General features: G+C 70.8%; 92 protein-coding genes and 2 pseudogenes (1 of these 94 only partly in view). 40 read left to right on the forward strand and 54 right to left on the reverse strand.

Translation table 11 applies throughout. The features are described from left to right. The 3 genes from AB0M63_RS15510 to AB0M63_RS15520 form a co-directional block, all read right to left on the reverse strand. Positions 1-298 carry the beginning of a Zn-dependent alcohol dehydrogenase gene (locus tag AB0M63_RS15510; RefSeq protein WP_355905679.1) on the reverse strand. 755 nt of this gene lie to the left of the window's left edge, so 298 of the gene's 1,053 nt are visible here — the first part of the coding sequence; the start codon lies at positions 296-298; the stop codon falls past the left edge of the window. Further along, entirely contained in the window at positions 298-1,452 is a 1,155-nt protein-coding gene (locus AB0M63_RS15515; protein WP_355905682.1) for an acyl-CoA dehydrogenase family protein, read from the reverse strand. Before AB0M63_RS15515 ends, AB0M63_RS15510 begins: the two co-directional genes overlap by 1 nt. A gap of 110 nt (positions 1,453-1,562) precedes the next feature. Further along, entirely contained in the window at positions 1,563-2,474 is a 912-nt protein-coding gene (locus AB0M63_RS15520) for an SDR family NAD(P)-dependent oxidoreductase (protein ID WP_355905685.1), read from the reverse strand. A 95-nt stretch (positions 2,475-2,569) separates the two neighbouring features. Here AB0M63_RS15520 and AB0M63_RS15525 point away from each other — a divergent pair, with 95 nt between their 5' ends. Further along, entirely contained in the window at positions 2,570-3,505 is a 936-nt protein-coding gene (locus AB0M63_RS15525; RefSeq protein ID WP_366019717.1) for a cyclase family protein, read from the forward strand. A 366-nt stretch (positions 3,506-3,871) separates the two neighbouring features. On the opposite strand, the gene AB0M63_RS15530 is transcribed toward AB0M63_RS15525, so the two are convergent. The 4 genes from AB0M63_RS15530 to AB0M63_RS15545 all read right to left on the reverse strand — a co-directional run bounded on the left by AB0M63_RS15530 (position 3,872) and on the right by AB0M63_RS15545 (position 8,076). Continuing rightward, entirely contained in the window at positions 3,872-4,348 is a 477-nt protein-coding gene (locus AB0M63_RS15530; RefSeq protein ID WP_366019937.1) for an ATP-binding protein, read from the reverse strand. A 509-nt stretch (positions 4,349-4,857) separates the two neighbouring features. Next, the gene (locus tag AB0M63_RS15535; protein ID WP_366019718.1) at positions 4,858-5,730 is read right to left on the reverse strand and encodes an acyl-CoA dehydrogenase family protein; all 873 of its coding nucleotides are present in this window, start codon (positions 5,728-5,730) and stop codon (positions 4,858-4,860) included. 8 nt (positions 5,731-5,738) lie between these two features. Continuing rightward, entirely contained in the window at positions 5,739-6,872 is a 1,134-nt protein-coding gene (locus AB0M63_RS15540; RefSeq protein ID WP_366019719.1) for an acyl-CoA dehydrogenase family protein, read from the reverse strand. Between the two features lie 7 nt (positions 6,873-6,879). After that, positions 6,880-8,076, reverse strand: a complete 1,197-nt coding sequence (locus AB0M63_RS15545) for an amidohydrolase family protein (protein ID WP_366019720.1) — start codon at positions 8,074-8,076, stop codon at positions 6,880-6,882. An 87-nt stretch (positions 8,077-8,163) separates the two neighbouring features. On the opposite strand from AB0M63_RS15545, the gene AB0M63_RS15550 reads away from it, so the two are divergent. Continuing rightward, positions 8,164-9,684 (forward strand): AMP-binding protein, encoded by a 1,521-nt coding sequence (locus AB0M63_RS15550; protein ID WP_366019721.1) that lies wholly within the window; start codon positions 8,164-8,166, stop codon positions 9,682-9,684. Positions 9,685-9,978: 294 nt separating this feature from the next. On the opposite strand, the gene AB0M63_RS15555 is transcribed toward AB0M63_RS15550, so the two are convergent. Together AB0M63_RS15555 and AB0M63_RS15560 are read right to left on the reverse strand one after the other, a co-directional pair. Continuing rightward, positions 9,979-10,491: an EF-hand domain-containing protein gene (locus AB0M63_RS15555; protein WP_355905704.1), complete on the reverse strand. Its 513-nt coding sequence runs from the start codon at positions 10,489-10,491 to the stop codon at positions 9,979-9,981. Positions 10,492-10,613: 122 nt separating this feature from the next. Beyond that, complete coding sequence (locus AB0M63_RS15560; protein ID WP_355905708.1) at positions 10,614-11,003, reverse strand: STAS domain-containing protein; 390 nt, start codon at positions 11,001-11,003, stop codon at positions 10,614-10,616. Between the two features lie 322 nt (positions 11,004-11,325). On the opposite strand from AB0M63_RS15560, the gene AB0M63_RS15565 reads away from it, so the two are divergent. Together AB0M63_RS15565 and AB0M63_RS15570 are read left to right on the forward strand one after the other, a co-directional pair. Next, the gene (locus AB0M63_RS15565; RefSeq protein ID WP_366019722.1) at positions 11,326-11,898 is read left to right on the forward strand and encodes a sigma-70 family RNA polymerase sigma factor; all 573 of its coding nucleotides are present in this window, start codon (positions 11,326-11,328) and stop codon (positions 11,896-11,898) included. Positions 11,899-11,972: 74 nt separating this feature from the next. Further along, positions 11,973-13,154: a zf-HC2 domain-containing protein gene (locus AB0M63_RS15570; RefSeq protein ID WP_355906056.1), complete on the forward strand. Its 1,182-nt coding sequence runs from the start codon at positions 11,973-11,975 to the stop codon at positions 13,152-13,154. A 16-nt stretch (positions 13,155-13,170) separates the two neighbouring features. On the opposite strand, the gene purU is transcribed toward AB0M63_RS15570, so the two are convergent. After that, entirely contained in the window at positions 13,171-14,052 is an 882-nt protein-coding gene (gene purU, locus AB0M63_RS15575; RefSeq protein ID WP_355905714.1) for a formyltetrahydrofolate deformylase, read from the reverse strand. Positions 14,053-14,098: 46 nt separating this feature from the next. Then, positions 14,099-14,599: a hypothetical protein gene (locus tag AB0M63_RS15580; protein WP_355905717.1), complete on the reverse strand. Its 501-nt coding sequence runs from the start codon at positions 14,597-14,599 to the stop codon at positions 14,099-14,101. Positions 14,600-14,716: 117 nt separating this feature from the next. On the opposite strand from AB0M63_RS15580, the gene AB0M63_RS15585 reads away from it, so the two are divergent. Beyond that, positions 14,717-16,027, forward strand: coding sequence for an ABC transporter substrate-binding protein (locus AB0M63_RS15585; protein WP_366019723.1), 1,311 nt, complete (start codon positions 14,717-14,719; stop codon positions 16,025-16,027). A 25-nt stretch (positions 16,028-16,052) separates the two neighbouring features. On the opposite strand, the gene AB0M63_RS15590 is transcribed toward AB0M63_RS15585, so the two are convergent. Beyond that, entirely contained in the window at positions 16,053-17,735 is a 1,683-nt protein-coding gene (locus AB0M63_RS15590; RefSeq protein ID WP_366019724.1) for a hypothetical protein, read from the reverse strand. Between the two features lie 178 nt (positions 17,736-17,913). Next, on the reverse strand, positions 17,914-19,299 hold the full coding sequence (locus tag AB0M63_RS15595) for a transcriptional regulator (protein ID WP_366019726.1): 1,386 nt from the start codon (positions 19,297-19,299) through the stop codon (positions 17,914-17,916). 256 nt (positions 19,300-19,555) lie between these two features. Here AB0M63_RS15595 and AB0M63_RS15600 point away from each other — a divergent pair, with 256 nt between their 5' ends. From AB0M63_RS15600 to AB0M63_RS15610, 3 genes are read left to right on the forward strand one after another with little or no spacing between them, the layout of a single operon-like run. Beyond that, complete coding sequence (locus AB0M63_RS15600) at positions 19,556-20,218, forward strand: bifunctional DNA primase/polymerase (RefSeq protein WP_355905729.1); 663 nt, start codon at positions 19,556-19,558, stop codon at positions 20,216-20,218. 38 nt (positions 20,219-20,256) lie between these two features. Beyond that, a complete protein-coding gene (locus AB0M63_RS15605) occupies positions 20,257-21,030 on the forward strand; it encodes an ABC transporter ATP-binding protein (protein WP_355905732.1) in 774 nt (257 codons plus the stop codon). Further along, the gene (locus tag AB0M63_RS15610) at positions 21,027-22,634 is read left to right on the forward strand and encodes a transporter (protein WP_366019727.1); all 1,608 of its coding nucleotides are present in this window, start codon (positions 21,027-21,029) and stop codon (positions 22,632-22,634) included. Before AB0M63_RS15605 ends, AB0M63_RS15610 begins: the two co-directional genes overlap by 4 nt. A 139-nt stretch (positions 22,635-22,773) precedes the next feature. Here the strand turns inward: AB0M63_RS15610 and AB0M63_RS15615 are convergent, their stop codons facing one another. Together AB0M63_RS15615 and AB0M63_RS15620 are read right to left on the reverse strand one after the other, a co-directional pair. Beyond that, positions 22,774-23,631 carry an alpha/beta hydrolase gene (locus tag AB0M63_RS15615; protein ID WP_366019728.1) on the reverse strand — a complete coding sequence of 286 codons (858 nt, stop codon included), beginning with the start codon at positions 23,629-23,631 and terminating at the stop codon, positions 22,774-22,776. Positions 23,632-24,055: 424 nt separating this feature from the next. Then, positions 24,056-24,748, reverse strand: coding sequence for a metal-dependent transcriptional regulator (locus AB0M63_RS15620; protein WP_019057324.1), 693 nt, complete (start codon positions 24,746-24,748; stop codon positions 24,056-24,058). A 249-nt stretch (positions 24,749-24,997) separates the two neighbouring features. Between AB0M63_RS15620 and AB0M63_RS15625 the strand changes: the two genes are divergently transcribed. Then, entirely contained in the window at positions 24,998-25,753 is a 756-nt protein-coding gene (locus AB0M63_RS15625) for an SIS domain-containing protein (protein ID WP_355905743.1), read from the forward strand. 4 nt (positions 25,754-25,757) lie between these two features. Here AB0M63_RS15625 and AB0M63_RS15630 read toward each other — a convergent pair whose 3' ends face one another. The 3 genes from AB0M63_RS15630 to pdxH all read right to left on the reverse strand — a co-directional run bounded on the left by AB0M63_RS15630 (position 25,758) and on the right by pdxH (position 28,827). After that, complete coding sequence (locus AB0M63_RS15630) at positions 25,758-27,173, reverse strand: PAS domain-containing protein (RefSeq protein WP_366019729.1); 1,416 nt, start codon at positions 27,171-27,173, stop codon at positions 25,758-25,760. A gap of 447 nt (positions 27,174-27,620) precedes the next feature. Beyond that, the gene (locus tag AB0M63_RS15635) at positions 27,621-28,094 is read right to left on the reverse strand and encodes a DUF3592 domain-containing protein (RefSeq protein WP_366019731.1); all 474 of its coding nucleotides are present in this window, start codon (positions 28,092-28,094) and stop codon (positions 27,621-27,623) included. Positions 28,095-28,137: 43 nt separating this feature from the next. Then, positions 28,138-28,827: a pyridoxamine 5'-phosphate oxidase gene (pdxH, locus tag AB0M63_RS15640; protein ID WP_355905752.1), complete on the reverse strand. Its 690-nt coding sequence runs from the start codon at positions 28,825-28,827 to the stop codon at positions 28,138-28,140. Between the two features lie 155 nt (positions 28,828-28,982). Here pdxH and AB0M63_RS15645 point away from each other — a divergent pair, with 155 nt between their 5' ends. Next, on the forward strand, positions 28,983-30,095 hold the full coding sequence (locus AB0M63_RS15645; RefSeq protein ID WP_355905756.1) for a citrate synthase 2: 1,113 nt from the start codon (positions 28,983-28,985) through the stop codon (positions 30,093-30,095). A 23-nt stretch (positions 30,096-30,118) separates the two neighbouring features. Here AB0M63_RS15645 and AB0M63_RS15650 read toward each other — a convergent pair whose 3' ends face one another. The 8 genes from AB0M63_RS15650 to AB0M63_RS15685 are packed head-to-tail and all read right to left on the reverse strand — an operon-like array spanning position 30,119 to position 40,154. Further along, positions 30,119-30,736 carry a TetR/AcrR family transcriptional regulator gene (locus AB0M63_RS15650; RefSeq protein WP_355905759.1) on the reverse strand — a complete coding sequence of 206 codons (618 nt, stop codon included), beginning with the start codon at positions 30,734-30,736 and terminating at the stop codon, positions 30,119-30,121. Then, entirely contained in the window at positions 30,724-31,461 is a 738-nt protein-coding gene (locus AB0M63_RS15655) for an enoyl-CoA hydratase family protein (protein WP_366019732.1), read from the reverse strand. Before AB0M63_RS15655 ends, AB0M63_RS15650 begins: the two co-directional genes overlap by 13 nt. Continuing rightward, on the reverse strand, positions 31,458-33,026 hold the full coding sequence (locus AB0M63_RS15660; protein WP_366019733.1) for a 4-coumarate--CoA ligase family protein: 1,569 nt from the start codon (positions 33,024-33,026) through the stop codon (positions 31,458-31,460). The genes AB0M63_RS15655 and AB0M63_RS15660 overlap by 4 nt, the downstream gene beginning before the upstream one ends. Before the next feature lie 29 nt (positions 33,027-33,055). Continuing rightward, a complete protein-coding gene (locus AB0M63_RS15665) occupies positions 33,056-34,186 on the reverse strand; it encodes an acyl-CoA dehydrogenase family protein (RefSeq protein WP_366019734.1) in 1,131 nt (376 codons plus the stop codon). Next, a complete protein-coding gene (locus tag AB0M63_RS15670) occupies positions 34,183-36,057 on the reverse strand; it encodes a biotin carboxylase N-terminal domain-containing protein (protein ID WP_366019735.1) in 1,875 nt (624 codons plus the stop codon). Before AB0M63_RS15670 ends, AB0M63_RS15665 begins: the two co-directional genes overlap by 4 nt. Positions 36,058-36,064: 7 nt before the next feature. Continuing rightward, positions 36,065-37,663: a carboxyl transferase domain-containing protein gene (locus AB0M63_RS15675; RefSeq protein ID WP_366019736.1), complete on the reverse strand. Its 1,599-nt coding sequence runs from the start codon at positions 37,661-37,663 to the stop codon at positions 36,065-36,067. Then, the gene (locus AB0M63_RS15680; protein ID WP_366019737.1) at positions 37,660-39,363 is read right to left on the reverse strand and encodes an acyclic terpene utilization AtuA family protein; all 1,704 of its coding nucleotides are present in this window, start codon (positions 39,361-39,363) and stop codon (positions 37,660-37,662) included. Before AB0M63_RS15680 ends, AB0M63_RS15675 begins: the two co-directional genes overlap by 4 nt. After that, positions 39,360-40,154 carry a TIGR03084 family metal-binding protein gene (locus AB0M63_RS15685; RefSeq protein ID WP_366019738.1) on the reverse strand — a complete coding sequence of 265 codons (795 nt, stop codon included), beginning with the start codon at positions 40,152-40,154 and terminating at the stop codon, positions 39,360-39,362. Before AB0M63_RS15685 ends, AB0M63_RS15680 begins: the two co-directional genes overlap by 4 nt. 334 nt (positions 40,155-40,488) lie before the next feature. Between AB0M63_RS15685 and AB0M63_RS15690 the strand changes: the two genes are divergently transcribed. Both AB0M63_RS15690 and AB0M63_RS15695 read left to right on the forward strand, forming a co-directional pair. Continuing rightward, entirely contained in the window at positions 40,489-41,955 is a 1,467-nt protein-coding gene (locus AB0M63_RS15690) for an MFS transporter (RefSeq protein ID WP_366019739.1), read from the forward strand. A 312-nt stretch (positions 41,956-42,267) separates the two neighbouring features. Continuing rightward, complete coding sequence (locus AB0M63_RS15695; RefSeq protein WP_366019740.1) at positions 42,268-42,927, forward strand: hypothetical protein; 660 nt, start codon at positions 42,268-42,270, stop codon at positions 42,925-42,927. A 15-nt stretch (positions 42,928-42,942) separates the two neighbouring features. Here the strand turns inward: AB0M63_RS15695 and AB0M63_RS15700 are convergent, their stop codons facing one another. The 6 genes from AB0M63_RS15700 to AB0M63_RS15725 form a co-directional block, all read right to left on the reverse strand. Beyond that, positions 42,943-43,893, reverse strand: coding sequence for an EamA family transporter (locus AB0M63_RS15700; protein WP_366019741.1), 951 nt, complete (start codon positions 43,891-43,893; stop codon positions 42,943-42,945). Between the two features lie 129 nt (positions 43,894-44,022). Then, on the reverse strand, positions 44,023-46,086 hold the full coding sequence (locus AB0M63_RS15705) for an ABC transporter ATP-binding protein (RefSeq protein WP_366019938.1): 2,064 nt from the start codon (positions 46,084-46,086) through the stop codon (positions 44,023-44,025). Between the two features lie 110 nt (positions 46,087-46,196). Beyond that, positions 46,197-46,328 carry a hypothetical protein gene (locus AB0M63_RS15710; protein WP_355905790.1) on the reverse strand — a complete coding sequence of 44 codons (132 nt, stop codon included), beginning with the start codon at positions 46,326-46,328 and terminating at the stop codon, positions 46,197-46,199. A gap of 257 nt (positions 46,329-46,585) precedes the next feature. Continuing rightward, entirely contained in the window at positions 46,586-47,713 is a 1,128-nt protein-coding gene (locus tag AB0M63_RS15715; RefSeq protein ID WP_355905793.1) for a peptidoglycan bridge formation glycyltransferase FemA/FemB family protein, read from the reverse strand. 53 nt (positions 47,714-47,766) lie between these two features. Then, the gene (locus AB0M63_RS15720; protein WP_366019742.1) at positions 47,767-48,528 is read right to left on the reverse strand and encodes a metallophosphoesterase family protein; all 762 of its coding nucleotides are present in this window, start codon (positions 48,526-48,528) and stop codon (positions 47,767-47,769) included. After that, positions 48,525-51,539, reverse strand: coding sequence for an FAD-binding and (Fe-S)-binding domain-containing protein (locus AB0M63_RS15725; RefSeq protein ID WP_366019744.1), 3,015 nt, complete (start codon positions 51,537-51,539; stop codon positions 48,525-48,527). Before AB0M63_RS15725 ends, AB0M63_RS15720 begins: the two co-directional genes overlap by 4 nt. A gap of 243 nt (positions 51,540-51,782) precedes the next feature. Between AB0M63_RS15725 and AB0M63_RS15730 the strand changes: the two genes are divergently transcribed. The 8 genes from AB0M63_RS15730 (at position 51,783) to AB0M63_RS15765 (ending at position 59,611) form a co-directional block, all read left to right on the forward strand. Continuing rightward, positions 51,783-53,516 carry an ATP-binding protein gene (locus tag AB0M63_RS15730; RefSeq protein WP_366019745.1) on the forward strand — a complete coding sequence of 578 codons (1,734 nt, stop codon included), beginning with the start codon at positions 51,783-51,785 and terminating at the stop codon, positions 53,514-53,516. After that, positions 53,513-53,920, forward strand: a complete 408-nt coding sequence (locus AB0M63_RS15735) for a roadblock/LC7 domain-containing protein (RefSeq protein ID WP_266771250.1) — start codon at positions 53,513-53,515, stop codon at positions 53,918-53,920. The genes AB0M63_RS15730 and AB0M63_RS15735 overlap by 4 nt, the downstream gene beginning before the upstream one ends. Beyond that, a complete protein-coding gene (locus tag AB0M63_RS15740; protein ID WP_355905810.1) occupies positions 53,917-54,261 on the forward strand; it encodes a DUF742 domain-containing protein in 345 nt (114 codons plus the stop codon). Before AB0M63_RS15735 ends, AB0M63_RS15740 begins: the two co-directional genes overlap by 4 nt. After that, positions 54,242-54,874 carry an ATP/GTP-binding protein gene (locus AB0M63_RS15745; protein WP_366019746.1) on the forward strand — a complete coding sequence of 211 codons (633 nt, stop codon included), beginning with the start codon at positions 54,242-54,244 and terminating at the stop codon, positions 54,872-54,874. Before AB0M63_RS15740 ends, AB0M63_RS15745 begins: the two co-directional genes overlap by 20 nt. Next, positions 54,871-56,103, forward strand: a complete 1,233-nt coding sequence (locus tag AB0M63_RS15750) for a cytochrome P450 (RefSeq protein ID WP_366019747.1) — start codon at positions 54,871-54,873, stop codon at positions 56,101-56,103. The genes AB0M63_RS15745 and AB0M63_RS15750 overlap by 4 nt, the downstream gene beginning before the upstream one ends. Continuing rightward, entirely contained in the window at positions 56,100-57,320 is a 1,221-nt protein-coding gene (locus AB0M63_RS15755) for a cytochrome P450 (protein WP_366019748.1), read from the forward strand. Before AB0M63_RS15750 ends, AB0M63_RS15755 begins: the two co-directional genes overlap by 4 nt. Positions 57,321-57,404: 84 nt before the next feature. Beyond that, on the forward strand, positions 57,405-58,523 hold the full coding sequence (gene serC, locus AB0M63_RS15760; protein WP_355905822.1) for a phosphoserine transaminase: 1,119 nt from the start codon (positions 57,405-57,407) through the stop codon (positions 58,521-58,523). Positions 58,524-58,798: 275 nt separating this feature from the next. Continuing rightward, on the forward strand, positions 58,799-59,611 hold the full coding sequence (locus AB0M63_RS15765) for an acyl carrier protein (RefSeq protein WP_366019749.1): 813 nt from the start codon (positions 58,799-58,801) through the stop codon (positions 59,609-59,611). Positions 59,612-59,635: 24 nt separating this feature from the next. On the opposite strand, the gene AB0M63_RS15770 is transcribed toward AB0M63_RS15765, so the two are convergent. Next, a complete protein-coding gene (locus tag AB0M63_RS15770; RefSeq protein ID WP_366019750.1) occupies positions 59,636-59,890 on the reverse strand; it encodes a DUF6058 family natural product biosynthesis protein in 255 nt (84 codons plus the stop codon). A 612-nt stretch (positions 59,891-60,502) separates the two neighbouring features. Between AB0M63_RS15770 and AB0M63_RS15775 the strand changes: the two genes are divergently transcribed. Beyond that, a complete protein-coding gene (locus AB0M63_RS15775; protein WP_366019751.1) occupies positions 60,503-61,027 on the forward strand; it encodes an ATP-binding protein in 525 nt (174 codons plus the stop codon). A 13-nt stretch (positions 61,028-61,040) separates the two neighbouring features. Here the strand turns inward: AB0M63_RS15775 and AB0M63_RS15780 are convergent, their stop codons facing one another. The 4 genes from AB0M63_RS15780 to AB0M63_RS15795 all read right to left on the reverse strand — a co-directional run bounded on the left by AB0M63_RS15780 (position 61,041) and on the right by AB0M63_RS15795 (position 65,268). Beyond that, the gene (locus tag AB0M63_RS15780) at positions 61,041-61,601 is read right to left on the reverse strand and encodes a hypothetical protein (protein ID WP_355905834.1); all 561 of its coding nucleotides are present in this window, start codon (positions 61,599-61,601) and stop codon (positions 61,041-61,043) included. Between the two features lie 133 nt (positions 61,602-61,734). Next, positions 61,735-63,267 carry a cellulase family glycosylhydrolase gene (locus tag AB0M63_RS15785; RefSeq protein ID WP_366019752.1) on the reverse strand — a complete coding sequence of 511 codons (1,533 nt, stop codon included), beginning with the start codon at positions 63,265-63,267 and terminating at the stop codon, positions 61,735-61,737. 127 nt (positions 63,268-63,394) lie between these two features. Next, positions 63,395-64,258 carry an ABC transporter permease gene (locus tag AB0M63_RS15790; protein WP_366019939.1) on the reverse strand — a complete coding sequence of 288 codons (864 nt, stop codon included), beginning with the start codon at positions 64,256-64,258 and terminating at the stop codon, positions 63,395-63,397. An 8-nt stretch (positions 64,259-64,266) separates the two neighbouring features. After that, a complete protein-coding gene (locus AB0M63_RS15795; RefSeq protein ID WP_366019753.1) occupies positions 64,267-65,268 on the reverse strand; it encodes an ATP-binding cassette domain-containing protein in 1,002 nt (333 codons plus the stop codon). A 108-nt stretch (positions 65,269-65,376) separates the two neighbouring features. On the opposite strand from AB0M63_RS15795, the gene AB0M63_RS15800 reads away from it, so the two are divergent. Further along, positions 65,377-66,180, forward strand: coding sequence for a TetR/AcrR family transcriptional regulator (locus tag AB0M63_RS15800; RefSeq protein WP_366019754.1), 804 nt, complete (start codon positions 65,377-65,379; stop codon positions 66,178-66,180). A 1-nt stretch (position 66,181) separates the two neighbouring features. On the opposite strand, the gene AB0M63_RS15805 is transcribed toward AB0M63_RS15800, so the two are convergent. Further along, on the reverse strand, positions 66,182-67,180 hold the full coding sequence (locus AB0M63_RS15805) for a WD40 repeat domain-containing protein (protein ID WP_366019755.1): 999 nt from the start codon (positions 67,178-67,180) through the stop codon (positions 66,182-66,184). Positions 67,181-67,291: 111 nt separating this feature from the next. On the opposite strand from AB0M63_RS15805, the gene AB0M63_RS15810 reads away from it, so the two are divergent. Continuing rightward, positions 67,292-68,062: a GDSL-type esterase/lipase family protein gene (locus AB0M63_RS15810; protein WP_366019757.1), complete on the forward strand. Its 771-nt coding sequence runs from the start codon at positions 67,292-67,294 to the stop codon at positions 68,060-68,062. Here AB0M63_RS15810 and AB0M63_RS15815 read toward each other — a convergent pair. Beyond that, positions 68,035-69,447: pseudogene (locus tag AB0M63_RS15815) on the reverse strand (Stf0 family sulfotransferase); the annotation flags it as partial. The gene AB0M63_RS15810 and the pseudogene AB0M63_RS15815 overlap by 28 nt on opposite strands. A 72-nt stretch (positions 69,448-69,519) precedes the next feature. Between AB0M63_RS15815 and AB0M63_RS15820 the strand changes: the two are divergent. Next, positions 69,520-70,109, forward strand: a pseudogene (locus tag AB0M63_RS15820) (Uma2 family endonuclease). 44 nt (positions 70,110-70,153) lie between these two features. Then, positions 70,154-71,146 carry an aldo/keto reductase gene (locus AB0M63_RS15825; RefSeq protein ID WP_355905853.1) on the forward strand — a complete coding sequence of 331 codons (993 nt, stop codon included), beginning with the start codon at positions 70,154-70,156 and terminating at the stop codon, positions 71,144-71,146. A gap of 241 nt (positions 71,147-71,387) precedes the next feature. Here the strand turns inward: AB0M63_RS15825 and thpR are convergent, their stop codons facing one another. Continuing rightward, on the reverse strand, positions 71,388-71,960 hold the full coding sequence (gene thpR / locus AB0M63_RS15830) for an RNA 2',3'-cyclic phosphodiesterase (RefSeq protein ID WP_366019758.1): 573 nt from the start codon (positions 71,958-71,960) through the stop codon (positions 71,388-71,390). Positions 71,961-71,986: 26 nt separating this feature from the next. Here thpR and AB0M63_RS15835 point away from each other — a divergent pair, with 26 nt between their 5' ends. Beyond that, a complete protein-coding gene (locus AB0M63_RS15835) occupies positions 71,987-72,499 on the forward strand; it encodes a GNAT family N-acetyltransferase (protein ID WP_366019759.1) in 513 nt (170 codons plus the stop codon). A 138-nt stretch (positions 72,500-72,637) separates the two neighbouring features. On the opposite strand, the gene AB0M63_RS15840 is transcribed toward AB0M63_RS15835, so the two are convergent. Together AB0M63_RS15840 and AB0M63_RS15845 are read right to left on the reverse strand one after the other, a co-directional pair. Beyond that, entirely contained in the window at positions 72,638-73,999 is a 1,362-nt protein-coding gene (locus AB0M63_RS15840; protein WP_355905862.1) for an MFS transporter, read from the reverse strand. Positions 74,000-74,025: 26 nt separating this feature from the next. Then, the gene (locus tag AB0M63_RS15845; protein ID WP_019072529.1) at positions 74,026-74,463 is read right to left on the reverse strand and encodes a MarR family transcriptional regulator; all 438 of its coding nucleotides are present in this window, start codon (positions 74,461-74,463) and stop codon (positions 74,026-74,028) included. A 152-nt stretch (positions 74,464-74,615) separates the two neighbouring features. On the opposite strand from AB0M63_RS15845, the gene AB0M63_RS15850 reads away from it, so the two are divergent. Next, positions 74,616-74,798 carry a ribbon-helix-helix protein, CopG family gene (locus AB0M63_RS15850; RefSeq protein WP_355905866.1) on the forward strand — a complete coding sequence of 61 codons (183 nt, stop codon included), beginning with the start codon at positions 74,616-74,618 and terminating at the stop codon, positions 74,796-74,798. 10 nt (positions 74,799-74,808) lie between these two features. Here AB0M63_RS15850 and AB0M63_RS15855 read toward each other — a convergent pair whose 3' ends face one another. Then, complete coding sequence (locus AB0M63_RS15855; RefSeq protein ID WP_366019760.1) at positions 74,809-76,203, reverse strand: NCS2 family permease; 1,395 nt, start codon at positions 76,201-76,203, stop codon at positions 74,809-74,811. 122 nt (positions 76,204-76,325) lie between these two features. Here AB0M63_RS15855 and AB0M63_RS15860 point away from each other — a divergent pair, with 122 nt between their 5' ends. Together AB0M63_RS15860 and AB0M63_RS15865 are read left to right on the forward strand one after the other, a co-directional pair. After that, a complete protein-coding gene (locus AB0M63_RS15860) occupies positions 76,326-76,592 on the forward strand; it encodes a DUF2530 domain-containing protein (RefSeq protein WP_355905872.1) in 267 nt (88 codons plus the stop codon). A gap of 95 nt (positions 76,593-76,687) precedes the next feature. Beyond that, on the forward strand, positions 76,688-79,084 hold the full coding sequence (locus tag AB0M63_RS15865; protein ID WP_366019761.1) for an HAD-IC family P-type ATPase: 2,397 nt from the start codon (positions 76,688-76,690) through the stop codon (positions 79,082-79,084). Positions 79,085-79,110: 26 nt separating this feature from the next. Here AB0M63_RS15865 and AB0M63_RS15870 read toward each other — a convergent pair whose 3' ends face one another. The 4 genes from AB0M63_RS15870 to AB0M63_RS15885 form a co-directional block, all read right to left on the reverse strand. After that, positions 79,111-79,962, reverse strand: coding sequence for a hypothetical protein (locus tag AB0M63_RS15870; protein ID WP_355905878.1), 852 nt, complete (start codon positions 79,960-79,962; stop codon positions 79,111-79,113). A 204-nt stretch (positions 79,963-80,166) separates the two neighbouring features. Continuing rightward, complete coding sequence (locus AB0M63_RS15875; protein WP_355905881.1) at positions 80,167-80,946, reverse strand: calcium-binding protein; 780 nt, start codon at positions 80,944-80,946, stop codon at positions 80,167-80,169. Between the two features lie 137 nt (positions 80,947-81,083). Then, positions 81,084-84,212, reverse strand: coding sequence for a molecular chaperone Hsp90 (locus tag AB0M63_RS15880; protein ID WP_366019762.1), 3,129 nt, complete (start codon positions 84,210-84,212; stop codon positions 81,084-81,086). Between the two features lie 491 nt (positions 84,213-84,703). Next, positions 84,704-85,300, reverse strand: a complete 597-nt coding sequence (locus tag AB0M63_RS15885) for a DUF308 domain-containing protein (RefSeq protein WP_366019763.1) — start codon at positions 85,298-85,300, stop codon at positions 84,704-84,706. 131 nt (positions 85,301-85,431) lie between these two features. Between AB0M63_RS15885 and AB0M63_RS15890 the strand changes: the two genes are divergently transcribed. Both AB0M63_RS15890 and AB0M63_RS15895 read left to right on the forward strand, forming a co-directional pair. Then, positions 85,432-86,637 (forward strand): histidine kinase, encoded by a 1,206-nt coding sequence (locus AB0M63_RS15890; protein WP_366019764.1) that lies wholly within the window; start codon positions 85,432-85,434, stop codon positions 86,635-86,637. Continuing rightward, positions 86,634-87,293: a response regulator transcription factor gene (locus AB0M63_RS15895; RefSeq protein ID WP_355905892.1), complete on the forward strand. Its 660-nt coding sequence runs from the start codon at positions 86,634-86,636 to the stop codon at positions 87,291-87,293. Before AB0M63_RS15890 ends, AB0M63_RS15895 begins: the two co-directional genes overlap by 4 nt. A gap of 18 nt (positions 87,294-87,311) precedes the next feature. Here AB0M63_RS15895 and AB0M63_RS15900 read toward each other — a convergent pair whose 3' ends face one another. Together AB0M63_RS15900 and AB0M63_RS15905 are read right to left on the reverse strand one after the other, a co-directional pair. Further along, positions 87,312-87,860 carry a Uma2 family endonuclease gene (locus AB0M63_RS15900; protein WP_366019765.1) on the reverse strand — a complete coding sequence of 183 codons (549 nt, stop codon included), beginning with the start codon at positions 87,858-87,860 and terminating at the stop codon, positions 87,312-87,314. A gap of 37 nt (positions 87,861-87,897) precedes the next feature. Further along, on the reverse strand, positions 87,898-88,824 hold the full coding sequence (locus AB0M63_RS15905) for a DUF3027 domain-containing protein (protein WP_355905898.1): 927 nt from the start codon (positions 88,822-88,824) through the stop codon (positions 87,898-87,900). A gap of 376 nt (positions 88,825-89,200) precedes the next feature. Here AB0M63_RS15905 and AB0M63_RS15910 point away from each other — a divergent pair, with 376 nt between their 5' ends. The 4 genes from AB0M63_RS15910 to AB0M63_RS15925 all read left to right on the forward strand — a co-directional run bounded on the left by AB0M63_RS15910 (position 89,201) and on the right by AB0M63_RS15925 (position 92,860). Continuing rightward, positions 89,201-90,625 (forward strand): MFS transporter, encoded by a 1,425-nt coding sequence (locus AB0M63_RS15910; protein ID WP_355905901.1) that lies wholly within the window; start codon positions 89,201-89,203, stop codon positions 90,623-90,625. 263 nt (positions 90,626-90,888) lie between these two features. Then, a complete protein-coding gene (locus AB0M63_RS15915; protein ID WP_355905904.1) occupies positions 90,889-91,353 on the forward strand; it encodes a DUF2771 domain-containing protein in 465 nt (154 codons plus the stop codon). After that, positions 91,323-92,003: a futalosine hydrolase gene (locus AB0M63_RS15920; protein WP_366019766.1), complete on the forward strand. Its 681-nt coding sequence runs from the start codon at positions 91,323-91,325 to the stop codon at positions 92,001-92,003. Before AB0M63_RS15915 ends, AB0M63_RS15920 begins: the two co-directional genes overlap by 31 nt. Beyond that, on the forward strand, positions 92,000-92,860 hold the full coding sequence (locus tag AB0M63_RS15925) for a 1,4-dihydroxy-6-naphthoate synthase (protein WP_355905910.1): 861 nt from the start codon (positions 92,000-92,002) through the stop codon (positions 92,858-92,860). The genes AB0M63_RS15920 and AB0M63_RS15925 overlap by 4 nt, the downstream gene beginning before the upstream one ends. A 261-nt stretch (positions 92,861-93,121) precedes the next feature. Here the strand turns inward: AB0M63_RS15925 and AB0M63_RS15930 are convergent, their stop codons facing one another. Beyond that, positions 93,122-93,505: a cold-shock protein gene (locus AB0M63_RS15930; protein ID WP_355905913.1), complete on the reverse strand. Its 384-nt coding sequence runs from the start codon at positions 93,503-93,505 to the stop codon at positions 93,122-93,124. A gap of 138 nt (positions 93,506-93,643) precedes the next feature. On the opposite strand from AB0M63_RS15930, the gene AB0M63_RS15935 reads away from it, so the two are divergent. Then, on the forward strand, positions 93,644-93,892 hold the full coding sequence (locus AB0M63_RS15935) for a hypothetical protein (protein WP_355905916.1): 249 nt from the start codon (positions 93,644-93,646) through the stop codon (positions 93,890-93,892). Here the strand turns inward: AB0M63_RS15935 and AB0M63_RS15940 are convergent. Beyond that, complete coding sequence (locus tag AB0M63_RS15940; protein WP_366019767.1) at positions 93,871-94,524, reverse strand: HAD family hydrolase; 654 nt, start codon at positions 94,522-94,524, stop codon at positions 93,871-93,873. The two genes, AB0M63_RS15935 and AB0M63_RS15940, sit on opposite strands and share 22 nt — an antisense overlap. Positions 94,525-94,582: 58 nt before the next feature. Further along, positions 94,583-95,563, reverse strand: coding sequence for a hypothetical protein (locus AB0M63_RS15945; RefSeq protein ID WP_366019768.1), 981 nt, complete (start codon positions 95,561-95,563; stop codon positions 94,583-94,585). A 131-nt stretch (positions 95,564-95,694) separates the two neighbouring features. Here AB0M63_RS15945 and AB0M63_RS15950 point away from each other — a divergent pair, with 131 nt between their 5' ends. After that, the gene (locus AB0M63_RS15950) at positions 95,695-98,268 is read left to right on the forward strand and encodes a helicase-associated domain-containing protein (RefSeq protein WP_366019769.1); all 2,574 of its coding nucleotides are present in this window, start codon (positions 95,695-95,697) and stop codon (positions 98,266-98,268) included. Positions 98,269-98,295: 27 nt separating this feature from the next. On the opposite strand, the gene AB0M63_RS15955 is transcribed toward AB0M63_RS15950, so the two are convergent. Continuing rightward, a complete protein-coding gene (locus AB0M63_RS15955) occupies positions 98,296-98,826 on the reverse strand; it encodes a hypothetical protein (RefSeq protein WP_366019770.1) in 531 nt (176 codons plus the stop codon). Positions 98,827-98,998: 172 nt separating this feature from the next. Here AB0M63_RS15955 and AB0M63_RS15960 point away from each other — a divergent pair, with 172 nt between their 5' ends. Next, positions 98,999-100,642 carry a DNA repair helicase XPB gene (locus AB0M63_RS15960; protein WP_355906068.1) on the forward strand — a complete coding sequence of 548 codons (1,644 nt, stop codon included), beginning with the start codon at positions 98,999-99,001 and terminating at the stop codon, positions 100,640-100,642. A 15-nt stretch (positions 100,643-100,657) separates the two neighbouring features. On the opposite strand, the gene AB0M63_RS15965 is transcribed toward AB0M63_RS15960, so the two are convergent. Then, positions 100,658-100,840, reverse strand: a complete 183-nt coding sequence (locus AB0M63_RS15965) for a hypothetical protein (protein ID WP_366019772.1) — start codon at positions 100,838-100,840, stop codon at positions 100,658-100,660. A gap of 269 nt (positions 100,841-101,109) precedes the next feature. Here AB0M63_RS15965 and AB0M63_RS15970 point away from each other — a divergent pair, with 269 nt between their 5' ends. Further along, positions 101,110-103,173 (forward strand): UvrD-helicase domain-containing protein, encoded by a 2,064-nt coding sequence (locus tag AB0M63_RS15970; protein ID WP_366019773.1) that lies wholly within the window; start codon positions 101,110-101,112, stop codon positions 103,171-103,173. Positions 103,174-103,831: 658 nt separating this feature from the next. Further along, the gene (locus AB0M63_RS15975) at positions 103,832-104,251 is read left to right on the forward strand and encodes a hypothetical protein (protein ID WP_366019774.1); all 420 of its coding nucleotides are present in this window, start codon (positions 103,832-103,834) and stop codon (positions 104,249-104,251) included. The last annotated feature ends 23 nt before the right edge of the window (positions 104,252-104,274 follow it).

Consider the following 104,274-nt stretch of genomic DNA (forward strand, 5'->3'; position numbering starts at 1 on the left):
TCGGCCGCCCCCGGTCGCACTCGGCGCAGGTCCCACAGTTGGCGAGCGTGGACAGGGCGACATGATCCCCGGGCACCACATGGGTGACGCCCACACCCACGGCCTCCACCACCCCGGCACCCTCATGTCCGAGCACCACAGGAACGGGGAACGGTATGGTCCCGTCCACCACAGACAGATCGCTGTGGCACAACCCGGCCGCCGAGATCGCGACCAGCACCTCCCCCGGCCCCGGCTCCCGCACCTCCAGATCGTCCACGACCTGGATCTGCTTCCCGTCGAAGAGCACACCGCGCATCAGACGACCCCCTTGGGTTCCCTGGGCAGGCCGAGCACCCGCTCGGCGATGATCGTGCGCTGAACCTGGTCCGAGCCGCCGTAGATCGTGTCGGCCCGCGAAAAGAGGAACAGGTGCTGGAACACGTCGAGTTCGTACGACAGGGCCGGCGACCAGTCCACCGGCCCGACCGCCGCCGCGGCCCCCCGCACCTGCGTCGCCAGCTCCCCGAGCCGCTGATGCCACCCGCCCCACAGCAGCTTGGCCACACTGGGAGCGCCCGCGTCCCCGGCCCGCCCGAGCGTCCGCAGGGCGTTCCACCGCATGGCCCGCAACTCGGCCCACTGCCGCACGAGTCGATCCCGTACGACGGGATCGAGCACGGCGCCCGAAGCGACGGCAGCCTCGATCACCCGTCCCAACTCACCCGCGAACCCGATCTGTTGGGCCAGCGTCGACACCCCCCGCTCGAACCCGAGCAGGCTCATGGCGACGCCCCAGCCCGCGCCCTCACCCCCCACGAGATGCTCGGCCCGCGCCCGCGCCCCGTCGAAGAACACCTCGTTGAACTCACTGGTCCCGGTCAACTGCCGTATGGGCCGCACCTCGATACGCCCCGGCTGGTCCATGGGCACCAGCAGAAAACTCAGCCCGTGATGCCGCCGCGACCCCGCCTCGGTCCGCGCCAGCACAAAACACCAGTCGGCCTCATGAGCGAGCGAGGTCCAGATCTTCTGCCCACTGATCCGATACGACCCGTCCCCCGCATCCCGCACGGCAGCGGTCCGCACCCCCGCGAGATCCGACCCGGCACCCGGCTCGCTGTACCCCTGGCACCACAACTCGTCCCCGGCGGCAACAGCGGGCAGAAACCGGGCCTTCTGCTCGTCGGTACCGTGCGCGATGAGAGTGGGAGCGAGAAGGTTCTCCCCGATGTGCCCGGAGCGCGGCGGGGCGCCCGACCGCGCGTACTCCTCGGCCCAGGCGACTTGCTGGGTGAGAGTCCCCGTGCGATTCCCATAACCGCCCTCGGCCCACCCCAGCCCAATCCACCCACTTTTCCCGAGCGTCCGTTCCCACGCCCGCCGATCCCGCTCACCATCCCCATGCGCGGAAAGCCAAGCCCGCACTTCCACCCGAAACTCATCGTCCTCGGCACTGAATCCAAACTCCACAGGGGATCTCCTCAGAACACCGCTCAGACCAGTCCCGCCAGGGGCGCGGGGAACTGCGCAAAACCACAGCGAAACCGCACCCGCAAAACAAACAACCGCCCCCACCCCACCTACGCGTTAGGCCGCTCCCCCTCCTTCGCAGCCCTCTCCATCTCCTGCAACCGAGAAAGCATCGGCATGACATCAACCCCCACAGACCCCGGCAAAAACTCCGCGATCCCCTCCACCGTCCACCCGCCGGAGGCATACGCCGCGCGCAACTCCCGAGGCTGAGCCCACACCGCGATCTTCGGCCCGGCGACGGTATAAACCTGCCCGGTGATCCCCTGCTCCCGAGCAGCGTCCGACAGCAGATACACCACCAGCGCCGCCACATCCTCCGGCGACCCGATCTCCGCCAACTCCATAGGAACGTTCGCCGACATCCGCGTACGAGCAACAGGAGCAACCGCATTAGCAGTCACCCCGTACTTGTTCAGCCCCAGCGCGGCGCTCCGCACCAGTGAAATGATCCCGCCCTTCGCAGCGCTGTAATTGGCCTGCGAAACCGACCCTTGATGATTCCCGCTGGTGAACCCGATCAACGCCCCGCCCCGCTGCTTCCGCATCACCGCCGAAGCCGCCCGGAAAACGGTGAACGTCCCCTTCAAATGGGTGGCGATCACCGGATCCCATTCCTCCTCGGACATGTTGAAGAGCATCCGCTCCCGCAGGATCCCGGCAACGCACACGACCCCGTCGAGCCGCCCGTACGACGACAGCGCGACGTCGACGACCCGCTGCCCGCCGGCCATCGTCGAGATGTCGTCGGCGACGGCGACGGCCTCGCCGCCCGCCGCCTCGATCTCCTTGACGACGGCCTCGGCGATCTCGCTCGTCGGGGACGCGCCGTCCATCGAGACGCCGTAGTCGTTGACGACGACCCGCGCCCCCTCGGCGGCCGCCGCGAGCGCGACGGCCCGGCCGATGCCCCGGCCCGCGCCCGTGACGGCGATGACCTTGCCTGCCAAGAAGTTCCCCATGTCCGGCCCCTCCCGCAGTTTCTGACGGTCCGTTAGATTCGACTCAGATTCTACGACCCGTCAGATGCCTGAGGACAAGCCCCGGGGAGGCCCCGATGTCACCGCCGACACTTGGTCCGGAGTTCCACGACATCGCCAAGCGCGTGAACAACTGGGGGCGTTGGGGGTCGGACGACGAGATCGGCACGCTGAACCTGATCACCGACGAGGTGGTCCGCGAGGCCGCCGCCGAGGTGCGGACCGGCCGCCGGGTGCCGCTCGCCCTGCCGCTCCAACAGGACGGCGTCCAGACGGGGATGATCCCCGGCCGGGTCAACCCGTTGCACGCGATGGTGCAGATCAACCAGGAACTCTTCGGACCGGGGACGGTGGCGTGCAGCGACGACGCCGTGACGATGGGACTCCAGGCCGGCACCCACTGGGACGCGCTGACCCATGTCTCGCACTCCGGGAAGCTCTACAACGGCCGTCCGGCCGGCACCGTGACCCCGCACGGCGGGGCCGAGTTCAGCGGGATCGACAAGGCGCGGCACATCGTCTCGCGCGGGGTGCTGCTCGATGTGGCACGCGCACATGGGGTCGATCGCCTCGAAGGGGGTCACGCGGTCACCCCGGAGGACCTGGAGGCCGCCGAGGAACTCGCGGGCACCCGGGTCAGGGCGGGCGACATCGCGCTCGTACGGACCGGGCAGGTGCAGGTGTACCTCTCCGGCGACAAGCACGGGTACGGCTATCCCTCACCGGGGTTGTCGATCCGTACGCCGGAGTGGTTCCACGCGCGCGATGTCGCGGCGGTCGCCAATGACACGATGACCTTCGAGATATTTCCGCCGGAGATCGAGGATCTGTGGCTGCCGGTGCACGCGCTCGACCTGGTCGAGATGGGGATGCTGCAGGGCCAGAACTGGAATCTCGAAGAGTTGTCCACAGCCTGTGGACAAGAGAACCGCTACACCTTCCTCCTGTCGGCGATGCCCGAGCCTTTCGTCGGCGCCACGGGAACCCCCGTAGCCCCGATCGCCATCCTCTAGGACAGTCCGGTTTTGACGAGGGCCGGACGTACGGTCGGATGGCGGCGCGCTGCTGCCCGCCCCGAGCACGGCACCGCGTGCCGCCATCCGACTCCGGCGCCCCGTCCTGGTCCCCGACCCCGAGGAGACCCACGCCGAACGCGACCCACACTCGTCGAGGGCCCCCGTCACCGAAGCCCTCGTCGTCCCCTCGCGGCGAATCGCTGCCCACAAGCGTGACCACACGGTCACGTCGCGTCAACGCCCATCCGGGGATTTGTTCCATAAGCACCATTTGTTGCAGGGCGCGCACGGAAGCACAGCCCGGCGCATCTCCGCCCGGCACTTGCAGGCAGCACCTACACCGGCACGCCGGGAGCCGAGCCCCTACACCGCCTCGTACGCGAAGCCCTCGAACTCGAAGCCCTCGTACGGCGTGACGCCACCCCCGAACGCGGCCGCGGCCTCCCGGGGTTCGCTGTCCCGGTCCAGCTCGCACCAGATGCGCTTGCCGGTGCCCTCGGCGCTCCAGCCCCAGCGGTCGGCGAGGCCGTCCACCAGCGCCAGTCCGCGACCGCCGGTCTCGTCGCCTTCCGCGCAACGCGGCACCGGTGCCTGGCAACTGGTGTCGGCGACCTCAAGGCGCACGGTCGCCGAATCGGTCGCCACGTCCGGCAGACAGAGCCTCAGCACGGCCGGACAGCCGGTGTGCACCACGGCGTTGGTGACGAGTTCGGAGACCAGCAGGATCACCGTCTCGGCCAGCGGCTCGTCGGCGTCTATCCCGGACCCGGCGAGCCGCGAGCGCGCCCACCGCCGGGCCCGCCCCACCTCCGCGGGGTCGGGCCGGATCTCCAGTTGCACTTGAAGCACCTGCACCGCTCACACCATCCGAACCGGCGGACACTTGGCCTCGCGCCTCACGAGGGCCACGATCGTAGCCATTTCCTGCATGGCCAGAACAATGGCCAGATCAAGGGTCACGGAACGTGAATCCCTTGCGAGACAGCATGGTTGACGTTCAGTCACCCCAACAAGCGCTTCGGGCATATTCCAGCGCGAAGGAGTACGCGTGCGGGATACTGTGCGACGCTCTCTGCGGGGAGTCGAACAGGCGGGGGCGAAAGCCCGTTCTGCCATACGAGCGGCGGAGCGCACCGCCCGATCCGGGGCCGCCTCACGGGCAACACCGGCATGGCTCGTACCTTGAACCACTCGCATCCCACACAAGGTACCGGAGCCCGAAGGTGACTCCGGGCCGTGACAAGTCACGCATAGGACACAACCCGATATCAACGCTCCGTGACTCCGGTGTGCCACGATCCGCGACACCGTTGTCGGGCCCGTTCCGGTCCTCGCAGGCGGGCGCCCGGTTACCTCGCCCCGGCCACCAGATCCGCCGCGAGCAACTCCTCACTCTCCGTGCCCCCTCCACCACGCCGAGCGCGCATCCACGCCCGTTTCAGGTGCAGATGGACCTCGGACTCCCAGGTGAAGCCCATCCCGCCATGCACCTGAAGACAGTCCCGGGCCCCGCGCACGGCGGCCTCGTCGGCCAGCAGCCGGGCCGCCGCGATGTCCACCGGCCGAGCGGTCACGGCCGCCGCGTACACGGCTGCCCGCGCCACCTCGACCCGCACCAGCGCCTGCGCGCAGAGATGCTTGACGGCCTGAAAGGCCCCGATCGGCTGCCCGAACTGCTCGCGCGTCCGGGCGTGTTGCACCGCCAGCTCGCCCACTCGCGCGGCCGTACCGAGTTGCTCGGCGGCGGTGAGCAACACGGCCACCGGATCCGCTACGACCCCTGCGGGCACCCGGTGCAGCGGCGTCAGCGGGTCCACGGACCGCAGCGGCACGGCCCCCGAGGCATCCCCGAGCACCACGTCGGCCGCGTCCAGCCACTCCACGAACCCGGCGTCCACGCCCGCCACGACCGTCTCCCCCGCGGCCGCTCCCGGCATGTCTGCCGCCGCCATGTGCGTGGCCACCAGCGGGCCGGGCAGCAGCACCCGCCCGGCCTCCTCGAACGCCAACACCGCCTCGGGCAGCCCGAGTCCGACCCCGCCCGCCGCCTCCGGCACCCGCAGGGCGAAGAACCCGGCCCGCCCCAACTCCCGCCACAGCGACCGGTCCAGCCCGGGCCGCTCCACGGCCGCCCGCAGCGCCTCGCCGTCGAAGCGCCGGGCCAGCAGTCCCCGTACGCCGTCACGCAACGCCCGTTGATCATCGGTGAGTTGAAAGCGCATGGGGGAGATCACCGTCCCTTCGGCAGACCGAGAATGCGTTCGGCCACGATGTTCTGCTGGATCTGGGAGGTGCCGGCCGCGATGGTGTACGAGAGGGAGGAGAGGCGGTCGAGGACCCAGGGCCGGTCCAGGTCGAGGGCGTCGGGGCCGAGGACGTCGGCCGCCGTGTCGTAGAGCTCCTGACGGGCGTGCGAATAGCGGAGTTTGAAGACCGAGCCGCCCACCCCCGGCACTCCCCCGCTCGCCTCGGCCTCGCTCACGTTCCACTGCGTGAGCCGCCACAACGCCCTGAACTCGGCGTTCAGCCTGCCCAGTCGGCGGCGCAGCACAGGGTCGTCCCAGCGGCCGTTGTCCCGCGCCTCAGCGGCCAGTTCGCCCAGTACGCGGCGGCAGGCGACCACCTCGCCGACGAAGGCCGTACCGCGCTCGAAGGAGAGGGTCACCATGGTCACGCGCCAGCCGTCGTTCTCGGCGCCGACCCGGTTGGCGACCGGCACCCGCACCTCGTCGAGGAACACCTCGGCGAACTCGGCGGACCCGGCGAGGGTCCGCAGCGGCCGTACGGTGATGCCTTCCGCGTCCATGGGCATGGCGAGCCAGGTGATGCCCTTGTGCTTCGGTGCCGCGAAGTCGGTGCGGACCAACAGCTCGCACCAGTCGGCGACTTCGGCGTGCGAGGTCCAGATCTTGGAACCGCTCACCACGTAGTCGTCGCCGTCCCGCCACGCGCGCGTGCGCAGTGCCGCGAGGTCGGAGCCGGCGTCGGGTTCGCTGAAGCCCTGGCACCACGCCTCGTCGCCGCGCAGCACGGGCGGCAGCCAGCGCTCCCGCTGCTCGGCCGTCCCCTCTGCGGCGATCGTCGGCCCCGCGTGCAGCAGGCCCACGAAGTTGGCGCCCACATAGGGCGCGCCCGCCTTCTCGGTCTCCTCCAGGAAGATCAGCCGGGTGGTCGGGGAGGCGTCCCAGTGGACGTCGGCGTACCCGGCGTCGTAGAGCGTCCGCTGCCAGCCGAGGTCGTAGGCGCGGCGGGCCGGCCAGTCGGACGGGGAGGGTTTCGGCGGGAGCGAGGGGAGGGCCTTCGACAGCCACTCCCGCAGGCGCGCCCGGTACTCCTCCTCCTCGGGGGTGTAGGTGAGGTCCATGGGCGGGCTACTTGTCGAGGTCCAGGCCCAGCATGCGGATCGCGTTGCCCCGCATCAGTTTGTGGACCGTCTCGTCGTCGAGGCCCTTCACATGGTCGAGGGCGACCTCCTTGGTGTGCGGGAAGGTCGAGTCGACGTGCGGGTAGTCGGTCTCGAAGGTGGCGTTGTCCCTGCCTACGACATCCAGGGAGGCGACCCCGTGCTTGTCGCGGAAGAAGCAGCAGAACATCTGCCGGTAGTAGTACGTGGAGGGCGGCTCGGGGATCAGATCGCGCACCCCGCCCCAGGCGCGGTGTTCCTCCCAGACGTCGTCGGCGCGTTCCAGGGCGTACGGGATCCAGCCCATCTGCCCCTCGGAGTAGGCGAGTTTGAGGGTCGGGAACTTCACCAGGACCCCGCTGAAGAGGAAGTCCATCATCGAGGCCATCGCGTTGTTGAAGGAGAGCGAGGCCTGTACGGCGGGGGGCGCGTCCGGTGAGGCGGCGGGCATCTGGGAGCTGCTGCCGATGTGCATGTTGACGACCGTCCCCGTCTCCTGGCAGACCGCGAAGAACGGGTCCCAGTAGCCGGAGTGGATGGACGGCAGCCCGAGGTAGGTGGGGATCTCGGAGAAGGTCACCGCGCGCACCCCGCGTGCCGCGTTGCGCTTGATCTCCTCGACCGCCAACTCCACGTCCCACAAGGGGATCAGGCACAGCGGGATGAGCCGGCCGCCGCTGTCGCCGCACCACTCCTCGACCATCCAGTCGTTGTAGGCGCGCACACAGGCGAGCGCGACCTCCTTGTCGTGCGCCTCGGCGAAGGTCTGACCGCAGAAGCGCGGGAAGGTCGGGAAGCAGAGAGAGCCCTCGACGTGGTTGAGGTCCATGTCCGCGAGCCGCGCCTTGGGGTCCCAGCAGCCGCGGCGCATCTGCTCGCGGGTGATGCCCTCCAGGGTCATCTCGTCGCGGTCGAAGCCGACGGCGGCGATGTTGCGCTTGTACGGGAACTTGAGGTCCTCGTAGATCCACCAGTCGGTGGGCGGGCCGTCGGGGTCCATCGTGATCTGGTATTTGCCCGCCACATAGGCGAGTTCACCGATCCCGGCGGTGAGGGGTTGTGGACCGCGCTCACGGTATTTCTTCGGCAGCCAGGTCTCGAAGAGGTGCGCGGGTTCGATCACGTGGTCGTCGACGCTGATGATGCGGGGCAGTTCGGTGGCCATGGGTTCCCCTCCGCCGGACGGTACTTATCTGATGACCCGTCAGATAGCATGTCACCTGACGAGTCGTCAGCCAAGCAGGGGGCGCACGTGAACGAGACTCCGTACACCCTGAGTTCCGCCCGCACCCTGTGGGAGCTGGTCGTCCGCCGCGCCGCTCTCACCCCCGACCGGCCGGTCTTCCTCCAGGACGACCGCGCGCTGAGCTTCGGCGAGTTGCGGGACCGCTCCGAGCGGGTCGCGGCCGGCCTGTACGGCATGGGCGTACGCCCCGGCACGGTCGTCGCCTGGCAGTTGCCCACCCGTATCGAGACCGCCCTGCTCTCCTTCGCGCTGGCCCGCCTCGGCGCCGTACAGACGCCGGTGATCCCCTTCTACCGGGACCGCGAAGTCGGCTTCGCGCTGCGGGAGTCGAAGGCGGAGTACTTCGCGGTGCCGGGCACCTGGCGGGGCTTCGACCACACGGAGATGGCGCGGCGGCTGGGCGCGAAGGGCGTCTTCGAGGCCTACGACCGACTCCCTGACGGCGACCCGGCCGTCCTCCCCGCACCGCCCGCCGACGGCACCTCCGTCCGCTGGATCTACTGGACCTCCGGCACCACCTCCGACCCCAAGGGCGTGCTGCACACGGACCGTTCACTGATCGCGGGCGGTTCATGCCTCGCGCACGCGCTGCGGCTGAGGGCGTCCGACGTGGGTTCGATGGCCTTCCCGTACGCGCACATAGCGGGGCCCGACTACACGGTGATGCTGCTGCTGTACGGCTTCCCGGCGGTGATGTTCGAGCAGTTCGCGCTGCCGGACGCGCTGGAGGGCTACCGCAAGCACGGGGTGACGGTGGCCGGCGGCTCGACCGCCTTCTACTCCATGTTCCTTGCCGAGCAGCGCAAGCAGCCGGGCACGCCCGTGATCCCCTCCCTCCGGCTGCTCGCGGGCGGCGGCGCCCCCAAGCCGCCGGAGGTCTACCACTCCGTCGTACGGGAGATGGGGGTCCAACTCACCCACGGCTACGGCATGACCGAGGTGCCGATGATCACCATGGGCGACCCGGACGACACCACCGAGAACCTGGCGACCACCGAGGGACGGCCGCCCGAGGGCATGGAGATACGGATCGCGGAGGGCGGGGAGGTACGACTGCGCGGGGAGGCCGTGTGCCAGGGGTACCTGGACCCGGCCCAGACCGCCGAGGCCTTCGACGCGGACGGGTTTCTGCGCACCGGTGACCTGGGGGTCGTGACCGACACCGGGCATCTGATCCTCACCGGCCGTCTCAAGGACGTGATCATCCGCAAGGGAGAGAACATCTCCGCGAAGGAGATCGAGGATCTCCTGGCCGCCCATCCGGACGTCGGCGACGTGGCCGTCGTAGGCCTGCCGGACGCGGAGCGCGGGGAGCGGGTCTGCGCGGTGGTCGAACAGCCGCCGGGGGCGGACGAGTTGACCTTGCCCGCCGTGACGACCTACCTGCGCGCGGAAGGGCTGTCCGTGCACAAACTGCCGGAGCAGTTGGAGATCGTGGACGCCCTTCCGCGCAACGAGACCCTGAGGAAGGTGCTCAAGTACAAGCTGCGGGAGCGGTATTCGGGGAGCGCTGTTCCGGAGCGGTGAGGCAGCGGGCGAAGGCAGACACGATCGCCGCCTCCGCCGCGACGGCTGAACGACCGCCCGGAGGGTTGAGCCTCAGCTCCGTGACGGCCCATCTGCGCGCGGAAGGGCCATCCCCGCACAAGCACAAGCTGCGGGAGCGCTGTTCCGGAGCGGTGAGGCAGCGGGCGAAGGACGACACGCCTCCGCCCCGCCGACCGAACAGCCGCCCGGAGCCGGAGAGTTGGGTCCCGGCTCCGTGACGGACCGTCTACGCGCGCAAAGGCTGCCCGTGCTCAAGTACGCGCCGCGCAAGCGCTATTCCGGCACCGTGAAGTAGCGGGCGAAGGACGACACGATCTCCGACTCGCCGATCTTGCCGTCGCTGTCCGTGTCGAGGGCGGCGGCGGCCGTCGCCGCGATGTCGGCGGGGACTCCGAGGGCCTTGAGGACGCGGACGGTGTCCTCGATGGTGGCCGAGCCGTCGCCGTCGGGGTCCGCGACGTCGAGGGCCGCGTGGAGGAAGGGGCGGCCGATCTCGGCGAAGCGCTCGGGGTTGTCGCGCAGGCGCTTGACCGCGCCGCCCACGAACTCCTCGCGGCTGATGCGCTGGTCACCGTCCCGGTCCGCTATGCCCGCCATGCCCTGCCAGAACGCCTCCGCGCCGATGTACAGGGCCTGTCCCTTGTCGGAGCGGGCCGCCGTGCCGAACTCCGCGAGCAGGGCCTTGGCCGCCGCGCTGAAGTCCTCGCGGTCGATGAACCCGTTGCCGTCCTGGTCGAAGGTGGCGAACCGGGCGGCGATCCTTCGCTCGTACTCGGTGCTGACCATGTCTTTCGGGCCGCCTTACTCATGTGGGGTGCGCTTGGCAGGGAGCGTACGACGCCGGGGCGGGTCCGGGAGCGGGAAAACGTCGCTTGTGCCAAGACCGGGGAAATTCCGGTACAACGGCGTCACGCCGAGAGGGGGTCCGCCTCGTCCTCGGGGTCCTCCTCCGTGGCGGCCATCACATCGGGATAGACGTCGAAGAGGCGGCGCACACCGAGGGCGCCGAGCACCCGGTTGACGTGCGAGCCGTCGACGGCGCCCTGCGCCGGCAGCACCACCCGCAGATGCCCCTGGCAGGAGCGGATCAGGCGGCGGGACGCGATCAGGACGCCGACGCCGCTGGAGTCGCAGAACAGCACCTCGGAGAGGTCCATGACCAGGCTGTGGTGACCGTCCGCCACCACGTCGTGCACCCGCTGGCGCAGCACCGGCGAGGTCACCAGGTCCAGCTCGCCGGACACGAGGAGCACGGACCAGCCGCCGCGCTCACCGTCGTTCACTTTGAAGGCCACCATCGCGCCTTTCGCTAGCCGGAACTCCCGGAGACCGTCCGGAAACGGAAGCCGTACCTACGCTTCCTTGCAGCGCGGCTGCCCAGCGGCCGTTCCCTGAAACACGGAGACAGAAACGGAAAGCGGTCAGAAGAGGCTTGTTTTAGTCGCCTTCGATCCTGTTCGATCAGTTGTGGACCGGGTAGGTGCACGTCCGCTACCACCTGCGCCCTGTCGGGGGCGTGCAATTGCAGGAAGGGGCGTGCGCTGTCCGAGGTGCCGACTACATTCGAGGAGACGGTGGGCGCACGCTTGACTCGGGCACAGGCACGGTGAGGGGGGCCGCATGGCGACGAAGGACGCACCGCCCCGCTGGGACCGCAAGATGCAGCAGCGGCTCTCGCGCGGCGAGGCGGCGGCCCTCGGTGAGCTGTACGACCGCTTCGCCTCCCTCGTGCACGCCCTCGCGCACCGCGTGCTGGGCGACGAGCGCGCCGCCGACGGCATCACCCGCGAGGTCTTCGCCCACGTGTGGGAACACCCCGACAGCTACGACCCCAAGCAGGGCCCGCTGCGCTCCTGGGTGGCCGCACTGACCCACCGCCTCGCCGTGCAGCGGCTGCGCGCCACCGAGACCGCCGCCCTCGCCGAGGGCGGCGCGGGCTCCACCGAGGAGCTGGAGCGCAAGGTCCGCCACGCCTCCGTCGCCGCCCGCGCCGACTACATCGTCACGTCCATGCCCGCCCCGCTGCGGGCCGCCCTGGAGCTGGCCTACTTCCAGCGCCGTGACTACCGCCAGACCGCCGTCGACCTCGGCGTCACCGAGGACGAGGCCCGCCGCCGCCTCCGCCTGGGCCTCCAGCTCCTGTCCACCGCCCACGACGCCGGCGCACCGCCGGGAGCGGGAGGCGGGACGTGACCGACGCGAGCAACGCGAACGACGACTTCATGAACGGCGGTTCCATGGACGGCGGTTCCGCGACCGGCGGCTCCATGGACGGCGGTGACGAGCCGCCGCGCATCCCCATGCCGCGCGCCTCCGTGGAGGACGGCGGGCAACCCTTGCCGGAGTCGGCCGAGCCCATGGCTCCGGCGCCGCTGGTGCTGGAGCACCGGGTGCTCAAGGCGCTGCTCGGCGCGTGGGCGCTGGCCGCCTGCTCGGCGGCGGAGACGGCGGCCGTCGAGGAACACCTCGGCGACTGCGGCCCCTGCGCCGACGAGGCGCTGCGGCTGCGCGGCGCGGTCGGCCTGCTGCACCCCGTCGAGCCCCTCGACCTCGACCCCGGCCTGCGCACCCGCGTCCTCACCGGCTCCTTCGACCGCCGCCCGCCGCGCATCCCCGTACCGGAGTGGGCGACGCCGTACGACGCCGAGACCGCCCGGCTGGACGCCCTGCTCCAGGACATAGGCGACGCCGAGTGGCACGCGCCCGTGCGGCTGCGCTGGTTCGAGGACGAGGGCCCCACGAGCCGCCGTACGACCGTCGCCGGGGTCATCGCGCACCTGCTGACCGTCGACGGCCTGGTCGCGGCGGCGCTGGGCCTCGACGACCCGCTGACCGACAGCACGGCGGCGACTCCGGCGACCCGCACCGAGGCGTACTGGAAGGCGTCGTACTTCCCGCCCACCCGCTCCATCCGCGCCCCCTGGCGCGAGCAGTCCCACGACATCGTCCGCACGGTGTCCTTCACCGGCGGCACCACCGGCCGACTGGCCGTCTCCTACGGCGACTTCGAGCTCCCGCTGCACGACGCGATGCTCGACCGGGCCTTCGAGTGCTGGGTGCACGCGGAGGACATCGCGGACGCGGTGGACTACCCGTACCAGCCACCGTCCCCCCGCCATCTGAACCGGATGATCGACCTCGCGGCACGCATGCTGCCCGCGGTGCTGGCCGAGCGGCGGCGCAGGGGGCTGGTGTCACCGGGCCCCGGTCGCAGCCTGCGGCTGGAGATCGAGGGACATGGCGGCGGCGAGTGGCAGATCCCTCTCGACTCCCTCGGGGTGGTGGGCGCCGGTGAGCGCGAGGTGGCCCATGTCGCCCTGGACGGCGTGGAGTTCTGCCATCTGGCCGCGGGTCATGTGTCACCGGAGGAGGCCGCGGCGGGGCAGCTCGGGGACCGGGGCGCGATCAGGGATGTGCTGTTCGCGGTGGCCGGCTTGAGCCGGATGTAGAAGAGAGCCCGAGCCTCTAGCCGAACACGACCGTCCGGCGCCCGTTGAGAAGGATCCGGCGCTCGGCGTGCCACTTGACCGCCCGTGCCAGCGCCTGGCACTCCACGTCCCGGCCGATCGCCACCAACTGGTCCGGGGTCACGTCGTGGCCCACCCGCTCGACCTCCTGCTCGATGATCGGCCCCTCGTCGAGGTCGGCGGTCACGTAGTGGGCCGTCGCGCCGATCAGCTTCACGCCCCGGGTGTGCGCCTGGTGGTAGGGCTTCGCGCCCTTGAAGCTCGGCAGGAACGAGTGGTGGATGTTGATGATCCGGCCGCTGAGCGCCTTGCAGAGGTCGTCGGAGAGGACCTGCATGTAGCGGGCGAGGACGACGAGCTCGACGTTCTCCTCGCGGACCAGGTCGAGGACCCGCGCCTCGGCCTCGGCCTTGTTGTCCTTCGTCACGGGGATGTGGTGGAAGGGGATGTGGTACGACTCCACCAGCTCGGCGAAGTCGGTGTGATTGGACACCACGGCCGCGATCTCCACCGGCAGCGCGCCGATCCGCGCCCGGAACAACAGGTCGTTCAGGCAGTGGCCGAACTTGCTGACCATGAGGACGACGCGCATCTTCTCGTCGGCCCGGTGGATCTGCCAGTCCATGTGGAAGGAGTCACCGATCGCCGCGAAGCTCGCGCGCAGCTTGTCCACGGTGACCGGCGGCTCCGCCGAGAAGTGGACGCGCATGAAGAACAGACCCGTGTCGTGGTCGCCGAACTGCTGGCTGTCCTCGATGTTGCAGCCGGTCATGAAGAGGTAGCTCGACACGGCGTGCACGATGCCCTGCTTGTCGGGGCAGGACAGGATGAGGACGTACTGGTCGGCGGGTGCCGCGGCTCGGGTGGACTGCGCGTTCATGCAGGACAGGGTCCCATATCCCCCTGAGCAGGGGCACCGCCGTCCGTCACGCGGACCGCGTGATGATCTGCAGCACCTCGAGCGTGCGCGGCGGTGCCTCCGGGTCCTCCCCGTCGCTCACCGCCATCCGCACATGGGCGTCCCGCGCCGCCCGCACCGCCTCCGGCCACGCCTGGTGGTCGACGTAGGCGGAGACCTGGGCGTCCGGGCCGACCTGGTGCATGATCCGCAGGACCCGCAGGACGGCGGTGTCCACGAGGGCCGCCTCCTGGGAGTCGCGGAAGATCGTGCCGACGTATTTCTCGGCGGACCAGTTGTCGAGCCAGGTGTCCTCGACGAGGCGGTAGACGGCGTCGGTGACGTCCCCGTACCCGTCGACACCGGCCAGCCAGACGTCCTGCTGGAACGCCGGGTCGGAGAGCATGTGCAGCGCGGAACGCACGTTGCTGCGCCAGCGCCACCAGGGCATGTCGTTCAGTGGCATGCCGCCCATGGTGGAGGAGCGACGGGGGCGACGGGAAGGGTTCTCCTGAGCTTGCACGGTCATCGATCGTACGTTCCTCGTCACACACACAGGAACGACCCCCGTAATTCACCTCCACGTCACTACTTGTTGACCACGAGTCACCCCCGGCTTAGCGGTATGGCGGAAGCGTGTGCGTACATGACCGGCAGGCGACGCAACCGCAGCACCTTCCTCCCCACGATCACCCGGCCCGTCAGGGCGACCGTCGTGTCGGCGGTGGCCCTGGTGGCGTGCGCGTCGCTCGCGGCCGGCTGTGGGGTCATCCCCGGTACCACGGGGGGTTCCGGGGACGACCCCATCACCGTCATGACCTGGGCGCCGTGGGACACCAACGCGACCAACAAGCCCGGCATGCCCGCCATGGCGGCGGCGTACGCGAAGTGGATCAACAAGCACGGCGGTCTCAACGGCCGCAAGCTCAAGGTCCTGACCTGCAACGACCACAACAGCAGCGTGTCCGCGGCGAAGTGCGCCCGGGAGGCCGTGGACAAGAACGTCGTCGCGGTCGTCGGCTCCTACAGCGAGTTCAGCGACTCGTACTTCGCTCCGCTGGAGGGTGCGGGCATCCCGTACATAGGCGGCTACGGCGTGACGAACGAGGAGTTCACCCGCGCCCTGTCCTACCCCGTCAACGGCGGCCAGCCCGCGCTCCTGGCGGGCCTCGGCAAGGAACTCGCCCCCGCCTGCGGCCCGGTCGCGCTGGTCCGGCCCGACTCCATCGCCGGCGACGACCTGCCCCCGCTGCTGGACGCCGGGCTCGCGTCGGGCGGCCACGCGCCGGCCACCGACCAGCTCGCGGCCGACGACGCCACCGAGTACTCGACCCAGTCGACGCACGCGCTGGAGAGCGCGACCTCCGACTCCTCGAAGAAGGGGTGCGTGGTGCCCTCCCTCGGGGACCGCACCGACACCTTCATGGACTCCTTCCGGCGCGACCGCCAGGACTATCCCGCGGTACGCACCGCGACCGTGCTCGGCAGCGTCGACCAGACCGAGATCAACTCGACGGGCGGACAGTCCGGGCCCTACGAGGGCTCGTACATCACCGGCTGGTACCCGGTCGCGAGCGACGCGCGCTGGGACCCGATGAAGAAGGCCGTCGACGAGGTGGCCTTCGGCGACAACCGCATCGACCCGGCGGACGCGGGAGTGCAGACCACCTGGATCGCGTACACCGCCTTCCGGGCCGTCGTGCGGTCGCTCGGCAGCAGCGACGTGACCGCCGACAACGTACGGCGTGCCCTCGACGACGGCGTCAAGGTCAACACCGGCGGGCTCACGCCGGCCCTCCAGTGGAGCTCCACCGACGACAACCTCGCATCCGTCGGCCTGTCCCGCCTGGTCAACGCGGCGGTGACCCTTCAGGTCGTACGGAAGGGTGTGCTGGTGTCGGCGAAGAAGGGCTTCTTCGACATGACCAAGACACTGGAGAGCGCGGACCTCGACTGAGGTCCGCGCTCCGCCCGTCTGTTTCTCAGAGCTGGGTCGGCTGGCGCTGGGTCAGGCCGTAGGTCTTCGCGATGGTGTTCCAGAGGGCGGCGGCCTTGATCTTCTGGTTGCTCGCCGTGCCGCTCGCCGCGTTGCCGGCCGCGGTCTGGCCGGTGGTGCGCGCGCTGCCCTTCTTGCAGCCCTTCTTGCCGGCGGCCTGGTCGGCCCATGCCGCGTAGTGGGTGTCGGCCGACGCGGACGCCTTCCACGCGTTGGTGAGAGCGGTGGTCAGCGCGGCGTTGGACGGCAGCTTGTCCAGGGTGAGCTGGGACAGCCTGGTCACCAACTGGGTGCGCTGTGTGGCCGCGTCCCGCAGGTCGGAGGCGGCGCCGTCGAGGTTGTTGCAGGCCTTCACATCGGCCACGGCCCTGATCACCGAGGCGCGGCTGCTGCCGCTGTCGGCGAGCAACTTGTCCAGCGCGACGGCCTGTTCCTTCGCGGCGTCGGTGCCCGAGGACGAGGAACCGCCGGTCGCCGCCGAGGTGGCGGCCACGGTCCTGTTGTCGTCGCTCGTGCCGCCGCCCCCGCTGAGCAGCGCACCGGCGCCGACCCCGAGGATGGCGAGACCGACCCCGACACCGGCGATCAGCGGCACCCTGGAACGGCGGCTGCCGCCGTCGTCCTGTGCCCCTCGCCGGCCGCCGCCCTGTCCGGGCGGCGCGTACGAGGGTTCGGCGTACGGCGGCTGCGCATAGCCCTGGTGACCGGCCGGCGGCTGCTGGAAGCGGGGCATCTGCTGGGTGGAGCCGGCCGGCGTCTCGCCCCCCGAGCCGCCGCGGAAGAGGTTGTCGAACTCGGCGGGCGGCTGCCGGTCGTCGGCCCCGCCCGGCCGTGCCCCGTACCCGGGAGCGGCGCCCTGCGCGGGCACCGGCGGCAGGAACTGGGTGGGCTGGGCGTCGGGATGCGCGGCCTGCGGCATCGGGCCGGGCATCTCAGGCGGCAGCGCGCCGGGTGCCACGGGCGGGATGTACTGGGTCGCGCCCTCGTCCATCGGCGCGGCGGGGACCGGCGGCAGGAACTGGGTGGCGCCCTCATCACCGGGCACGTTGGCCACCGGCGGGATGTACTGCGTCGCGCCCTCGTCGGCGGGCGGCAGCGGGGCGCTCGGGAACGCGGTCGCGGCGGGCGGCAGGGGCGCGCCCGAACCGGAAGCGCCATATCCGTATCCATGGTTCTGGGAGTCGGTCCCGGCCTGCGGTATCGCGTGCGGCTGGTGCGGCGGGTAGCCCGAGGCGTACTCCGGGGCGTACGACTGCTGTCCGCCGTAGGCCGGTGGCTGCGTGCCGTACGCCGCGTGCTGGACGCTCTCCTGGGGCTGCGGCGCCGGCTGGCTCGGGATGCCGTCCTGGGCGCCCCACGGGGACGCGGCGGGCTGCTCGGGGGCGGTGCCCCACTGCTGCTGCGGCTCGCCCCAGCCCTGGCCCGGCGGCGGGGCCGGGGTCCGGTGCTCATGGTGGTGCTGTGGTTCGTGCTGCTGGTCCGGGCCCCACGACCCGCCCCAGCCCTGGCCGCCGGCCGGGGGCGCGATCGACGGCTGCCGGCCCGACTGCTGGTCACCGCGTCCGCCCGTCATACCCGGCAGGAGGGGTTCACCTCCGTCGGAGGGCAGCACGATGCCTTCGCGCGCGGGCCGCGCCGAGGGCTCCTCGCCCTGTCCACTCTGCGTCACCAGGACTCCTACGAATGGGGGACCTTCGGGATCGTCGGCTCACGCTACCGGGTACCCCGAGCCCGGTGCCACGCAGCACTGGACTGGACCACCCCATCTGTGACCGCGCTAACAGATCAGGCCCCACATCCGCTCCGTACGCCTCCCTTCGGTCCTGGAGTCTCTGTTTCCCCTCCGTTCACGCGGCGGCCTGCAACTCCATCCGCGCCCCGAACTCCCTTACCACCGGCTCGTCCTGGTACGGCTCCAGGCGCTGCTGGAAGTCCTCCAGATACTCGGCGCCCCGGTTGGACCGCAGCGAACCGAGCAACTCCACTGCTTTCAGGCCCGTGTTGCAGGCCTGCTCGACCTCGCGCTGCTGCACCTGCGCGCTGGCCAGCAGTACGTATCCGATGGCCCTGCGGCGCGCCCGCGACTCCGGGTGCCCGTCCAGGGACTCCTGCGCGCACCTGGCCGCCGCCTCGGCCTGCCCCAGGTCCCGGTGGCAGTGCGCCAACTCGTCGGCGAGATAGGCCTCGTCGAAGTGCCCGATCCACGCCGGGTCGTCCCCGGACGCGGGATCGGCCGCGTCCAGCGCGCTCACCGCGCGGCCCGACGCGAGCTGCGCCGACCGCGCGTCACCCATCAGGGCGTGCCCGCGCGCCTCCGCCGCGTGGAACATCGCCTCGGCCCGCGGGGTCACGCGCCCCCGCGCCCCCTCCTGCGCCGCCCGCGCCAACTGCGCGATCTCACGCGGGTTTCCGAGCTGCGCGGCGAGGTGACTCATGGAGGCCGCCAGGACATACCCGCCGTACCCCCGGTCGCCCGCCGCCTGTGCCAGCCGTAGCGCCTGGATGTAGTACCGCTGGGCCAGGCCCGGTTGACCGGTGTCGACGGCCATGTAGCCGGCGAGTTCCGTCAACCGGGCGACGGCGGCGAAGAGTTCACGCCCCACCGCTTCCCGGTACGAGCCCGCGAGCAGCCCGGAGACGACACTGTTGAGGTAGTGCACGACGACCGGGCGCACATGCCCGCTGCCGTACTGGTGGTCCAGGTCGCTCAGCGCCTGGGTCATCGCGCGGACCGCCGCCACGTCGGAGGGGCCCACCCGTGGACCGGCCGCGCGCGCGACCTGCGAGTCCGGCGAGGAGATCAGCCAGTCACGGCTGGGCTCGACCAGCGCGGACGCGGCGACCGACGAACCGGACAGGAAGTCCCGGCGCCCCACGTCACTGCGCCACAGCTCACAGACCTGCTCGATGGCCCCGAGGACGGTCGGCGAGAACTGCAGGCCCACGCCCGACGCGAGGTTCTTGCCGTTGGCCATGCCGATCTCGTCGATCGTGACCGTACGGCCCAGCTTGCGGCCCAGCGCCTCGGCGATGATCGCCGGAGCGCGCCCGCGCGGCTGCTGTCCCCGCAGCCAGCGGGCCACGGACGTCTTGTCGTAGCGGAGATCGAGACCGTGCTCGGCACCGCACATGTTGACCCGGCGGGCCAGCCCGGCGTTCGAGCACCCCGCCTCCTGGATGAGCGCCTGCAGCCGTTCGTTCGGCTGCCGCGCGACAAGTGGCCTTGCGGCCATGGCGTACCCCCTGGGAACAACCCCTGAAGCGAAAAGATCCGGCCGTGAAGATCAATGCCCAGCGAACATGGCGAAAATGCGAAGCATGCGAGGAATGCCGGGGTAAAAGCTGGTGCCCGCCCCTCACGTGGCTACCCAGCTCCCGCCGTCGATCCTCCCGCGCGCCCCCGCACATGCCTCCATGCGCCCCAGTTGCGGAATCGATGCTCCTCCCCCGCGCGCGCTACGGCCGTAACCCGAGGTGGGTGCGGGAGTTGTGTTGGGCGTGGAAGAGACGATCGCGGGCACCGAAGCCGCTCAGATTCCGAAGCAGCGCGGGGAATCGCTGCTGGAGACAGCCGTACGCTACGCCGAGGAGCGCCACTGGGACGTCTTCCCCGGCACCTGGCTGGAAGCCGTCGACGGGGTGCAGCACTGCTCGTGCGAGGACCGCGCGTGCGCCGCACCCGGCGCACATCCGGCGCGTGAGGACTGGGCGACCCAGGCGACGGGCAGTGCGACGGTCGCCCGGCGGATGTGGCAGAAGCAGCCGGCCGCGTCGATCCTGCTGCCCACGGGGCGCACCTTCGACGCGATCTCCGTCGCGGAGACCGCGGGGTTCCTGGCGCTGGCCCGGATGGAGCGCATGGAGTTGACGCTGGGTCCCGTCACCTTGACGCCGGACCGCCGGATGGAGTTCTTCGTCCTTCCCGGGGCCTCGGTGAAGGTGCCGGACCTGGTGCGCAGGATCGGCTGGGCGCCCGACTCCCTCGATCTCGTCGTACTGGGCGAGGGTGCGTATGTGGCCGCGCCGCCCACCCGGTTCGGGTCCCGGGGCGCCGTGCAGTGGGCCTGCCGGCCGACCCCGGCCAACCGCTGGCTGCCGGACGCGGAGGAGCTGATCTCGCCGCTCGCCTACGCGTGCGGGCGGGACCGGTAGTCCGGCGGGGGTCGGGCACCTGACCGTAGGGTGCTGGTATGACGTCAGCCGCCGTTCGCGTACACGGGCTCTGGAAGCGGTTCGGGCAGCAGGTCGCTGTCGCCGGGATCGATCTGGAGCTGCCCGCGGGGAAGTTCATCGGGCTGGTCGGGCCGAACGGAGCCGGGAAGACCACCACGCTCTCCATGGTGACCGGGCTGCTGCGGCCCGATCAGGGGACCGTCGAGGTCGTCGGGCATGACGTGTGGAGCGATCCGGTGGCCGTGAAGGCACGGATCGGGGTGCTGCCGGAAGGACTGCGGCTGTTCGAACGGCTCTCCGGGCGTGAACTCCTCGGCTACTCCGGGCGGTTGCGCGGACTGCCCGGCGCCGAGGTCGACAAGCGGGCCACCCAGCTCCTGGACGTGCTCGACCTGGCCGGCGCCCAGCACAAGCTCGTCGTCGACTACTCGACCGGTATGCGCAAGAAGATCGGGCTCGCCGCCGCTCTCCTCCACAATCCCGAAGTGCTCTTCCTGGACGAGCCTTTCGAGGGCGTCGACCCGGTCTCCGCGCAGACCATCCGGGGCGTCCTGGAGCGCTACACCGCCTCCGGAGCCACCGTCGTCTTCTCCTCCCACGTCATGGAACTCGTCGAGTCGCTGTGCGACTGGGTGGCCGTGATGGCCGCCGGCCGCATCCGCGCCCAGGGCACCCTCGCCGAGGTGCGCGGCGAGGCGCCCACCCTCCAGCAGGCGTTCCTCGAACTCGTCGGCGCGGGCGCCCGCGACCACGGCTTGGACCTCGACTGGCTGGGCGGCGGCGCCCGATGAGCGCCCCCACGACGACCGCCTCGATCACCCCCGTCGTCGTACGCCTGAAGCTGTCGCTGCTGCGCAATGGTCTACGGCAGTCCGGCGGCCGACGGGCCGCGTATGTCGCGTCGGCGGTCGTGGCGCTGCTCTTCGCGGCGCTCACGCTGCTCGGACTGATCGCGCTGCGCGGCGAGGAGCACGCGGTCTCCGGGGTCGTCCTCCTGGCGGCGGTGCTGGGCCTGGGCTGGGCGGTGATGCCGCTGTTCTTCCCGTCCGGCGACGAGACCCTCGACCCCACCCGCCTGGTGATGCTGCCGCTGCGGCCCCGGCCTCTGGTACGGGCGCTGCTGGCGGCCTCGCTGGTCGGCATCGGCCCGCTGTTCACCGTGGTGCTGCTGCTCGGTTCGGTGATCGCGGTCGCGCACGGCGCCGCCGCCTACGTCACGGCCGTCCTCGCCCTCGTCCTCGGGCTGCTGGTCTGCGTGGCCCTCGCGCGGGCCGTCGCCGCCGCCAACATCCGTCTGCTGACCAGCAGGAAGGGGCGGGACCTGGCGGTGCTGAGCGGGCTGGTGATCGCGGTCGGGGTGCAGTTGGTCAACTTCGGTGCCCAGCGCCTGGGTTCGTCCGGACTGGCCCAACTCGACCCGGTGGCCGAGGTGTTGCGCTGGGTGCCGCCCGCGTCGGCGGTCGGCGCGGTGGACTCGGTGAGCAGGGGTTCCTACGGCATGGCGGTCGCCCAACTCGCCCTGTCCGCCTGCGCCTTGGCCGCCCTCCTGATCCTCTGGTCGCGCAGCCTGACCCGGTTGATGACCGCGCCCGACGGCTCCACCCTCCAGTCCGCCGAACCGGCCGCGAGGGACAGGGCGTCGGCCGGCGGCCTGACCCGACTCCTGCCGTCCGGCCGCACCGGCACGGTCATGGAACGCAGCCTGCGCTACGTCTGGCGCGACCCCAAGACCAAGGCCGCGTGGGTGACTTCACTGGCGATCGGCCTGATCGTGCCCGTGCTCAACGCGCTCCAGGGCACCGGCTCGGTCTACTTCGCGTGCTTCGCCGCCGGAATGCTCGGCATCCAGATGTACAACCAGTTCGGCCAGGACACCTCCGCGTTCTGGATGGTCGCGATGACGATCTCCACCCCGCGGGACGCCTACGTCGAACTCCGCGCCCGCGCCCTCGCGTTGCTGCTGATCACCCTGCCGTACGCGGCACTCGTGACCGTCCTGACGACCGCGATGCTCGGCGACTGGCCCCGGCTCCCGGAGGTCCTCGGCCTCTCCTTCGCCCTCCTCGGCGCGATGCTCGCCACCGGCGCCTGGACCTCGGCCCGCTTCCCCTACTCCATCCCCCAGGGCGGCCACAAGAACGTCGCCCCCGGCCAGGCCGGCCTCGCCTGGATCGCCATCTTCGGCGGCATGATCTCGGCGGCCCTCCTCTGCGCCCCCGTGATCACCCTGACGATCTGGGCGAACGTGAGCGCGAACGGCGACCGGTGGAGCTGGGTGCTGCTGCCGGCGGGAGCGGGTTACGGCGCGGCGATCACGTACTCGGGCCTGCGCCTGGCGGCTCCGGGGACGGCGAAACGCCTTCCGGAAATCCTGGCGGCGGTGAGCAAGGGCTGACGGGACTTTTCGGCACGTGGGACTGGTGTTTTAGGGGCGCGGGGCTGTGTCCATGTGCGGCTCCGCCGCGTGGGCGCACCCAGCGACAGCGGACCCGCACCTGCCAACGAACCCCAGCCCCAACCCCCCCTGCCCGCTCTCACACGAGCACCCCATCAAGAAACGGCTCAACAGCCGCCCGCCAAGCCTCAGGCTGGTCATAGAAAACAAGATGGCCCGCATCAGCCACCTCCGCGTACTCCCCCCGAGGCAACACCCGAACCATCTCCTGCGCCTCGGCCCGCCCCAACTCCCCGTCCAGCCCCCGCACCACCAGCGCAGGACACCGCACCTGCGCCAACTCCTCCCAGTGCGCGTCGTACACCCACGTCTCCCGCGACTTCAGCATCTGCTCCGGCTCGAACACCGGCCGCCAGCCGTCGGGAGACTCGTGCATGACCTCGGCGTAGAACTCCCCGCGGGACGGATGGGGCCGCTCCACCCAGGGATCGTCCTCGCCGAACCACTTCCGTACGTCGGCCAGCGTGGCGAAGGGGACGGGCCAGGACTTGAACCAGTCGGACCACTCCCGCTGCGAGGCCGCCCCCAGCGCGGACGCCCGCATGTCGCAGATGATCAGCCCCCGCACCAGATCGGGCCGCTTCGCGGCGAGCTGCCACGCGGTCAGCGCGCCCATCGCGTGTCCGACGAGGACGACCGGGGCGAGGCCCAACTGCTCCAGTGCGGCCTCCGCGTCCTGGACGTAGGCCTCCCGGGTGAACGCCGCCCGGGGCGGCTTGTCGCTCTGGCCGTGGCCGCGCTGGTCGAGCGCGACGGCCCGGTGCCGCTCGGAGAGCCAGCGGGCGGTGGACGCCCAGTGCGAGGCACGGCCCATCAGGCCGTGCAGTAAGAGCACGCCGGGTGCCCGCTCGATCTCCCCCGATTTCGGCGGGTCCGCGAACTCCCATGCGGCCAGGCGTACGCCGCCTGCTCCGGTCACGTCGATGCGCCGCGCCATTGGTCCTGGCACCCCCCTAGTTCCGCACGGACCTTCGCTTGCTTCGTCTCTTCCTACAGCTCACACCCCGCGTGTTTCATCACCCACAGGATATCGAATACAGATTCGAAAATACTGGCTCCGGCCGCAACACCCCTCGTTCGAGTGACCCGGCCGGGGGAATGATCGCCGCCGCCGAGGGGAGACCTTCAGCGGGAGGCGGACCGCTCGGGGAAACGGGTCCGCGGGGACTGACCTTGAGAGCTCGGGGCTCCGGGTCAGGACAGGGGAGGACAGGCCCCGGCGCCGCACGGCGCCGGGGCCCTCTCCACGTCTGCGGCACATCCTCCCGCCCCCTCACGGTCATATGCCTCACGCGACAGCCTGGCACGCGAACCGTCCGAGCGCTGCGATTCAGCACACTGAATCTTGACCGGTCCGGTGATCAGCGCTTGGCGACGAACACATGCGAGGCGATCTCCGACTCCAGCTCGGCCGCCTCACCGCCGCTGCCCACCAGCACCCCGCCCGCGGACTCCGTCACGCTCACCACCGAGCCGGGCTGCACGCCCGCCCGGCGCAGCGTGTACATGAGCTGCGCGTCCGTCTGGATGGGCTCGCCGATGCGGCGCACCACGACCGTCTTGCCGTCGACTCCGGGGTCGAGGTCGGCCAGCGACACCATGCCCTCGTCGAGGAACGGGTCGGCCCCGTCCTTCTCGCCCAGCTCCTCGAGCCCGGGGATCGGATTGCCGTACGGCGACTCGGTGGGGTGGCGCAGCAACTCCAGCACGCGGCGCTCCACGGCCTCGCTCATCACGTGCTCCCAGCGACAGGCCTCGGCGTGCACCTGCTCCCACTCCAGGCCGATCACGTCGACGAGCAGGCACTCGGCGAGCCGGTGCTTGCGCATCACCCGGGTGGCGAGGCGGCGGCCCTCGTCCGTCAGCTCCAGGTGGCGGTCGCTGGCCACGGCCACCAGGCCGTCGCGCTCCATGCGCGCCACGGTCTGGCTCACCGTCGGCCCGCTCTGGTCGAGCCGCTCGGCGATGCGGGCGCGCATGGGGACCACACCTTCCTCCTCGAGCTCAAGGATGGTGCGGAGATACATCTCCGTGGTGTCGATCAGTCCGGACATACGTGCCCCTCGATTACCTCTGCCCGAAGCTCGGCGGCTCCGCGGCGCGTGCGCTGGCCCTGGACTCAATTCTGACGCATAGCACTGACAACCGTGCCGCGCCGTTGAAACCGGCCGGTTACGGCCTTCTTCGGCGCCCCCGCGACGATGCTCCGCGGCGGGCCGGATCACCCTGGTCGCCGTATTGACATCCCCTTGGTCCAGACCGCACGGTGATCCGCGACACAAACTCACCGAGGGGGCTCCCGCATGAGTGACCGTACGCCTGCCGGCCAGTTCTTCGACGCCGCGATCACCCTGCTCCAGCGGGTCCGCGACGAAGAGGCCGACACCGTCCGGGCGGCCGGCACGCTCCTCGCGGACACGGTGACCGGCGGCGGGCGGCTCTTCGCCTTCGGGGCCGGGCACTCCTCCCTCGCGGCGCAGGACATCGTCTACCGCGCGGGCGGGCTCGCCCTGATGAACCTGCTCACCGTCCCCGGAGTCGTCGGCGTCGACGTCATGCCGGCCACCCTGGGCTCCGCCCTGGAGCGCGTCGACGGCCTCGCCGGTGTGGTCCTGGAGACGTCACCGCTGCGCTCCGGCGACGCCCTGGTGATCATCTCCCTGTCGGGCCGCAACGCGCTGCCCGTGGAGATGGCCATGAAGGCCCGCGAACTCGGTGTCCGGGTCATCGGCGTGACGTCGGTGGCGTACGCCTCGGAGACGACGTCACGGCACTCCTCCGGGACCTACCTCAAGGACCACTGCGACGTCGTCCTCGACTCGAAGATCGCGATCGGCGACGCGGAACTCACCCTCGACACCATCCCGGCCCCCTTCGCGCCCGCCTCCACGGTCGTCACCTCGGCCCTCCTCCAGGCGGTGATGGCGACGGCGGCGGCGACCCTGGCCGAGCGCGGGATCGAGCCGCCGCTGCTGCGCTCCGGGAACGTGGACGGCGGCCATGAGTGGAACCGCCGGGTGTTCGAGGAGTACCGAGACCGGATCTTCTACCAGCGCTGAGCCGCTACTGCTCCCCCGCCTCGCCGGCGAGGTCCAGGGCCGCCGCGATCCGTACGGCCACGTCCTCGGCGTAGATCGAGTCGGGCCGTTCGAACTGGCTGCGCCCCGCTCCGCGCAGGAACGTCACGACGCCCAGCGTCCGGCCCCGGCTGCGCAGCACCGCGCACAGCGCGTGGACGGCGTCCGTGGGCCACTGGCGGGCGCGGGCCCACTCGCGGGCCTGTTCGGGCGGGGCGGTGCCGATGCTGGCCCGCACGGAGCCGACGCGTTCGACGCTCTGCAGGGCGGGGTGCCCCTCGCCGTAGCGCAGGGGCAGTCCGGCCGCGCCGGCGAGCAGGCTCGGTCCCGGCGCGCCGGTGGGGGTGGCGGCGACCCGGACCAGTCGTACGGCCTCGGTCCGCATCCCGTCCGCGTCCGCCAGCGAACCGCCCACGACCCGGTCGACCAGCGCGTGGTCGGCGAAGCCGGCGAGGGCGAAGTCGAGGTGGACGGTCGCCGCGTCGCGCGGGTCCTCGCACTCGGCGGCGGCGCGGGCGGCGCGGTGCAGTTGCTGGGCCCGGAAGCGCAGCAGCGAGGCCTCCTGCTCGATCTGCTTGGCCTCGGTGACGTCCTGGAATAGCCAGCCGACGCCGAGCGGCACGGGTTCCTCGGTGAGCGGCGAGGCCAGCCGCAGAAAGCCGCTCCGCCAGCAGCGCCGCAGATTGCCCTCGGGCGTCCGTACGCTCACCCAGATCTCCGCGGGTGCCGGTGGCGCGCCCTCGGCGAGCACATGCGTGAGCGCGGCCTCCAGTTCCTCGACGCCCTGCGCGAGCAGCTCGCCGAGGGGCCGCCCGAGCACGGAGGTCCGCCCGGTGCCGAGCGCCCGCGCGGCATGGCTGTTGACGACGGCGGGCCGTAGATCGGCGTCGACGAGGACGACGCCCCAGGAGGCGTCCTCGAAGAGCGCCTCGCTCAGCGCGATGGACCGCTCCAGGTCGATCTGCGCATGCACTTCACTGAAGGCGCAGTAGACCCCGGCGGGCTTCCCGTCGGGCCCGCGCACGGCGGCGGACTGCGTCCTGACGAGCACCCGCCCCCCGTCCTTGGTCAGCAGCGCGAACTCGTTGACCTGCCGCCCAGGGGCCTGCATGGCGGACATCAGCCGCCCCTCGACCTCCTCGGCGTCCGCACTCCGTACGGCCCACCCGGCGAGCCCCTGCCGTCCCACGGCCTCGGCGGCGGTCCAGCCCAGGATGCGCTCCGCCTCGCGGTTCCAGTGGGTCAGCACCCCGTCCGCGTCGAAGGCGCACAGCGCCGCGTCCATCCCGTCCAGCAACGCGGCGAGCAGATCGGACCCGCCGACCCCTTCGGGCCCACCGTCCCGCTCGGGCTCGTCGGGACCCAACTCATCGGTGGTCCCACTACGCCGGGAAGCACTCACCTGGACCCCCTGCAGGCTGCGTCCGCGGACACGACGCTCCGGTTCACTCACTCCCCCTCATTCAACTCGAACGTGACGCAGCACACATCGAGTTCCGGCAAGATTGAAGGAATCGTTGTACGACACCCACCTTCGCGTCCAGCAAGTCCATGTCTCGGAAAAAGAGGTTGATCCGTCGGCAGGGGGTTCCTAAGGTGGCGAGTACTTCGGAAAGGAGGTGGTTCGGCAGATGTATGGATACCGGACGGAAGAGGTGGCTGCGGGCTAGTGGCCCGCCGTCGTACTCGGTTCGGCGCCGGACCGGCGTGCGCGCGACGCACGCAACCGGCCTAACCCAACGCAGTCACCCGACCCGCGAGCTCGCCGGTACGTCCGGCCGGCTCCCCCGCCGCGAGGCGAGGGACCTGAGCTCGCGGGTCGCCTGCGTTTCGGGACATCTCGCGGAGCCTAGGAACGTCGCCGGGTCGCCCATGCGACGCCCGTCCCGATGCCGGCGATCGTCAACCCGATCCCCGAGAAGATCAGCGGCAGCAGCCACAGGGAGACGAACCCGTTGATCCGCGCGTCCTCGGGGGAATCCGCCTGGTAGAGCACCTCGACCCGCTCACCCGCCGTATACGCGGGTGGATTGGAACCCGCCGAGTCCCGGAACGTCCGCCGCGTGCCGTGCGCCGGCGTGAACTCGACCACCGGGTACGCCATGGGCTGGTTGTTCACCCGGCTCCTGCGCGATGTGCCGGTGCTCTGGTCGGTCCGCCACTCCAGGGACACCACCGTGCCCCGTGCGCGCTCCGCGCCGGTCACGAACGAGACCGACACCCCCGCCAGGATCAGCCCGATGACCAGGAACAGCCCCCCGAACGCGATCGTCCCGAAGGTGATCCACCGGCGGGCGCCCCGCCCGCGTACCTGAAACCGCACAACCCTCTCCCCTGCTTCCCGGCCGCCATGACGTCACGTGTCTTCAGGGACCGAGCCGCTCCACCCGCCAGCTCCCGTCCCGCTCCGCGACGTAGCGCAGCCGGTCGTGGAGGCGGTTCTCGCGGCCCTGCCAGAACTCGACCGTCTGGGGGGCGATGCGGAAGCCGCCCCAGTGGGGTGGGACCGGGACCTGCTCGCCCTCGGGGTAGCGGGCGGTCAACTCCTCGTACGACGACTCCAGTTCGGTCCGGGAGCGGATCACCGAGGACTGGGCGCTGGCCCACGCGCCGAGCTGGGAACCGTGCGGGCGGGTGCGGAAGTACGCGGCGGTCTCGTCGCGGCCGGTGCGGCGGGCGGTGCCGTTGACCAGGACCTGGCGGGCCATCGGGTGCCAGGGGAAGAGCAGGGAGACGTACGGGTTGGCGGCGAGTTCGCGGGCTTTGCGGGAGTCGTAGTTCGTGTAGAAGACGAAGCCCTGGCCGTCGTAGTCCTTGAGGAGGACCGTGCGGGAGCTGGGGCGCCCCTCGGCGTCGGCGGTGGAGACGACCATGGCGTTGGGCTCGTAGACCAGGTCCTGGACCACCGCCTCCTCGAACCAGCGCCCGAACTGTGTCATCGGGTCGGCTGCCAGGTCGTTCTCGTCGAGGCCCTCCGCGCGGTACTGCCTGCGCATCGCGGCGGGGTCGAGGCGGGGATCACGGTCGATGGGATCGCGGTCGGTCACGGCGGTCATCTTGCCGTACGGCCGCATCCGACCACGAGCTCGGGTGGCACTCAGTGCCGCAGACCTCCCCTTGGGTGGCACTCGACGCTATGGTGCTGATGTCTCTGTCTTCGGCCCGCGAGTCCCCACAGCGACCGTGGAGCCACAGCTTGAGGAGCCGCCTCATGTCCGACCTCGACCCCGGTTTCGTACCTGGCCTCGAAGGAGTCGTCGCGTTCGAGACGGAGATCGCCGAACCGGACAAGGAAGGCGGCGCCCTGCGGTACAGGGGCGTCGACATCGAGGATCTGGTCGGTCACGTCTCGTTCGGCAATGTCTGGGGGCTGCTGGTCGACGGCGCCTTCAATCCCGGACTGCCGCCCGCCGAGCCGTTCCCGATCCCGGTGCACTCCGGCGACATCCGCGTCGACGTGCAGTCCGCGCTGGCCATGCTCGCGCCCGTGTGGGGCCTCAAGCCCCTCCTCGACATCGACGAGGAGCAGGCCCGCGACGACCTCGCCCGCGCCGCCGTCATGGCCCTCTCCTACGTCGCCCAGTCCGCGCGCGGGCAGGGCCACGCGATGGTGCCGCAGAGCGAGATCGACAAGGCGCAGTCGGTCGTCGAGCGGTTCATGATCCGCTGGCGCGGCGAGCCGGACCCCAAGCATGTCGCCGCCGTCGACGCGTACTGGACCTCCGCCGCCGAGCACGGCATGAACGCGTCGACCTTCACCGCCCGCGTCATCGCCTCGACCGGCGCCGACGTCGCCGCCGCGCTCTCCGGGGCCGTCGGCGCCATGTCCGGGCCGCTGCACGGCGGCGCCCCCTCCCGGGTGCTCGGGATGATCGAGGAGATCGAGCGCACCGGGGACGCGGAGGCGTACGTCAGGCAGGCGCTCGACAAGGGCGAGCGGCTGATGGGCTTCGGGCACCGGGTGTACCGCGCCGAGGACCCACGCGCGCGTGTACTGCGGCGCACGGCACGGGAGTTGGGCGCACCGCGTTTCGAGATCGCGGAGGCGTTGGAGAAGGCCGCGCTCGCCGAGCTGCACGCCCGCCGGCCCGACCGGGTGCTCGCCACCAACGTCGAGTTCTGGGCGGCGATCGTGCTCGACTTCGCCGAGGTGCCGGCGCACATGTTCACGTCGATGTTCACGTGCGCGCGCACTGCGGGGTGGTCGGCGCACATCCTTGAGCAGAAGCGGACGGGGCGGCTGGTGCGACCGTCCGCGCGGTACATCGGGCCCGGGTCGCGGGGACCGCAGGCCGTCGAGGGGTACGAGGACATCGCCCACTGAGCATGTGCGTGCAGGGGGGCGCCTCAGCCCAAGGCGTCCTCCAGCAGGGCCGCCCACTGCGCCACCACTCGCTCCCGCCGCGCCCGGTCGTCCGTGAGCAGGTTCGCCAGGCCCAGGCCCCGCGCCATGTCCAGGAAGCCCTGGACCGTCTCCCGTACGCCCGGCCGGGACTCGTCCGCGCCCAGCAGGTCCACGGCGATACGGTGGGTCTCCCGGCCCACCCGGGCCTCCAACTCCGTGACCTGCGGCCGTAGTTGGTCCTCGTTCGAGGCGGCCACCCACAGGTGCAGGGCGGCGCGGAACAGGGGGCCGGTGTAGAGGTCGACCAGGGCCTCGGTCACCGCGCGGCGGTCGGTGGCGCCCTCCGGGAACAGGGAGCGCAGGGCCGTGGAGCGTTCCTCCGCCACATACTCGACGGCCGCCGTGAAGAGGTCCTCGCGGGTCGGGAAGTGATGCTGTGCGGCGCCTCGGGAGACGCCGGCGCGTTCGGCGACGACGGAGACCGTGGAGCCCGCCCAGCCGTGTTCGGCGAGGCAGGACACGGCGGCTTCCAGGAGGCGCTGCCGGGTGGCCCTGCTGCGGTCCTGCTTGGGTCTGCGGTCGACCGTGCCCGTCGTCGCCGCCGCGTTCACACCACCCACACCGGGTCCCGTCGTTCGAGGAAGGCCGTCATCCCCTCGCGGGCCTGTGCGGAGCCGAACAGCCGTGCCGAGAGCGCGGTCAGATCGGCCGCGTCCCGGTCGAAGGTTTCCAGCACCCTAGCCGTGAGCAGCCGTTTCGTCTCGGCCAGGGCCTGGGGAGCGGAGCGGCGCAGCCCGTCGAGGATCGGCGCGAGGACCTCGTCGACGTCCTCGCCGGCCGCCGTCAGCAGGCCGGTGCGGACCGCTTCCGGCGCGTCGAAGCGTTCGCCGGTGAGGTAGTAGCGGGCGAGGGCACGGGGGTCCGTACGGGGCAGGAGGGGGAGGGAGATGACCGCCGGGGCGACCCCGATCCGTACCTCCGTGAACGCGAAGGTGGCGGACTGTGTGGTGGCGGCCGCCATGTCGCAGGTCGCGAGCAGGCCCAGGCCGCCCGCCCGTACATGGCCGGTCACCCGGGCGACGACCGGCTTGGGCAGTTCCACGATCCGGCGGAGGAGGGCCACCAGGGCGTCCGGTGGCGGCGGGTCCCGCAGGTCCGCGCCCGCGCAGAACGTGTTCCCGGTGTGGGTGAGGACCACCGCCCGTACGTCGGCGTCCTTGCCGCAGTCAGTGAGCGCGCCCGCCAACTCGGCCACCAGGGACGCCGACAGCGCGTTCCGCGTGTCCGGTGAGTCCAGGCTCAGGGTCTCGATGCCACGCGCGCGTGCCCTGCCGATCAAGGTCATGCCCGGCCCCGCAGTTCCCGGCGCAGGATCTTCCCGGAGGCGGCTCGCGGGACGGCGTCGATGAAGGTGACCCGGCGGACCCGCTTGTAGGGGGCGACGCGTTCGGCGACGTACATCATGACCTCGCCCTCGGGCAGGTCGCCGGAGCCCGGCTGGCGGACCACATAGGCGTGCGGCACCTCGTTGTTGTCGTCGTTGTATTCGCCCACCACAGCCGCGTCGGCGATACCGGGGTGGGTGAGCAGGAGGGCCTCCAGTTCGGCGGGGGCCACCTGGAAGCCCTTGTACTTGATGAGTTCCTTGACCCGGTCGACGACGAACAGCCAGCCGCCGCCGTCCACATGGCCGACGTCCCCGGTGCGCAGCCAGCCGTCCTGGTCGATCATCGCGGCGGTGGCGTCGGGGTGCCCCAGGTAGCCCTTCATCACCTGGTGGCCGCGGATGAGGATCTCGCCGGCCTCGCCGATGCCCAGGTCCTTGTCCGGGTCGTCGAGGGAGACTATCCGCATCTCGGTGCCGGCGATGAGCTTGCCTACGGTTCCGGGGGGCGCGGTGGACATCTCATGTACGGGGACCACATGGGTGCCCGGGGAGAGTTCCGTCATGCCGTACGCCTGGCCCACGGGCGGCAGGCCCAGGCGCTGGGAGCAGGCGGCGGCGAGGTTCGCGTCCAGGGGTGCGGCGGCGCTGATGATGTACTTCAGGGACGAGAGGTCGTACTGCGCGACCGCGGGGTGTTTCGCGAGCGCCAGGACGATCGGCGGGGCCACATAGAGGCCGGTGATGCGGTGGTTCTCGATGGCCGCGAGGAAGGTCTCCAGCTCGAAGCGCGGGAGCACGACGACCGTGGCGCCCACCCGCAACGGGGCGTTCATCAGGGCCGTAAGACCGTAGATGTGGAAGAACGGCAGTACGGCGAGGATGCGTTCGCCGGGGCCGGTGGGGACCGCGGGCTCCAACTGGGCCAGGTTCGTGGCTATTTGGCTGTGGGTGAGCATGACGCCCTTGGGAGTGCCGGTCGTTCCCGAGGAGTACGGGAGGGCCGCCACGTCCGCCACCGGGTCGATGTCGATCACCGGCTCGGGGGCCGTCGAGCCGAGCATGTCGGCCAGCGAGCGATGGCCGGGCGCGCTGTCGCAGACGAATATCTCCTCGACGCCGCCCGCGAGTTCGGCCGCCCGGCGGGCTGCCTCCAGGAGCGGTGACACGGTGACGATCCAGCGGGCCGCCGAGTCCCGCAACTGCTTGGCGAACTCCTCCGGGGTGGCGAGTGGGTGCACCGTCGTGACGGCGGCACCCGCGCGCGTGGCCGCGTAGAAGGCCAGCGGGAAGGCGACCGTGTTCGGGCTGTGCAGGGCGAGGACGTCCCCCTTGCGCACGCCCGCCTCGGCGAGCCCGGCCGCGATGCTGCGGTGGAACCGGTCCACCTGGGCGTACGTGAGGGTGGTGCCGTCCGTGCCGTCGACCAGGGCCGACTCGTCCCCGAACTCGGCGGCCCGGGCCAACACCGCGTCGTGGATGGGGAGTTCGACGACCGGCACGTCTGCGTACTCGCTGCGGAACATGGTTCCTCCTGGCATGGGCCGCTGAGTGGCTAGTACGACTTGGGCAGGCCCAGGGTCTGGTGGGAGACGTAGTTGAGAATCATCTCCCGGCTCACCGGAGCAATACGAGCCACCCGCGCGGCGGTTATCAACGAAGCCAGCCCGAATTCCCGCGTGAGCCCGTTCCCGCCGAGGGTGTGCACGGACTGGTCGACGGCCCGCACACACGCCTCTCCCGCCGCGTACTTCGCCATGTTCGCGGCCTCACCCGCGCCGACGTCGTCACCGGCGTCGTACAGGTACGCCGCCTTCTGCATCATCAGACGCGCCAGTTCGAGATCGATGTGCGCCTGCGCGAGCGGGTGCGCGATCGCCTGGTGGGCGCCTATGGGGGCGTCCCATACGGTGCGGTCGCGCGCGTACTCGACGGCGCGGGCGAGCGCGTAGCGGCCCATGCCGATCGCGAACGCGGCCGTCATGACGCGCTCGGGGTTGAGCCCGGCGAAGAGCTGCAGCAGGCCCGCGTCCTCGTCGCCGACGAGCGCCTCGGCGGGCAGCCGTACATCGTCCAGGGTCAGCTCGAACTGCTTCTCCGCCGCCTGGAGTTCCATGTCGATCTGCCGCCGCGTGAAGCCCTCCGCGTCGCGCGGGACGATGAACAGACAGGGCTTGAGACGGCCCGTACGGGCGTCTTCCGTACGGCCGACTATCAAGGTCGCGTCGGCCAGGTCCACTCCGGAGATGAAGACCTTGCGGCCGGTGAGCAGCCAGTCGGCGCCGTCCTTGCGGGCGGTGGTGGTGATGCGATGGCTGTTGGAACCGGCGTCGGGTTCGGTGATGCCGAAGGCCATGGTGCGGGTGCCGTCGGCGAGTCCGGGGAGCCAGGTCCGCTTCTGCTCCTCGGTGCCGAAGCGGGCGATCACCGTGCCGCAGATCGCGGGTGAGACGACCATCATGAGCAGGGGGCAGCCTGCGGCTCCCAACTCCTCCAGGACGATGGAGAGTTCGGAGATGCCGCCGCCTCCGCCTCCGTATTCCTCCGGCAGGTTGACGCCGAGGTAGCCCAACTTTGCTGCCTCAGACCAGAGTTGCTCGCGGTCGTAGGTGCGGCCGTGGCGTTTGCCCAGGGCGGACACGGCTGCGCGCAGGGCCTTGTGCTCGTCGGTCTCGATCGTGCTCATGCGGCTCCCTCGTCATGGCTCGGCTGCACTACCGCCAGCAACATGCCTGGCTCCACCTGTTGTCCCGTCACGGCTCGCAGAGCCGTCAGCGTGCCCGTGACCGGTGCCGTGATCTTGTGTTCCATCTTCATCGCCTCCAGCCACAGCAGCGGCTCTCCAGCCGTCACGGCGGCTCCTACGGCCAGGCCCTCCGCGACCCTCACCACCGTCCCCGGCATCGGCGCCAGCAGCGAACCCGGGGCCAGTTGGGCGGTCGGGTCGGGGAAGCGGGGCAGGGCGGTGAGGGCTGTCGCGTTGACGTAGACCTGGTCGCCGTATCGCGCGACCTCGAACTTCCTTCGTACGCCGTCCACTTCGAGTACGACGAGACCGGCGTCCGCGTGGACGACATGCACCCCGTCCGCGCTCAGGCCCTGCCTGGTGTGCTGGTAATGGACCTCGTACTCCTCGCCCGCCATGGCGTACCGCTTCACCTGCGGCTGCGACGGCACGTTGCGCCAGCCACCGCCGAAGCGGGAGCGGCCGTGGGCGTCGGCGAGGGCGGCGGCCAGGGGGGCGTGCGGGTCCGGGACCGGCCGGGTGAGGTCGGGGAGGTGGCGGTCGTAGAAGCCGGTGTCCATGTGGGCGGTGGTGAACTCCTTGTGGCGCAGGGAGCGTACGAGGAGGTCGCGGTTGGTGAGCGGGCCGTGGATCGTCGCCCGCTCCAGGGCGCCGGAGAGTCTGCGGAGCGCCTCCGCGCGGGTGGGGGCGTGGGCGACGACCTTGGCGAGCATGGGGTCGTAGTGGACGCCGATGTCGTCGCCGTCGGTGTATCCGGTGTCCAGGCGGACGCCTTCCGGTACGGCGAGGCGGTGCAGGGTGCCGGTCTGGGGGGTCCAGTCGTGGGACGGGTCCTCGGCGTAGAGGCGGGCCTCGATGGCGTGGCCACGCGCGCGTGGAGGGTCGTTTTCGAGGGGGTGACCTTCCGCGACCGCGAGTTGCAGCGCCACCAGGTCGATGCCGAACACGGCCTCCGTGACGGGGTGTTCGACCTGGAGGCGGGTGTTCATTTCGAGGAAGTGGGCCCGGCCGTCGGGGGAGATCAGGAACTCGACCGTTCCGGCGCCGACGTAGTCGACCGCACGAGCAGCCCGTACGGCCAACTCGCTTATATCTTGCGTGAGTTCGGCGGACAGACCCGATGCCGGGGACTCCTCGATCACCTTCTGGTGGCGGCGCTGGAGGGAGCAGTCCCGGGTGCCGAGGGCCCAGACCGTGCCGTGTGTGTCGGCGAGGATCTGTACCTCGACGTGCCGGCCGCCCTCCACATAGGGCTCGACGAAGACCTCTCCGTCCCCGAAGGCGCTGAGCGCCTCGGCCCGTGCGGCGGTCAACTCGACTTCCAGGTCGGTGAGTTGGCGTACGACTCGCATCCCGCGTCCGCCGCCGCCCGCCGCCGCCTTCACCAGTACGGGGAGGTCGGCCTCGGTGACGTGCTCCAGGGGCGCGATCCCCATGAGTTCCTTGGCGCGGGTCTTGGAGGCCATCGCCTCGATCGCCTCGGGTGGCGGCCCGATCCACACCAGCCCCGCGTCCAGGACGGCGCGGGCGAAGTCGGCGTTCTCGGACAGGAATCCGTACCCGGGGTGCACCGCGTCCGCGCCCGCCGCGACGGCCGCCTTCACGATCAGCTCACCGCGCAGATACGTCTCCGTGGGCGTCGCCCCCGGCAGCCGTACCGTCGCGTCGGCCACGCGCGCGTGGAGCGCGTTCTCGTCGGCGTCCGAGTGCACGGCCACCGTCCGGATCCCCGACTCACGGCAGGTACGGAAGATCCGGCAGGCGATCTCGCCCCGGTTGGCCACCAGGACGGAAACTATGGAACCACTCACTGGGACCTCACATCCGGAAGACGCCGAAGCCACCGCGCGCGCCCTCGAAGGGCGCCGTGTGGATGGCGGACAGGCACAGGCCGAGGACGGTTCGGGTGTCGCGCGGGTCGATGACACCGTCGTCGTACAGCCGCCCCGACAGGAACATCGGCAGGGACTCGGACTCGATCTGCTGCTCCACCATGGCGCGCAGCGCCGCGTCCGCCTCGTCGTCGTAGGGCCGGCCCTTCGCTACGGCCGACTGCCGGGCGACGATCGACAGGACGCCGGCGAGCTGCTGGGGGCCCATGACGGCGGACTTGGCGCTGGGCCAGGCGAACAGGAAGCGGGGGTCGTAGGCCCGCCCGCACATGCCGTAGTGCCCGGCGCCGTACGAGGCGCCCATGAGCACGGACAGATGCGGTACGCGGCTGTTGCTGACGGCGTTGATCATCATCGCGCCGTGCTTGATGATGCCGCCCTGTTCGTACTCCTTGCCGACCATGTAGCCGGTGGTGTTGTGCAGGAAGAGCAGCGGGATGTCGCGCTGGTTGGCCAACTGGATGAACTGGGCGGCCTTTTGGGACTCCTGGCTGAAGAGGACCCCTTGGGCGTTCGCCAGAACGCCCACCGGATAGCCGTGCAGGGTGGCCCAACCCGTCACCAGGCTCGTGCCGTAGAGCGGCTTGAACTCGTCGAAGTCGGAGCCGTCGACGAGCCGGGCGACGACCTCGCGCGGATCGAAGGGGGTCTTGAGATCGCCGGGGACGATGCCGAGCAGCTCGTCCTCGTCGTACTTGGGGGGTGCGGCCGGGCCCGGATCGCCGTACGTCTTGCGGTGGTTGAGGCGGGCGACCACGCGGCGGGCCTGGCGCAGCGCGTCCGGTTCGTCGACGGCGAAGTGGTCGGCGAGCCCCGACACGCGCGCGTGCATCTCGGCCCCGCCGAGCGACTCGTCGTCGCTCTCCTCACCGGTCGCCATCTTCACCAGCGGCGGCCCGCCGAGGAACACCTTCGCGCGTTCCTTGACCATGATCACGTGGTCGGACATGCCGGGGATGTACGCGCCACCGGCGGTCGAGTTGCCGAAGACGACCGCGATCGTCGGGATCCCGGCGGCCGAAAGCCGGGTCAGATCACGGAAGATGGCGCCGCCCGGGATGAAGATCTCCTTCTGGGAGGGCAGATCGGCGCCGCCGGACTCGACGAGGCTGATGCAGGGCAGCCGGTTGGCGAGCGCGATGTCGTTGGCCCGCAGCGCCTTCTTCAGACTCCACGGATTGCTCGCGCCCCCGCGCACGGTCGGGTCGTTGGCGGTGATCAGGCACTCCACGCCCTCCACCACGCCGATGCCGGTGACGAGCGAGGCGCCGACGGCGTAGTCGCTGCCCCAGGCGGCCAGCGGCGACAGTTCGAGGAAGGGCGTGTCGGGGTCGAGGAGCAGCTCGATGCGCTCACGGGCGAGCAACTTGCCGCGTTTGCGGTGCCGTTCGACGTACTTCGGCCCACCGCCCGCGAGCGCCTTCGCGTGTTCGGCGTCGAGTTCGCCGAGCTTGGCGAGCATGGCCGCGCGGTTGGCCGCGTAGTCGGGGTCGTTGGTGTCCAGGGCGGACGCAAGGACGGTCACAGGAGGACCTCCGGGATGTCCAGACGACGGGAACGCAGCCATTCGCCCAGGGCCTTGGCCTGCGGATCAAAACGGTGCTGGGCGGCGACGCCCTCGCCGAGAATGCCCTCGACGACGAAGTTCAGGGCCCGGAGAGTGGGCAGCATGTGCCGGACGACGCCCAACTCGGCGGTCTCCGGCAGGAGTTCACGGAACCGCTCGACGGTCAGCGCATGGGCGAGCCAGCGCCAGGCCTCATCCGTACGCGCCCACACTCCCACGTTGGCGTTGCCTCCCTTGTCACCGCTACGGGCCCCGGCGACCAGACCAAGGGGCGCCCGCGCCGTGGGCCCGTCCGGCAGAGGCTCGGGGAGGGCCGGCTGCGGAACGTCGTCCAGTACGAGGGTGTCGTGGGCCGGGGCCATAGCAACCCGCCGCCCGTCGTAGAGGACGGCCACATGGTCGACGGCGCCATGGGGGACATACACATCATCGAAGACGCCATAGGGCGCTCCCTTTCCAGGTGGGGTCAGCACATGGAAGCCGGGGTAACTGGCCAGCGCGAGCTCAACGGCCGCCGCCCCCAGCGCCCGCCCGACAACATCCTGATCGGCGTCCCGCACCACGAGCCGCAGCAGCGCACTGGCGGTCTCCTCGGTCGGGGCGTCCGCGTGATCGGTCCGGGCGAGATCCCAACGGAGCTCACGGGGCCGGGACTTGGCCGCCCGGAACGCGGCCTCCATCTGCTCCCGGACAAGAACGGCCTTGCGCTCGATGTCGAGCCCGGTGAGCACGAAGGTGACCTCGTTGCGGAAGCCGCCCAGCCGATTGAGACCGACCTTGAGAGTCGGCGGCGGAGCCTCCCCGCGCACCCCGTCGATCCGCACCCGATCGGGGCCGTCCGCACCGAGCCGGACGGTGTCGAGCCGGGCGGTGACATCGGGCCCGGCATACCGGGCGCCATGCGTCTCGTAGAGCAGTTGCGCGGTGACGGTACCGACGTCCACGACCCCACCCGTACCAGGGTGTTTGGTGATGACGCAGGAGCCGTCCTCATGGATCTCGGCGAGCGGAAACCCGGGGTGACGCAGCTTTTCGGGTGCGTGCTCGGTGAAGAAGGCGTAGTTGCCCCCGGTGGCCTGGGTCCCGCACTCCAGCACATGTCCGGCGACCACGGCCCCCGCGAGCCGGTCGTAGTCGTCCACCCCCCACCCGAAGTGGGCGACAGCGGGCCCGGTGACCAGAGCGGCATCGGTGACCCGCCCGGTGACCACGACATCGGCCCCGGCGTCGAGGCAGGCGGCGATACCGAAACCACCGAGATAGGCATGCGCGGCAAGGGACCCCGGATACCGGGCGACGAGATCGTCCCCCTCGACATGCGCGACCCGCACGGGTATCCCCAGCCGATCGGCCAACTTCCGTACGGCGTCGGCGAGTCCGGCCGGGTTGAGCCCACCGGCGTTGGTGACGATCCGCACCCCGCGCTCCTGGGCGAGACCGAGACACTCCTCCAACTGCTTCAGGAAGGTACGGGCGTATCCGGCGCCGGGGTCCTTGAGCCGGTCCCGGCCCAGGATGAGCATGGTCAGCTCGGCGAGGTAGTCACCGGTGAGGATGTCCAGCGGGCCGCCGGTGAGCATCTCGCGCAGGGCGTCGAACCGGTCGCCGTAGAACCCGGAGGCGTTGCCTATCCGGAGGGGGGCGACGGGGGAGGTCACTGGCCGTCCCCTTTCGGCGGGCGTCCGGTGCCGGGTGGCCCCGCGAAGGCCTGCGCGATGTCGAGCCACCGGCCGGCATCGGGGCCCACCGCCGCCACCGCGAGGTCGGCGCGATGGGCCCGCTGGGTGACAAGGAGGCAGAAGTCGAGGGCGGGCCCGGTGACGCGCTGTGGGGCGCCTTCAGGGCCGTAGACCCACAACTCACCGGAGGGGGCGAGGAGTTCGACGCGGAACTCCTCACTCGGTGGGGTGAGTCCGTGCACGGCGAAGGCGAAGTCACGTGCGCGCACACCGATGCGCACCACATGTCGGAGGCGGTCCGTGGGTGGCCGTGCCACACCGAGCGCGTCGGCCACGTCCTGGCCGTGGGCCCAGGTCTCCATGAGTCGGCCGGTGGCCATAGAGGCGGCCGACATGGGTGGGCCGTACCAGGGGAAGCGGGTTTTCGCGGGGGCGGCACACAGGGCGTCCAGCAGGGCCGCCCGCCCGGCCCGCCAGTCGGCGAGGAGCTGGGCAGGGGGCTTCGCGGCCCCGGCCTCGGCACCCTGATCCACATACGACTCCGGAGCGGCGAGCGCCTTCTCGACCAGCGCACCGAACGCGTCCCCGTCCGTCACGGCGAGCAGGGCCGAGTGGTCGGTCCAGGCGAGGTGGGCGATCTGGTGGGCGACGGTCCAGCGGGGCGCGGGGGTGGCGAAGGCCCACTGGTCGGGGCTCAACTCGGCCACGAGGCGGTCGAGTTCGTCGCTCTCGGCACACAGGTCGTCGAAGACGGGCGTGGGGTCGGCCATGGGGCGAGCATGACAGCGAAGCAAGAAACAAGCAAGCGTGCTTGTATTTTTTCTCCATTGGACCGATTGGTACACATGCCGTTTATTGCGAGTGACCTAGAACACAAAGCCATTCCGGAATACAAAACAAAAGATGGCCGGAGACAGCGAAGCGCCAGGTCAGAGGCATGATCTTCGAGAGGCCGGCGCGCCCCACTCCCCGTTTGCCCAGTCGTAACAACGCATACCTTGCGGCCTTCGTGATGCCGGGTGTTTTCTACTAGCGCGCCTTTTCACCCCCACTTGATCTTGTCATGTTCACGCCATTTCGGACGGAAGAGACGAGACCCCCCACATGTCCCAGACGAAGACCAGCACCTCACCACCGGCGGCCGAGGAGGAGTCCGGCCTCGGCGTGCGTCATGCGCTCGTCGTCCTCTCCCTGCTCTGGGCCGTCGCGCTGATGCCGATCGTCAGCATGCTGTCCGGCAACGCCCAGTCCCTGGTCGCGATCCACTACCGCACCACCCAGATCGCCTGGTTCACGCTGAGCACCGCGCTGGTCGGCACCTTCGCCACGCCCTTCGTCATGAAGGCCGCCGCGATGTACGGCAAGAAGCGGATCATGGTCGTCATCGCGGTGTGCGGCCTGGCCGGTGACCTGGTCGCCGCCCTCTCCACGAACTACGAGACGCTCCTCGTCGGCCGCAGCATCGCCGGGATCTACGGCCCGGCCGCACCGCTCGCCTACTCGATGGCCCGGGACGTGTTCCCCCGCAGACTGGTCGGACCCGCCAGCGGGTTCCTCGGAGGCAGCGTCGGACTCGTCGGCCTGGGCGGCCCGTTCCTCTCCGGGTGGGTCATCGACCACCACGGCTTCCGGGGCGCGCTGTGGTTCATGGTGATCTCCACGGTCGTATGCCTGGCGCTGCTGCTCGCGTTCGTACCGGAGAGCCCCGTACGCCAGGAGCGCACCCGCATGGACTGGCTCGGCGGCCTCCTGCTGGGCGGCGGCCTCACGGCCATCGTCTACGGCATCGGCGAAGGCTCCACCTGGGGTTGGACCAGCGGAAAATTCCTCTCCTACATAGGAGTTGGGCTGCTGGCGCTGATCGTCTTCCTGGTCGTCGAGAGCCGGGTCGCCAACCCGTTGCTCCCCCTCTCGATCCTGACGCGTCGCCCGGTGTGGACGGTCCTGCTGGCCACGGCGGTGTCCTCGGGAGCCATCCTGGCCTCGGGCCTGCTCACCCAACTGCTGGCACTGATGCCGAAGATCCCCCACGTCTCCGGCGGCCTGGGCTGGTCGGCGACGAAGAACGCGGTGGTCCTCGCCCCGATGAGCGTGACCACCATCCTGATGGCGGTGCTGGCCGGGGCACTCGCGCGGCGCATCGACACCCGGATCCTGCTGGGCGCGGGTGGCGTCCTCACCGCCGTGGGCTTCGGGCTGGGCTCCCAACTCCACGAGACCGTCCCGCAGTTCGCGATCTGGGGCCTGATCGTCGGCCCCGGTGTCGGGCTGGTCATGGCCATCACCCCGATCATGATCATCGGAACGGTGGCGCCGGAGGAGCAGGCGCTCGCCAACGGCACGCAGTTCCTGATCCAGGGCGTCGCTCAAGGCGTCTTCATCCAGCTCGTGTTCGTGGTCATCGCCAGGCACGGCGCGGTGGTCCAGGGCACGCAGTTCTATCTCGACTCCGGGTTCACCAACGGGCTTTGGCTCATCTCCGGGTTGTGTGCGGTGGGGGCGGTTCTGGTGCTGCTGGCGCCGCGGGTCAAGCGGCTGGACGACACGGTTGTGGGGCAGGCGGTGGGCTGAGCCGGGTCGGGTTTCCTCGTTGCTGTTGCCACCGGGTCGGTCGCGTTGTGTGCGGCCGGCCCGGTTCGCGTGGGGCACCGGTGGTGCAGACACGGTTTCACGGCAGGGCGTTCCCTCCAGGCCGTGCGTTTCCGATGTCTTTTGTCGTGACGGGTGTGGTGTTGCGCCACGAGGCTGTAACAGGCATCGACTTGGCCGTTGTGCCTTGTCAAGGTCGTTGCAGCCGCTGGTGGTTGTGTCCGTCCAGGGGCGGGATCGGACTCATCGCCACCGGATGCGGGGCGATACCGTCGAAAGTGAGAGAGGGACAACATGCGTGCCAGGACTGCTCGTTGGGGCCTGTCGACCACCGTGCTCGTCGCCGCCGGACTGGCGCTGACCGCGTGCGACCCCGGTGTGGCCACCTCCGCCACGTCCGCCACCGGTTCCGCCACAAGTTCCGCGCAGTCCAACACCACCAGCACCAGCACGCCCAGTGCCAAGAGCGGCCAGACCTCCACCACCGCCACGGGGTCGGGCACAGCCAAGAAGTCCGGCGTGAGCTGCACCAACCAGATCAACTACGCCGGAGACTCACGGTCCAACGCCGAAATCAACTCCATAGGCGAGAAGACCGGCTACTGCCCGCCCGTCTCCACCTCCGGCAGCGGCACCGCCGACGCGGGTGACCACAGCACGATCGTCGGCACACTGGGATACCTCGCGCCCGGCAAGCTGATCGTGACGCCCGAGGACGGCGGCACGGACCAGGCATTCCTGGTCTCCAACGCCACGAGCATCCTTGGCGCGGCGGCGATCTGCTCCAACAGCGACGGCACCAGCGTGACCATCGGTGACGACGGGTACGGCACCTCGAAGTGCACCGTGGACCAACTGGAGACGGCCGCGAAGACCGACAGTGTGACGGTCCGGGTCACCATGAACTCCCAGTCCGGCGGTGCCGAGACGGTCGAGGAGAAGTACCACCCGTAACCGGGACTTCTCCGGTCACCCCTTCGCCCGCTCCTGTACTCCTACCTTCGCCCGCCCCCGCCCCACCTGAGTCCGCACCGCCCCCATACTCGCCCCGATCACCAGGGCGATGGCCATCGCTTCGGTGACGGACAGTGCCTGGTGGAGGATCAGGAAGCCTGCCGTTGCCGCTATCGCCGGTTCGAGGCTCATCAGGATGGCGAAGGTGGAGGCGGGGAGGCGGCGGAGGGCCAGGAGTTCGAGGGTGTAGGGGAGGACCGAGGAGAGGACGGCCACTGCCGAGCCGAGGGCGATCGTCACCGGGTTCAGGAGTTTTGTGCCCGCCTCCGCGATGCCGAGGGGGAGGAACGCCACCGCCGCGACCACCATCGCCAGCGCCAGGCCATCGGCCTGGGGGAAGCGGCGGCCCGTACGGGCGCTGAAGATTATGTATGTCGCCCACATGGAGCCGGCGCCCAGGGCGAAGGCCACACCTATGGGGTCCAGGCTGCTGAAGCCTCCGCCGCCGAGGAGGAAGACGCCGGCCAGGGCGAGCCCCGCCCACACCGCGTTAAGCGCACGGCGGGACGTCAGGACCGAGAGGGCGAGCGGGCCCAGAACCTCCAGGGTCACCGCCGGGCCCAGGGGGATGCGGGCCAGCGACTGGTAGAAGAGGCCGTTCATCGCGGCCATCGTGGCGCCGAAGACCACGACCGTGCCCCAGTCCGCGCGTGAGTGACCGCGCAGGCCCGGGCGGCAGAACACGACCAGGACGATCGCCGCCACCAGCAGGCGGAGGGAGACCACGCCCAGCGCGCCCACCCTCGGCATCAACGTCACCGCCAGCGCGCCGCCGAACTGCACGGAGACACCCCCGGCCAGCACGAGACCGACCGGCCCGAAGCGGCTCGGGGCGGCGGCACCCGGGGTGGTGGCCACGGGGGCGGCGGTCGACGTACTGGCGGTCGACGTACTGGGGATGCTCACGGCGCTTCCAGGGGCTCAGCTCGGGGTTCGTCCATCACGGTGCACTGCGAAGTCCATGGTAATGGACTTCGACAGGTGTGCGAACCCTTTATGCAACTGTCCCTGGAGCGATCGGAGGTGATCAGTGGCTCAGACGCCACCCCAGGGAACCTCGTCACGGAACAGCGGGCGACCGTCGGAGAGGCTTTCGGGCATCGGCCCGAAGAGCGGATCGGAGTACTCGGCCTGGGGGTAGGCCGGCTCCTGGTAGGGCTGCTGCGGGGCCCAGCTCTCCACGAAAGGTGCCGGCGCGGAGTACCCGGGATGCGCCTGATAGCCGTAGACACCAGCGGTCTCGACCACCGGCACCGCACCCACCCCCGCCTCGGCGAAGAACGGCAACCGCAGTTCCCCAGTGTCCATCACCGCGTTGTTCTGCGAGCGGTGGAGACGGAAGTACGCCCCGCCGCGCGCCATCAGCTCGTCGTGCCGGCCCGTCTCCACGATCCGGCCCCGGTCCACCACCAGGATGCGGTCGGCGTCGGGGGCGAGGTTGAGGTCGTGGGTGATCATGATGGTCGTACGGCCCGCCATCAGCCGCCGCAGCGGCTTCACGACCCGGCGGGCGGCCATCGAGTCCAGGCCGGTGGTCGGTTCGTCGAGGACCAGGACCGGGGCGTCGCGCAGGATCGCCCGCGCTATGGCGAGGCGTTGGAGCTGACCGCCGGACAGGCGGGCCGAGTTGGGGTCGACCTTCGTGTCGTAGCCATCGGGCAGGCGGAGGATGAACTCGTGGGCGTCGGCCGCCGTCGCCGCGTCCACGATCGCCTGTTCGCTGGCGCCGGGGCGGCCGCAGGCGATGTTCGCGCGGACGGTGTCGTGCAGGACGAGGGTCTCCTGCGGGAGCAGGGTGACGTACTCGCGCAGGCGGGCGAGGGGGAGGTCGCGCAGCGGGACGCCGTCGAGGAGCACGTCGCCCGCGTCGGGGTCGTAGAAGCGGAGCAGCATCTTGGAGACCGTGGACTTGCCGGCGCCGCTGGGGCCGGTGACGATGACCAGCTCGCCGGGGTTGACGGTGAAGGAGAGGCCCTCCAGGGCGGCGCGGTCGGCGCCGGGGTAGCTGAAGGAGACGTCGCGGAGTTCGACGGTGCCGTCGGGGCGGCCGGTCTCCGAGCCGCGGGCGGGGTCGGCGACGGACGGGCGTACGTCCAGGATCTCGATGAGCCGCTCGGCGCCCGCGGTGGCGGCGGTGATCGTCAGGCCGAGCTGGGCGAGGCCGCGGACGGGCGGGTAGAGGTAGCCCAAGAAGGCGGAGAAGGCGAGGAGTTGGCCGAGGGTCATGCGGCCGGTGGAGATCTCCCAGGCGCCGATGCCGATGACGGCGAGCACGCACACGGTCTCGATGACCGCGACGAGTTGTTCGTACGCCTCGTTGAGCCGCGAGGAGCGGACAGAGGCGCGGAACCAGGCGCCGGCCTCCTCGTTCAGGCGCCGGCGTTCCGCGTCGCGGCGGCCGTAGGCCTGGGTGAGGACGATGTTGCCGAGGGACTCCTCGACGACGGAGGTGATCGCGCCGTCGGCGACCCGGCCCTCGCGGGAAACGTCCTTGATGGAGCCGGAGAAACGGCGGGCCGCCAGCCAGAAGAGGGGGGCGAGAATGAAGGTGGCGGCGGCCAGGTCCCAGCGGAGCCAGAACGCGGCGGCGGCGTAGAAGAGGGCGGAGAAGATCGCCGAGGCGGTGCCGATGACGCCGGACACGACGAGGGTCTCGATCGCCTCGACGTCGCTGGTCAGCCGGGACAACAGGTCGCCCTGGCGGTGCCGTTGGAAGAAGTGCGGGGGCAACTGCTGTACGTGGTCGAAGACATGCTCGCGCAGTCTCATCACGAAGCGTTCGGTGGCCCATGCGGCAAGGGAGTTGCCGGCGTACGAGACGAGCGCGCCGATGATCGCCACGACGAGCCACTTGGCGGCGGGGCTCCAGAAGGCGCTGAGCGAGCCCTTGGCGAGGGCGCGGTCGGTGAGGTCGCTGAAGAGGAGGATGGCCTCGGTCTCGGCGAGGGCGCCGACGACGGTGCACACCCAGACGAGCATCAGCCAGCGTCTGAGGCCGCGGGTGAGCGGCCAGAAGCGGCGGAAGGCGACTCGGGCGGGAATGGTGGGGGTTTCGTCGTCCTCGTATTCGAGGTCTTCCTCGTCCGCTTCGACGTACATTTCCACGCCCACAACCCCTCCACTTTCCGTCATCAGAATTCTTTTGGATTTTCGAATTCAGGAAAGAAAAGAGGGCCGACTGCGTGGGTCGGCCCTCTTCTACTGCCCGATCAGTGGTCCTGGCCGGGCAGCGGCTTCAGCGGCGGCTTCGGCTGGTGCTTCTTGCGGGGCTTCGGGGGCGGCGGGGGGAGCTGCTTCGACTTGGGCTTGGGGGGCAGCGGGGCGAGCTTCTTGAGGCTCATGCCGAACTCCTTGGGTTGAGCAGTGAATTGTGCGTCAAAGTCGAGCGTTTTACCGCCCGGGGAATTCCCGACACGGATGAACTTACACGTCGTCGACGCCAAGAAGCAGCAAAGTCGGCAAGCGAACGGCAAGCAGGTGCTGTGAATACCTTTGTGAATCCTGAGTTAGGTCCGCGAACCTGAGAGTTCTCTAATAAACCTGAGAGCAGCCTTAAGGAACCTGTGGGTCCGCTCTCAGACTTCGCCCCGCCGGGGCCTCAGCGGCGCGCCATGTAGAGGTCCAGCGCCTTGTGCAGCAGCCGGTTGAGGGGGAAGTCCCACTCCCCCAGGTACTCGACGGCCTCTCCACCCGTGCCGGCCTTGAAACGCAGCAGCCCCAGCAGGTGGTTGGACTCCTCCAGGGTGTCGGTGATGCCTCTGAAGTCGTATACGGAGGCGCCGAGTTGGTGGGCGTCGGTCATCATGCGCCACTGCATGGCGTTGTTGGGCTGCACCTCGCGGCGGCGGCTGGTGGAGGCGCCGTAGGAGTACCAGACGTGCTGTCCGACGGTCAGCATGGTGGCCGCGGCGAGGATGTCGCCGTCGTGGTGGGCGAGGTAGAGGCGCATGCGGTCGGGGTGTTCGGTGGTGAGGGCGGTCCACATGCGCTGGAAGTAGGGGAGGGGGCGCGGGATGAAGCGGTCGCGTTCGGCGGTCTCGGCGTAGAGCTCGTAGAAGGCGGGCAGTTCGTCGTAGCCGCCCTGGACGACCTTCACGCCGGCCTTCTCGGCCTTCTTGATGTTGCGGCGCCACTGCTGGTTGAGCCCGGCGTGGATGTCCTCCAAGGACCGCCCGGCGAACGGCACTTGAAACACATAACGCGGCTGCCCCGCCGCGAACCCGTCCTCCCCTCCCGGCTCCGTCTGCTGCCAGCCCGCGCGGCGCAGACGGTCGGCGATCTCGTAGGCGCGAGGTTCGTACGACGTCGCCTCCGCGTCCCGCAGCCGGCGCGCGTCCGGGTCGGCGATCGCCGCCTTCACCGCGTCCGCGCTCCACCGGCGCACGACGACGGGCGGCCCCATCTTCACCGTGAACGCGCCCTGCGACTTGAGGTGGGCGAGCATCGGATCGAGCCAGCGGTCGAGGTCGGCGGCGTCCCAGTCGATGACGGGACCCTCGGGCAGATAGGCGAGGTACTTCTTCAACTTGGGCACGGGCCGGTACAACACCAGCCCGACCCCGACCAGCGGCCCGCTCTCCCCCTCGAACCACCCCAGACTCTCCGCCCGCCAGTCGGGCTTCACCTCACCCCAGGAGGGCACCTGCATGTGGCTGGCGGAGGGGCGGGTCGCGATGAAGGCGAGGTGTTCGGCGGGGGTGATGGGGCGGAGGCGGAGGTTCGTCATACGCGGGGCTCCCTGGCGGGTCGAAACCGTGGTCGAACGGCCAGCCTAGGCAGTCACCCCCACCCGTCCCGCGCCCCGAACACCCCCAACGCCTCCGTGTCCGACGCCCGGGCGTTGAGGAAGTAGTCCGCCCACTCGGCGATCTCCGGGTAGCCGGACTCGCGGGTGAGGCGGGCGGTCGCTGTCGGGATGTCGTACGGGGTGACGCGGAGGTCAGTGCCGGGGCCCAGCAGGCACCAGTGGGCGCCGGGGCGGCCGTACGGCATGCCGATGCTTCCCGGGTTGACGATCAGGCGGCCCTGGGCGAGGCGGATGTACGGCATGTGGGTGTGGCCGCAGACCACTGTGCGGATCGAGTCGTCGAGGCCGGTGAGGACCTCCGTCCAGCGGGCGGGGCGGGAGTCGACGAGGACCACCTCCTCGTCGTCCCGGGGTGTGGCGTGGCAGAAGAGGACCTTGCCGAGGCCGCGGATCGAGAGGGTGAGGGTCTTGGGGAGGGCGGCCAGGAAGTCGATCTGGTCGGAGCGGAGGGCGGTCGCCGCGTACGGGCCGATCGGGTCGGGGATGTCGTCGCGCTCGCCCCTGCGGTACTCGACCAGTTCGCGGTCCGCGTTGCCCGACAGCCACAGCACGCGGTCGCCCTGCTCGCGCAACAGGTCGACGACTTCGGCCGGTTGGGGGCCGGCCGTGATGTCGCCGGTGAGGACGATGCGGTCGGCGGCCATCAACTCCGGTTCGGCGAGGACCGCTTCGAGGGCGGGGAGTACGCCGTGGATGTCGGAGAGGACGGCCACTCGTCCGAGTTCAGACGTCATTCGGTCCCTCCCCCTTCCGGAGAATCCAACGCCTCCGCCAAAACCTCCGCCAAATGCCGCCCCCGCACTCCCGCCATCTGCTCCAACTGCGTCCGACACGAGAAGCCGTCCGCCAGGACCACCGCCCCCTCCGGCGCCTCCCGCACCGCCGACAGCAGTTGTTCCTCCGCGCAGGCCGCCGACACCTCGTAGTGGCCCTTCTCGAAACCGAAGTTGCCCGCCAACCCGCAGCAGCCGCCGGCCAGTTCGCCGGTCAGGCCGGCTGCGGCGCGGACGCGGCGGTCGGGGGTGTCGCCCAGTACCGCGTGCTGGTGACAGTGGGTCTGGCCGGTCACCGGGCGGTCGATGCGGGGTGGGGTCCAGTCGGGGGCGGCGAGGCGGTCCAGGGCTTCGGCGAAGGTGAGGACGGAGGCCGCGAGGCGGGCCGCGCGGGGGTCGTCGGGGAGGAGTTCGGGGAGGTCGGTGCGGAGGGCCGCCGCGCAGCTCGGTTCCAGGACGACGAAGTACATCGGGGCCACCGGGTCCTCGGAGTCCTCCGAGTCGTCGGGGTCCTCGGGGACTCGGAGGTCCCCGAGGACCTCGGGCAATTTTGGGTCCAGGAAGGGGTCCAGCACGTCGAGCGTGTCGCGCAACACCGCTCGGGCGCGGTCGAGTTGGCCGGTCGACACGTAGGTCAGGCCGCAGCAGACGCGCACCCGGCGGGCCCGCCACGGGCTGAAGGAGTACGACGTGACGGTGCCGTCCTCGTCCGTCTCCTCCTTCGCGTTCATGGTCTTGCCCGGCATGGGCACCACGAAGAGCCCCGCCGCCTCAAGGACGCGTACGGCAGCCCTGCCCACCGACGGTGCGAGGTGGTCGGTGAAGGTGTCCGGCCAGACAATGGCGGTGCCGCCCCGGGGACGCTCGTGCTCCCAGCCCGCCGGTCGCCCGGCACGCATCTCCCGCACCCGCGCCTTCAAGCGCCGCTTCGACCAACGGGTGAACGTCTCCCCCGCCACCCGCGGGATCTTCCGCTCCGCCGCGATCCCGCCCAGCCATTTCCCGACCGCCGCCAACGGCCGTACCGAAGCAAGGAAGTTGACCAGCCACGCCGTGCGCGTGCGGGCCACCAGTCGCAGCCAGCGCGGCAGCCAACCCATCGTGTAGTGGGCGGCCGGTCGGCGGCGGCCCTCGTAGTGGTGGTGCAGGAACTCCGCCTTGTACGTGGCCATGTCGACGCCGACCGGGCAGTCCGTGCGGCAGCCCTTGCAGGACAGGCACAGGTCCAGCGCGTCCCGGACCTCCGTCGACCGCCAGCCGTCGGTGACCAGTTCGCCCGCGAGCATCTCGTGCAGCAGCCGGGCCCGCCCGCGCGTGGAGTGCGCCTCCTCGCCGGTCGCGCGGAACGACGGGCACATCACCGAGGCCCCCGAGGGCTCGTGCGTACGGCACTTGGCCACGCCCACGCACCGCCGTACCGCCGCCGAGAAGTCCCCGCCGTCGGACGGGTAGCCGAACGCCACGTCCACCGGCTCGCGGGGCAGGGAGGAGAAGCGGAGGTTCGTGTCGAGGGGCGCCGGGCGGACCAGCATGCCGGGGTTGAGGAGGTCGTCCGGGTCCCAGAGGGCCTTGGTGCGCTCGAAGAGGGCCACCATCTCGTCGCCGTACATCTTCGGCAGCAACTCGGCGCGCGCCTGGCCGTCCCCGTGCTCGCCGGAGAGCGAACCGCCGTGCGCCACCACCAGCCCGGCCAGGTCCTCCGAGAAGCGGCGGAAGCGGGCCACCCCCTCGTCCGTGATCAGGTCGAAGTCGATGCGGACGTGGATGCAGCCGTCGCCGAAGTGGCCGTACGGGGTGCCGCGCAGGCCGTGGTCCCGCAACAGCCCCCTGAAGTCCCTTAGATACGCGCCCAGTCGGGGCGGCGGTACCGCGCAGTCCTCCCAGCCGGGCCAGGCCTCGGCGCCGTCCGGCATCCGGGTCGCCGTACCGCTCGCGTCCTCGCGGATCCGCCACAACGCGAGCTGGCTCGACGGGTCCGTCACGACCAGGGAGTCGAGGACGTCGGCCGCGCGGACGATCGTCTCCGCACGCGCGCGTGCCTCCGCAGCCGTGTCGCCGCCGGTCTCCACGAAGAGCCAGGCGCCGCCCCGGGGCAGGTCCGCGGTGGCGCGCACCAGGTCGGCCGCCATGCCCTCGACGGTGAGCGGCGCGAAGGGCAGCAGGCCCGCCGCGGCCTCCGCCGCCGCGCTCTCGTCGGCGTACGCCAGCACGGCCAGGGCACGCGCGCGGGGTGCCTCGACGAGTCGTACGACCGCCTCGGTGAGGATGCCCAGAGTGCCCTCGCTGCCGCAGAAGGAGCGGGCGACGTCCGCGCCCTTCTCGGGCAGGAGGGCGTCGAGCGCGTAGCCCGAGATACGGCGGGGGAGGTCCGGGAAGCCGGTGCGCAGGCGCGCCAACTCGCCCTGGACCAGGGCCTGTAGGCCCTCCGGGGCGCCGGACCAGTCGCGGCCGAGCCGCAAGCGGTCGCCGCGCGCGGTGAGCACCGACAGCTCGCTCACGCTGTCCGCCGTCGTGCCCCAGGCGACCGAATGTGAGCCGCAGGAGTTGTTGCCGATCATGCCGCCGAGGGTGCAGCGGCTGTGGGTCGAGGGGTCGGGGCCGAAGCGCAACCCATGGACGGCGGCTGCCTGTTGGAGGCGGTCGAGGACCAGGCCGGGCTGGACGACCGCCGTACGGGAGGCGGGGTCCAGGGCCACCAGGCCGTTCATATGGCGGGTGAAGTCGAGGACCACGCCCGTGCCCGTCGCCTGGCCGGCGATCGAGGTCCCGCCGCCGCGAGCGACGACCGGCACTCCGTGCGCCCGGCAGGCCGCGAGCGTCGCCGCCACGTCGTCGGCGTCACGCGGCGCGACGACGCCGAGCGGGACGCGCCGGTAGTTGGACGCGTCCATGGTCATCAGCGCCCGGGACGTGACGTCGAAACCGACCTCGCCCCGGACCGTCCTCCGCAGCTCCGCCTGAAGGTCCGCCATGCCCCCAGCATGCACCCGGCCACTGACAGTGACGGCCCGGCGTTCGGGGAATCGTTCCGGGAAACTTCGTACCGCCGACGCGCGGATTCCGTAAACGCATCCAGAACCTACCCAGTTCGATCACTAACTCTCATATAGTGACCGTCAGTTGAGCACCGGTGTCGCTTCTCGCCCAGGAACCCGACGAGCACCCCCCGAGGACACGCCCAAAGACGCCCGAGGACCCGACCGAGGACCCCCTTCATGACCGCCCCCATACTTCCCGGCGAACGACCCACCTTCCGCACCGTCGCCCCCGCCCCGCTGTTCACCGCCGTACTGGCCGGACTCGCGGTCGCCGGCGCGGTCTATGTGACACCGGCCGCGAAGCGCCTCCCGCTCGCCTGCGGTGCGGGCGCCGCCGCGCTGCTGCTGTGCGCGGCCGTCGCGATCGCCGCGCACGCCTATCAGACGGCCCGGATCACCCGCCGCCGGCTGGAGGCCGTCACCCTGGACGCCGGGCGGCTGTTGCAGGAACGGGCCCGGCTGAGCACGGAGTTGGACCGGGAGCGCGTGCAACTGACCGAGGAGCTGACCCACGAGCGGGCCCGGCTGACGGCCGAACTCTCGCAGGAACGCGCCCGGTTGATCTCCGAGTTCGCCCAGGAGCGCACGCGGCTCACCACCTCCTTCGCTCAGGAGCGCACCCGCCTCACCGAGGAGAACGCCGAGGAACGCGCCCGACTCACCGCCGAGAACAAGCAGTTGTCCGAGCGGGCCCGCCGGGACGCCCAGGACCGTGCCGCCGCGCTCTCCGCGACCGCCAACGCGGCGGGCCGGATGCAGGCGTTGGCCACCGGCATGCTCGCCGACCTGCGGGGCATGGAGGAGCGGCACTCCGACGAGGACGTCCTCGCCGACCTGCTCCATCTCGACCACCGCACCGCGCAGGCGGGCCGGCTGGCCGACTCCGTCGCCGTGCTCACGGGCGCCCGCTCGGGCCGCCGTTGGGCCCGCCCGATCGCCATGGAGTCGATCCTGCGCGGCGCGATGGGCCGGATCAGCGGCTACCAGCGGGTGCGCGTGCACTCCGCGAGCGATGCCGCCGTCGCCGGGCACGCTGCCGAGGGAGTGATGCACGCGCTCGCCGAACTCCTCGACAACGCCGCGAACTTCTCGCCGCCGAGCGCCGAAGTGCATGTGTACGTCGAGGAGGTGCCCGCCGGGGTCATCGTCTCCGTCGAGGACAGCGGCCTGGTCATGGGCGACATCCAACTGCGCCGCGCCGAACGGGCGGTGAGCGGTGACTCCGCCGAACTGGGCGGCCTCACCGGCACCCGGCTGGGCCTCGCGGTCGTCGGCCGGCTGGCCCGCAAGTACGGCCTGAAGGTGTCGTACCGGCCCTCCGCGCGCGGCGGCACGGGTGTCCTGATGCTCGTACCGCAGGACATCCTGGTGCCCCAGGACACCCCGGCGGCACCGCAGACGTCCCTCGCGCTCCCCGAGCCCCCGGCCGTCGTACAGGAGCAGAAGCCGGAGACGGTTCCCGAGCCCGTCGCCGTAGAGGAGCCAGGGAAGCCTGAGAAGTCAGAGAAGCCGTGGATGTCGTACGCCGCCGGGCGCACCCTCGACGATCTGGACCCCGACCCGGTCCCCACGCACGAGTCGGCGGACCGGGGCACCCCCTCCGAGCCGGTGCCGGACGCGGCGGGCGCCCTGCCGGACGGGCTGCCCAGGCGGCGCCGGGGTCAGGCGCTCGCGGAGGCCGAGCGGTCACGCGGGCGTGCGGAGGCCGCGGCCTCCGAGACGCGCCCGGCGCCCTCGGCCGACGACACCCTGGCGCGGACCGCGCGCTTCAACAGCTTCCGGCAGGCCGTACGCGGCGCGATGTCCGAACAGCTCACGTCCGACACCGAGGCGGACGACCCCGAGTCGGCAGAGCCCGCCGTCGCCTCCCCCACCTCCCTCTCTCACCCGGAAGGCAACCCCACCTCATGACCGGCACGACCACCGCCGACGAGAAGCTCACCTGGCTCATCGAGGGCCTCCTGGAGCGCACCCCGGGCGCGCGGCACGCGCTCGTGCTGTCCCGGGACGGCCTGAAGCTGTGCCGGACGCCCGAACTCTCCGTCGACCAGGCCGACCAGCTCGCCGCGATCGCCGCCGGAATCCAGTCGCTGTCGCACGGCGCGTCCGTGGAGTTCGGGGACGGCAGCGGGGGTGTGCGCTCCGCGATGACCGAGTTCTACGGCGGGGTGCTGTTCATCGTCGAGGCGGGCGAGGGCGCGCACCTGGCCCTCGTCACCACGGAGGACGCGGACGCGGGTCTGATCGGGCACAACATGAGCGAGCTGGTCGAACAGCTCGGCGAGCACCTGCGCGCGGAACCCCGTACGTCATGAGCCGCCCCGGCAGGGACGACTCACCCGACCGCCTCTACACGCTCACCGGAGGCCGCGCCCGTTCCGGACCGGACAGCCCGTTCGACCTGGTGACCCTGGTGGTCGCCGAGTGCGATCCGGTGACCGGTATGCAGTCGGAGCACGCGGCGATCCTGCGGATCACCGAACACCCCACGTCAGTAGTGGAGTTGGCGGCCGAACTCAAGCTCCCGGTGAGCATCACCAAGATTCTCCTCTCCGACCTTCTCGCGGCCGGCCGGGTCAGCGCCCGGCACCCGCGCGAGACGGTTCTCGATCCCGACGTCCTGGAACAGGTGCTCGTTGGACTCCGCAACCTCTGACGCGCGCACCCCGCTGGGTGCCTCCGCCGACAACGGCCTGAAGATCGTGGTCGTGGGCGGCTTCGGCGTCGGCAAGACCACGCTGGTCCGTTCGGTCAGCGAGATACGTCCCCTCAACACCGAGGAGACGATGACGAAGGCCGGCGAGGCCGTCGACGACATCAGCGAGGTGCGCGGCAAGTCCGCGACCACCGTCGCCTTCGACTTCGGCCGCATCACGCTCGACGCCCGCAATGTGCTGTACCTGTTCGGCGCCCCCGGCCAGCAGCGGTTCTGGTTCCTGTGGGACCGGCTGTTCTCCGGGACGCTGGGCGCGGTCGTCCTCGTCGACACCCGCCGGATCGACGACTCCTGGTACGCCATCGACCGCCTCGAACACCACGGCACACCGTTCATCGTGGCCTGCAACGACTTCGGCGGCCCCGCCTACGCCCCGCACCAGATCCGCGAGGCCCTCGACCTCGACCCGCATGTCCCGCTCCTGGACTGCGACGCCCGCTCCCGCGCGTCCGCGAAGCAGGTCCTGATCACGCTCGTCGAGCATGTCAGGAACCACCACAGCGGTCGCTACGACGCCCAAGCCCACGTACCCCACCAGGAGTTGGCCCTGTGACCGCGCCCGCCCCCGCGCCCGTACCGCTGAGTGGACCCAGGTTCCAGACCGAACCGGCGCGGCTGTACCGGGAGATGCGGCGCGAGCACGGCGCCGTGACCCCGGTGGTGCTCGACGGCGACGTCCCGGCCTGGCTGGTGCTCGGCTACCGCGAGCTGCACCAAGTCACCGGCGATCCGGTGCTGTTCAGCCGTGACTCGGACCTGTGGAACCAGTGGGACCGCATCCCCGACGACTGGCCGCTGCTCCCGATGATCGGCCGCAAGCAGCCGTCGATCCTCTACACGGTCGGCGAGCGCCACCGCGACCGCGTCGGCATGATCAGCGACGCGCTGGAGGCCGTAGACCCGTCCGAACTCCGTTCCTACGCCGAGAAGTTCGCGGACGAGCTGATCGACGGGATCTGCGCCAAGGGCGAGGCGGACATCGTCGGCGACTACGCGATGCTGCTGCCGGTACGGGTCCTGGCCCGGCTCTACGGCTTCGCGGACGAGCAGGGTCCGGGCCTGGTGACGGCGTTGAACGACATGATCGACGGACGTGAGCGGGCGATCGCAGGCCAGACCCATCTGGCCACGTCCATGGGGCAGTTGCTGGCCGACCGGAAGGCGGCACCCGCCGACGACGTCGTCTCGCGCATGCTCACGCACGCCACCGGCTTCTCCGACGTGGAGATCGCCCAGGACCTGATGGTGATGATGGCGGCGGGCCACCAGCCGACCGCCGACTGGATCGGCAACTCGCTGCGCCTGATGCTGACCGACGACCGGTTCGCGGCCTCGCTGTTCGGCGGCCGCAACAGTGTCGCCGAGGCGATGAACGAGGTGCTGTGGGAGGACACCCCCACCCAGAACGTGGCCGGGCGCTGGGCCTCCCGCGACACCCAGCTCGGCGGCCGTCGCATCCGCACCGGCGACCTGCTGCTCCTCGGCCTCCAGGGCGCCAACTCCGACCCCCAGGTCCGCACCGACCACTCCGCGCTCACCGGCGGCAACAACGCGCACTTCTCCTTCGGGCACGGCGAACACCGGTGCCCCTTCCCCGCGCAGGAGGTCGCCGAGGTCATCGCGCGGACGGGCATCGAGGTCGTACTGGACCGCCTCCCCGACATCGACCTGGCGGTCCCCGCCGAGTCCCTGACCCGTCGGCCCTCGCCGTGGCTGCGAGGCCTGACCGAGTTGCCAGTGCGGTTCTCTCCGACCCCTGCCCTTGGAGGCACCCCCGTATGAGCACGCGCATAGTCCTCGACCCGTTCGTCGGCGACCTGGACGGCGAGAGCGCCAGGCTGCGGGAGGCCGGTCCGCTGGCCGCCGTAGAACTGCCCGGCGGGGTTCCCGTGTGGGCGGTGACGCACCACGCCGAGGCGAAGCAACTCCTCACGGACCCGCGGCTGGTGAAGGACATCAACGTCTGGGGCGCCTGGCAGCGCGGCGAGATCCCCGCGGACTGGCCGCTGATCGGACTCGCCAACCCCGGCCGTTCCATGCTGACCGTGGACGGCGCCGACCACCGCAGGATGCGCACGCTGGTCGCGCAGGCGCTCACCCCGCGCCGGGTGGAGCAGATGCGGGAGCGGATCGCGAAGCTGACGGAGGGCCTCCTCGACGGCATCCAGGGCGACGAGGCCGACGAGATCGACCTGAAGGCGGCGTTCGCGTACCCGCTCCCGATGTTCGTCGTCGCCGACCTCATGGGCATAGCGGAGGCCAAACTCCCGCGCCTGAAGGAGCTGTTCGAGAAGTTCTTCTCGACGCAGACCCCGCCGGCCGAGGTCATCGCCACCCTCACGGAACTCGCGGGCATCATGGCCGAGACGGTCGCGGCCAAACGCGCCGAGCCCGGCGACGACCTGACCTCGGCCCTCATCCAGGCCTCCGAGAACGGCGACCACCTCACCGACGAGGAGATCGTCTCCACGCTCCAGCTGATGGTCGCGGCGGGCCACGAGACGACGATCTCGCTGATCGTCAACGCGGTCGTCAACCTCTCGAAGCACCCCGTCCAGCGTGCCCTGGTCCTGGCCGGCGAGGCCGACTGGTCCTCGGTGATCGAGGAGACCCTGCGCCACTCCACGCCCACCTCGCACGTCCTGATCCGCTTCGCCACGGAGGACGTCCCGGTCGGCGACAAGATCCTCCCGGCCGGCGACGCGCTGATCGTGTCGTACGCCGCGATCGGCCGCGACGAGCAGGCGCACGGCCCGACGGCCGGCGAGTTCGACATCACCCGCACCAGCGAGAACCGCCACATCTCCTTCGGCCACGGCCCGCACGTCTGCCCCGGCGCGGCCCTCTCCCGCCTGGAGGCGGGCGTGGCCCTCCCGGCCCTCTACGAGCGCTTCCCGCACCTGGACCTGGCGGTCCCGGCGAGCGAGCTGCGCAACAAGCCGGTGGTGACGCAGAACGACATCTTCGAGCTGCCGGTGAGGCTGGCCCCGCGCGGCTGATCCACTGGTCCACGGACCGGAGGGTCCGTCTCATCGAACGGACGCGTTTCCGTCCGGTTTCGCCGAGGCGATACCCTCCGGCTCGTGGCTGATATCCAGATTCCCGCTGACATCAAGCCCGCCGACGGACGTTTCGGCGCTGGCCCCTCCAAGGTGCGGACGGAGGCGCTGGACGCGCTGGCCGCCACCGGAACCTCCCTCCTCGGTACGTCCCACCGCCAGGCCCCGGTCAAGAACCTGGTCGGCAAGGTCCGCGAGGGCATCTCCGACCTGTTCTCCCTCCCCGAGGGCTACGAGGTGATCCTCGGCAACGGCGGCTCGACGGCCTTCTGGGACATCGCGACCCACGGCCTGATCGAGAACAAGTCGCAGCACCTCACCTTCGGCGAGTTCAGCTCCAAGTTCGCCAAGGCGTCGAAGCTCGCCCCGTGGCTGGCCGAGCCGACGGTCATCTCCTCCGACCCCGGCACCCACCCGGAGCCGGCGGCGGAGGCGGGCGTGGACGTGTACGCCTTCACCCACAACGAGACGTCGACGGGCGTGGCGGCCCCCCTCAAGCGAGTGGCGGGCGCGGACGAGGGCTCCCTGGTCCTCGTCGACGCGACGTCGGGCGCGGGCGGCCTTCCGGTCGACATCACCGAGACGGACGTCTACTACTTCGCCCCGCAGAAGTCCTTCGCCTCCGACGGCGGCCTGTGGATCGGCGTCTTCTCCCCGGCCGCGATCGAGCGCGCGGAGCGTATCCACGCGTCCGGCCGCCACATCCCGGAGTTCTTCTCGCTCCCCACGGCGATCGACAACTCCCGCAAGAACCAGACGTACAACACCCCGGCCCTGGCCACGCTCTTCCTGCTGGCCGAGCAGCTCGACTGGATCAACGGCCAGGGCGGCCTGTCCTGGTCGACGGCCCGCACGAAGGACTCCTCCACCCGCCTCTACTCCTGGGCGGAGGAGTCGAAGCACGCCACCCCGTTCGTCACGGACGCCGCCAAGCGCTCGCAGGTCATCGGCACGATCGACTTCGCCGACGAGATCGACGCGGCCGCGGTCGCCAAGGTCCTCCGCGCCAACGGCGTCGTCGACACCGAGCCCTACCGCAAGCTCGGCCGCAACCAGCTCCGCGTGGCGATGTTCCCGGCGATCGACCCGGCGGACGTCGAGGCGCTGACGAAGTGCGTGGACTACGTCATCGAGAAGCTGTAGTCGCGGTCCGGTCAAACGGTTCTACGACGACGAAGGCGCCCCGCGGATCTCTCCGCGGGGCGCTTTTCGTCGCCGTAGAGAACGGGTGGGAGGACTTTGACCGACGCCCGGGTGAACCCGTAACCCGGACAAATCAACCCCCCGCCACAGCCGCGTAACAGCGGCCGCACAGAGGACAACTCCCGCCCCACACCGCCGGTCGAACTGGTGCGTCGCGGTGGAACCGGTGCCGCCCGGCGCAACTCCTGTACTCCCGACCACAGTTGGAGTTGACCGTGCCCAGCAGAACCCTGTCGACGCGGCTTGCCGCCACCGCCGCGCTGCTGCTCGCCGCCGGCGTCCTGTCCGCGCCCGTCGCTTCGGCGGCCCCCTCGGACGCCGCTCCCGGCGACGCCTACGTGCTGACCGTGACCACCAACCCGTCCAGCACCGACTACGACAACCGCCACGTCGACGTCACCGGCACCGTCACCAAGGCCGACGGCACCCCGGCGCCCAACATCCCCGTCACCGTCCAGGAAGTCGTCCAGTTCACCACCTGGAACCCGTGGGGCGACCCCATCGACCCCAACTACTACGAGCCGCGCGACCTGGGCAAGCCGGTCAGCGACGCCAACGGGAAGTTCACCATCCCCGACGTCGACATCGACCACACGACCGGCAGCAGCCTGCTCAACGTCCAGCACGGGGTGCACATCACCGCCCTCTACGACGTGGACGGCGACCCCAACACCCCGCAGGACGGCTACTTCGCGGACACCACCGTGAACGCCAACACCAAGGCCAGTTCGCTCACTTACTCGGTCAACAAGAAGAAGGTGAAGGCCGGCGACATCCTCACCGTCCAGGGCAAGGTCACCCTGCCCAAGGGCGAGGAGCCGCAGGGCACCGAGGTCTTCCTCCAGACCTACTGGGAGCAGGAGTCCCACGTGAAGGTGACCACCGAGGACGACGGCTTCTTCGTCCTCTCGGTACGCGTCTCCAGCTACGACGACACGTTCACGCTGCGCACGGCGCCGACGGACATGTATGTGGCGGGGGTGGAGCGGAAACTCCCGATCACCAACACGTCGTTGGCCGGCAAGTAGCCGGCCCGGAGCTTCGGGGGAGGGTCACCTTCGTGCGAGCGGGGGTGACCCGGCCCGGGGGAAGCTCTCGCGCACCTGGTCGATGCAGGTCGTCCGGGAGGACGGCCCGTTGAACCGCGATACGTCGTAGCCGGTGAACGGGGGCTCAAGCTCGTCGAGTTCGTCGACCAGTGCGTGCAAGCGTGCACGCCAGTCCGGCGAGCCCGGCTCGGGCTCGGCCACCGCCGACCGGATCGCCTCGACCAGTTGCGACTTGCGCCGGATGGTGGCCGGTGTCACGGACTTCAGGCACACGTACTGGCCGCTGAGGTACGCGTCCCACTCCGCCTCGGCCTCGGAACCCGATCTCGGACCCGTCGGAGCGCAGGTAGCTCGGCAGCGGAAGACGACCGGCGAGCATATGGCCGCGGATCTCGTCCGGATCCACCGACTGTGCGGCACAGATCTCTTCCAACGAAGCGTAGTACTCGTCGACATACCGGTCGTCGGCCTGGGTCATCGGATGCGCCCCGTTGACCTTCAGGTAGGCATCGGCAACCTGCTGCCGCAGCGGAGGAAGCGCGTCGGTGGGCATCGCCATCACATTGACCGCCCTTCGATCCAGCCGTCACCAGTGGTCGCGGTCAAGGTCAGCGATGGGCTCCGACAGCCGGTTCGACCTCAGCACTGCCCGACGAAGGACCGCCAGCCCTCATCGGCCCCCATACAAAGCGCAGGTGGCATGTTTGTCCCACCGGCGGTGCACAGCGATCGGTGCCCAGGTCCAACACCGGCAGCATCTGGCCAGCCCCTTCCCGGGTTCCGCCGTTCATTGGGACTCTTCTGCCACTCGTCGGCTCGGTCGCGATAGGTCGCGCCGTGATCACTTGGCCTTCGTGGCACGATCTGGGCGTGACGACGCTTTTCCTGACGGTTGGCCTGCCCGGGGCCGGAAAGACCACGCGAGCTCGACAGCTGGCTGAGGAGTACGGCGCGCTGCGGCTGACGCCGGATGAGTGGATGATCCCGCTGTTCGGCGATCCGCAGCCGGCCGGGAAGCGCGATGTGCTGGAAGGACGGCTGCTCTGGCTGGGTCTGGAGGCGCTGAAGCTGGGAACGAACGTAGTTTTGGACTTCGGCTGCTGGTCTCGTGACGAGAGGTCGGCGATCCGCTGGTTGGTGATGTCTGCGGGTGCGTCCTGTCAACTGGTGTATGTGCCGGTGGATCAAAAGACCCAACATGCCCGGATCGCCCATCGCCAGTCGACCACCCCTGATCAGACCTTCGTGATGAGCGAGACGGACCTCCTGCACTGGAGGACGCTGTTCGAGGAGCCCGACGCCACGGAACTCGCTGCACATGAGGTGGAAGGTCCGCCTCCTGGGTGGTCAGACTGGCTGGAGTGGGCCGCCGACCGGTGGCCATCGCTCGCGTGACTGTCCGGCCAACTCAGCCGTCGCCCTCGTCGTCCTCGTCGATTCCCTCGAGCCGGCTCAGCGCATCCATGATCATGCGCGTGGCGAACTCGGGATCGTCCGCGACCCGGTTGATGTGCTCCGCGAGCAGGAACGTCGTGGCCTCCAGCGGAGTCATCTCCTCCTTGGTCCAGTCCCCGTACTGCTTGCGCCACAGGTTGGGGCTGAGGCCGTTGCCCGCGGCGATGGTCAGGCCGGCCATCATGGGGATGGCCTCGGGCGGACAGCTCTTGGGCATCATCCGCATCGTGGCCACGAGGGTCGGCACGACATACTCGATGACGTCCTTGCCCTCGCTCTCGTGGGCCTTCCTCAGCCACGTCATGAACATATAGATGAGCGTGCACGCGCCGTTGAGCAGGTCGTCGAGCCCGCCGGGTCCCAGCGACGCGATGAACTGGTCCATCAGCGCCTGCTGTTCGGGGTCGGTCGCCGACTTGCCGTCATGAACGGCCTTGAGCCGGGAGTCGATCAGCATGAGCACCGCTCCCACGTCACCGACGGGAGCGTACTGGGGGTCGCAGGACGATGGCACAGGACTCCTCCTCGGATGGCCGCGACGGAGAACACGGCCCATCCGCACTGTAGTTGCCCGGTGACGCTGCGGAGCGACGGTCAGGGCAACCACAGCAGTTGTTGCATCCACGAGAGCTCGAACTCCGGCACCCTCACCCCGCCGCACAACTCAGACTCGGCACGCTCCCGCCCCCGGGAGCCCCACCGAACCCGAACCCGACCGAACCACCCACGCCCACACTCCCGTTGTGATCCGCGTTCACTGCCGTGACACTCGCCCCGCTCTGCGTGTACGACGCGTTCCACATGCTCGTGATCTGCTGCGCCCCGGACCAGGTCCAGGTCACCTTCCAGGAGTTGAGCGCCGAGGTGCCGGTGTTGGTCACCGTCACGGCCGCGTTGAAGCCGCTCCCCCAGTCGCTACTGACGGTGTATGCGGCCGTGCAGGCACCGGTACTTCCGCCTCCCCCGTTTCCTCCCCCGCCTGTCCCCGTACCGGTGCTCGGGAACAACGGTGCCTTCACGCTCGCCAGATACCCGTCCTTCACCGTGTCCACAGTCACCCAGTCGTCCCTCAGGATCCCGCCCGTGTCACCGGAGTTGGGGTTCCACGACCAGAAGGTCCAGGAGAAGGAGTCGGCGCCGTAGGTCGAGGTCGGGCGGAGGTAGTCGACCAGCGCGGCCAGCCACTTCTGGTCCACCGTCGACTGGAGGGTGGTGCCGAACTCGCCCACCCACACCGGCGCGATGTTCTGCCGGAAGAGGTAACCCCAGTACTTGTCCCACACCGCCGGCATGTTCGCCGGGAAGGTCGGATCGCTGAACCAGCTCTGCTGGGCGACGCTCGTCGCGTAGTCGTGCGCGGAGTACACCACCCTTCCCGGCACGGTCAGTTGGACCGGGTACTGGCCCGCACCCATCAGGTTGCCGCCCCACCAGCCGGAGACACCGGCGTACGTCTGCACGCCCTCGACGAAGATCAGCAGGTCGGGGTTGACGGACAGGACGGCGTCGCCCGCGCGCTGGGCAGCGAGCCGCCAGTCGGTCGCGACGTCTCCGCAGCCCCAACAGGCGGGATCGTGGGGCTCGTTGTGGAGGTCGATGCCGATGACCGTGGACTGGCCGGCGTAACGGGTCGCCAGGGAGCGGAGGTTCGCGATCCACGTCGACTCGGGGACCGCCGCCGTGTACCAGAGCGCCGACTGCGCCGAGGCGTCCGGGCGGTGCCGGTCGAGGATGACCTTCAGGCCGTCCTGACCGGCGTACGACACGATCTTGTCCATGATCTGGAGGGAGTTGAGGCCTTGCAGGTCGGTGTTCTTGCCGTTGGAGAAGTCGATGCTGTTGGGGACGGTGGACGGTTTGAAGATGTCGTCGCTGTACGGCAGCCGGATGGTGTTGTAGCCCAGCGACCTCATCTGGTCGATCATGCTCTTGTAGTCGCGCGACCAGAGGCCGTGGACCACGTAGTTGGCGGTCTCGAAGCCGAACCAGTTGATGCCGGCGATACGGACCGGCTGCCCGGCCGCGTCGAGGATCTGCCGACCACTGGTGTGCCAGTAGCCGGCGCCGGGCGCGTCAGCCGTCTCGGCCGCGTGCGCCGGTCGGGCCATGTCCACGCCGGCCAGCGGGAGCAGGAGCACCGCGGCCACAGCGCACAGCGCTCTTCTCAAACTGCGGAACATGTCGCTGCTTCCTCTCGGGAGGCGCGGGCCCGGAACATGTGGGAGCGCTCCCATCACCCGGCATCTCCCATGGAAGCCACATCGCGTGAACACGTCAAGAGACAGGACAACGGGCGTCCATCGGCGTCTAGCGACTCAGCCGCCGGAACCTCCGCACCGCCAACGGCAGGAACACCAGCGTCAGCGCCGCCGGCCACGCCCCCGCGAGCAGCAGCGCGTGCTGTTCCGGCCAGGACGTGCCCTGGCCGGTCGGGGCGCCGAAGAGGGCGCGGGTGGCGCCGGCCGTCGAGGAGAGCGGGTTCCAGAGGGCGGCCTGGCCGAGCCAGTGGGGCATCTGCTGCGGGGAGACGTAGATGCTGGAGATCATCGTCAGCGGGAAGACGATCGCGAAGAGGCCGCCGACCTGTTCGGGGCCGGGGAGCAGCAACCCGAGCCAGACGCCGACCCAGATGAGCGCGAAGCGCAGGGACAGGAGCAGGACGACGGCCTTCACGAAGCCGAGGCCGAGGCCGAAGAGGGGGCCCGACCCGAACTCCGGGCGCCAGCCCATGCCGTAGGCCGTGGCCATCATGATGCCCAACTCCGCGCAGGAGACGACGAGATCGGTCGCCCCGCGCCCGGCCACCACCGCGGACGGCGCCATCGGCATGGAGCGGAACCGGTCGATGACACCCTTCTTGGAGTCGTTCACGAAGATCGTCGCCGTGGAGACGAAGCCCATGGCGACCGTCATCACGAACATCCCCGGCATCAGGAACGCCTTGTAGTCCCCGCCGCCCGGCACCTGGATGGCCTTGCCGAAGACGTACCCGTACAGCAGCACGGACAGGATCGGGAAGCCCAACTGCCAGAGGATGCTGACCGGTTGGCGCCGGTAGTGGGTCAGTCCGCGCCGGACGACGTTCCAGCAGTCCGCGACCGTCCAGAAGAGGCGACCGTGCTGGGGACGCCTGCGGTAGGTGCGGCCGCTCGCCCCTTCCGCCGTCGACACACCGCCGCTCACGCCACCGCCTCCTCGGCCGTCCGGTCCGCGACCGGATCCGGCTCTTCCTCCGTACGACGGCCCGTCAGCCGTAGGAACACGTCGTCCAGGCTCGGCCTGCGCAGGCCGATGTCCTCGACCGGGACGCCGAACTGCTGGAGGAACCGCGCCACTTCGGTCAGGGAGCCGACCCGGTCGGCCACGGGTGCGTGGACCCGCAACTCCCCCATGTCGGCCTCCGGCTGACCGCCGTGGGCGACCCGGGCGACCGCCTGCAACGCGTAGGGAATGTGGGCGGGTTCGCGCACGACGACCTCGACGCGGTCGCCGCCGACGCGGTTCTTGAGGCCGTCGAGGGTGTCGTCGGCGATGGCGCGGCCCTGGTCGATGACGGTGATGCGGGAGGCCAGCCGGTCGGCCTCCTCCAGGTACTGGGTGGTGAGGAGGACCGTCGTACCGTCGGCCACCAACTGCCTTACCGCTTCCCAGACTTCGCCCCGGCTGCGCGGGTCGAGGCCAGTGGTCGGTTCGTCCAGGAAGAGGACGGCCGGGGCGAGGATCATCGACGCGGCGAGGTCCAGGCGCCGCCGCATGCCACCGCTGTAGCCGCCGGCACCCTTGTCGGCCGCGGCCTCCAGGTCGAACTGGCGCAGGAGTTGGGCCGCCCTCAACTTGGCGCGCCTGCGCCCCAGATGGAAGAGCCGGCCGAACATCTCCAGGTTCTGGCGGCCGGTGAGGATCTCGTCGATCGCCGCGTACTGCCCGGTCAGCCCGATCCGGGACCGCACCTGGCGCGGCTGCCGGGCCACGTCGAGACCGGCGACGGTCGCCCGGCCGCCGTCGAGCCGGACGAGCGTGGAGAGGATGCGCACGGCGGTGGTCTTGCCGGCGCCGTTCGGGCCGAGCAGACCGTGCACGGTGCCCTCACGGACGGCCAGGTCGAAGCCGTCGAGGGCGCGTTTGTCGCCGTAGCGCTTCTCCAGCGCCTCGGCCTCCACGACGTACGTGTCGCCACCCATGAGCCCTCCCTCCCGCCTGTACCGAGCGTTCGAACCGAACCGAGTGCACCGTATCCGATAACGCGTACGGTGTACTCGGTTTCGGTGCCCGGGATCTACACTCCCCCCATGACAAGCAGGCCGGCGAACAGGACGGCGAACGGGACGGCGAACGGCACGGACTCCAGCGGCAGTGGTGACATCGACCGCACCCTCGAACTGCTGTGGGACACCGGCCCCCGTCCCAGCCGCGGCCCCAAGCCCGGCCTGAGCGTCGACCGGATCGTGGACACGGCCATCCACATCGCGGATGCCGAGGGGCTCGACGCGGTCTCCATGCGCCGGGTCGCCACCGAGCTGGGTACCGGCGCGATGTCGCTGTACCGGTACGTCCCCGGGAAGGCCGAGCTCCTCGACCTGATGCTGGACCGCGTCCGCTTCCCCGAGCGCCCCGACGGCGATACGGGCACGGACAGTTGGCGTGCCGCCCTGGAGAGCGCGGCCCGCGACGCGCTCGCCGTCCACCGCCGCCACCCCTGGCTGCTGCGCGTCAACCAGTCCCGCCCGCTGCTGGGCCCCCGCGCCCTCGCCACCCTGGAGCACCTGCTCGGCCGTATCCGCCCGATGGGCCTGCCCGACCCGGAACTCGTCTCGACGGTCGTCATGATCGACGGCTATGTCGTCGGCGCCGCCCGCACCCAGGTCCACCAGGAGGAGGCCGCGCGAAGCACCGGCCTGAGCGACGCGGAGTTCTACGGCGCCCAGGTCCCGGCCCTGGAGAAGGCCATGGCGACCGGCGCCTACCCCACCCTCGCGTCCCTCTCCCCCGACACCTTCACTTCCACCGCGGGCTTCGACCACTTCGAGTTCGGCCTCGGACGCATCCTGGACGGGCTGGAGGTCCTGGTCCAACAGCGCGGCGAGGCCGGGTAGTTCAGCTACGACGGCCCCGGCGCCGCAGCCCGAACACGACCCCGCAGATGACCACGACGGCCACGGCACCCACCTTCACGTTGTTCCCCGTGCCGCCGCCACTGCCGTCACCGCTAGCTGAACTCCCGCCCTCGGAAGGCGACTTGGAGGAACCCGAACTCCCGCCCGGGACATCCTCGGCCTGCACGGGACTGTCCGTGCCCTCACTCCCGTACATCAGCTTGGTCCCGTCGGCGGAGTAGCTGACGGACTCCCCCTGCCCCTGCAACGGCACGTCGAGACGCCCCTCGCGCTTGATCTTGCCGCCGTTCCAGTCGTAGTAGACACCGCCGAAGTAGCCGCGTACGGCGAGCTGTTGGCCGTCGGGCGAGAAGGCGGCATCGGTGGCCCAGAGGTCGACGGCGGCGATGGGCTTGAAGTAGTTGGTCCCCGAGGAGGAGAGCGTGGCCGGGCCCTCGAAGAGGTGGCCGCCGTCCTCCTTCTTGTCGATGATGTAGACCCGCCCGGTCTTGGGGTGCACGATCAGCGACTCGGCGTTGCGCGCCCCGTCCGAGTACTTCACGACGTACTGCGTGGCACGGATCGTCTGGTCCTTGAGCACCTTCGGCTCAGGCAGCTTGTAGATCCAGACGTAGGGCCAGGTCCCGTCGAGGTTGTCGCCGATGTCGCCGACGTAGATCTCGTTGTCCGGCCCGATGGAGATCGCCTCGACGTCACGCGGCTTGCCGACCCCGCTGAACGTGACCGTGGCGACCGTCTTTCCGGTGCTGCTGTCGACGGCGTAGATGTACGGGCCGTCGTTGCTGTCGTTGTGCGTCCAGTAGATGCCGGGGTGGAGGTGCGAGGCGGCGAGCCCGCTGGACTCGGTGATCCTGGAGTCCTCGATCGTGAACCCCTTGTCGCCCTTGCCGCCACCGTCGTCGGCGGGTGCTGCTGCTGCGGGGAGGGCGAGCGCGCCGACGAGGAGGCCGGCGCCGAGGAACGCGAGGAAGCGACGCATGCCCCAAGCCTGCCAGGCGGTGTGGGCACGTGGCGTGGTGGGCCGGTGGCGTGGTGGGCCTCACACCGCACCCGTTCTGTCGATCGGCGATCGATCGTCCATCATGAGCGGATGCTCAGGTTCATGCCCGTAGGCGACTCCATGACGATCGGGAGCGCGGGCGAACACACATGGCGCTACCGGATCTGGCAGCACCTGCGCGCGACCTACGGCGGCCCGTTCGCCGTGGTCGGCCCGCGCGAGACGCTGTACGACAAGGCGACGGACACGCCCACGTCGTACGAGTACGCCGACCCCGACTTCCCGCACTTCCACCTCGCCGGCTGGGGCGAGGGCTGGCTGCACATGGCCCCGCTGATCGGCGAGGCGGTGCGCACACAGCGGGCGGACGTCCTGCTGGTCTCGCTCGGCCTGATCGACCTGGGCTTCTACACGAACGCGCCCCAGACGGCCGACAACCTGCGCTTGTTCGTGGCGGAGGCCCGCGCCGCCAAGCCGTCCATACGGATGGTGTTCCTGCCGGTGATCCCGAACGTCCGCGCCCGGACCGACGCCCCCTTCGCCACCGAGGTCACCCTGTTCAACGAACTCCAGGCGAAGGCGGTCGCCGACCTCGACGACCCGCGCTCCCCACTCCTCCTCGCCTCCCTCCCCGACGCGTACGACGTCACCCACGACACCTACGACGGCACCCACCCGAACGCGTCCGGCGAGCACCGCATCGCGGGGGCGTTCGCGGGGGCGATGCATCAGGCGTGGGGGCTCGGAGGGGAGTACGGGGAGTACGACGGCTCGGACCCGATCCCCGAGACGAGCAGCCCGGCGCACTCCCGCGCCTGGGGCAGAAAGTCCTCCCACCGGTCCTCGCGCCGCCCGAGATAGCCGTCCCGCGCCAGCTCCAGCGCCGGCCGGTGCGCCACCGGGAGCCGTTCGAGCACCCAGTCGGCGGCGCCGTCCTTGGACCGGATGGTGCCGGTGGCGAGGGTGGTCCAGATCCGGGCGAGGGTCAGCAGGACGTTGCGGGTGTCGGTGTCCAGGTCGTCCATGAGCCCCGGCACCCCGGCGAGGATCCCGCGCAACAGGTCGGCGTGCGGGACGGGGTCGAGCAGTTCGGCGGGCGACGGACCGTAGAGCGGTGTGTCCCCGAGCAGCGCCATGGTGAGCAACGGAGCGAGATCCGGGCTGACTTCACGCTCCGGTACGACCCCGCACTCGAACCCGGCGCGCAGCCATTCCCCGTACAGGAACTCGCAGTTGGGCGGATACCGCCAGGGCCGCACCTCGTCCTGTACGACGACGATCAGCTCGACGGGTCGGCTGTCCCCACCGGAGACAGCCATCAACTCTCCCACCAGCGACCGGCGTTGATCCTGACTCATCCGCCGCCGCACGACGACGAGCACATCGAGATCACTCTCCGGCCGCAGGCCACCACCGCCGACTACGGCCGACCCGTGCAGACAGACCCCGAGCAGATCGTCCCCGAACACCCCCTGGACGAGGGGCAGTAGCCGGTACCGGGCGATCCACTCCTCGTTGAGACGGTCGGCCTGGCGGTGGTGACTGGCAGTGATCTGCCCTCCGGGCGGCAGGCCGGCGCCGAGTCCGAGGAAGTCGAGGACACCGTGGGTGACGGCGGACGGATCGGCGGCGAGGTCCTCGTACCGGACGCGGTACGGCTCAATGCCGTAGGCCTCGAACCACCGTTCCCACCCGGCGTTGTGCTCCTCGATGGTCCGCATGGTGCGGGTGAGGGCGTCGCGGTCGAAGGCGGGCCGGCCCCTCTCGGGGTTCCCTCCTCCTCCGATCTCGCCCTTCCCGCCGATGAACCAGACACCGGTCTGCTCGGCCCGCAGCCAGGACACCGCCTGGGCGAGGACGTCGTCGCGCTGCAGATGCACGAACCGGACCGCCCCGAACTCCCGCTCCAGCAGCCGCAGTTCGTCACCGGCGAGGTCGGGGTGCAGGTCCGCGAGTCTGTGGGTCAGTTCGGCGTGCGTCCCCCACATGAGCTTGGCCCCGAAGACCCCGTTGCCGGTCCGGCCCGCCGTCAGCGCGGCCCGCACGAAGTCGCCGTAGTCCAGGGCCCCTTGGGACGTGCGCCCGATCCCCCACCGCTCGGCCCACGCCACCTCGTCCGGCGCCCGGAAGTAGGCCTGCGGGTGTCCGGCGACGCCGGTGGAGTCGAGCAGACCGAGGAGGAGGGAGCTGCCGGTTCGGGGGGTGGCGCAGATGAAGTATGCGTCGATGGCGTGATCCCTTCGCATCCCGGTCACCGTGCGTATCGTTGTACTGCGCGGCTGCACCCGTCCATAGGGCAGGCGGGGAGGAGCGCCACGATGACCCTCCTTGAAGACAGGATCGCGATGGCCGAGAGCGACGACACGGGCACGCTGGACGAGATGTTCGAGCGGCTCGAAAAGATGCCCGTCCCCGAGGGATACAAGGTCGAGATCGTCGAGGGGACCGTCTTCATGTCGCCACAGCGGGACACCCACTGGGAGATCATCGCGGATATTTATGAGCAACTGAGGACCAAGTACCCCAGGAAGCGCGTGAAGTCCGACGTCCGCATCGACTACCCGGGCCACCTCAACGGATTCGCGACCGACGTGACCGCGATCGCCGAGGGCGCCGCGAAGACGGAGAGCGGTCACTGGCTCTGCGAGGACGTCGAGTTCGTCGCCGAGGTCATCTCCAAGGGCACCGCCGCCAACGACTACGGCCCGAAGAAGACCGCCTATGCCACCGCGGAGGTCCCCGTCTACGTGATCGTCGACCCCTACCAGGGAAGGTGCCGCATCTACACCGACCCCAAGGAGGGCGACTACGAGATCGAGACGAAGGTCCTCTTCGGCAAGGACCTTGACACCTGACCGACACCGTCGTCGGCCTCACCCTCAAGACCGACGACTTCCCCCGCGACTGACCCCCCTTGCGTAGAGCGCACTCGAAGTCGTTGGCTAGTCACTCATGAAGTACACGCAGCTCGGACGCACAGGCCTCAAGGTCAGCCGGCTCGTCCTCGGGACGATGAACTTCGGTCCGCAGACCGACGAGGCGGACAGTCACGCGATCATGGACGCGGCGCTGGACGCCGGTATCAACTACTTCGACACCGCGAACGTGTATGGCTGGGGTGAGAACAAGGGGCGGACCGAGGAGATCATCGGGAGCTGGTTCGCCAAGAGCCCCGTCCACCGCGACAAGGTGGTCCTCGCCACCAAGGTCTACGGCAACATGGCCGCCGAGGGCGACGCCTGGCCCAACCACGACAAGCTCTCCGCCGTGAACATCCGGCGGGCCGTCGACGCCAGCCTCAAGCGGCTGGGAACCGACTACATCGACATCTACCAGTTCCACCACGTCGACCGGGCCACCCCGTTCGAGGAGATCTGGCAGGCGATCGACACCCTGATCCAGCAGGGCAAGATCCTCTACGTCGGTTCCTCCAACTTCCCCGGCTACAAGATCGCCCAGGCCAACGAGATCGCCGCCCGCCGCGGCGGCACCATCGGCCTCGTCAGCGAGCAGTGCCTCTACAACCTCGCCGAGCGCCGCGCCGAGATGGAGGTCATCCCGGCCGCGCAGGAGTACGGCCTCGGGGTCATCCCCTGGTCGCCGCTCCAGGGCGGACTGCTGGGCGGGGTCATCAGGAAGGAGGTCCAGGGCGGACGCCGTGCCTCCGGCCGGGCCGCCGACACCCTCGCCAACCCGGCCTCACGTGCCCAGATCCAGGCCTACGAGGACCTCCTCGACAAGCACGGCATCGAGCCCGGCGAGGCCGCGCTGGCCTGGCTGCTGACCCGTCCCGGTGTCACCGGCCCGATCGTCGGTCCCCGCACCGCCGAACAGCTCGACTCCGCGCTGCGCGCCGTGGAACTGGACCTGAGCGAGGAACTCCTCGGCTCGCTCGACGAGATCTTCCCGGGGCCGGGCCCGTCCCCCGAGGCCTTCGCCTGGTAACACCGCGAGGGCAGGCGTCCCTTCAGGGGCGCGGGTTCAGGATCGCTGATTCAGGGGCGCGGAGCTGTGCCATCGCATGGCGCAGCTGCCGCGCCTTCCCGCGCCTCCCGCGCCTTCCTGCGCCTTCCTGCGCCTCCGCCCTCACCGTCCGACCGCAGCCGCCACCGCGACGACGACGAACAACAGCACAAGCGCACCGGCCATGATCCGGTTCCGGGTTTTCGGGTCCACGTACCCGAGCCTAACCGCCCGCCCCGAGCCCCCAGCGGGCGACCGCCTCGTACCGAGGCTGCTCCCCCGGCACCCCGGACCTCGGCAGGTTGCTGCGCACGAGGACCAGCTCCTCCACCGTCCACGCCCGGCCCGCGAAGTCACCGAGCCGGTCGAGATACGGCCGTACGTCCACCGCCTCCCGGCTCCGGGCCAGGGTGAGATGGGCGCGATAACGCCGGTGGTCCCCCATCTCCAGCCCCGCCTTCCGCGCCGCCGCCTCACACCGGTCCGCCAGCAGCCGCAGGGTCGCGAGATCTCCCTCCGCCCCCGCCCACAAGGCCCGCCCGTGCCCGAACTGCCCGCCCCCGCGCACCGCCAGCCCGAACGGCCCGGTCCGCCGCGCGGCGCGCTCCAGCCGGTCCGACAGTTCCGCTACGACGCCGTCGTCGACCTCGCCGTAGAAGGCGAGGGTGAAGTGCCAGCCGGGGCGGCCGGTCCAGCGCAGGCCGTCGGCGCCCGGGAGGGTCTTCAACTCGGCCACCGTGGAGGCGAGTTCGGCGGTGACGTCCTCCGGGGGCAGTACCGCGGCGAAGAGTCTCATACGGCTCAGCCTGCCACTATGAGGACATGGCTATCAGCATCAGAGACGGCGGTCCCGACGACATTCCCGCGATACTCGGCATGCTCGACAGCGCCGTCGCCTGGCTCGTCGCACAGGGGCGCACCGGGCAGTGGGGCAGCACACCGTGGTCGGCGGACCCGAAGGCCGTGGCGGTGGTGGAGCGATACATCACCCAGGGCTCCCCCTACATCGCCGAGATCGACGGCGTACCGGCCGGAACACTCACCCTCACCGACGCACCGGGTCCGTACCTGAAATCCGCCGACGAACCCGAGCGCTACATCCACCTCCTCGCCTCCGACCGCCGCTTCAAGGGCTACGGCGTCGGCAGCGCCCTGCTCGCACACGCGGCGGAGGCCACTCGGCGGGCCGGGATCTCCCTGCTGCGGGTGGACTGTTACGCGGGCGACGACCGCAAACTCGTCAGCTACTACGAGACCAACGGCTTCACCCCGACCGAGCCCTTCACGGTCGGCGCGGACGCGTGGCCGGGGCAGGTGCTGGCGCGGAGGGTGTAGCCCTGGCCTCGGGGTTGGGCTGGGCCGGTTGGTCGGACGGGCGGGCCGGGCCGGAGGGGTCCAACGGGCGTGTCGAACAGGCCGGGCCAGCCGGACGGCCTGGCCTCGCCAAGCTGGCCAGCCGTGCCGGCCTCGGCGTCAAACGGCCGTCGCCAGTTCCTCCCGGCGTCGCCTCGGGACGAACCGCACCTGCGGGTGGCCGCCGTGCCAGCCGACCGTGAGGCGTAGGTCGCCGACTCGGGCCAGGACGAAGCCGATGACGATCGCCGAGCCCGCGGCGATGGCGCCGCCGGAGGCGAGGCCCGCTCGGACGCCGTATGCGTCAGTGATCCAGCCGGCGATGGGGGCGCCGATGGGTGAGCCGCCCATGAACACCATCATGTAGAGGGCCATCACGCGGCCCCGCATGGCGGGGTCGGTGCCCATCTGGACGGTGGTGTTGGCGGTGACGTTGACCGTCATGCCGAACATGCCGACGGGGACCATGAGCAGGGCGAACAGCCAGAGGGAGGGGGCTGTCGCCGCGACCAGCTCCAGCGTGCCGAAGGCCACCGCCGCGCCGATCATCACCCGCATCCGGGCCGTGCCGCGACGGGCCGCGAGGAGGGCGCCGCCCAGGGAGCCGACCGCCATGAGGGTGTTGAAGAGGCTGTAGGAGCCGGCGCCCGCGTGGAAGACGTCGTTCGCGAAGGCCGAGAGAAAGACCGGGAAGTTGAAGCCGAAGGTGCTGATGAACCCGGCCAGGACGATCGTCCAGACGAGGTCGGGGCGTCCGGCGACGTACTGGAGCCCTTCCCGCAGTTGGCCCTTGCCGCGCGGGGCGCGCTCGACGGTGCGCAGTTCGCGTGCCCGCATCATCAGCAGGCCGGCGATCGGCGCGACGAAGGACAGGCCGTTGGCGACGAACGCCCAGCCGGTGCCGACGCCGGTGATCATGACGCCCGCGACGGCGGGGCCGATCAGGCGGGCGGACTGGAAGTTGGCCGAGTTGAGGCTGACCGCGTTCTGTAGCTGCTCGGGGCCGACCATCTCGGAGACGAAGGTCTGGCGGGTCGGGTTGTCGACGACCGTGGCGAGGCCGACGGCGAAGGCGGCGACGTAGACGTGCCAGACCTGGACGTGGCCGGAGAGGGTGAGGAAGGCGAGCGCCAGGCCGGTGAGGGCCATCGCGGACTGGGTGACCAGAAGGGTGGGGCGCTTGGGCAGGCGGTCGACCAGGACACCGCCGTAGAGCCCGAAGAGCAGCATCGGCAGGAACTGGAGGGCCGTCGTGATACCGACCGCGGCCGAGGAGCCGGTGAGGCTCAGGACCAGCCAGTCCTGGGCGATGCGCTGCATCCAGGTGCCGGTGTTGGAGACGACCTGGCCGATGAAGAACAGGCGGTAGTTCCGGATCTTCAGCGAGCTGAACATCGAGGACTTACCGGTGGTGTCGGGGGTGGGCAGGGTGTCGGGGGTGGCTGGCGCGGGGGCGGAGTCTGCTCCGGTTCCCGAACTCAAAAGGTCGCCTCCTACATAGAGCGTGGTTACAGATGTGCGAGTTTCTCCAGCACGGGGGCGGCGGCGACGATCTTCGCCCACTCGTCCTCGTCGAGGCCGTCGACCAGACCGGCCAGGAACGCGTTGCGCTTGCGGCGGCTCTCTTCGAGCATCGCCTCGGCCTGGGGGGTCTTGGTGACCACCTTCTGGCGCCGGTCCTCGGGGTGTGGCTCCAGCTGGACCAGGCCCTTGGCTTCGAGCAGCGCGACGATGCGGGTCATCGAGGGCGGCTGCACATGCTCCTTGCGAGCGAGCTCGCCAGGGGTCGCACTGCCGCAGTTGGACAGGGTGCCCAGCACCGACATCTCGGTGGGGCTCAGTGACTCGTCGACCCGCTGGTGCTTGAGTCGACGGGACAACCGCATCACGGCTGATCGCAGGGAGTTCACGGCGGCAGCGTCGTCGCCATGGGTGAGGTCCGGCATGTCTTTAGCGTAACTCATTACTCTCTCTAAAGACCACTGGAACGCGCCAGAGTGCCCGTGACCCTGGCCACTGAACCCTTCCGTCACCCATATGAGTGATCCGCGAGCGGAACGTGACACGGCGCCCGGGACCGCCCCCGACCCTCGACTTCATGGGGACCAGCGTGCTCAGCCTGCGGATAGACGGGGAGCTGCTCGAACGGCTCCGGCACCATGCGGCGAAAAGGGGAATGAGCGTCCAGGACTATGTGGTCCGGACGCTCATTCGGGACGACTTCGACGAGCGCTTCCAGAGCGCCGTCGAGGAGACCGAGAAGTTCTACGGGGTCACGTGACCCGCGCCGGTCAGGTCAGACCCAGGGCCGGCATCAGGTAGTAGAAGCCGAACACCGCCGCCACGACGTACATCGGCACCGGGGCCTCCCGGCCCCGGCCCGCCACCAGGCGCAGCACCACGAAGGTGATGAAGCCCATGCCGATGCCGTTGGTGATCGAGTAGGTGAACGGCATCATCACCATCGTGATGAAGGCCGGGATCGCGATCGTGTAGTCGGCCCAGTCGATCTCCTTGACGGAGCCCGCCAGGATCAGGAAGCCGACCGCGAGCAGCGCGGGGGTGGCCGCCTGGGAGGGGACCATCGTGGCGATGGGCGTGAGGAACAGCGCCACGGCGAAGAGGGCGCCGGTGACGACGTTCGCGAAGCCGGTGCGGGCGCCCTCGCCGACGCCGGCCGTGGACTCCACGAAGCAGGTGGTGGCGGACGAGGAGCTGGCGCCGCCCGCGGCGACCGCGATGCCGTCGACGAAGAGGACCTTGTTGATGCCGGGCATGTTGCCCTCGCCGTCGGTCAGCTTCGCCTCGTCGCTGATGCCCATGATCGTGCCCATCGCGTCGAAGAAGCACGACAGCAGGACCGTGAAGACGAACAGGACGCCGGTCAGCACACCGACCTTGGAGAAGCCGCCGAAGAGGCTGAACTTGCCGATCAGCCCGAAGTCGGGGGTGGCGACCGGGTTTCCGGGCCACTTCGGGGTGGTCAGGCCCCAGGAGGGGATCGTCGCGACCGCGTTCACGATCACCGCGAGGACGGTCATGGTGACGATCGAGATGAGGATCGCGCCGGACACCTTGCGGACGATCAGGCCGAGGGTGAGCAGCACACCGAGGATGAAGATCAGGACCGGCCAGCCGTTGAGGTGACCGTCGGCGCCGAGCTGGAGCGGGACGGTGGTCTGGGCGGCGTCGGGGATGCGGGTGATGAACCCGGAGTCCACGAGTCCGATCAGCATGATGAACAGGCCGATACCGATCGAGATCGCCTTGCGCAGGCCGTAGGGCACCGCGTTCATGACGCGCTCGCGCAGCCCGGTGGCCACCAGCAGCATTACGACCAGGCCGGCCAGGACGACCATGCCCATCGCGTCCGGCCACGACATGCGGGGCGCGAGCTGGAGGGCGACGACGGAGTTGACGCCGAGTCCGGCGGCCAGCGCGATCGGGACGTTGCCGATGACGCCCATGAGGAGGGTGGTGAAGGCGGCCGTGACGGCGGTGGCGGTGACCAGTTGGCCGTTGTCGAGGTGGTGTCCGTACATGTCCTTCGCGCTGCCCAGGATGATCGGGTTCAGCACGATGATGTACGCCATCGCGAAGAAGGTGGCGAACCCGCCCCGGATCTCGCGCGGGAGGCTGCTGCCCCGTTCGGAGATCTTGAAGTAGCGGTCGAGGGCGGTCTGCATTGGATGTTCCTACGAGCAGAAGTGGACAGACGGAAACCGCTTCAGTATGAACATATGAAGACGTCAGGCGCTATCTCCGCGCGTAGACCCGAGAGAGTTGCGTCGCCTCGTAAGCTGTCCCCATGGCGAAGTGGACACCGACACACGAGGCACCGGAGCCCCTGGAGGGCCCGATCGTCCCGACCATCATCGGCGGCACGATCCTCTGGTTCGTCCTCTTCCTCGTCCAGCTCCCCTTCTACGGCTGGTTCGACGACCACGGCCATCTGTGGTGGCTGTGGACCTGCCTGGCCGGGGGTGGGCTCGGGCTGATCGGCGTCTGGTACGTCCGCGGGCGGGACGCGGCGATCAAGCGGGCGGCGGCACCCGAGAAGGAGCCGGCCGAGTAGGCCGTACTGCCTCCGCACTACTTCGCTCATCCCCAGGTCGGATCTTCCGGGCACTCGGCGGGTGAAGCCGTAAATCGGCACGTACCGTCGAATGCATGACGCACACCGACGCGGGCGCCGAACTCGACCCTGTGCACCCCGTGCCGCTTCCGGCCACGCGGGCGCGCGGGCTCACCGCCGCCGACGTCGCCGAACGGGTGGCGCGCGGGGAGGTCAACGACGTCCCGGTGCGCAGCAGCCGCTCCCTCGGCGAGATCGTCCGCGCCAACGTCTTCACCCGGTTCAACGCGATCATCGGCGTGCTCTGGCTGATCATGCTGTTCGTGGCGCCGATGCAGGACAGCCTGTTCGGGTACGTGATCCTCGCCAACACCGGGATCGGCGTCTTCCAGGAGTGGCGGGCGAAGAAGACGCTCGACTCCCTCGCGGTGATCGGCGAGGCGAAGCCGACCGTGCGCCGGGACGGGGCCGCCGTGGAAGTGAGCACCTCCGAGATCGTGCTCGGCGACCTCATCGAGATCGGGCCCGGCGACAAGGTCGTGGTCGACGGGGAGTGCGTCGAGGCCGACGGTCTGGAGATCGACGAGTCGCTGCTCACCGGTGAGGCCGATCCGGTGGTGAAGCGGCCGGGGGACGCGGTCATGTCCGGGAGTTTCGTGGTCGCCGGCGGTGGCGCGTTCGAGGCGACGAAGGTGGGGCGTGAGGCGTACGCGGCCCAACTCGCCGAGGAGGCCTCGCGGTTCACGCTGGTCCACTCCGAACTGCGCACCGGTATCTCCACGATCCTCAAGTACGTGACATGGATGATGATCCCGACCGCGATCGGCCTGGTCATCAGCCAACTCGTCGTCAAACAGCACGGGTTCAAGGACTCCGTCGCGCGGACGGTCGGCGGCATCGTCCCGATGGTCCCCGAGGGGCTGGTGCTCCTCACCTCGGTGGCCTTCGCGATCGGGGTCATCCGCCTTGGCCGGAAACAGTGCCTGGTTCAGGAGTTGCCGGCCATCGAGGGCCTCGCCCGCGTCGACACCGTCTGCCTCGACAAGACGGGCACGCTCACCGAGGGCGGTATGGACGTCACCGAGCTGCGCACGCTCGGCGGGGCCGACGAGACGTACGTACGCGAAGTCCTGGGCGCGCTGGGCGAGTCGGACCCGCGCCCGAACGCGTCGCTCCAGGCGATCATCGCCGCCTATCCGGACAGCGAGGAGTGGCGCTGCGTCGAGTCGCTGCCGTTCTCGTCCGCGCGCAAGTACAGCGGGGCGTCCTTCAGCGAGGGCAACGGCGAGTCGAGCACCTGGCTGCTCGGGGCGCCCGACGTGCTGCTGGACGCCGGCGACCCCGCGCTCGCCGAGACCGAGCGGCTCAACGAGCAGGGGCTACGGGTGCTGCTGCTGGCCCGGGTCGCGGGTGAGCTGGACGACCCCGGGGTCGCGCGGGGAGCCGAGGCCACCGCGCTCGTCGTCCTCGAACAGCGGCTGCGCCCCGACGCGGCCGAGACCCTCAGCTACTTCGCCGAGCAGGACGTGCACGCCAAGGTCATCTCCGGCGACAACGCGGTGTCCGTCGGCGCGGTGGCCGGGAAGCTCGGGCTCACCGGGCAGGTCGTCGACGCCCGCCAACTCCCCGAGGACCAGGAGGAGATGGCGAAGTCCCTCGACGCGGGCACGGTGTTCGGGCGGGTCACCCCGCAGCAGAAGCGGGACATGGTGGGCGCGTTGCAGTCGCGCGGGCACACGGTCGCGATGACCGGGGACGGCGTCAATGACGTACTCGCCCTCAAGGACGCCGACATCGGGGTGTCCATGGGCTCGGGGTCCGAGGCCACCCGGGCGGTCGCGCAGATCGTGCTGCTCAACAACAGCTTCGCGACGCTGCCTTCGGTGGTCGCGGAGGGGCGCCGGGTCATCGGGAACATCACGCGGGTGGCGACGCTGTTCCTGGTGAAGACGGTCTACTCGGTGCTGCTGGCGGTGCTGGTGGTGTGCTGGCGGGTCGAATACCCCTTCCTGCCACGCCACTTGACCCTGCTCTCCACCCTCACGATCGGCGTCCCGGCGTTCTTCCTCGCCCTCGCGCCCAACAAGGAACGCGCGCAACCCCACTTCGTACGGCGGGTGATGCGGTACTCGATCCCGGGTGGCGTGATAGCCGCGGTGGCGACCTTCGTGACGTATCTGATCGCCCGTCACCAGTACACGGGGGAAGGCTCGTTGGACGCCGAGACCAGCGCGGCGACCCTGACCCTGTTCCTGATCTCGATGTGGGTCCTGGCGATCATCGCCCGCCCCTACACCTGGTGGCGCGTCACCCTGGTCGCCTCGATGGGGGCGGCCTTCGTGGTCGTCCTGATCGTCCCGTGGCTCCAGCACTTCTTCGCGCTGAAGCTGGTGGGGGTGACGATGCCGTGGATCGCGGTGGGGATCTCGGCGGTGGCGGCGGTCGCCCTGGAGCTCGCGTGGAGACTGGTCGACCGCCGCGTACCGGCTTAGAACCGGCTGTTGTTGCTTACCGCTGGCTACTGCACGTCGACGAAGTCGCCCGTGGCGTTGATCGGGGCGGTGGTGGCCGTGCCCGCGAAGCTGTAGCGGAAGTAGCCGTCGACGCTCGCCGTGACGGTGGTCTTCAGTGCGCCGGTCGTGCTGGTCTTGATGGTCTTGACCGTGGTGTAGGTGGTGGCGCCCTTCTTGCGGAACTGGAGCTTCACCGGCTGGGTCGAGTAGCCGGTGTAGTTGTTGGCGTCCCAGTTCGCGCGGGTCAGCTTGCCGGTGACCGTGATGGTCCTGCCCTTCTTCACGGGCTCCGGGGTGGCGTTGACCGTCAGCTTGGCCAGGCGGGTCACGGGGACGTTGCCCAGGCCGCCCTGGGTCTTCGTGGCACCGCTGGAGGCGATGGCGAGGCCGCCCGCCTTCCAGGTGCCGGCGTCGGCGTTCGCGAGGTCGCCGTCGGCCGGGCGGATGTAGATGGTGGCCTTGCAGTTCAGGACGGTCGTCGAGGCGGCGGTGCAGGTGCCCGGGTCGTCGCTGATGATCTCGTTGCTCGGCGTGGTGATCGAGCTGCCGCGGTAGATGAGCGGGCCGCTGGCGAAGTTGTCGGCGCTGACGTCGAGGCTCGCGTCGTGCGTCAGGGTGTACGTGACCGGCACGGCGACCTTCGCGGCGGCACCGACCACGACGGACTTGCCGCTGTTGACCTTGACGTTCGAGAAGGTGACGTTGAGCGTGGCCGCGGCGGTCGCGGTGCCGTCCGCGGTGGCGGCGCTGAACGCGGCCTTGCCGGACGGAGCGTCTGCGGCCTGGGCGGCCGGTACGGCGAAGGCGGAGAGAACCAGGGCGCCGGAGACGGCGGCCACGGTGGCGCTTATGCGCATGCGTTCCCCAGGTTGGGAAGGGGGCCCCGGCGCGGTGGTCGTTCCGAACGGCTCGTCGTCGGCGCCGGGGCCCAAGTGATGGCGGAGCCTGTTGGCTCACGTGATCTGATCTTCGACGGGTGGGGAGGGTTGTACGCCGGAGACAGGTTTTGTACGGGGATTGCGAACTGATGGTGAAGTACTGACAGTTCGCCGCTCCCGGGGCTACTTCACATCGACGAAGTCACCCGTGGCGTTGACCGCCGGAGTGGTCGTGGTGCCCGCGAAGCTGTAGCGGAAGTAGCCGTCGACCGTGGCCTTGACGGTGGTCTTCAGTGCGCCGGTCGTGCTGGTCTTGATGGTCTTGACCGTGGTGTAGGTGGTGGCGCTCTTCTTGCGGAACTGGAGCTTCACCGGCTGGGTCGAGTAACCGGAGTACGTACCGGCGTCCCAGTTCGCGCGGGTCAGCTTGCCGGTGACCGTGATGGTCTTGCCCTTCTTCACGGGCTCCGGAGTGGCGTTGACCGTCAGCTTGGACAGGCGCTGGACCTGGAAGGTCTTCGCGTTGTCCTTCTTGACGTAGTCGTTGTCCTTGCCCGTGGCGATGGCCCAGACCTTCCAGCCGCCGGCCACGGAGTTGATCAGGTTGTAGCCCGGCTTCATGTCGAACGTCGACTTGCAGGTCGACGTCGTGGCGTCGACCTTGGTGCAGGTGGCGCGGCCGTCGCTGCTGGTGGCGACGGCACCGCTGTCGGCCGAGTCGATGTTCGCGCCGTGGTACAGGATCGCCTGCGCCCAGCCGACGCCCGAGGCGTCCTTCACGGTGAAGCTGACCGTGATGGTCTTCTTCGCGGTCGCGCCGACGACGACCGGCTTGCCGCCGTTCACCACGACGCCCGAGATCGTGGTGTCTCCCCGGCCGTCGTCGGCCTGCGCGGCAGGCACGGCGAGGGCGGAGAGGGCCAGGGCGCCGGTGACGACGCCGAGGGTGGCACGCATGCGCATGGGTTCCCCAGATAGAGAAGTGATCGTGGAGCCGGGTGGCTCAGGTGATCAGATCCACGACGGAAGGGAATGGTTGTACGAATCGTGGAAGTTTTCCGGAACACCCGTGAAGATCCCCGGCCCGCGCATCGGCCCCCTCAGTCGAACCACCGGTCCCGGGCCAGCTCCTCCGTCCGCGACGGATCCTCCAGCAGCGCCGCCACCTCGAAGCGCCGGGGCCACTGCCCGGCCGCCCAGGCGAGCCCGGCGGCGACCCCTTCCAGGGTCGAGGCGTGCAGGACTCCGTCCCGGGTCCGGCGCCAGTCGATCTCCACGCCGTCCACGACGAGTTCCTCGTGTTCGACGTAGGTGGCGGGGGTGAGCGGGCCGAGCAGCACCCGTACGGACTCGGGTACGTCGTGCTCGGTGCCCTCGGAGTCGACGGAGCCGGTGATCGACTCACTCAGTCGCCGCACCTGGAACAGTTCGGCCAACTCGGCGGCCCGGGACGGCCGTACGGGGAGGAGGGGGACGCCGGCGGTGAAGGGCAGCAGGTCGGGTGAGTCGACAACCATGGCGTCGGCCGCGTCCACGACCGTCACCTCGCCGTCGACCACCGCCCGCAGGTCGTCCGGCAGGGTCACCTGTTCCGGGTCCAGGTCGGCCAACGCGCTGTACAGGGCGTGCAGTTGGGCGCCGGTGACCTCGCGGTCCGGGTCGGCGAGGCGGTCCAGCAACTCGGCGGCGCCGCCCGGCTCGTCGAGCAGCGCGGCCACCGATGTGCGGACGCCCAGGGCCCGCAGCACCTGTTCGTCGTCGAAGCCGGTCGCGTCGGCCTCGTCGTAGAGGCCGCGCAACAACGGGTCCCCGCCGGCGGCCAGCAGACCGGCCGGGCGGCGGCCGTCCAGGACCGGGTGCCCGCGCAACCACCAAGCGGTGTAGGGCCGTACGACCTCATGGGTGCCGTCCGGCAGCAGGACGCGGACCTGTTGGGTGATCGCGTCGCGCAGCGGGGGCTGGGCGAGGAGGGCGAGGGCCTGGGGCCAGCGGTCGTCGTCGACGAGGTCGAGATCGCGTACGGCGACGAGCTCGGTGGCGACGGGGGGTACCGGGGTGTCGGGGAAGCGGTCGAGGACGTCCTCCGACCAGACGTCCACGGAGTCCAGCAGACCGGGGTCGTCGGGCTCCGCGAAGTCGCTGTCGCGGGGCTCCAGTTCGTCCGGGTCCAGGACGACGTCGGTGGCGCGGACGAGGGCGAAGTTGGCGAGAACTCCGCAGGCGGCGAGGGGCTGTTCGCCCCAGCGCTCGGCCAACTCGGAGTCGACGAAGGCGAGTTCGTCCTCCCTCATCACCTGGGCGAACGGGCTGCCGGGCAGGACCAGTTCACCGGCGGGCGCGAGTTCGCCGTCCTCGTCGGGCAGCGCGAGGGCACCGAGCCAGGGCTCGTCACCGGGTTCGAGTCCCGCGTCCCGGACGAGGGCGAGGACGGTGTCAGCCAACTCCTCGGCACCGGGCGTGTCTTCATCCCATACGGCGCCGCCCTCGTCGTCGAGGGAGGCGGCCACGGCGGCCCGTACCTGGGGTGTGGTGAGGACCGCGCGGGGCGTGGCGGGCAGCGCGCCGAGCTTCTCCAGGAGGGGGTGCGCGGCGTCCGGGTGGGCGACCTTCAGCCCGAGCCTGGCGAGGACCTCCGGCTCCACCTGGACGGCGTCGGGGGTGGGCAGGAGCACCTGCCGGGGACCGATGGTGGTCCGTCCGTCGGCGAGGGGGACGGGCAGTCCGGAGAGCCGGTCGGGGTCGACGCCCGCGAGGCTGTCGTAGAGCCGCCGCCACCAGCCGGGGTCCTTCTCCAGGCCGGCCAGCCGGTCGACGGCGTCGGTGAGCGGGACCCGGGCGACGCCCAACGTCCGCAGTTCCACGCGCCGTTCGAGCCCGGCGGGCAGCAGGGTGGGGAGCACCTCGGCGAGGACGCGCACGGTGTCGGCGCCGGCGCCCTCGACGACCTCGGCGTCCCGGGGCCGTAGCGACTCGGGCAACTCGTCGGAGTCCTCGCCCGTGGGCTCGACGGCGGGCGGCAGGAAGGAGGTGCGGGGCAGCCGCTCCAGGATCGCCGCCCGCAGCGTGCCGTCCAGCTCGCCCTTGCCCAGCGGGCCGGGCACGAGGTCGATGATGCCGGGGGTCACCGGCCGCCAGGCGGCGAGGAGTTCGACGTACGCGTCCGCCGCCCGCTCCACCACGAAGTCGGTCAGCGGGCCGGGCGCGGCGTGCCGGCGCGTGGTGTCGAGCGGGAGGGAGGCGATCAACAGGGCGGGCACGCCGAGGGGTTCGTCGCTGGGCGTGGGCGCGTGCACGACGGGGCTGGTGCGGGGGCGGGCGGGGGTGCCGTCGGTGTCGACGGGTACGGCCCAGGTGACGGACCAGTAGGGGCGCAATCGCTCCTCCACGGGCCGGTCGGTGAGGAGTTCCGGGGTGAGCGTGCCGTGCGCGGAGGCGGTGCGCCAGCGGGTGGTGCCGTCCCGGGTGTCGTCCACGACGGTGTCGGCGCGGTCGCCGCGCCGGGTGAGGGTGCGGGGCGCGCTGTCGCCGATCTCGATGACGACCTCGGCCAGCCCCGGCAGGGCGAGCAGCAGCGCGTCGTCGACGGCGCCCAGCAGTCGCTCGGCGAGGTCCTCGGCGGCGGTGTCGCGCAGCGGGAGGATGACGACCGTGTCGTAGGAGGCGGGGGCGCTGCCCTCGGCCGCGAACGGGAGCCGCAGCAGCGGGATGTGGCCGTCGCGCCGACGGATCTCCGTCCCCAGTCCGGGGCTGTGCCGGGCGGTCTCGTCGGCCAGGGCGCGGGCCTCGGCGAGGGACCAGCGGACACCTCCGTGCCGTCCGACGAGCGCGGGCTCGTCGGTCACGGCGACGACAGCGGCGAAGCCGACACCGAAACGGCCGACCGCGCTGTCACCGGCGTCCCGTTTCGCGGACGCGCGGAGGGTGGAGAGGGACTCGACACCGGCCGCGTCGAGCGGGGCGCCGGTGTTGGCGGCACACAGGACGCCGTCGCGGAGGGTGAGCCGCAACCGTCCGGCCACGTTGCCGCGCGCGGCGGCATCGGCGGCGTTCTGAGCGAGCTCGACGACGAGCCGGTCCCGGTACCCCCCGAGGACCAGATCCTCCTCGGCGTTGGCATCCTCCCGGAACCGCGCGGGGCTGGTCGCCCAGGCGTCGAGCACGCCTCGCCTGAGGCGAGCGGTCCCGAACGGGTCCGCACCCTCGGCCGCCGGCCGCACGAACTTACTCACGTACGTTCACTCTCCTCATCGACGTCGCGATGAAGGTACCGCGCGGAGGGGGGTGGGGTCGTCGGGGAGGGCGGCGGGGGCGGCCCTCGGGGGTGGGGGTGACGAGCGTGCCGCTGTCCTCCACGGACGCGTCCCCGGCCTCTGCCTCCGCCTGACTCCCCGGGTCGGTGGCGGGCGCCCTGCGTATCGAGGCCGGCGGCACCCGCGACGACCGTCTGCCGACGGTTCAACGGGCCGCTGCGGACGACGAGGCGGGCGCGGGGCGGCCTGTACGCGATGAGCGTGCCCCTGTCCCCCACAGACGCGACGTCCGCCCGACACCCCACGTCGACGGCGGCGCCCTCCGTACCGAGACCACCGACACCCACAACGGCCGCCTCCCGAGGGCCCAACCGGCCTCCGCGGACGGCGAGTCGGGTCGGTCGGGCAGCCGGTCGTCATGGAAACGCCTGCCTGAGGCCGCGCCCCGCGCGCGACGGTCCGGGCCGGGGTCAGGCACTACGGCCGCTGCTGCGGCGGCGGATGGCCAGGACGGAGACGAGGAACCAGACGGCGCCGAAGGCCGAGTAGCCGGCGACGGTGGACAGGCCGCTCTTCGCCGAGGTGGACATGGCGGCGAGGGAGGCGCCGGCGAGGACGGACTGGCCGCCGCTGATGATCATCGGCCACTGGGCGCCGAGGGCGCGCCGGCGGCGGAGGGCGGTGACGAGCTGGAGCGCTCCGGAGAGGAGAGCCCAGATGCCGAAGACCAGGAGGGCCCGGCCGACGGTGGAGAAGACGGCGACGGTCATCCCGAGGGCGGCGGCGAGGCCGAGAGCCATGTTGAGGGCGCTGACGAGGTGCGTGGAGCCGGTGCCGGCCAGGCGTCGTTCGAGGAGGGTGGCGACGACGTCCCACAGGGGGTAGACGACGAGCAGCACGGCCACGATCGCCGACGGGCTGTCCTTGGACACGAGCGAGCCGGAGTTCGCGAGGAGGAGCGCCACCCAGATCAGGGAGAAGGCGATCCGGATCAGGTAGAGCGAGCGGAGCCCGGAGAGCGTGGTCGTCGGGGCCGGGGTGGTCGCGGCTGTCGTGGTCGTAGTCATGGGTGTCCCCTGGTTGACGGTGATCGAGATGGTGGGGCGGTTGCCCGACGACGAGTCTCGGCGTCCTCGGTCAGGGGCACGTACTCCGAACGAAGTACACGGCCGCATTGCCCGTGAACGAGAATCGAGGCATGGCCGAGGCGCAGAAAAGTCAGGCGCGGACCAGTCAGGACGGGCCCGCCGCTCCCCTGTGGGTCCGCCGCCCCGAGGTGCTGCACCTCGTCGCCTGTGCCGTGGCCGCGCTGGTGTTCGCCGGGCAGCTCGTGGCGGTGGTGGTGCGCGGATCGGGCGGGGCTACGGCCCTGTCCGTGCTGCTCGCCGGTGGCGGTGTCGCCCTCTCGTGGTGGAAGCCGTGGGCGGGGCTGGTCGTGACGAGCGCGGCGTCGTTCGCCGTGACCGCCGTGGGCCACGATCCCCTGTCGGTGTGGATGATGGCGGTGCTCGTGCTGTTCTCGGTCACCCTCAGGGGGAGGCAGCCGCTGGTCGGGACGGTCGTCGTGGCCGGGTTCTTCCTGGGGGCGTTCATGACCGTCGGAGGCTTCCGTGGCGGTGCGATCGTGGGCGTCGCCGCGCTCTTCTCGGCGATCGCGGGCGGGGCGACGGGCGGCGCGCTCCGCATCCACCGCGACCACTGGTGGATCCTGGCGGAACGGGCCGAACGAGCCATCGCCACCCGCGAGATCGAGGCCACCCGGCGGGTGACCGAGGAACGGCTCCGTATCGCCCGGGACCTCCACGACGTCATCGGCCACCAGGTCGCGCTGCTGAGCATGCATCTCGGCGCCGCGGAGATCGGGCTGCCCGAGGGCGCGGAATCGTCCCGGGAGGCCCTCGGCTCCGCCAGGTCCAGCGCCCGTACGGTCGTCGTCGAGACGCAACGGATCCTCGCGCTGCTGCGCCTCGGGGACGACAGCTCCGAGGACGAGGCGCTCCGGCCGGCCCCGGCGCTCAGCGGCCTGGAAGGACTGATCGCCTCCTTCGAGAGCATCGGCCTCGATGTCCGGCCCTCGATCGACCTCCCCACCGGTTTCGTGGAGCCGAGTGTCGGGGTGACCGTCTACCGGGTCGTACAGGAGGCGCTCACGAACGCCTACCGGCACGGGGAGGGTCCGGCGACGGTGGAGGTGCGCGAGCGGGACGGCAGGATCCGCGTGACGGTGGAGAACGCGGTGGACCCCGGACGTCAGGGCCCCGACGGCGCCTCGGGCAGCGGACTCGGACTCGTCGGCATGCGCGAACGCGTCGAGTCGTCCAGCGGGCGGCTGACCATCGACGGTGACGGCGGCCGATTCCGGGTCCGCGCGGAGTTCAGCCCGTCGGGAGCGGCGGTCCGATGACTCGGATCCTGATCGTCGACGACCAGCACGACATCCGGGCCGGTATCCGGGCGATGCTCCGGCTCGACCCGGGTCTCGTCGTCGCGGGCGACCTCTCCGACGGCCTCCAGGTGATCCCCTTCCTCCGGGAGCACCCCGTCGACCTGGTCCTGATGGACATCCGGATGCCCGGTATCGACGGCGTCGAGGCCACCCGCCGCATCCGCAAGGAGCACCCGCCGGAGCGGACGCGGGTGATCGTCCTGACCACGTTCGACCAGGACGAGATCGTCCTCGCCGCCCTCCGCGCGGGCGCCAACGGTTTCCTGAGCAAGACCGTGAGCCCCGCCGAACTCGTCGCCGGAATCGCCGAAGTCATGGGCGGCGGTGGCGCGTTGTCCGCCGCCGCGACGGCCGCGCTCATCGGCCACATGACGGACAACCCGCCCCCGGCGATCGACCGGGACCTCCTCCACCGCTTCACCGCCCTGACCCCCAGGGAGCGCGACGTGACCGTCCTCGTCGCGAGCGGCCTCAGCAACGACGAGATCGCGGCCCGGATGTCCGTATCGCCCTTCACCGTGAAGACCCACGCGGTCCGAGCGATGACAAAGGTCGGAGCCCGCGACCGGGCCCAACTCGTGTCGTTCGCGTTCCGGGCCGGGCTCTATCCCTGAGCCAACCTGTCCGCCGCGTCAGCGAACGTCCGGCTCCGGGAGTGGCAGTTCGTCGAGATCGAGGGTGAAGGTCCGGCCGTCGGCCAGCGGGATGGGGAGCTTGCCCGTGCCGTACTTGTGGGTGTGCGCCGCGACATAGCCCGTGCCGGTCGGCTGGGTGTGGAGGACGACCTCGCGCGCGTACGGATCCACCACGAGGTAGATGGGAATGCCGTAGCGGCCGTACTTCGCAGTGCAGTCGTCGTAGTCCTTGCGGGCGGAGGACGTCGAGACGACCTCGGAGATCAGCAGGACGTCCTCGAAGCTGTACCGCTTGCCTTCCCGGCGGGCGTCATCGCGCAGGATGGCCAGATCGGGGGCGGAGTTCTCGTCGGCGGGGAAGTCGATGTACACGTCGGAGGGAGTCTTCGCATGACGCCCCAGGGATACGACCGTGTCGTACTGCATCGACTTGATCGTGCTGGAGTGCTCGAAGCTCTGCGGCGTCAAGATGATCTTCCCGTCGATGCCGAAGAAAACCACGTGTCCTTCGGGGAACTCGGTACGCGCGATCGAGTCGATGCTCATTCCGCTGCTCCTCTCCGTATGCCGTCAGAATACAGAGCTACGAGTGCCCCAGCTCCGCCGATTCCTCGTCCGCGCCCACCGGCACAGACCCCGAATCCGCCGCAGGCCGCAGCGGGAACGGGTCGACCATCGTCTCGTCGATCACCGGGGCCGGTGGCTGAGGCGGTTTGGGCATGACGGCTGCTTCCGAGTGGCCGCCGCAGCCGTAGGAGAGGGAGACGACGTGGCCGTCGGCCGGGGAGAACTCGTTGGCGCAGACTCCGAAGGCCTGGCCGAGGGAGCCGCCGATCGCGACCAGGAAGCCGCAACTGACGCAGGCCGCCGGGGCCGCCTGGGCCATCGGGGTCTTGGGGCCGAAGCCGTCCTCCCAGCGGTCGGCGGCGACGTGGAGGCCGTAGCGGGAGAGGACTCGGGCGCGGCGGATGCCGAGTTCTTCGGCCACGGCCGCGATCGAGCCCCGGGTGGGGGCCATCGGGAGGGTGGCGGGGGTGCCGGCCGTGAGGTCGGCGTCCTCCGCCTCGACCAGTTCGGCCATCTCCGCGGAGATGGCGGAGTTCGGCGGGGGCTCGTCCTCGCCGGTGTAGCCGGGCTCCAGGCGGAGGTCCTCGGCGTCGGTGGGGAGGAGGTCGCCGGGGCCCATGTCGCCGGGGCGCAGGCGTTCGCTCCAGGGGACCCACTCGGGGGCGAGGAGCGAGTCGGGCCCGGGGAGGAGGACCACCTCGTCCAGGGTGATCAGCTTGGCGCGGGACGCGCGGGCGACCGTCACCGCCCAGCGCCAGCCCCGGTAGCCGAACTCCTTGCACTCGAAGAAGTGCGTGACCACCCGGTCGCCCTCGGATTCGAAGCCCGCGTGCTCGCCGACCACGCCGGGCGCGGCAGCCTCCTCGGCTGCGGCACGGGCGAGGTCCACGGCCTCGGCGCACAGGCGGTCGGGGGTGCGGCTTCGCGTGGTCGCTGCGCTCACAGGTATCGCTTCTCTCCTACGCCGTCTCACGGGTGCGCCTGTTGTGGCGAAGGGAGCGGACGGAGCGGCTGAAAGACATGTACCAGGCCCTTGGGGGCACTGGTGGAAGGCCGCGTCGACGTCCGCGCCCGATCGCGCTCGGGCGCACCTACGCCATCCATTCTGCGGGATGGCCGAGAGGCGCGCGGCCGAGAACAATCGCCACGGCGCGCTACGCACGCTACCTTCTCCCGGCCCATGCGCCCACACCGACGGCCCCTTGGACGCCGCGCGGCGGCCGACAAAGGCGTGCCGGACGGCACGCAATCGGGCCCTGTCGGCCTCCATACGTGCGGTAACGGCACTACTCACGCCGTTCTCGGGGCACTATGACGGAGTGGCAGCCGCGAGGTCGCCCCAAGGTGCCACCGGGGTCGGTGGAACGAAGGGGAGCATCCGAGGTGGCGGTTCGGGCCGGATGAGCGGTTCCGTCCGCGCGATGGGTCGTGCCCTGCACTTCCCCGTCACCGGTACCGCCCGCGGCATCCGCAAGGCGACCCACGCGCACGGCGCGGGCGAGTCGGGCCTCGGCCGGCTGATCGAGCTGCACGCGGTGAACGGCGCCGGCGATGTCATGATCACCGTCGCCCTCGCCTCCACGGTCTTCTTCTCGGTCCCGACCGACGAGGCGCGGGGCCGGGTGGCTCTGTATCTCGCGATCACGATGGCGCCCTTCACGGTCCTCGCGCCGGTGATCGGCCCGCTCCTCGACAAGCTCCCGCACGGCCGCCGCGCCGCGATGGCCGCCGCGTTCCTCGCCCGCGCCCTGCTCGCGCTGATCATCTCCGGCGCGGTCGCCAGCGGCAGCCTGGAGCTGTATCCGGCCGCGCTGGGCGCCCTGGTCGCCTCGAAGGCGTACGGCGTCGTCAGGAGCGCCGTGGTGCCCCGGCTGCTGCCACCCCGCATCTCCCTGGTGAAGGCGAACTCCAGAGTCACCCTCGCCGGGCTCCTCGCCACCGGCGTGGCCGCCCCGATCGCGGGCGGCCTGCACGCCATCGGCGATCCCTGGCCGCTCTACGGCGCCTTCGTGATCTTCGTCGGGGGTACGTTCCTGTCGTTCTCCCTGGACCCCAAGGTCGACTCGGCCAAGGGCGAGGACGTCGCGCTGCTCGCGGCGGACGAGGACCATCTGCACGGCCCGCATCCCAAGGAGATCAAGCGGCCCGGGCTGCGCACGGTCGGCATCGCCGTCACCCACGCCCTGGGTGCCAACGCGGCCCTGCGCTGGCTCTCCGGCTTCCTGACCTTCTTCCTCGCGTTCCTGCTGCGCGAGCATCCGATGACCGGGCAGAGCGCGGCCGTGTCGCTGGGCATAGTCGCCGTCTCGGCGGGCGTGGGCAACGCCCTCGGTACGGCGGTCGGTTCCTGGCTGCGGCAGCGGGCGCCGGAGGTCATCATCGTGACCGTGATGGCGCTGGTGCTGGGCGCGGCGATCACCGCCGCGATCTTCTTCGGCGCCGCCCTGGTGGCGTGTCTCGCCGCCACGGCCGGCTTCTGCCAGGCGCTGGCCAAGCTGTCCCTGGACGCGCTGATCCAGCGGGACGTGCCGGAGCTGGTGCGCACCTCGGCGTTCGCGCGCTCCGAGACGATGCTCCAGATGGCCTGGGTACTGGGCGGCGCGATCGGCATCGTGATGCCCCTGAACGGCCCCCTCGGCTTCACCCTCGCCGCCGCGGTCATCGCCCTGGGCTGGCTGACAACCCTGCGCGGCCTGCTGGCCTCGGCACGCCACGGGGGTGCGGGGCACCCGCGGGTGGCTTAGCCGCGGACGCGGGTCCGGCATGCGTGTCCGCCCCCGCCGGGTCCCACTCACCAGGGCCGCCGCCCCCGACGGGCCGACCGCCTCCAGGGCCAGCAGGCGCCCGGCCCCACCACAGAACCCACGAAGGCCCCCCGAGTGGCCCGACCGGCGGTCCCGCCCCGGCAGCCGCGGACGCCCGCGAGTGGCCTAACCCGTGCCACCCCGCCCGGCACGCCGTACCCCACGTGGGGGGAGTACTGGACGGGCCCGATAGCCTTCGCCCCATGACCATGCAATCCGCTGTGCGACGCCGCCGCGCCGTCGCCGCCGCCGGCGCCGTTTCCGCCGGACTGCTCGTCCTGTCGGCGTGCGACAAGCCGACGCCGATCGCGACGATCACCGTCGGGAGGAACTCGGTCCACACGGAGGCCACCTGCTACAACGACGGCGACGCGGTGAAGACCGCCGACCTGGCGAAGTGCCTCAAGGCCTCCACGTCGATCTCGGTCGACCCGGACGACACCGTGCGCTTCGGCGTCGACCCGAAGATCGCCGACAACACCTGGACGATCCTGATGAACGGTCAGCCGCTGACCGACGCCAGCAAGAAGACCTACCGCACGATCCCCGGCAGCGTGTTCTTCAACACCCAGTACGGCGCGACCGGCAACTCGACCGTCGTCTCCATCAAGGAGGGCGACAAGACGGTCAAGGGCCTGTGGTCCTTCAAGTTCAAGAAGGCCTCCTGACCACGTCCTCGGTACGGATTCTCGTCGCCACCGCCGTCCCGGCCGAACGGGACGCGGTGGCACGGGCGTTGACCCACCTCACCGTCGATGTGATCGCCGCCGGCGTGGGGCCGGCCGCTGCCGCTGCCGCCACCGCCACGGCCCTCGCCACCACCCCGTACGACCTCGTCGTCTCCGCCGGGATCGGCGGCGGCTTCCAGCCCGGGGCGCCGGTCGGCTCCCTCGTGATCGCCGACGAGATCACCGCGGCCGACCTGGGCGCCGAGACACCGGACGGCTTCCTGCCGGTCACCGACCTCGGCTTCGGAACCGTCACCCACCGTCCGCCGACGGCACTCGTACGAGACCTCGCGACCGCGACCGGCGCCCGCGCCGGAGTTGTACTCACCGTCTCCACGGTCACCGGAACGGCCGCCCGCGCCGCGGAACTCCACGCCCGCCACCCCCGGGCCCTCGCCGAGGCGATGGAAGGCTTCGGAGTCGCCGAGGCGGCCGTCGCACACGGCATCCCCGTCCTGGAACTGCGCGCGGTCTCCAACCCCGTCGGCCCGCGCGACCGCGCCGCCTGGCGCATCGGCGACGCGCTCGCGGCCCTGACCGAGGGATTCGGGAAGTGCGCGCCCGTACTGGAGAGTTGGAAACAGGCATGACCACATCGACATCGCCTCGGGCCCTGCGGATCGCGTACTCCCCCTGCCCGAACGACACCTTCGTCTTCGACGCCCTCGCCCACGGCCGGGTCCCCGGCGCGCCCGCGCTCGACGTGACCTTCGCGGACATCGACATCACCAACGGCATGGCCGAGCGTGGTGAGTTGGACGTGCTGAAGGTGTCGTACGCCGTGCTGCCGTACGTCCTCGACGAGTACGCGCTGCTGCCCTGCGGGGGCGCGCTGGGCCGGGGCTGCGGCCCGCTCGTCCTCACCCGGGAGGCCGGCACGGACCTGACGGGCCGTACGGTCGCGGTGCCGAGCGAGCGGTCGACCGCGTATCTCCTCTTCCGGCTCTGGGCCGCGGACACGGTCCCTGGCGGGGTCGGCGAGATCGTCGTCATGCCGTTCCACGAGATCATGCCGGCCGTGCGGGACGGGAAGGTCGACGCGGGGCTCGTCATCCACGAGGCGCGTTTCACGTACCAGAACTACGGCCTCCACAAGCTCGCGGACATGGGCGAGCACTGGGAGGCGACCACCGGCCTGCCGATCCCCCTGGGCGCGATCATCGCCAGGCGCGCACTGGGCGCGGCCACGCTGACCCGGCTCGCCGACTCCATCCGCACCTCGGTCCGCGCGGCCTGGTCCGACCCCGAGGCCTCCCGCCCCTACGTCATGGCCCACGCCCAGGAAATGGACCCGTCCGTCGCCGACCAGCACATCGGCCTGTACGTCAACGAGTTCACCGCAGACCTCGGCGAAGCCGGTTACGCGGCAATCCGAGGCCTACTGACCCGAGCAGCGGCCGAGGGCCTGGTACCCGCCCTGGGCCCGGAGGCGCTGTCCTTCCCCTGAACCACCCGCGGGACCAACAAATCACCGCCCGCCGGGCAGAATCCGGCACAGCCCCCCACACACACAGCGCGCAGCGGCACGAAGACAGCAGAAAAAGGCGCCCCAGCGATCCAGGGCATACCAGCAGAGCCGCGCGCAGCCGCACAAGAAGGACCGAGGAGCGGGCATCGCCCCTCGGTCCGGACTTGCTCGAATTCGCCCAGTTCTCCCTGATCCCCTGGATCTCCCGGATCTGCTGGATCGCCGGGATCTACTGGATATCTACACGTCCAACTGGTCCGCCACCGCCCGCAACAGCCCCGCGATCTTCCCGCCGGAGGCCTTGTCCGGGTAGCGGCCCTTCTCCAGCATCGGGGTGATGTTTTCCAGGAGGGTCGTCAAATCCTGGACGATGGAGGCCAGTTCGTCCGGCTTCTTGCGCTGGGCCGCCGCGACCGACGGGGTCGGGTCGAGCAGGGTCACCGAGAGGGCCTGGTCGCCGCGCTGTCCCGCGACGACCCCGAACTCCACTCGCTGTCCGGGCTTCAGGACGTCAACTCCGGCCGGCAGTACCGAGGAATGGACGAAGACGTCGCCGCCGTCGTCGCGGGAGAGAAAGCCGAAGCCCTTCTCGCTGTTGAACCACTTGACCTTGCCGGTAGGCACGTCTGTCCTCGTCCTCGTACTCGTCGGAAAACTGCTCGGAAAACGCTGGGGAACTGCCGGTACCAAGGCTAATGGTCTTCAGGCCGGTGACAAGACGTCGCCGGACTGTTCCTTCGCGCAGGGAACTACCCTGGTCCGGTGCGTGACAAAACCCAAACGAATTCCGCCGCGGCCGGTGACCGACTGATCCGTGCCGGTGCCATCGTCTTCTTCGTCGGCGCGGTGGCCACACTCGTCACCGTGGTACCGCTGTTGCTCCACACGACGCCTTTTCCGACGTACATGTACCTCTTGAGCATGCTCATGGGCGTCGGATTCCTGCTCGCCGCCGCCGGTGTGCTCCAGTCGGTCGCCGCCGGCCGCCGTCAGGCGCGCGCCGGAAGGTAGTCGCGAAGGTAGTCCGAAAGCCATCGCGGAAACTCGGTGAGACCGCCGAGCACGACATCCGCACCGGCCGTCCGCAACTCCTCCGCGTCGCACGGCCCGGTCGCCACCGCGACCGACAGGGCACCGGCGGCCCGGGCGCCCCGCACGTCCCCGATGTGGTCGCCGACGTAGACGCTCGCGCCCTCCTCGCGCAGCGCCTCCGCCTTCTGTTCGGCCCACAGGTCGCCGATCACCGCGTCGGCGTCGATACCGAGATGCGCGAGGTGCAGCTTCGCGTTGGGCTCGTACTTGGCGGTGACGACGACCGCCCGCCCACCGGCCGCCCGCACCGCCGAGACCGCCTCGACGGCGCCGGGCATCGCGAGGCTCGCGGCGACGGCGATCGACGGGTACATCTCGCGGTACAGGTCGGCCACCGCGGGCACCTCTTCCGCCGGGAACCAGTGGATCAACTCCTCGGCCAGCGGCGGCCCGAGCCGGGTGACGACGAGATCGGCGTCGATGTACGTCCCGGTCCGCTCGGCCAGCGCACGCATGGAGGCGTGGATACCGGGGCGGGAGTCGATGAGGGTCATGTCGAGGTCGAAGCCGACGGTCGGGCCGGGCGCGGGGTGCGAGGTCATATGGGCCATTGTGCCCAGTGGCCGCGACAGGGCCTACGGCAATTCCGCCGGGCCCTGACCCCGACCGTCACCGTTGCCGCTGCGACCGCCACACCAGGTACAGCGCCGATGCCACCGCCGCGCCCCGCACCACCCACGGCCAGGTCTCGGAGATCGCGTCGTTCATGTGGCCCTGGGCGATGGGCGCGCCCCAGCGGCCGGTGTTGCGGCCCCACAGCCAGACGATGCCGGCCGTGACGGCCGCCGCAGGGAGACCGATCACCGCCGCCTTCGTCTCCGCGTCGGTCAGCCGCCGGGAGGCGTACGCGATGAGCCAGCCGAGCAGCAGCGCGAACCAGTTCCCGAGGACGGCCCCGACGACGAGCAGCGCGGCGGCGATCAGCAGGAGCGGGTTGGACCAGCGCCCGGCCGGGAGCCGGGGGACGACACGGCGCCGGCGGGCGGGGGCCTCCGGTGCCGCCGGTGCTTCCGGGACAACCGGCGGCGCCTGCTCGACCACCGGCTCTGGTGCCTTCGGGGGCTCCTTCGGCGGCGGGGGCTTGAGCAGTTCAGGGATCTCCACCCCGCCGGTGAAGCCGGGCACGCTGTCGCCCAGCGCGAAGCCGTTGCCCTCCCCCCGCCACCAGTCGGGCTGCATGACACTGGCGCCGAGCTCGGACGCGCTCGCGAGGTGCGGCGGGGAGGGTGGGCTGTCGGGTGCGGGTTCCGGCTGGGTCGGGCGCGGGCGCGGGACGACCCGGCGCAGGCCCTTCGGCCGTAGATCGTCCTCGTGGTCCCGTTGTACGGGGACGGAGGCCGTCGGGGTCCGGGGGACGCCGGTGCCGGTGCCGGCCGCGGCGACGACCTCGTCCGGGCTGCCGAGGCCCTTGAGGATGCGCTGGACGGCGGCGGGAGTGTCGGCGGTGGCTCCGGCTCGCCGTCGGTCGATCTCGTTGCGCAGCTCGGACACGAGCCGCATCCGCGTGACCGAGGGCAGCTGTCGCTGCTGCGCCACGTCACCGACGCGGCTCAGATACTCGTAGACGACCTGGTCGCTCTCGATACCCACGAAGTCCCCTCGGGGGTCGGTGCGTTGGATACCCCTCGGTGAGAGACGTTACCGCCAGTGGGCGGGGTGCCGGGAACCTCCCGACGTGCGCGCTCCCCCCGCCGTCACAGCCACCCGCTACCGTGGGTCGGATGAGCACCCCGGCCACGCCGCCCCGTTCGCTCGCGGAGGCACTGAGAACCAGGGACGACGCGTCCCTGGCCGCGCTGCTGCGCGGCCGCCCCGACCTGATCACGCCCGTGCCCACCGACCTCACCCAGCTCGCGACCCGGGCCGGTACGCGCGCCTCGGTCGTGCGGGCGCTGGAGCGGCTGGACCGTTTCACGCTGCAGACGGCGGAGGCCCTGGCGGTGGCGGCGGACCCGGCGCCGTACGACGAGCTGCTCGGGCTGATGGCCGGTGACGCGCGCGACCCGGCCGTGGTGAACGCGCTGCCGCGCGCCGTCGCGGCGCTGCGCGAGCAGGCACTGGTGTGGGGCGCGGACGACCGGCTGCGGCTGGTGCGGACGGCACGTGAGCTGCTGGCGCCGTCGCCGCAGCATCCGTCGCCGACCGGCCTCGGTCCTACGGTCGCGGAGGCCACGGCGGGCATGTCGCCGGGCCGGATCCAGGAGATCGTGACGACCGCGGGCCTGCCCTCCACCCACGACCCGGTGTCCGCGGTGGCCTCGCTGACCAAGCTGTTCACGGCCCGGCGGCGGATGAAGGCGCTGCTGGCCGGTGCCCCCGCGGAGTCCCTGGAGGTGCTGACCCGGCTGGTCTGGGGGCCGCCGTACGGCCAGGTGACCGCCGACCCGGCGGCCCATCTGCGCTGGCTCATCGACCGGGGGCTGCTGCTGCCGACGGCGCCCGGCACGGTCGTACTCCCTCGTGAGGTGGCCCTGCACCTGCGGGCCGGGCGGGCGCACCGCGCGACGGAGCCGGTGGCGCCGCCGGTCGAGGCGAGGGCGACACACCGTCCACAGGTTGTGGACGAGGCGGCGGCCGGGCAGGCGTACACCGCGCTCGCGACGGTCGAGGAGCTGCTGAAGGACTGGGACGAGGGCGGACCCGCTGTGCTGCGGGCCGGCGGCCTGAGCGTCCGCGACCTGAAGCGGACCGCGGTCGCGCTGGACGTGGCGGAGCCGGTCGCCGCGTTCTGGGTCGAACTCGCCTACGCGGCGGGCCTGTTGGCCTCCGACGGCGAGGCGGACGAGCGGTACGCGGCGACCCCGGCCTACGACGAGTGGCTGGAGCAGCCCCCCGCGCAGCGCTGGGCGCGGCTCGCGGAGACCTGGCTCACGGCGACCCGGACGTCGGGGCTGGTGGGCGGGCGGGACGCGAAGGAGAGAACGTTGTCGGCGCTGGGCCCCGGCCTGGACCGCTCGGCCGCGCCCGAGGTACGGCACCGGGTGCTCGGCCTGCTCGCCGCGCTGCCCGAGGGCACCTCGCCGTCCGCCGAGTCGGTGCTGGCGCGGCTGCGCTGGGAGCGGCCGTTGCGGGGGCCGGGCGGTGCCCAGCGCGGTGCGCAGGAGGGCACGCAGGGGGACGACGACCTGCGCAGCCGCCTGGCCCGGTGGACGCTGAACGAGGCGGAGATGCTGGGGGTGACGGGGCGAGGTGCCCTGTCGGGGCAGGGTCGGGCGTTGCTCGGCACCCGGGGTGCGGCCATCGCCCCCGCCGCCGATCCCGCGACTCCCTCCTCCGGCCCCGGCGACAAACTCCCCGTCCACCACCACCGCCCGCCCGCTGCCCCCGAGCCCCTCTCCCCCGCCGAACAGGCCGTGGCGAGTGCAGCCGCCGCCCGGCTGCTGACGCCCCTGCTGCCCGAACCGCTGGACCACGTCCTGCTCCAGGCGGACCTGACGGCGGTGGCGCCCGGCCCGCTGAACCGGCCGTTGGCGGACATGCTGGACGTGCTGGCGGACGTGGAGTCGAAGGGCGGTGCGACCGTCTACCGCTTCACACCGGGCTCGGTACGCCGCGCCCTGGACGCGGGCCGCTCGGCCTCCGACCTGCACGACTTCCTCACCGCGCACTCCCGTACGCCGGTCCCGCAGCCCCTCGCCTACCTGATCGACGACGTGGCCCGCAGACACGGCCATCTGCGGATCGGTGCCGCCTCGGCCTACGTCCGCTGCGACGACGACGCGGTGCTCAGCGAGATCCTCGCGGACAAGCGGTCGGCGGGCCTGCGGCTGCGCCGCCTCGCACCGACCGTGCTGGCGGCCCAGGCCGACCCGGCGGCGCTCCTCGACGGCCTGCGCGCGATGGGCTTCGCCCCGGCCGCCGAGTCCGCGGACGGCGATGTCGTCATCACCCGGGCCCACTCCCACCGCACCCCGCCCCGCACGGCCCCCGACCCGGTACCGGACGGCCCGCCGACCCCGGACACGACCCTCCTGTCGGCGGCGATCCGCGCGATCCGGGCGGGCGACCGAGCCTCGACCACCCCCCTGAAGCCCTCCTCGGCCCCACCCGGCGAACTCCCCCGCACCACCCCCGCGGAGACCCTTGCCACCATGCAGGCCGCCGTCCTCACCGGCGGCACCCTGTGGATCGGCTACGTCAACGCGGAGGGCTCCGCCAGCCAGCGCGTCATCGCCCCCATCCGCGTGGAGGGCGGCTTCGTGACGGCGTACGACCACACGGCGGACGAGGTACGGACGTATCCGTTGCACCGGGTCACGGGGGTGGCGGAGTTGGCGGAGGACGGGGAGGGCTGAGCGGCGTTCCCCGGTTCGCGTCGGCTCTCAGCAGTCCCGCACCCGGGCGTTCGCCGGGAGGGCGAAGTGGGTGCGGGCCGCGGACCGCAAGGGGGCGGCGTCCAGGGAGTCGGCGGTGGACGGTTCCGCGGTGCGACTGAAGTGGGCGTTCAGCCAGTCCCCGTAGCCCTCGCCGTCCGGGGGTTCCTCGCGGGAGGTGACGTGGTACGTGCCGTCGGTGTCCCGTTCCAGGCGGACGACCTGCGGGATCGCGGCGCCGGAGCACTCCACCAGGGCGCCCTCGCGGGTGCCGTACTGCACGCACAGGGTGTTCACGCCCGCGCGGACGAGGCCGTCGTGCTCGTCGAGGTCAAGGGCCTCGGCCCGGCAGAACCAGCGCGCGCCCCGGTACGGGTACCCCGTGCCCGCCGAGTCCGCCACCAGCCGGGCCTCGATCACCGGCCGCACCTCGCCCCACAGCCGCGCGTCGACGTCCGTCGCCGGCCACGCCACCCACGACCCCGTCGCCACCAGCACCCCCGTGGCTCCCAGACCGGTCGCCCACCTGCGTGCCGACATCACCCCACGCTCCTCCCCGAACCACGCGTGCGCGCGGCTCCCGCCGGTCAAGACAGCCGTCGGGGGCCCGGGGTTGCACAGGGAGCGCGTCGGGTGTGAGCCGCGCCCCACCGTGAACAGGGGGCGGTAAGGCACACTGGACGTTTGGCCCGTGCCGAAGGGACGTACGTACGTGAACGGTCCGCTGATCGTCCAGTCCGACAAGACCCTGCTCCTTGAGGTCGATCACGAGCGCGCCGACGACTGCCGTCGCGCCATCGCGCCGTTCGCCGAGCTGGAGCGGGCGCCCGAGCACATCCACACGTACCGGGTGACCCCGCTGGGGCTGTGGAACGCGCGGGCCGCCGGGCACGACGCCGAGCAGGTCGTGGACGCGCTGGTGGAGTACAGCCGGTATCCCGTGCCGCACGCGCTGCTGGTGGACATCGCCGAGACCATGGACCGCTACGGCCGGCTCACCCTCTCCAAGCACCCCGCGCACGGCCTCGTCCTCACCACCACCGACCGGCCCGTGCTGGAGGAGATCCTGCGGTCGAAGCGGATCGCCCCGCTCGTCGGCAGCCGGCTCGACCCCGACACCGTGGCCGTGCACCCCTCCGAGCGCGGCCAGATCAAGCAGGTGCTGCTGAAGCTGGGCTGGCCGGCCGAGGACCTCGCCGGGTACGTCGACGGCGAGGCGCACGCGATCGAGCTGGACGAGAACGGCTGGGCGCTGCGGCCGTACCAGAAGCAGGCCGTGGAGAACTTCTGGCACGGCGGGAGCGGTGTGGTCGTACTGCCCTGTGGGGCGGGGAAGACCCTGGTCGGCGCCGGAGCCATGGCGCAGGCCAAGTCGACCACGCTCATCCTCGTCACCAACACCGTCTCCGCCCGGCAGTGGAAGCACGAGCTGATCAAGCGGACCTCCCTGACCGAGGAGGAGATCGGCGAGTACAGCGGGACCCGGAAGGAGATCCGGCCCGTCACCATCGCCACCTACCAGGTGCTGACCACGAGGCGGAAGGGCGTCTACCCGCACCTGGAACTCTTCGACTCCCGCGACTGGGGGCTCATCCTCTACGACGAGGTGCACCTGCTGCCCGCGCCCGTCTTCAAGTTCACCGCCGACCTCCAGGCCCGGCGGCGGCTGGGGCTCACCGCCACCCTCGTGCGCGAGGACGGGCGGGAGTCGGACGTGTTCTCCCTCATCGGGCCGAAGCGGTTCGACGCGCCCTGGAAGGAGATCGAGGCGCAGGGCTACATCGCGCCCGCCGACTGTGTCGAGGTGCGCGTCAATCTCACGGACTCCGAGCGGCTCGCCTACGCCACCGCCGAGACCGAGGAGAAGTACCGCTTCTGCGCGACCACCGCCACCAAGCGGAAGGTCACGGAGGCGATCGTGCGGCGCTTCGCCGGTCAGCAGATCCTGGTCATCGGGCAGTACATCGACCAACTCGACGAACTGGGCGAGCACTTGAACGCCCCGGTGATCAAGGGCGAGACCTCCAACGCCCAGCGGGAGAAGCTCTTCGGCGCCTTCCGGGAGGGCGAGATCAGCGTCCTCGTCGTGTCCAAGGTCGCCAACTTCTCCATCGACCTGCCGGAGGCCACGGTCGCCGTCCAGGTGTCGGGTACCTTCGGCTCGCGTCAGGAGGAGGCTCAGCGTCTTGGACGGGTGCTCCGACCGAAGGCCGACGGCCACCAGGCCCACTTCTACTCCGTCGTCGCCCGGGACACGATCGACCAGGACTTCGCGGCCCACCGCCAACGCTTCCTGGCGGAACAGGGGTACGCGTACCGGATCATGGACGCGGACGAACTCCTCGCGGAGAGCTGAGCAGGACGCGGAGGGTCACTTACGGAGGACGCCCGCTTCCTCTCCGTACTCACCGAGGACGACCACGCTGAACGCGGCGCCCGCGAACACTTTTATGGCGCGCAGGGCATTGCCGAGGCGATGGGGGTGGCTGCCGCCGGTGGCCGGTGTGGCACCGGACGGGCGGACGGGGGCGGGGTGGATGGTTGCTGCGCTCATGACTCCATGGTGCGTCTTGGGACATAAGGGCGGCATCGGTCCAGAGGCCCAACCTGCGGCCCGTCCGCGTACGCCTCCGGGCGGACCCGGTCCACCCAGGGGTAGAGGGGTCGTCCCCTAGGGGACGAAAAACGATTGGCCCTCGCCAGGGCCACCTCACTAGAATCTCCGCTCTTGCCCGCCTCCCCGCAGGGAGTGCCGCCGCCCGGACGGAAACCGGACGGCACCCACCCAGCAGCCGCACCAGCAGGCCCTCCGGAGGCACCCCCTTGTCCACGCCCGCCACCGACCCCGGCGCAGCCCGACTCGACGACCCCCTCGCCCGCGAGCGCTCCCACCTCGCCTCCTCCCGTTCCGCGCTCCGCGCCATGCGCGAGGACGTCGAGTCGCTCGACATCAAGGACGTCACCGCGAACTGGGTCAACGCCGAGGTCCTCGCCCGCCAGATCGACGACCGCATCAAGGCGTTGGCCGACCTCAGCGACACCCCGCTCTTCTTCGGCCGCCTCAACTACCTGCACGCGCCGGGCGCCGAGCAGGCGGAGGGCGCGGCGGGGGAGCAGTTCTACATCGGGCGTCGGCATGTGCACGACGGCGACGGCGACCCGATGGTCATCGACTGGCGCGCGCCGGTCTCGCAGCCGTTCTACCGGGCGTCCAAGAAGGACCCGTTGGACATCTCGCTGCGCCGCCGCTTCGGTTACACGGGCGGCGACCTCACGGCGTACGAGGACGAGCACCTGATGGACCCGGCCGAGGCGGCCGCCACCAGCAAGCTGCTGCAACAGGAGATCGAGCGGCCCCGCGTCGGCCCGATGCGCGACATCGTCGCCACCATCCAGCCCGAGCAGGACGAGATCGTCCGCAGCGGGCTGGGCGGGACGGTGTGCGTGCAGGGCGGTCCGGGGACCGGGAAGACGGCCGTCGGCCTGCACAGGGTGGCGTATCTCCTCTATGCGCACCGCGAGCGGCTCGCCCGCACCGGCACCCTCGTCATCGGGCCGAACAAGTCCTTCCTCCACTACATCGAGCAAGTCCTGCCCGCGTTGGGCGAGTTGACGGTCCGCCAGGGCACGGTGGACGACCTGGTCGCACACGTCGAGGTGCGGGGCGCGGACGAGGCACCGGCCGCCGTCATCAAGGGCGACGCGCGGATGGCCGAGGTCCTTCGGCGGGCCCTCTACTCGCACGTGACGATGCCGACCGAGCCGGTGATGGTGGTGCGCGGCTCACGCCGCTGGCGGGTCCCGGCGTACGAACTGGAAGCCATCGTGCGGGAGTTGCTCGACCGAGACATCCGCTACGGCGCCGCCCGCGAGGCCCTTCCGCAGCGTGTCGCGCATGCCGTGCTGGTCCAGATGGAGCGGTCCGGGGAGGCGCCGGACGACCGGGTGCAGGACGCGGTGGCGCGCAACGCGGCGGTGAAGGCGGCCGTCAAGGGGGTCTGGCCGCCGGTCGAACCGGCGAAACTCGTGCTGCGGCTGCTCACGGACGCGGACTTCCTCTCTGCTCATGCGGACGGGATCCTCGACGAGGACGAGCAGAAGACGATCCTCTGGGCGAAGCCGGTGCGGAGCGTGAAGGCGGCGAAGTGGTCGGCGGCGGACGCCGTGTTGATCGACGAGGCGACGGATCTCGTCCAGCGGACGCATTCGCTGGGCCATGTGGTGCTCGACGAGGCGCAGGACTTGTCCCCCATGCAGTACCGCGCGGTCGGCCGCCGCTGCACCACCGGTTCCGCGACCGTCCTCGGCGACCTGGCGCAGGGCACCACGCCCTGGGCGACGCGGAGTTGGGACGAGGCGCTGGCGCACCTCGGCAAGTCGGACGGCGTGATCGAGGAGCTGACGGCAGGTTTCCGCGTACCGACCGACGTCATCACGTACGCCTCCCGGCTCCTCCCCGACATCGCCCCCGGGCTCACCCCCGTCGCCTCGGTCCGTGAGAACCCCGGCTTCTTCGACCTCCGCCCGGTCACCGACACCGCCGAAGTGGTCGCCGCCTGCGAGGAGTTGCTGCGCAACGAGGGCTCGACGGGCCTGATCGCCACAGACGCCCGCATCCCGGCCCTCGCGGAGGCCCTCACGGCGGCGGGCATCGGCTACCTCGCCCCCGGCGAGGAGACCACCGCCGACACCCGCCTGACCCTGGTCCCCGCCTCCCTCGCGAAGGGCCTGGAGTACGACTACGTGGTCCTCGACGAACCCCGGGCAGTGGTCGACGGCGAACCGGACGAACGCACGGGGCTGCGCCGCCTGTACGTGTCCCTGACCCGAGCGGTGTCAGGCCTGATCGTGACGCACGCGGCACCGCTGCCGACCCAACTCGCGTAGTCGGGGGGATTTCACAGCAGCGCGTTCGGGAGGGCGGAGAACCCTCACATCCGGGCCGCCCCGCCGCAGCCGTACCCAGCGATTGCGGCAGCCGGGCACCGAACCCGCCCAGCGGTACGGCACCTGATCGCGTCGCAGGCGACAGCACCGCTGCCGAGCCAACTCACCTAGCCGGGTGGGAACTTCAGCGAGCGTCCGGGAGACCCCCGCATCCTGGTCGTCCCGAAGCCGGGCGCCGGACCCGCCCAGCAGTGCCGGGCCTGATCGTGACGCACGCGGTACCACTGCCGCCCAATTCGCCCAGCTGGGCCGGGACTTCAGCTGAGCGGCTCAAGACGCAGCGGTTGTGGTCGGGCGATCGGCCTGTTCGGTGAGCGGCGGTCTCCGTTGGCGGCAGGGGCAGGGCTGCCTGTCGGCGACGGGAGTGGCGCGCCTGACGACCCAGCCGGCACGGCAGCCGCGTTCCGCCACCAACGCCCCGGAACCCGCGCTCCCTTGAGGAGCGTGCGCGGCGCGCACGGAAGAACAAAGGGCGCCGCCACACGCTCTTCTCACCCCGGTGCGCCCGCTCGAAATTGTTCGGTCGCTACGGGTGTGGTCCTCGGCGGGCCGACAGTAGGGGGTCCATCGCACGGAACGCGGGGGAACTGGGGGAATCATGATGGACCCGATCACATCGACCACAGCCACGGCTCTGGTGGGGGCCATGGCCACGGACGCCTGGCAGCAGGCGCGGGCGGCCGTGGTCGCCTGGTGTCGGCGGAGCCGGCCGGAGTCGGCGGAGCTGGTGGGCACGGCGTTCACGGAGTCCCGCGAGCGGGTGCTCACGGCGCGCGGGGCGCGGGACGAGCGCGGGGAGGCGCTCGTGGTGGCGGACTGGCAGCTGCGGCTGGCCGCGCTGCTGCGAGAGGACCGGGTGCTGGCGGAGGGGCTGCGCCGGTTGCTCGACGAGGAGATAGCCCCGCTGCTGGCCGAGCGGACGAACACCCGCCCCGCGACACAGGAGTTCAGGGCCGAGGCCTCCGGCCACGGGCGGGTGTACCAGTCCGGCCGCGACCAGAAGATCGTCGAGTCATGAGCACGCGCGACGGACACCGCGCC

Source organism: Streptomyces sp. NPDC051576 (genome assembly GCF_040681835.1).
GTDB lineage: Bacteria > Actinomycetota > Actinomycetes > Streptomycetales > Streptomycetaceae > Streptomyces.

Coding starts and splice junctions, on each gene's coding strand:
- AB0M63_RS15520 (WP_355905685.1), bottom strand. CDS start 2,474: ATGGGGAACTTCTTGGCAGGCAAGGTCATCGCCGTCACGGGCGCGGGC.
- AB0M63_RS15565 (WP_366019722.1), top strand. CDS start 11,326: ATGGCGACGAAGGACGCACCGCCCCGCTGGGACCGCAAGATGCAGCAG.
- AB0M63_RS15950 (WP_366019769.1), top strand. CDS start 95,695: ATGAGCACCCCGGCCACGCCGCCCCGTTCGCTCGCGGAGGCACTGAGA.
- AB0M63_RS15560 (WP_355905708.1), bottom strand. CDS start 11,003: ATGGTGGCCTTCAAAGTGAACGACGGTGAGCGCGGCGGCTGGTCCGTG.
- AB0M63_RS15540 (WP_366019719.1), bottom strand. CDS start 6,872: ATGGACCTCACCTACACCCCCGAGGAGGAGGAGTACCGGGCGCGCCTG.
- AB0M63_RS15860 (WP_355905872.1), top strand. CDS start 76,326: ATGGCGAAGTGGACACCGACACACGAGGCACCGGAGCCCCTGGAGGGC.
- AB0M63_RS15715 (WP_355905793.1), bottom strand. CDS start 47,713: ATGACGAACCTCCGCCTCCGCCCCATCACCCCCGCCGAACACCTCGCC.
- AB0M63_RS15865 (WP_366019761.1), top strand. CDS start 76,688: ATGACGCACACCGACGCGGGCGCCGAACTCGACCCTGTGCACCCCGTG.
- AB0M63_RS15895 (WP_355905892.1), top strand. CDS start 86,634: ATGACTCGGATCCTGATCGTCGACGACCAGCACGACATCCGGGCCGGT.
- AB0M63_RS15690 (WP_366019739.1), top strand. CDS start 40,489: ATGTCCCAGACGAAGACCAGCACCTCACCACCGGCGGCCGAGGAGGAG.
- AB0M63_RS15875 (WP_355905881.1), bottom strand. CDS start 80,946: ATGCGCATGCGTGCCACCCTCGGCGTCGTCACCGGCGCCCTGGCCCTC.
- AB0M63_RS15845 (WP_019072529.1), bottom strand. CDS start 74,463: ATGCCGGACCTCACCCATGGCGACGACGCTGCCGCCGTGAACTCCCTG.
- AB0M63_RS15695 (WP_366019740.1), top strand. CDS start 42,268: ATGCGTGCCAGGACTGCTCGTTGGGGCCTGTCGACCACCGTGCTCGTC.
- AB0M63_RS15730 (WP_366019745.1), top strand. CDS start 51,783: ATGACCGCCCCCATACTTCCCGGCGAACGACCCACCTTCCGCACCGTC.
- AB0M63_RS15665 (WP_366019734.1), bottom strand. CDS start 34,186: ATGAGCACGATCGAGACCGACGAGCACAAGGCCCTGCGCGCAGCCGTG.
- AB0M63_RS15685 (WP_366019738.1), bottom strand. CDS start 40,154: ATGGCCGACCCCACGCCCGTCTTCGACGACCTGTGTGCCGAGAGCGAC.
- AB0M63_RS15825 (WP_355905853.1), top strand. CDS start 70,154: ATGAAGTACACGCAGCTCGGACGCACAGGCCTCAAGGTCAGCCGGCTC.
- AB0M63_RS15940 (WP_366019767.1), bottom strand. CDS start 94,524: ATGGCCCATATGACCTCGCACCCCGCGCCCGGCCCGACCGTCGGCTTC.
- AB0M63_RS15785 (WP_366019752.1), bottom strand. CDS start 63,267: ATGTTCCGCAGTTTGAGAAGAGCGCTGTGCGCTGTGGCCGCGGTGCTC.
- purU (WP_355905714.1), bottom strand. CDS start 14,052: ATGAACGCGCAGTCCACCCGAGCCGCGGCACCCGCCGACCAGTACGTC.
- AB0M63_RS15795 (WP_366019753.1), bottom strand. CDS start 65,268: ATGGGTGGCGACACGTACGTCGTGGAGGCCGAGGCGCTGGAGAAGCGC.
- AB0M63_RS15615 (WP_366019728.1), bottom strand. CDS start 23,631: ATGGCGCGGCGCATCGACGTGACCGGAGCAGGCGGCGTACGCCTGGCC.
- AB0M63_RS15660 (WP_366019733.1), bottom strand. CDS start 33,026: ATGTTCCGCAGCGAGTACGCAGACGTGCCGGTCGTCGAACTCCCCATC.
- AB0M63_RS15585 (WP_366019723.1), top strand. CDS start 14,717: ATGACCGGCAGGCGACGCAACCGCAGCACCTTCCTCCCCACGATCACC.
- AB0M63_RS15710 (WP_355905790.1), bottom strand. CDS start 46,328: ATGAGCCTCAAGAAGCTCGCCCCGCTGCCCCCCAAGCCCAAGTCGAAG.
- AB0M63_RS15800 (WP_366019754.1), top strand. CDS start 65,377: ATGACAAGCAGGCCGGCGAACAGGACGGCGAACGGGACGGCGAACGGC.
- AB0M63_RS15915 (WP_355905904.1), top strand. CDS start 90,889: ATGACCATGCAATCCGCTGTGCGACGCCGCCGCGCCGTCGCCGCCGCC.
- pdxH (WP_355905752.1), bottom strand. CDS start 28,827: ATGACCGCCGTGACCGACCGCGATCCCATCGACCGTGATCCCCGCCTC.
- AB0M63_RS15570 (WP_355906056.1), top strand. CDS start 11,973: ATGGACGGCGGTGACGAGCCGCCGCGCATCCCCATGCCGCGCGCCTCC.
- AB0M63_RS15855 (WP_366019760.1), bottom strand. CDS start 76,203: ATGCAGACCGCCCTCGACCGCTACTTCAAGATCTCCGAACGGGGCAGC.
- AB0M63_RS15545 (WP_366019720.1), bottom strand. CDS start 8,076: ATGGCCACCGAACTGCCCCGCATCATCAGCGTCGACGACCACGTGATC.
- AB0M63_RS15610 (WP_366019727.1), top strand. CDS start 21,027: ATGAGCGCCCCCACGACGACCGCCTCGATCACCCCCGTCGTCGTACGC.
- AB0M63_RS15525 (WP_366019717.1), top strand. CDS start 2,570: ATGTCACCGCCGACACTTGGTCCGGAGTTCCACGACATCGCCAAGCGC.
- AB0M63_RS15885 (WP_366019763.1), bottom strand. CDS start 85,300: ATGACTACGACCACGACAGCCGCGACCACCCCGGCCCCGACGACCACG.
- AB0M63_RS15810 (WP_366019757.1), top strand. CDS start 67,292: ATGCTCAGGTTCATGCCCGTAGGCGACTCCATGACGATCGGGAGCGCG.
- AB0M63_RS15535 (WP_366019718.1), bottom strand. CDS start 5,730: ATGCGCTTTCAACTCACCGATGATCAACGGGCGTTGCGTGACGGCGTA.
- AB0M63_RS15835 (WP_366019759.1), top strand. CDS start 71,987: ATGGCTATCAGCATCAGAGACGGCGGTCCCGACGACATTCCCGCGATA.
- AB0M63_RS15595 (WP_366019726.1), bottom strand. CDS start 19,299: ATGGCCGCAAGGCCACTTGTCGCGCGGCAGCCGAACGAACGGCTGCAG.
- AB0M63_RS15925 (WP_355905910.1), top strand. CDS start 92,000: ATGACCACATCGACATCGCCTCGGGCCCTGCGGATCGCGTACTCCCCC.
- AB0M63_RS15955 (WP_366019770.1), bottom strand. CDS start 98,826: ATGTCGGCACGCAGGTGGGCGACCGGTCTGGGAGCCACGGGGGTGCTG.
- AB0M63_RS15850 (WP_355905866.1), top strand. CDS start 74,616: ATGGGGACCAGCGTGCTCAGCCTGCGGATAGACGGGGAGCTGCTCGAA.
- AB0M63_RS15605 (WP_355905732.1), top strand. CDS start 20,257: ATGACGTCAGCCGCCGTTCGCGTACACGGGCTCTGGAAGCGGTTCGGG.
- AB0M63_RS15720 (WP_366019742.1), bottom strand. CDS start 48,528: ATGACGTCTGAACTCGGACGAGTGGCCGTCCTCTCCGACATCCACGGC.
- AB0M63_RS15805 (WP_366019755.1), bottom strand. CDS start 67,180: ATGCGTCGCTTCCTCGCGTTCCTCGGCGCCGGCCTCCTCGTCGGCGCG.
- AB0M63_RS15725 (WP_366019744.1), bottom strand. CDS start 51,539: ATGGCGGACCTTCAGGCGGAGCTGCGGAGGACGGTCCGGGGCGAGGTC.
- thpR (WP_366019758.1), bottom strand. CDS start 71,960: ATGAGACTCTTCGCCGCGGTACTGCCCCCGGAGGACGTCACCGCCGAA.
- AB0M63_RS15890 (WP_366019764.1), top strand. CDS start 85,432: ATGGCCGAGGCGCAGAAAAGTCAGGCGCGGACCAGTCAGGACGGGCCC.
- AB0M63_RS15580 (WP_355905717.1), bottom strand. CDS start 14,599: ATGACCGTGCAAGCTCAGGAGAACCCTTCCCGTCGCCCCCGTCGCTCC.
- AB0M63_RS15655 (WP_366019732.1), bottom strand. CDS start 31,461: ATGACCTTGATCGGCAGGGCACGCGCGCGTGGCATCGAGACCCTGAGC.
- AB0M63_RS15625 (WP_355905743.1), top strand. CDS start 24,998: ATGAGTGACCGTACGCCTGCCGGCCAGTTCTTCGACGCCGCGATCACC.
- AB0M63_RS15620 (WP_019057324.1), bottom strand. CDS start 24,748: ATGTCCGGACTGATCGACACCACGGAGATGTATCTCCGCACCATCCTT.
- AB0M63_RS15975 (WP_366019774.1), top strand. CDS start 103,832: ATGATGGACCCGATCACATCGACCACAGCCACGGCTCTGGTGGGGGCC.
- AB0M63_RS15755 (WP_366019748.1), top strand. CDS start 56,100: ATGAGCACGCGCATAGTCCTCGACCCGTTCGTCGGCGACCTGGACGGC.
- AB0M63_RS15555 (WP_355905704.1), bottom strand. CDS start 10,491: ATGGTCAGCACCGAGTACGAGCGAAGGATCGCCGCCCGGTTCGCCACC.
- AB0M63_RS15705 (WP_366019938.1), bottom strand. CDS start 46,086: ATGTACGTCGAAGCGGACGAGGAAGACCTCGAATACGAGGACGACGAA.
- AB0M63_RS15740 (WP_355905810.1), top strand. CDS start 53,917: ATGAGCCGCCCCGGCAGGGACGACTCACCCGACCGCCTCTACACGCTC.
- AB0M63_RS15735 (WP_266771250.1), top strand. CDS start 53,513: ATGACCGGCACGACCACCGCCGACGAGAAGCTCACCTGGCTCATCGAG.
- AB0M63_RS15965 (WP_366019772.1), bottom strand. CDS start 100,840: ATGAGCGCAGCAACCATCCACCCCGCCCCCGTCCGCCCGTCCGGTGCC.
- AB0M63_RS15870 (WP_355905878.1), bottom strand. CDS start 79,962: ATGCGCATAAGCGCCACCGTGGCCGCCGTCTCCGGCGCCCTGGTTCTC.
- AB0M63_RS15645 (WP_355905756.1), top strand. CDS start 28,983: ATGTCCGACCTCGACCCCGGTTTCGTACCTGGCCTCGAAGGAGTCGTC.
- AB0M63_RS15900 (WP_366019765.1), bottom strand. CDS start 87,860: ATGAGCATCGACTCGATCGCGCGTACCGAGTTCCCCGAAGGACACGTG.